The 81,828-nt window shown below is 68.7% G+C and carries 70 protein-coding genes, 2 pseudogenes and 1 riboswitch; of the genes and pseudogenes, 26 read left to right on the forward strand and 46 right to left on the reverse strand.

Features of this window, described 5'->3' with window-relative positions:
* Nucleotides 1-116, forward strand: a pseudogene (locus tag ABIS05_RS13080) (IS5/IS1182 family transposase); the annotation flags it as partial.
* Nucleotides 117-120: 4 nt separating this feature from the next.
* Here ABIS05_RS13080 and ABIS05_RS13085 read toward each other — a convergent pair.
* From ABIS05_RS13085 to ABIS05_RS13115, 7 genes are all read right to left on the reverse strand, one after another.
* A complete protein-coding gene (locus tag ABIS05_RS13085) occupies nt 121-3,420 on the reverse strand; it encodes a GH36-type glycosyl hydrolase domain-containing protein (protein ID WP_348013562.1) in 3,300 nt (1,099 codons plus the stop codon).
* A 96-nt stretch (nt 3,421-3,516) separates the two neighbouring features.
* Nucleotides 3,517-4,239: an alpha/beta hydrolase-fold protein gene (locus ABIS05_RS13090; RefSeq protein WP_348013563.1), complete on the reverse strand. Its 723-nt coding sequence runs from the start codon at nt 4,237-4,239 to the stop codon at nt 3,517-3,519.
* Complete coding sequence (locus ABIS05_RS13095) at nt 4,236-7,304, reverse strand: hypothetical protein (protein WP_348013564.1); 3,069 nt, start codon at nt 7,302-7,304, stop codon at nt 4,236-4,238. The genes ABIS05_RS13090 and ABIS05_RS13095 overlap by 4 nt, the downstream gene beginning before the upstream one ends.
* Before the next feature lie 649 nt (nt 7,305-7,953).
* Nucleotides 7,954-8,850 (reverse strand): ABC transporter permease subunit, encoded by an 897-nt coding sequence (locus ABIS05_RS13100; protein WP_348013565.1) that lies wholly within the window; start codon nt 8,848-8,850, stop codon nt 7,954-7,956.
* Entirely contained in the window at nt 8,847-9,404 is a 558-nt protein-coding gene (locus tag ABIS05_RS13105; protein WP_348013566.1) for an NUDIX hydrolase, read from the reverse strand. The genes ABIS05_RS13100 and ABIS05_RS13105 overlap by 4 nt, the downstream gene beginning before the upstream one ends.
* Nucleotides 9,404-10,417 (reverse strand): ABC transporter permease subunit, encoded by a 1,014-nt coding sequence (locus ABIS05_RS13110; protein WP_348013627.1) that lies wholly within the window; start codon nt 10,415-10,417, stop codon nt 9,404-9,406. Before ABIS05_RS13110 ends, ABIS05_RS13105 begins: the two co-directional genes overlap by 1 nt.
* A complete protein-coding gene (locus tag ABIS05_RS13115; protein WP_348013567.1) occupies nt 10,417-11,334 on the reverse strand; it encodes an N-acetylmuramoyl-L-alanine amidase in 918 nt (305 codons plus the stop codon). The genes ABIS05_RS13110 and ABIS05_RS13115 overlap by 1 nt, the downstream gene beginning before the upstream one ends.
* Nucleotides 11,335-11,507: 173 nt before the next feature.
* Between ABIS05_RS13115 and ABIS05_RS13120 the strand changes: the two genes are divergently transcribed.
* Entirely contained in the window at nt 11,508-11,933 is a 426-nt protein-coding gene (locus tag ABIS05_RS13120) for a hypothetical protein (protein WP_348013568.1), read from the forward strand.
* A gap of 7 nt (nt 11,934-11,940) precedes the next feature.
* Here ABIS05_RS13120 and ABIS05_RS13125 read toward each other — a convergent pair whose 3' ends face one another.
* Nucleotides 11,941-12,585, reverse strand: a complete 645-nt coding sequence (locus ABIS05_RS13125) for a glutathione S-transferase family protein (protein ID WP_348013569.1) — start codon at nt 12,583-12,585, stop codon at nt 11,941-11,943.
* 110 nt (nt 12,586-12,695) lie between these two features.
* Between ABIS05_RS13125 and ABIS05_RS13130 the strand changes: the two genes are divergently transcribed.
* Both ABIS05_RS13130 and ABIS05_RS13135 read left to right on the forward strand, forming a co-directional pair.
* The gene (locus ABIS05_RS13130) at nt 12,696-12,917 is read left to right on the forward strand and encodes a hypothetical protein (RefSeq protein WP_348013570.1); all 222 of its coding nucleotides are present in this window, start codon (nt 12,696-12,698) and stop codon (nt 12,915-12,917) included.
* The gene (locus tag ABIS05_RS13135) at nt 12,910-13,395 is read left to right on the forward strand and encodes a nucleotidyl transferase AbiEii/AbiGii toxin family protein (protein ID WP_348013571.1); all 486 of its coding nucleotides are present in this window, start codon (nt 12,910-12,912) and stop codon (nt 13,393-13,395) included. Before ABIS05_RS13130 ends, ABIS05_RS13135 begins: the two co-directional genes overlap by 8 nt.
* A gap of 22 nt (nt 13,396-13,417) precedes the next feature.
* On the opposite strand, the gene ABIS05_RS13140 is transcribed toward ABIS05_RS13135, so the two are convergent.
* Genes ABIS05_RS13140 through ABIS05_RS13155 form a run of 4 tightly spaced genes read right to left on the reverse strand, consistent with a single transcriptional unit; the run spans nt 13,418 to nt 17,826 of the window.
* Nucleotides 13,418-13,942: a DUF2894 domain-containing protein gene (locus ABIS05_RS13140; RefSeq protein ID WP_348013628.1), complete on the reverse strand. Its 525-nt coding sequence runs from the start codon at nt 13,940-13,942 to the stop codon at nt 13,418-13,420.
* Nucleotides 13,943-13,944: 2 nt separating this feature from the next.
* On the reverse strand, nt 13,945-14,610 hold the full coding sequence (locus ABIS05_RS13145; RefSeq protein WP_407074894.1) for an OmpA family protein: 666 nt from the start codon (nt 14,608-14,610) through the stop codon (nt 13,945-13,947).
* Nucleotides 14,603-17,152 (reverse strand): hypothetical protein, encoded by a 2,550-nt coding sequence (locus ABIS05_RS13150; protein ID WP_348013572.1) that lies wholly within the window; start codon nt 17,150-17,152, stop codon nt 14,603-14,605. Before ABIS05_RS13150 ends, ABIS05_RS13145 begins: the two co-directional genes overlap by 8 nt.
* Nucleotides 17,152-17,826, reverse strand: coding sequence for a DUF3348 family protein (locus ABIS05_RS13155; RefSeq protein ID WP_348013573.1), 675 nt, complete (start codon nt 17,824-17,826; stop codon nt 17,152-17,154). Before ABIS05_RS13155 ends, ABIS05_RS13150 begins: the two co-directional genes overlap by 1 nt.
* A gap of 134 nt (nt 17,827-17,960) precedes the next feature.
* Between ABIS05_RS13155 and ABIS05_RS13160 the strand changes: the two genes are divergently transcribed.
* Entirely contained in the window at nt 17,961-19,067 is a 1,107-nt protein-coding gene (locus ABIS05_RS13160; protein WP_348013574.1) for a beta-eliminating lyase-related protein, read from the forward strand.
* Here the strand turns inward: ABIS05_RS13160 and ABIS05_RS13165 are convergent, their stop codons facing one another.
* From ABIS05_RS13165 to ABIS05_RS13205, 9 genes are all read right to left on the reverse strand, one after another.
* Nucleotides 19,068-19,943 (reverse strand): alpha/beta hydrolase, encoded by an 876-nt coding sequence (locus ABIS05_RS13165; RefSeq protein ID WP_348013575.1) that lies wholly within the window; start codon nt 19,941-19,943, stop codon nt 19,068-19,070.
* A gap of 146 nt (nt 19,944-20,089) precedes the next feature.
* Nucleotides 20,090-20,356 (reverse strand): translation initiation factor IF-1, encoded by a 267-nt coding sequence (infA, locus tag ABIS05_RS13170; RefSeq protein WP_348013576.1) that lies wholly within the window; start codon nt 20,354-20,356, stop codon nt 20,090-20,092.
* Between the two features lie 88 nt (nt 20,357-20,444).
* Nucleotides 20,445-20,669, reverse strand: coding sequence for a hypothetical protein (locus tag ABIS05_RS13175; RefSeq protein WP_348013577.1), 225 nt, complete (start codon nt 20,667-20,669; stop codon nt 20,445-20,447).
* A gap of 81 nt (nt 20,670-20,750) precedes the next feature.
* Nucleotides 20,751-20,963 (reverse strand): cold-shock protein, encoded by a 213-nt coding sequence (locus ABIS05_RS13180; protein ID WP_348013578.1) that lies wholly within the window; start codon nt 20,961-20,963, stop codon nt 20,751-20,753.
* Nucleotides 20,964-21,260: 297 nt separating this feature from the next.
* A complete protein-coding gene (locus ABIS05_RS13185; RefSeq protein ID WP_348013579.1) occupies nt 21,261-22,547 on the reverse strand; it encodes a phospholipase D-like domain-containing protein in 1,287 nt (428 codons plus the stop codon).
* Nucleotides 22,548-22,729: 182 nt separating this feature from the next.
* Entirely contained in the window at nt 22,730-23,179 is a 450-nt protein-coding gene (locus ABIS05_RS13190; RefSeq protein WP_348013580.1) for a hypothetical protein, read from the reverse strand.
* A gap of 547 nt (nt 23,180-23,726) precedes the next feature.
* The gene (zwf, locus tag ABIS05_RS13195; protein ID WP_348013581.1) at nt 23,727-25,190 is read right to left on the reverse strand and encodes a glucose-6-phosphate dehydrogenase; all 1,464 of its coding nucleotides are present in this window, start codon (nt 25,188-25,190) and stop codon (nt 23,727-23,729) included.
* Nucleotides 25,191-25,362: 172 nt separating this feature from the next.
* Nucleotides 25,363-27,936, reverse strand: coding sequence for an SIR2 family protein (locus tag ABIS05_RS13200; RefSeq protein WP_348013582.1), 2,574 nt, complete (start codon nt 27,934-27,936; stop codon nt 25,363-25,365).
* A gap of 238 nt (nt 27,937-28,174) precedes the next feature.
* Nucleotides 28,175-30,121 carry a sigma-54-dependent Fis family transcriptional regulator gene (locus ABIS05_RS13205; RefSeq protein WP_348013583.1) on the reverse strand — a complete coding sequence of 649 codons (1,947 nt, stop codon included), beginning with the start codon at nt 30,119-30,121 and terminating at the stop codon, nt 28,175-28,177.
* A 334-nt stretch (nt 30,122-30,455) separates the two neighbouring features.
* Between ABIS05_RS13205 and ABIS05_RS13210 the strand changes: the two genes are divergently transcribed.
* Together ABIS05_RS13210 and ABIS05_RS13215 are read left to right on the forward strand one after the other, a co-directional pair.
* Entirely contained in the window at nt 30,456-31,979 is a 1,524-nt protein-coding gene (locus ABIS05_RS13210) for an aldehyde dehydrogenase family protein (protein ID WP_348013584.1), read from the forward strand.
* Between the two features lie 250 nt (nt 31,980-32,229).
* Nucleotides 32,230-33,012, forward strand: a complete 783-nt coding sequence (locus tag ABIS05_RS13215; protein WP_348013585.1) for a fibro-slime domain-containing protein — start codon at nt 32,230-32,232, stop codon at nt 33,010-33,012.
* Nucleotides 33,013-33,072: 60 nt separating this feature from the next.
* On the opposite strand, the gene ABIS05_RS13220 is transcribed toward ABIS05_RS13215, so the two are convergent.
* The 5 genes from ABIS05_RS13220 to ABIS05_RS13240 all read right to left on the reverse strand — a co-directional run bounded on the left by ABIS05_RS13220 (nt 33,073) and on the right by ABIS05_RS13240 (nt 39,495).
* Nucleotides 33,073-34,350 carry a glycerophosphodiester phosphodiesterase family protein gene (locus ABIS05_RS13220; protein ID WP_348013586.1) on the reverse strand — a complete coding sequence of 426 codons (1,278 nt, stop codon included), beginning with the start codon at nt 34,348-34,350 and terminating at the stop codon, nt 33,073-33,075.
* Between the two features lie 74 nt (nt 34,351-34,424).
* Nucleotides 34,425-35,732: an MFS transporter gene (locus ABIS05_RS13225; protein ID WP_348013587.1), complete on the reverse strand. Its 1,308-nt coding sequence runs from the start codon at nt 35,730-35,732 to the stop codon at nt 34,425-34,427.
* Between the two features lie 258 nt (nt 35,733-35,990).
* The gene (locus ABIS05_RS13230) at nt 35,991-37,250 is read right to left on the reverse strand and encodes a family 10 glycosylhydrolase (protein ID WP_348013588.1); all 1,260 of its coding nucleotides are present in this window, start codon (nt 37,248-37,250) and stop codon (nt 35,991-35,993) included.
* Nucleotides 37,247-38,617: an MFS transporter gene (locus tag ABIS05_RS13235; RefSeq protein ID WP_348013589.1), complete on the reverse strand. Its 1,371-nt coding sequence runs from the start codon at nt 38,615-38,617 to the stop codon at nt 37,247-37,249. Before ABIS05_RS13235 ends, ABIS05_RS13230 begins: the two co-directional genes overlap by 4 nt.
* Nucleotides 38,614-39,495 carry an N-acetylmuramic acid 6-phosphate etherase gene (locus ABIS05_RS13240; protein WP_348013590.1) on the reverse strand — a complete coding sequence of 294 codons (882 nt, stop codon included), beginning with the start codon at nt 39,493-39,495 and terminating at the stop codon, nt 38,614-38,616. Before ABIS05_RS13240 ends, ABIS05_RS13235 begins: the two co-directional genes overlap by 4 nt.
* Before the next feature lie 226 nt (nt 39,496-39,721).
* On the opposite strand from ABIS05_RS13240, the gene ABIS05_RS13245 reads away from it, so the two are divergent.
* From ABIS05_RS13245 to ABIS05_RS13255, 3 genes are all read left to right on the forward strand, one after another.
* Nucleotides 39,722-39,976: a hypothetical protein gene (locus ABIS05_RS13245; protein WP_348013591.1), complete on the forward strand. Its 255-nt coding sequence runs from the start codon at nt 39,722-39,724 to the stop codon at nt 39,974-39,976.
* Nucleotides 39,977-40,042: 66 nt separating this feature from the next.
* Nucleotides 40,043-40,867, forward strand: coding sequence for a DUF692 domain-containing protein (locus tag ABIS05_RS13250; protein ID WP_348013592.1), 825 nt, complete (start codon nt 40,043-40,045; stop codon nt 40,865-40,867).
* Nucleotides 40,864-41,649, forward strand: coding sequence for a DNA-binding domain-containing protein (locus tag ABIS05_RS13255; RefSeq protein ID WP_348013593.1), 786 nt, complete (start codon nt 40,864-40,866; stop codon nt 41,647-41,649). Before ABIS05_RS13250 ends, ABIS05_RS13255 begins: the two co-directional genes overlap by 4 nt.
* On the opposite strand, the gene ABIS05_RS13260 is transcribed toward ABIS05_RS13255, so the two are convergent.
* Nucleotides 41,631-42,482 carry a hypothetical protein gene (locus ABIS05_RS13260; protein WP_348013594.1) on the reverse strand — a complete coding sequence of 284 codons (852 nt, stop codon included), beginning with the start codon at nt 42,480-42,482 and terminating at the stop codon, nt 41,631-41,633. The genes ABIS05_RS13255 and ABIS05_RS13260 overlap by 19 nt on opposite strands.
* A gap of 97 nt (nt 42,483-42,579) precedes the next feature.
* On the opposite strand from ABIS05_RS13260, the gene ABIS05_RS13265 reads away from it, so the two are divergent.
* Both ABIS05_RS13265 and ABIS05_RS13270 read left to right on the forward strand, forming a co-directional pair.
* Nucleotides 42,580-43,125, forward strand: a complete 546-nt coding sequence (locus ABIS05_RS13265) for a peroxiredoxin (protein ID WP_348013595.1) — start codon at nt 42,580-42,582, stop codon at nt 43,123-43,125.
* Nucleotides 43,125-44,510 carry an amidase gene (locus tag ABIS05_RS13270; RefSeq protein WP_407074897.1) on the forward strand — a complete coding sequence of 462 codons (1,386 nt, stop codon included), beginning with the start codon at nt 43,125-43,127 and terminating at the stop codon, nt 44,508-44,510. Before ABIS05_RS13265 ends, ABIS05_RS13270 begins: the two co-directional genes overlap by 1 nt.
* Here ABIS05_RS13270 and ABIS05_RS13275 read toward each other — a convergent pair.
* Nucleotides 44,500-44,991: a hypothetical protein gene (locus tag ABIS05_RS13275; protein ID WP_348013597.1), complete on the reverse strand. Its 492-nt coding sequence runs from the start codon at nt 44,989-44,991 to the stop codon at nt 44,500-44,502. The genes ABIS05_RS13270 and ABIS05_RS13275 overlap by 11 nt on opposite strands.
* Nucleotides 44,992-45,033: 42 nt before the next feature.
* Between ABIS05_RS13275 and ABIS05_RS13280 the strand changes: the two genes are divergently transcribed.
* Nucleotides 45,034-45,654: a glutathione S-transferase gene (locus ABIS05_RS13280; protein ID WP_348013598.1), complete on the forward strand. Its 621-nt coding sequence runs from the start codon at nt 45,034-45,036 to the stop codon at nt 45,652-45,654.
* Nucleotides 45,655-45,731: 77 nt separating this feature from the next.
* Here the strand turns inward: ABIS05_RS13280 and ABIS05_RS13285 are convergent, their stop codons facing one another.
* The 5 genes and pseudogenes from ABIS05_RS13285 to ABIS05_RS13305 form a co-directional block, all read right to left on the reverse strand.
* The gene (locus tag ABIS05_RS13285; protein WP_348013599.1) at nt 45,732-46,040 is read right to left on the reverse strand and encodes a hypothetical protein; all 309 of its coding nucleotides are present in this window, start codon (nt 46,038-46,040) and stop codon (nt 45,732-45,734) included.
* 193 nt (nt 46,041-46,233) lie between these two features.
* A complete protein-coding gene (locus ABIS05_RS13290) occupies nt 46,234-47,361 on the reverse strand; it encodes an ABC transporter permease (protein WP_348013600.1) in 1,128 nt (375 codons plus the stop codon).
* Nucleotides 47,362-47,580: 219 nt separating this feature from the next.
* Nucleotides 47,581-48,243: pseudogene (ccmA, locus tag ABIS05_RS13295) on the reverse strand (heme ABC exporter ATP-binding protein CcmA); the annotation flags it as partial.
* Nucleotides 48,240-49,181, reverse strand: a complete 942-nt coding sequence (locus ABIS05_RS13300) for an HlyD family efflux transporter periplasmic adaptor subunit (protein WP_348013601.1) — start codon at nt 49,179-49,181, stop codon at nt 48,240-48,242. The pseudogene ccmA and the gene ABIS05_RS13300, both read right to left, overlap by 4 nt.
* A gap of 11 nt (nt 49,182-49,192) precedes the next feature.
* Entirely contained in the window at nt 49,193-49,822 is a 630-nt protein-coding gene (locus ABIS05_RS13305) for a TetR family transcriptional regulator (RefSeq protein ID WP_348013602.1), read from the reverse strand.
* A gap of 139 nt (nt 49,823-49,961) precedes the next feature.
* Here ABIS05_RS13305 and ABIS05_RS13310 point away from each other — a divergent pair, with 139 nt between their 5' ends.
* The 3 genes from ABIS05_RS13310 to metW all read left to right on the forward strand — a co-directional run bounded on the left by ABIS05_RS13310 (nt 49,962) and on the right by metW (nt 53,354).
* Nucleotides 49,962-51,521 (forward strand): methyl-accepting chemotaxis protein, encoded by a 1,560-nt coding sequence (locus ABIS05_RS13310; protein WP_348013603.1) that lies wholly within the window; start codon nt 49,962-49,964, stop codon nt 51,519-51,521.
* Nucleotides 51,522-51,523: 2 nt separating this feature from the next.
* A riboswitch (SAM riboswitch) is annotated at nt 51,524-51,599 on the forward strand.
* Between the two features lie 43 nt (nt 51,600-51,642).
* Nucleotides 51,643-52,782 carry a homoserine O-acetyltransferase gene (locus ABIS05_RS13315; RefSeq protein ID WP_348013604.1) on the forward strand — a complete coding sequence of 380 codons (1,140 nt, stop codon included), beginning with the start codon at nt 51,643-51,645 and terminating at the stop codon, nt 52,780-52,782.
* A complete protein-coding gene (gene metW, locus ABIS05_RS13320; RefSeq protein ID WP_348013605.1) occupies nt 52,779-53,354 on the forward strand; it encodes a methionine biosynthesis protein MetW in 576 nt (191 codons plus the stop codon). The genes ABIS05_RS13315 and metW overlap by 4 nt, the downstream gene beginning before the upstream one ends.
* Nucleotides 53,355-53,610: 256 nt before the next feature.
* Here the strand turns inward: metW and ABIS05_RS13325 are convergent, their stop codons facing one another.
* The 3 genes from ABIS05_RS13325 to ABIS05_RS13335 form a co-directional block, all read right to left on the reverse strand.
* Nucleotides 53,611-53,811 (reverse strand): hypothetical protein, encoded by a 201-nt coding sequence (locus ABIS05_RS13325; protein WP_348013606.1) that lies wholly within the window; start codon nt 53,809-53,811, stop codon nt 53,611-53,613.
* 177 nt (nt 53,812-53,988) lie between these two features.
* A complete protein-coding gene (locus ABIS05_RS13330; RefSeq protein ID WP_348013607.1) occupies nt 53,989-55,743 on the reverse strand; it encodes a hypothetical protein in 1,755 nt (584 codons plus the stop codon).
* Nucleotides 55,740-57,077, reverse strand: a complete 1,338-nt coding sequence (locus ABIS05_RS13335; RefSeq protein WP_348013608.1) for a hypothetical protein — start codon at nt 57,075-57,077, stop codon at nt 55,740-55,742. The genes ABIS05_RS13330 and ABIS05_RS13335 overlap by 4 nt, the downstream gene beginning before the upstream one ends.
* Before the next feature lie 132 nt (nt 57,078-57,209).
* Between ABIS05_RS13335 and ABIS05_RS13340 the strand changes: the two genes are divergently transcribed.
* Both ABIS05_RS13340 and ABIS05_RS13345 read left to right on the forward strand, forming a co-directional pair.
* Nucleotides 57,210-58,685: a M20 family metallopeptidase gene (locus ABIS05_RS13340; protein ID WP_348013609.1), complete on the forward strand. Its 1,476-nt coding sequence runs from the start codon at nt 57,210-57,212 to the stop codon at nt 58,683-58,685.
* Nucleotides 58,686-58,700: 15 nt separating this feature from the next.
* Nucleotides 58,701-59,648 carry a LysR family transcriptional regulator gene (locus ABIS05_RS13345; protein ID WP_348013610.1) on the forward strand — a complete coding sequence of 316 codons (948 nt, stop codon included), beginning with the start codon at nt 58,701-58,703 and terminating at the stop codon, nt 59,646-59,648.
* On the opposite strand, the gene ABIS05_RS13350 is transcribed toward ABIS05_RS13345, so the two are convergent.
* On the reverse strand, nt 59,649-60,164 hold the full coding sequence (locus ABIS05_RS13350; protein WP_348013611.1) for a hypothetical protein: 516 nt from the start codon (nt 60,162-60,164) through the stop codon (nt 59,649-59,651).
* A gap of 61 nt (nt 60,165-60,225) precedes the next feature.
* On the opposite strand from ABIS05_RS13350, the gene ABIS05_RS13355 reads away from it, so the two are divergent.
* From ABIS05_RS13355 to rsmA, 3 genes are read left to right on the forward strand one after another with little or no spacing between them, the layout of a single operon-like run.
* Nucleotides 60,226-62,607 (forward strand): LPS assembly protein LptD, encoded by a 2,382-nt coding sequence (locus tag ABIS05_RS13355; protein ID WP_348013612.1) that lies wholly within the window; start codon nt 60,226-60,228, stop codon nt 62,605-62,607.
* A gap of 29 nt (nt 62,608-62,636) precedes the next feature.
* Entirely contained in the window at nt 62,637-63,917 is a 1,281-nt protein-coding gene (locus ABIS05_RS13360) for a peptidylprolyl isomerase (protein WP_348063267.1), read from the forward strand.
* Entirely contained in the window at nt 63,905-64,696 is a 792-nt protein-coding gene (rsmA, locus tag ABIS05_RS13365; RefSeq protein ID WP_348013614.1) for a 16S rRNA (adenine(1518)-N(6)/adenine(1519)-N(6))-dimethyltransferase RsmA, read from the forward strand. Before ABIS05_RS13360 ends, rsmA begins: the two co-directional genes overlap by 13 nt.
* A gap of 276 nt (nt 64,697-64,972) precedes the next feature.
* Here rsmA and ABIS05_RS13370 read toward each other — a convergent pair whose 3' ends face one another.
* From ABIS05_RS13370 to ABIS05_RS13380, 3 genes are all read right to left on the reverse strand, one after another.
* On the reverse strand, nt 64,973-65,368 hold the full coding sequence (locus tag ABIS05_RS13370; protein ID WP_348013615.1) for a barstar family protein: 396 nt from the start codon (nt 65,366-65,368) through the stop codon (nt 64,973-64,975).
* 46 nt (nt 65,369-65,414) lie between these two features.
* Nucleotides 65,415-65,837 (reverse strand): ribonuclease domain-containing protein, encoded by a 423-nt coding sequence (locus ABIS05_RS13375; RefSeq protein WP_407074895.1) that lies wholly within the window; start codon nt 65,835-65,837, stop codon nt 65,415-65,417.
* A 234-nt stretch (nt 65,838-66,071) separates the two neighbouring features.
* Nucleotides 66,072-68,369 (reverse strand): NADP-dependent malic enzyme, encoded by a 2,298-nt coding sequence (locus ABIS05_RS13380; protein WP_348013616.1) that lies wholly within the window; start codon nt 68,367-68,369, stop codon nt 66,072-66,074.
* Nucleotides 68,370-68,465: 96 nt separating this feature from the next.
* On the opposite strand from ABIS05_RS13380, the gene thiL reads away from it, so the two are divergent.
* From thiL to ABIS05_RS13395, 3 genes are all read left to right on the forward strand, one after another.
* Nucleotides 68,466-69,404, forward strand: a complete 939-nt coding sequence (gene thiL / locus ABIS05_RS13385) for a thiamine-phosphate kinase (protein WP_348013617.1) — start codon at nt 68,466-68,468, stop codon at nt 69,402-69,404.
* Nucleotides 69,401-69,928: a phosphatidylglycerophosphatase A gene (locus ABIS05_RS13390; RefSeq protein ID WP_348013618.1), complete on the forward strand. Its 528-nt coding sequence runs from the start codon at nt 69,401-69,403 to the stop codon at nt 69,926-69,928. The genes thiL and ABIS05_RS13390 overlap by 4 nt, the downstream gene beginning before the upstream one ends.
* A gap of 165 nt (nt 69,929-70,093) precedes the next feature.
* Nucleotides 70,094-70,591, forward strand: a complete 498-nt coding sequence (locus tag ABIS05_RS13395; protein ID WP_348013619.1) for a CinA family protein — start codon at nt 70,094-70,096, stop codon at nt 70,589-70,591.
* Between the two features lie 12 nt (nt 70,592-70,603).
* Here ABIS05_RS13395 and ABIS05_RS13400 read toward each other — a convergent pair whose 3' ends face one another.
* Entirely contained in the window at nt 70,604-71,197 is a 594-nt protein-coding gene (locus ABIS05_RS13400; protein ID WP_348013620.1) for an ECF-type sigma factor, read from the reverse strand.
* Nucleotides 71,198-71,328: 131 nt separating this feature from the next.
* Here ABIS05_RS13400 and ABIS05_RS13405 point away from each other — a divergent pair, with 131 nt between their 5' ends.
* The gene (locus ABIS05_RS13405) at nt 71,329-72,894 is read left to right on the forward strand and encodes a hypothetical protein (RefSeq protein ID WP_348013621.1); all 1,566 of its coding nucleotides are present in this window, start codon (nt 71,329-71,331) and stop codon (nt 72,892-72,894) included.
* 104 nt (nt 72,895-72,998) lie between these two features.
* On the forward strand, nt 72,999-75,452 hold the full coding sequence (locus ABIS05_RS13410; RefSeq protein WP_348013622.1) for a serine/threonine-protein kinase: 2,454 nt from the start codon (nt 72,999-73,001) through the stop codon (nt 75,450-75,452).
* 35 nt (nt 75,453-75,487) lie between these two features.
* Here ABIS05_RS13410 and ABIS05_RS13415 read toward each other — a convergent pair whose 3' ends face one another.
* The 5 genes from ABIS05_RS13415 to leuS form a co-directional block, all read right to left on the reverse strand.
* A complete protein-coding gene (locus tag ABIS05_RS13415) occupies nt 75,488-77,878 on the reverse strand; it encodes an EAL domain-containing protein (protein ID WP_348013631.1) in 2,391 nt (796 codons plus the stop codon).
* Nucleotides 77,879-77,888: 10 nt separating this feature from the next.
* On the reverse strand, nt 77,889-78,479 hold the full coding sequence (locus tag ABIS05_RS13420) for a methylamine utilization protein (RefSeq protein ID WP_348013623.1): 591 nt from the start codon (nt 78,477-78,479) through the stop codon (nt 77,889-77,891).
* Between the two features lie 40 nt (nt 78,480-78,519).
* Nucleotides 78,520-79,590: a DNA polymerase III subunit delta gene (gene holA / locus ABIS05_RS13425; RefSeq protein ID WP_348013624.1), complete on the reverse strand. Its 1,071-nt coding sequence runs from the start codon at nt 79,588-79,590 to the stop codon at nt 78,520-78,522.
* 104 nt (nt 79,591-79,694) lie between these two features.
* Complete coding sequence (gene lptE / locus ABIS05_RS13430; protein ID WP_348013625.1) at nt 79,695-80,180, reverse strand: LPS assembly lipoprotein LptE; 486 nt, start codon at nt 80,178-80,180, stop codon at nt 79,695-79,697.
* Nucleotides 80,180-81,828, reverse strand: a 1,649-nt coding sequence (gene leuS, locus ABIS05_RS13435) for a leucine--tRNA ligase (RefSeq protein WP_348013626.1), incomplete at its 5' end; no start/stop codon positions are given. The genes lptE and leuS, both read right to left, overlap by 1 nt.

Here is an 81,828-nt window from a genome sequence, read left to right on the forward strand (position 1 = left end):
AGCTGCTCGTGCGATACGAGAAACTCGATCGCAGCTTCCTCGCGCTCAACCACATCGCCGCAGCGATCATCGCGTTCCGCAAGGTGCCGCTGACAATAAACATTATTTACGGATAGGCTCTTAGCCGATCTCGACCGTCCAACGGCAGGCACTGCCCGGCGCGGGTCGCGGCAGCGCCAGTGCCCCCATGCGGTAGGCGTGGGGGCGCCGCTGGGCGGCGATCTCCTGGCCGGCCTCGTCACGCACACGCTCGACCCCATGGCCGCGCTCACCCACGCGGTAGGTCAGCTCGAAGCGCAGGTCGGCCAGCGTCAGCTGCACGGTGAGGCCGTCAAGCACCGAAGGCATGACGGGGTCGATGACCAGCGATTCATGCTCCAGCCGCAGGCCGAGCAGCGAGCCGATCACCAGGCCCAGCGCGATGCCGGGGCCGCTGGAGTAAATGCGCCAGCCGCCGTCCAGCGCGACCTCGCCCGCCAGCACGCGGCCGTACTCGGCCTGGGCGACATAACGGTCGGCAAAGGCGGCATCCGAGCTGGAGTAGTAGCAGTTGGACTGGCGCGGGCTGGCGCTGGGCACGCGCTCGGTCAGCGCAATCGGATGGGCCAGCGTCAGCGCCTGCAGGAAGGCTTGCGCCTGCCCGAGGTGGGCCAGCATCTGCGCATAACGCAGATGGGCATGCATGTACATGATGCCGATCTCGCGGCCGAAGAAGCTGCTCGTCTCGGCGCGCTGGAAGAAGCGCGACGGCCCGCCGCGGTAGGGCAGCGGCGCGTCGAACAGGCGGGCGCCGTCGGGGCCCTTCAGGTGCTGCTCGATGAGCTCGGCCTGCAGGCGTGCCTGCGCGGGCGTGAAGAGGCTGTCGAGCACGGCGTGCATCATCGGCAGCAGGCTGTAGCGCAGGCCGGTACGGGTGTCGCGCGGGTGGATCCACAGCTCGCGTTCGCCCTGCTCGGGGAAGTTGACGGGAAACAGCGCGTAGCCGGTGACGACGTCGTCCTGCACCAGCAGGCGCTGGAACTCGGCGCGCACGCTGGCCGCCTCGGCGACGAGGCCGGCGGCTTGGTCGGCGCGGCCGATGCGGGCGAAGGCGGTGGCTAGCGTGTGCAGCATCTGGTGGTGCAGCGTGACCGTCCAGGCGCTGCACATGCGCTCGCGCAGGGCCGGGTCAGTGGGCTGCAGCGAGTCGTTCCAGTCGCCATGCCAGTAGGCGGCCAGGCCGGTGCCGGACACGACGCGCTGGCGGATCAACGCGAGGGCTTGCTCGACGTGCGCGGCCAGCGTGACGGCCTCGCCGTCGTGGAAGGCCACCACCTCGTCAAGCAGCGCGGCGTCACCCGACGCGATGAGGTATTGGGCCAACCCCAGCAGCGGCCAGAAGACGATGTCGCCATGCGAGTCGCCCGCGCGGATGCCGCGCTCGCGCTCAAAGAACATGAACCACTGCGGCCAGTCGCCGTCGGGGTTCTGCGCCGCGAAGACGCGCAGCAGCAGGTCGCGCACGGGGGCGGGCTGGCCCAGCGCCAGCAGCATCTCCAGCGGGCCCTGGCAGACGTCACGCGTGCCCCAGCCGCCACCCGAATACTGCTCCAGCCCGCGCGGCGACAGGTAGTGCACAAGGGCGTTGTGGGCGTACCAGGGCAGGATGTCGCGCAGCTGTGAAAGCGCCGGGTGCGCGAGCTGCCACTGCGGCAGCGCCAGCGGCTGAGGCGCGGGTGGCGCGGCTTGCAGCAACTCGCCGCGCAGCGTCATCTGCACGGCCGTGGCGGGCGCGAAGTCGAGCACCAGCAACGGTTCGCCGCGACCGACGCCGTCGTCATAGAGCCTGCCGTCGTCGCCGACGATGGCGAGGCCGGGCGCGGTGATGACGAAGGCACCGTCAGGGAATCGTTCCGCCAGGCCGCTGCCCTCGGGTGGCGTGATGCGCAGGCGCTCGCCGCTGTGCACCCAGGCGGGCTTGAGCGGCTCGGCGCCGTCATCGCCGCCCAGAGCAAGGTTCAGGCTGGCGCGCACGCGCAGCGGGGCGCCTTGCAGCACGCGCAGCGAGAAGTTCATCGCATCGGCTGCCGCGCCGGCCTGGGCCGTGACCTCGATGAGACCGGCCGCGTGGGCGTAGAGCCAGCGGCAGCGCTGCGGCTGCATCTCGAAGGCCGAGGGCAGCCCCAGCAGCTGCCAGTCAGCGTTGTCTTGCTGCACGAACAGCCGCAGGCCGGCGGTGCGGAACAACCCAAGCAAGCTGCGCTGGGTGGACAGCAGGCGGTTGATGCTGACGTGGCCCTGGGTGAGCATGGAATGAAAGACGCCGCCCATCCAGCAGGTGGACGTGAGCGCGCCTTCGTCGGGCAGCAGGTGATCGCCGCTGCGCAGGATGTGGCCGTGCGGCCGCTGCACGAGCAGCTCCTTGGCGCGCAGCACGACGTGGCTGGCCTCGGCGCAGAAGAAGCTCAGCAGTTGGCCGTCCTGCCATTCCTCGTGGCGGTGCTCGCCGGTGAAGAGCAAGCGGCGGGACGCGGCGTCGAGGTCCAGGCTGGCGAGCTGCGGCGCGCTGGCGAACAGGCTGGCGGCGGGCGGCAGGCCGGGCATGTCCACAGGCGCAGCGGCCTGCGCCTCGGGCAGGGCCAGCAGCGCGGGCAGGCGGGCGAGGTCGGCATCGCCGCTGGCCTCGGGGTGGTGGGCCTGCAGCGTCAGAAAGAAGCCGGCTGCGGCCCTGGCGCCGGGCGCGAGGGCGATGGGTTCGTCCTGCAGCGCGACGACGGCGTGCTCGTGCTGTAGACGCTGGCCGGGCAAGCCGGCCGTCAACGCGGGCGGCGACAGGCCTTCGCGGGCGGCATGGCCCCAGACCTGTGCGGCGTCGGTGGCGAACGATTCAGCGCGGCGCAGCGAGCCGGCCAGCAGCCACGGGAATTGCCCCGCCTGCGCCTGGTTCTGGCGCACCGCCAGCAGCACGCCGTGCATCGCGTGCTGCAGCGGCTGCAGGTCGAGGTAGTGGCTGACGTAGAACTCGTTGGTGCGCACCGCGCCGTAGTCGGCCAGGCCCACGTCATGCACGAGGACGGGCGCGATCTCGCAGGCGGCGGCACCCGTGTTCTCGGCCAGCAGATGCCAGAACAGCGTGGCCTCGTCGGCCGCCAGGCGCAGCTGCAGGCGCAGGGCCAGGCCTTGCCAGGTGCCGCGCATCTCGAAGGCGCCCTCCTCCGCGTGGACGCTCAGCGGCGACTGCGGGCCGAGCAGCGGCACCGCTTGCCAGTCGGCATCGCCGTCACGGCGGCGCAGCCAGACGTTCGCCGGCCCGCCTTCCAGCTCGTTGCCCGGGAAGAGGTTGAGCATCAGCCCCGGCGCGAGCATCAGCCGGCGCAGCGCGCCGTGGGACAGCAGCTCGGCTTCTAGGCCGGCCTGGTTGCGGATCAGGTGAGACGTCATAAGAGAACACAGCCACAGAGGCACGCAGACACAGAGGGACCTTCATCCCGCTGCCTCTGCGCCTCTGTGCCTCTGTGGCTTTGTTTGGTTTTCACTTCAGGTCTGGCGTTGAGACAGCAGCCAGGGCAGCAGATCGGGGTCTTGGTAGGCCGGTGTCCAGGAGTCGTGGCCGACGCCCGGGTAGATGGTCAGCGACGCCTTGCCGCCCGCGGCGCGCAGGGCTTCGACGCAGGCGACGTGCGGGGCCAGCGCGACGGCGGCGTCCTGCTCGCCGTGATAGGCGCGCACCGGCACGTCGCGCATGGCGCTCACCTTGGCGGGGTCGCCGTAGCCGCACACCGGCGCGATGGCCGCCAGGTCGCGCGGGTAGGCGGTGGCCCAGCTCCACACGCCATAGCCACCGAGGCTGAGGCCGGTGGCGGTGCAGCGCTGCGCGTCCACATTCAGCCGCGCCTTGAGCGTGCCGAGCAGCTTGTGCAGACGCTCGGGGTCCCAACGGCGGCCGTCTTCCAATTGCGGGCTGATGAGGATGCAGGGGTAAGGCACGCCGCGCGCCACCCACATCGGCGGGCCGTGCACCTTGACCTTGTCCAGGTCGGTGCCACGCTCGCCTGAGCCGTGCAGGAAGACCAGCAGCGGCCAGGGCTGGCTGCGCTGCGCGTACTCCGGCGGCAGCCAGACCCAGAAGCGTTGGCCTTCCAGCTCCCAGGCACGCTGCTCGCCGGCGGCCAGGCCGTCAGGCACGGTCGGCGGCAAAGCGGCGCAGGCGTTCAGCAGCGCAGGCGACGTCAACAGCAGATGGCGGCGGCTCAGCGTCATGGGGCGGTCTCCAGTTGGATGGTCGTGGCGCCGGCCGGCAGCGGTAATTCGCGGCCCTGCCAGGCCAGCTGCTGGGACTCGACGTTAGCGCGCGGCAGCAGCCCCGTGCCCGGCCAGGCGAGGCGCAGGTCGCCGGGCAGGCGCTCGGGGCGGCGGTCGACGTGCAGCGTCCAGCCGCCATTGGCACGCTTGAGCAGGCGGTAGTCGAGGCGGCCCCAGGCGGTGGACATGCCGGTCACGCCGATGTCGCCGGCCGCGCGCCAGGCGGGCGAGATGCCCGCGCCGAGCACGAGGCTGCCGGTCGACTCACGCTCATAGGCGAGCAGGTCCAGCGCGGCGCGAAGGTAGTCCGACGAGATCCAGGCATGCGGCATGTCGCCGAGGAACTGCACCCTGCGCGCGTCGGGCAGCACCACCTCGGCCCACTGGTTCCAGCCCGCCGGGCGCTGGTGAGTGAAGAACCAGGCCAGCAGGCGGTGCGCGTCGTCCACTCGACCTAAGCGCACCAGCGCGCTGACATTGCGCAGCTCGTAGGGCGTGTAGTCCTTCCAGGCCTTGGTGCCGGTGATGCGGGCGTCGGCCTCGGCCAAATAGCGGTCGAAGGTGCCGCGCAGCAGTTCGGGCGGCAGCTTGTTCTCGGCCTGGGCGGGGTTGAGCGCCATCGTCGTGGACGTGGCATCGAAGTCACCCCGGTCGGCGGCGCCGGCGATGTGGTCGAGCTTGTAGTGCTGCGCCGTTGCCACGATGGACGCGGTCAGGTCGGCCTCGAACTCGTCTCGCGACACGGCCCAGCGGACGGCGTTGGCGGTGTCGCCCAGAGCCTGCGCGATCTGCACGGCATCCTTGTAGCCGCGCAGCGCCCAGAAATCGTCCCAGTAGGAGTAGGCCGGCTTGTCGCTGTAGCCCTCGTGGCTGATCGAGGGCGGCATCAAACCGAAGAACCTTGTGTCAGCACCGGGCTTGCGCTCGCTCTGGCGCAGGGCCTCCAGCCACGCCACCACCTTCTGCACCTTGGGCCAGTGGCGCTCCAGCAGCGCGCGGTCCTGCTGTCCTTGGTTTGAATGGCGCCACAGCTCGGCCACGGCGAACAGGTACTGGCCGTGGCTGTCGTTCTCGACGACGGGGTCGGCGCCGCGCTGGTCGACGCAGCAGGGCACCTTGCCGGATTCGAAGATGTAGCCCCCGAACCAGTCGACGAACTCCTGCGCCGCCTTCGTCTCGCCCATGCGCACGAGGCCGGCCACCATCATGGCGCCGTCGCGCACCCAGGAGCGGGCGTAGGAGCGCGTGCCGGGCCGCAGCGCGGGGCCGTCGCGGGACATGAGGATCTGCGCCAACGCGCTGCGCATCGTGTCGACGACGGGCTGGGCCTGGGGCGGCAGGCGCAGCTCCAGCGCGCCGAGGCGGTCGCGCCATTGCGCGGCGGCCAGGGCGAAGCGGGTATCGAGCGGCACGGTGTCGCCGGTGCCGGTCATCCAGCCGAGGCGGCGCGATTCACCGGCGGGGATGTCCAGGTCGAAGCGCATCAAGGTCGACGGCAGCGTGTCCACATCGAGCAGGTGGGTGAGCGGCGGTGCCTGCAGCAGCGTGGCCAGGCCGGGGCCGCTGCTCCAGGGCGAGGCGCGCACTTCGGTGGGCGTCTCGCTCGGCTGGATGCTCACGCCCGTCGCGGTGAGGGCGCCGTTGGCCCAGTTGACGGAAGCCAACGGGCTGATGCCCCCCGGGGTCGACAAGAACTGCTGCGGCGGGTTGACCTGCCAGGGGCGCAGCGCCAGCAGCAGCGAGTAGTGCTGCGGCTTGGCGGTCGGGTTGCGCAGCGTGTAGCGGGCGAGCAGCTTGGGGTCCTTGGCCGGGCCGTCGGCGGCGGCTTCGACGCGCAGCTCGACCTCGGCATGCCGCCACTGCACGACGGGCAGCGCGTGCTCGACGAGGCTGTGCTCGGCGCGCGCCTGGGCCCAGGTGACGAGGCGCCCATCGGCCTCGGGGGAGCGCCGGGCCGCCCCAAGCCCCCCGTCCCCCCTCGGGGGGAAGGCCGGGTGCAACCCGGCCCCGGGGGCACCAATCAGCACGGCGGGCTCGATGCTGGGGCCGCCGCGCGACAGCTCGATGGCGCCGTCTTCACTGACGAGGCCCGAGCGCTGCGCGCCGCCGTCGACGCCGACGACGGTCCAGTAGTTCTGTTCGCCGAGGAAGGCGCGTGGCAGTTCGCCCCTCGGCAAGGCCTTGGCGGTCTCGGCCACGGCGGCGTTGCGGTCGGGCCATTGCGCGGCGTCACGCAGCTCGACCTCGGGCGGCTTCTTGCCCTCGTAGCGCACGCGCAGCCAGCGCCATTCCTGTTCGCCGAGAAACATGGCGCGGCCGGGGCGTGCCGACAGCAGCTTCCAGCGCCGGTTGTCGTCGGATACCTCAATCCGCGTGGCCGCGCCGCTGGCGAACCACAGGCCGTTGAACTCGCGCAGCCGCTGAAAGTCCAGCGTCACCTCGCCGCCGCCGAGCTTGCGGCGCGGCTCGGGCCAGGTGGCGGGTGCTGGTTCGCGCGGGTCAAGGTTCAGTGCGCCGACGCACAAGGCCCCTGCCCCACCGCCGCCCTGCTGCCCGGCAACGACGACGAATTCGATGAACTGGCTGCGCTTGAGCACGCGGTCTTCGGTCGGGCCCCAGGCGAAGGCGATGTGGCGGCGCTTGAAGGTCTGGTCGGTGAGCGTGCCGGGCAGGTCAAAAGCCGGCCGGTTGACCCACCAGACGTTGTCGCCGCTGGCGTCGACGAGCTTGATCTGCAGGTCGTTGCTGCTGGTGCTGCCTTTGAGCTGGGTGGTGAGGGCGAAGTCGGCGGGCCAGTCCAGCGGCAGTTCGCGGCGCAGCACGGCGTAGCCGGAGACGCCGGAGAAGTCGTAGTCGAGGCAGAGGCTGTCGTCGCGGACGTCACGGCGGACGGTCGCCTTCACCTGGTCGGAGGCGGTGGCCTTCCAGGGGGTGGCGTCCTTCATGTCGTCGAGGACAGCAGCGTGGGCTGCAGCACACGCGGCAATGGCGAATGTGATCAGGAAGCGCTGGATGGACTTCATGGCTGTGGCTTGGTGGCGAGGCCCATGCCGGGATTTGCCTTCGGCGAAACCTTCGGTTTTCGCCCCGGCGGGCGACTCACTTTGGCTTCGCCGAAACCTTCGGTTTTCTGGGCCGCCAGAAAGTAACCAAAGAGCTCCCCCCTGGCCGCCCCGCCCCTTCGGGGTTCCCTGCGCTGCTCAGTCCTTGAGGGCCCGCGCAAAACTCCCTTCGCTACGCTGCGGTCAGACAGTTGCGCGGAGTCAGCTCTTGAAGTGCGCTTCGCGCACGCCCTCAAGGCCTTCCGCTGCTCGGCGGGGCTAAAAGGGGGCATGCAGAAATGCATCCGCCACCCGGACTTCGGGTTTGGCTGTTGGCTGTTCGGCTGTTCCCTCACCCCCCTTTGGAGGAGCCGAGAAGCGCAGGAGCCCGGGGCGCGAGCGGAGCGAGCATCAAGCTCTGACTTCGCGCCGCCTGTTTGAGCAGAGCGTAGCGACGCGAGTTCGGCGCGGCCCCGGGTTTCGAGCATCGCAGGGGACCCCGTAGCGCAGCGAAGGGGCGACGGAACAGGGGCGACTTTTTGCCTTCTTTTTGGTCGCTCAAAAAGAAGGTCGCCCGCCGGGGCGAACTCCCGGCTGGGCCTAGCCATCAAGACAGCGCACCGAGAAAGCATCACGCCACTTTCTTCAAGCGCGGATCGAGCGCATCCCGCAACCCGTCACCCATCAGATTGATGGACAGCACCGTCACAAGAATAGTCAGCCCTGGCAACGTCACCACCCAAGGCGCCCGCGTGATGTAGTCGCGCGCTGCCGACAGCATCGTGCCCCACTCCGGCGTCGGCGCCTGCACGCCCAGGCCCAGAAAGCCCAGCCCAGCCGTCTCCAGAATCGCCGACGAAAACGACAACGTCGCATTGACGATCAACGGCGCCATGCAGTTGGGCAGCACCGTGATGAACATCAGCCGCCACACGCCCGCGCCCGCCACGCGGCTCGCGGTCACGTAGTCGCGCCCGATCTCCGACAGCGCCGCGGCGCGTGTCAGCCGCACATAGCCGGGCAGCGCGCCGATCGCAATCGCGATGACCGTGTTGACGAGGCCGGGCCCGAGGATGGTGATGACGCAGATGGCCAGCAGCAGCGCCGGCAGCGCCAGCACGACGTCCATCACCCGCATGATGGCCGGCGACAGGAAACGCTGGAAGAACGCCGCCAGCAGGCCCAGCAGCACGCCCGGCAGCAGCGACATGAGCACGGACGCCAGGCCGATGCCCAGCGACACCCGGCCGCCATGCAGCAGCCGGCTCAGCATGTCGCGGCCCAACTCGTCGGTGCCGAGCAGAAAGCGCGCGTTGCCGCCCTCGGCCCAGATCGGCGGCGTCAGCATGAAGTCGCGGTACTGCTCGATGGGGTCGTGCGGCGCGATCAGCGGAGCGAACAGGCTGGACACGGCGATCAGCGCGAAGACGATCAACGCGACGAAGGCACCACGGTTGGCCGTGAAGCCGAGCCAGAACTCGCGCAGCGGGCCGGGCGGGTCAATGGCCTTGTCGAAAACGGCGCTCATGCGGCACTGCCTTCCCACAACTTGCGGGCGAAGCGACTCAGGTGCGGGTCGGTGCGGTCCAGCGGCAGTTCGTCTCGGTGGAACCAGCGCACGCCGGCGAACTCGCTGTCGTCGTAGCTCAGCGCTTGCGACGACGAGGCGTTCAGCACGTACCAGAGCGACACATCCCAATGGCCGGCGGTGTGGCCCACGGTTTCCGTGCAGGTGATCATCAGGGGCGCTTGCAGGTCGTGCGCGGGCGCGATGCCCAGCTCCTCCTGCAACTCGCGAACGACCGTGCTGCGCGGGTGTTCGTCGGGCTCGACATGGCCACCGGTCGGCAGCCAGCGCTGGGCGTTGCGGTGGTCCACCAGCAAGACGAGCGGGCCATCCACGAGGACGAAGTAGGACACGAGATGGCGCGGCGGCGTGGCGGGCTTGGCAACGCGGCACAGCTGGGCGCCGGAGTCCACCCAGGCCAAGGCTTCGGCGCGGTGGGTGGCCTCGATGTCGTCGGCCGGGCGGATGCTCTCGATCTCGGCACGGATGGCCACGCGCAGGGTGGACATCTGCATCAATGCCCCCCACCCCGAATCCGCGGATTCACCACGCCGTACAGCACGTCCACGATCAGGTTCACGCCGATGAAGGTCAGCGCCGAAATCAGGATGCCCGCCTGCACGACCGGATAGTCGCGCCGCCCGATGGAGTCGATCAGCCATTTGCCGATGCCCGGCCACGAGAAGATCGTCTCGGTCAGCACGGCGCCGGCGAGCAGGCTGCCCGTCTGCAGGCCCACCACCGTCAGCACCGGGATCAGCGCGTTGCGCAGCGCATGCACGACGACCACGCGCGTCGGCGACAGGCCCTTGGCGCGCGCCGTGCGCACGTAGTCTTCACGTAGCACTTCGAGCATCGACGAGCGCGTCATCCGCGCCACCACCGCCAGCGTGCTCGTGCCCAGCACCAGCGCCGGCAGGATCAGATGCATCAGCGCCGACTTGAACGCGCCTTCCTCGCTGGACAGCGCCGCGTCGATGAGCATGAAGCCGGTCACGCGTTCGGGGTCGAACTCGATGCCGATGCGGCCGGACACCGGCGTCCAGCCCAGGTTGACGGAGAAGAACATGATGAGGATCAGCCCCCACCAGAACACCGGCATCGAGTAGCCCACCGTGGCCAGGCCCATGACGCCCTGGTCCAGTAGCGAGCCCCGCTTGAGCCCCGCGCTGACGCCCAGCAGCAACCCCAGGCCGACGGCGAAGACGAGCGCCGCCGTGGCCAGCTCCACCGTCGCCGGGAACAGCGCCTTGAACTCCTTGCTCACCGGCTCGCGGCTCACCAGGCTCTGCCCCAGGTCGCCGTGCAGCAGCTTGCCGACGTAGTCTGCGTATTGCACCGGCAGCGGCTGGTCCAGCCCCATGCGCTTGACGAGCACGGCGTGGGCCTCGGGGTCGAGCCGGCGCTCGCCCATCATGACCTCGATGGGGTCGCCGGGCACGAGGCGGATCAGGCCGAACGCGACCAGCGTGATGCCGATCAGTGTCGGCACCAGGGTTGCGAGTCGCTTGAGCAGAAAGCCCAGCATCACCAGCGCGAGGTGTAGGGGCGGACTTCGCCCTCGGCGGCGCCGGCCACGCGCATCGCGCTCGGCGTGGATGCCACCTCGATGAGCGCGGCGGTCTCGGCATCGACAGCGCCGGAGATGTCGCGCGGCCGGTACTTCATCTGGAAGGTGGCGACGACTTCCTTGGTCGGCACATCCATCTGCCCCGAGCGCGACACGTTGTAGCCGATGCGCGCCAGCCTCTCCTGAAGCCAGCCCACCTCGCGCGGCGCCACCTCGTGCTCCAGCATCTTCACCATCACCAGCGGGCCGTCCGGCCAGGGGATCAAGCCCGCGTCGGCGAGCTGCTTCCACGGGAAGTTGGGGCCCGGGTCCTGCTTGCGGCCGGGCGCGATGTCGGCGTGGCCGATGATGCGCTCGGGCTTGACGTTATGGCGCTGCTGGATGTCGCGCACCAGCGCGATGACCTCGTCGATCTGGGCCTGCGGGAAGGGCGCGTAGACGCGGCCGGCGGGTGTGTCCACAAAGCCCGCGTTGACGATCTCGATGCCGATGGAGGCCGAGTTCAGGTTGGTGTTGCCGGCCCAGTAGCTCAGGCCGGCATGCCAGGCGCGGCGGTTCTCGTCGACGAGGGCGTAGCTGGCGACGGGGTTGTCGCGCACCAGGTAGTGGGCCGATACCTGGCCGCCCGTCGTCAGCACCTTGAGCGACTTCTCCCAGTCGATGACGGTGTAGTGCAGCACGATGTAGAGCGCGCGGCTGTCCTGGTTCTGCGAGGTGTAGCTGCGGTCGATGCGCGGCGGGCGCACGACGATGGAAGCCGCGGGCTGAGCCGTGGCTGCGGTCACCGGCGCGGCGGCTGTTGGCGGCGGGGTGACGCTGGCGCAGGCGCTGAGCAGCAGGGCCAGGGCGGCGGCGATGAGGGCAGTGGGCTTCATGCGAGAACGAGCGTGGCCAAGCCCGGATTGTTGCAGTGCACACGGCCACGCCGTTCGCGGGTGTGCCCGCAGCCGCCATGCCCGCTGGTGCTGCGGGTATGCCGGCAGGTGATGGGCGAGCTTCGAGCGGGTATCGTTGGGCGTCGGCCGGCGCCGCAACGGGGAATGTCGCGATGAATCGTTGGTTGCTGCTGTTGGCCTTGGCCTGCGGGCCGGCGCAGGCCCAGAACGTGGGCGCGCCGTCTCTGCACGATCCTGCCGATTCCCGTGATACCTACGGGCGCGCCTGGTATTCGCAGCAGATCAGCTACGAAGCTGCCTTCGAGCGCGGAACGACGTTGAATGCCGAGGCCCGCGAATCGCTGGCGCAGTACCTCGACGGCGCACGGAGGTTGTTCAAGACCGACTCGGTCTGCGCGAGTCATGAGGCCGAGGTCGTTGACCGCGAGGCCCGACGGCTGGCCTATCTGCGTTGGTGGCTGGGGCTGCAGGCCGTGCGCCTGGTCGCTGCCAAGCGCAGCGGCTACTCCTCAACTGCCGCTGACACGATGCAAGGCCAAACGGTGATCCGGTTGTGGCTGGAGCCTTGCAGCCCGTGAAATGGCGTCACGGAATGGGCGGCAGCTCCGGCGCGCTCAGGCCTTCGAACGGGTTGGCCCAAGCCGGCAGCGCCAGCAATCGTGCATGCCAGGCGTCCAGCGCCGGGTAATCGCCCAGCGGCAGGCGCGCCACGTCGTTGTAGGGCAGGAAGACGCTCATGCGGAAGTCGGCATAGCTCAGGCCGCTGGCCAGCAGCCAGTCCTGCTTGCTCAGGTGAGCGTCGAGGATGGATGCCGTGTGATGGAAGCGCTCCAAACCTCGGGCCACGGTGCCTTCGTCCAGCGCGCCGAGGCCGTAGCGCAGCTTGGTGCCGCGCTCGAAATGCACCATGTCGCAGGCGTGCATGAAGTTGTCGCGGCTCCAGCTGACCCATCGGATCATGTCTGGCAGCTCGGGCCCGCTGCGCCAGAAGTCTGACCCCACCAGTTGCGACAACCGGCAGGCGATGGCGTCGGCCTCGAACAGCGAGCCGCCGTCTGCCTCGGCCAGGATGGGCAGGCGCAGCGAGGGGTTGAGCGGGCGGAACCTGACGTCCTCGCCCGGCACCAGCGGCGCGGCCCATTCGTAGGTCACCGGCGCCGCCAGGTGCTTGGCCACGGCCACGGCCAGGCGCGGGTTGGGGTTGCGGGAGAAGTAGAGGGTGGGCTGCATGGGCGTTGAGTGGCGAGACGACCTGGGCGCAGAGTGTCGCGCCGACGCCGGTATGCTGTCGCGGTGGCTTGGGGCAGTGCTGCGGTCGGAGAGAGGCCAGGATGAAGCAGGTGGGACGCAGACAGCAGCCGGGTGCGCGGCAGACCGACGTGGCGCAGGGGCTCCGCGACACCGAGCGCGTCACCGCCACGACGGTGGCGCTCGCTCTGGGCCGCTGCCCGCTGCCCAAGGGCGTGCGCCGCTTCAAGAGTCATGAGGCCGCCAATGAATGGCAGGCCCGCCACCTGGCCGTCTTCATGCGGGACCTGGCCCGCCAACGCGGCCATGGATGAGTTTTCGCGCGCGGCCACGGTCGACGACCTCAAGCGCTTGGTGGCCTCGCTGGACGCACATGGCGTGCCCTATTTGCTGATCGGGGGCTACGCCTTGGCTGCGCTGGGTTATGCGCGCGCCACGATCGACATCGACCTGCTCGTGCCGGCCAACGCAGCCACTGGCGCCCTCGTGCGCGAGGCCCTGCTGGTGCTGCCAGACCAGGCCGCCAAGGACATCGACCCCGCCTGGTTTGACGAAGGCGACAACATCCGCGTGGGCGACGAGATCACGGTCGACGTGATGCTCAATGCCAACGGCCAGACGTACGAAACCTTGCTTCCCTACGCTCGCATCGTCGACCTGGACGGCACGCCCATCCGCACGGTCAGCCTCGAAGGCCTGGCGCTCACCAAGCGCACCTTGCGGGCCAAGGATCTGGCGGACCTGGCCGTCATCGAGCGGGCGCTTGCCGAATTGAAGCGCCCCGGCGCTTGAGGCAGCGAAACGCAGCTGCCCCTCAACGTCGCCGCGCCGGTGGCTTGCGTGCCGGCTTGGCATTCACCTCGGCGGCGGCCTGCAGCGGCGCCAGCGCCGCCAGCGTGTCGAGCTGGGTCAACAGGCGCTGCAGGTAGTCGGGCGACAAGCCTTGCAGCTGCTGCAGCGCGCGGCTCACCAGCACCTGGCTGTTCAGCGGGCCCAGGTGCTCGGGCACCGGCGCGCTGACCTCGGCCATGCGACGGGTCAGGCGCAGCGCGCTCCAGGTGCTGCGGTGGGCGTTCACGCTGCGCAGCTCGGGGCCGGTGGCTTGGAGTTGGGCGACGAGCTCGGTCAGCGGGCTGGGCGGCCTGGCAGCCGGTCGGGCGGCCAGCGCCGTCGGCGCGGCTTCGGCGCGCTGTTTGAGCTTGGCCACCAGCCGCTCGCGCAAGGCGCCAGGTGCCAGGGCGGAAGCCCGCCGGGCCAGGCCTTCCAGCACGCGCAATCGCACCGGGTCCGCCTCGGCAAGCGCCTGCACCCAGCCGAGTGGGTCGGCCAGCGCGCCCATCGTCACGGCGCGGAAGCCGCCGCGCGGCGCGGCCGGGGCGTGGGGGCAATCTCCACACGGCGGTTCAGCGCGCGGCCGGCCGCCTCGTCGTTGGACGCCACGGGCTGCTGCGGCCCGAAGGCGGCAGCGAAAACGGCATCGGGCGGCAAGCCCTCGGCCATCAGCGCGCGGGCCACGTTCAGCGCTCGCTGGGCCGACAGCTCCCAGTTGTCCGCAAACTTGGGCGCGCCCTTGCCTGTGATCAGGCCACGGTCATCGGTGAAGCCGCTCACCATCAGGATCTCGTCGCGTTGCGCGAGGTAGGTGCGCAGCGGCACGGCCAGGCTCTTGATCAGGGCGCGGCCGTCGGCGTGGAGCTGGTCCGCGCCCGTGGCGAACAGCACCGCGCCGCTGATGCCGATGCGGCCTTCCACCAGCGTGATGCGCCCGTCCGCCAGCGGCCCGGCCAGCGCACGCTCCAGCGCCTCGCGGCGGGCCTGTTCGGCCTGGCGCTGCTGCACCTCGGCTTCGAGCTTGTTGGCCAGGTCCAGCTGGCCCACCAGCGCGGCGGCCAGCACCAGCACGAAGGCGCCGAGCACGCCGGCCATCAGGTCGCCGAAAGCGGCCCAGGCGGGCGCGCTTAGACCGTCAACATAGCCTTCCTGCTCCATGTCGAGCTGGTCATCCATGCGCGGCCGCCGTCGTCTGCAGCGCGTCCAGCACCTGCTTTTGCGAGCCCAGGCACAGGTCGATCACTTCGCGCGCCTGGGCGACGTAGTAGCCCAGCTGCTCGTCGCTGCGTGTCATCGCTTGGCCCAAGCGCTCCTCCAGCGCGGCCAGGTGCTGCACCAGTTGCGCGTTGGCGCCCTGGAACTGTTCCACCGCCGCGCCAAAGCCCTCGCCCATGCTGCCCATCTCGGCGGCGCTGGCGGCGATGGTGGTGGCGGCCTCGGCCAGCGCCTGCCCGGTGGCGTCGGCCTGCGCGGTGAAGCGCTGGCCCAGGGCTTCGAGCTGGTTGGCGGAGCTGCCCACCAGCGTGTCGACCTGGGACGCCGCGCCCGCCAGCAGCGCGTCGATGGCCGCGCGCTGCTCGCCGGCCGCCTGTTGCAGCGACGCCAGCAGCGTCGACACGGTCTGCATCAGCTCCGCGCGCTCGGCCAGCGCGGCGCGGTCCTGGGCCTGGCTCTGCGCCAACTGCTCGCGCAGTGCGGCCACCACCTCGACAGCGGCGCGCGGCGCTTCGCCAGCGGCCTTCAGCAGCGCGCCGGCCTCGGTCAGCGTGGTCTGCGCCTGGGCATCGTTCTGGGCGACGAGGTCGCGCGTATGCCGCAGCAGGCCGTCGGCGAGCTGTTGCTGCTGCGCCAACTGAGCGGCGCCTGCGGCCTGTAGCTCGGTGCGCCAGGCGGCCAGGCGTTCGGCATCGTGGCTGGCGTGGGCCGATTGCAGCTGGCCGTTGGCGGCGGCCAGCGCGGCGATGGCGGCTTGCGTTTGCGTGCCAAACCGGTCGGTCAGTTCGGCCAGCGCGTCCTGCGCGCGTTGGCCGCTGGCGGCCAGCAATTGCTGCGCAGCGTCGCGCTGGGCCGCCAGCAGCGTCTCGTTGGCGGCGCGTTGCTCGGTCAGCGCCAAGCCTTCAGCGCGGGCTTCGGCACGGTGCTGGGCATCGAGCTCGGCCTGCATGGCCGCGTGGCGGGTCTGCGTGTCGGCGATGCGGTCGAGCAAGTCCTTGGTCTGCGCCGCAAAACCGGTGGTCAGCTCGGTCAAGGCGTTCTGGGCGCGGGCGCCGCTGTCGGCCAGCAGCTGCTGCGCGGCCTCGCGCTGGGCGGCCAGCAGTTGCTCGTTGGCAGCGCGTTGCCGGGCCAGGGCCTCGGCTTCGCCCAGCACGTCGGCACGGCGTTGGGCGTCCTGTTCGGCCTGCGCCGCCTGCTGGCGGGCTTGCGCCTCGGCCACGCGGTCCAGCAGCGTTTGCGTCTGCGCGGCAAAGTGGTCGGCGGTCTCGGCGATGGTCTGTTGGGCGGCAGCGCGTTGCTCGGCCAGCGCGTCGACCTGGCTGCGCAGCGCATCGGCGCGGGCGGCATCGGCCTGGGCCTGCGCGGCGAGCAGGGCCTGCACCTCGGCGGCCCAGCGGTCGCTCAGTCGTTCGACGGCCTGCTGCGAGGCGGCGCCCGTGTCGGCCAGCAGCTGCAGCGCGGCCTCGCGTTGCCGCTCCAGTCCCTCGGCCTGAGTGCGGGCGGCGGTTTCACCCTGCTGCGCAACTTGCGCGACTCCCGCTTCGAAACGGGCCCCGAGCGCCGTGAGCTGCTCGCCCACCTGCGTGCCCACGCGCTCGTGCAGCGCGGCGGCTTCGCGGGCAATGCCGGCCATCGCGGCCTCGGCAGCGGGCTGGATCGCAGCACCCGCCAGGCGCGCGCTCTCGGCCAGGCTGGTGCGCAGCGTCGTGTCCACGCTGATCGCCAGCGCCGTGTAGGCCTTGTGGGTCTCGCCGTGGAACTGGCTGTTCTGCGTGGCCAGCTGGTCGGCCATCGCTTGCGCGAACTTCTGCAGTTGGGCGACGAGTTCCTGCTGGTGGGTGCGCGCGGCTTCGGTCGCCGCCACCTCGGCCGCTTGCAGCTCGATGGCGCGGCGGTGCGCGGCCGTCAGCGGTCGGAAGCGGCCGAGCAGGGCCGCGTCCAGCCGGCCAACCACCGCAGCGCGCTCGCGGCGGGCCAGGGCCACCATCAGGCACAGCATGGCCGACCCCGTCACGCCCGCCACGCTGGCGCTGAAGGCCAGGCCCAGACCCTGCACCGGCGCACCCAGCGCGTTGCGTAGCGCGGCGAGGTCGGCTGTCTGGCCCAGTGCGCTGGCCGTGCTGCTCAGCGTGATGACCAGACCGATGAAAGTGCCCAGCATGCCCAGCAGCACCAGCAGCCCGGCCAGCGCCGGGGCCAGCGCCAGGCCGGGCACGGCCACGCGAATGCCGTCCAGGCGTTGTTGCACGGCGGCGCGCAGCGTGGCGGGCACGGTGGCGACCCAGCCGTCGGTGGGCTCGACGGCCAGCGCCGCGTCCAGCTCGCGGCCAGCGCGGCGAAAGGCGTTCAGCTCCAGCACGCCCAGCACGAAAAAGGCGGCGATCAGCAGCGTCATCGCCAGCGCCACCGGGTGGTGGCGGGCGGCGGCCAGCGCGGCGCCGGCAATGCCCGCGAGGCCGGCCGCAAGGGCGAGGGGGTAGAGGGCGTTCAGGAAACGGTTCATCAGGGGGCGTCGTCATGCAAGGCTTCAATCAAGCCTTGCACCGGTTGAAGTCGGAGGTCCAGCTCGGCCCGCAGCGCGCGCTGCAGGTCGGCCCAGAAGCGTTGGCGCCAGCGGCGTGGGTCGGCGGCGTGGTGGGCTTGCGCGCGGCGGGTCAGCAGCGCCGGCAGGCCGGTGAGGGCCTGACGCTCCTGCATGACGACGGCGCGCTCGAACACCGCGTCCAGTTGCGCCAGGTGCGCCAGCGGGCCGGACGCCGCGGCGAGCCGCGTGCGCAGCCGCTCGCGCAGCGTGGCGACGCGGGCGGCCATGCTGCGCTGCTGCTGGGTGTGGTGCAGGCGGTAGGGCGCCAGCAGGTCGGCCAGCGGCACGCCTTCGGGCGCGGGCTCGGCGGCGTCCTGCGCCAGCAGCGCGTCGTCGAAGGCGCTGCTCAGGTCGGCTTGAAGGCGGTCCAGCGCGGCGGCGGCCCAGTCCTGGGCTTCCTGGCGGGCGGCAGCATCAGTGACGCTTGCGGGCGCCGTGGCCAGCAGCTGCGACAGCCCGATGGCCTCCGCCCAGCCCAGCCAGCCACCCAGCCGCTCGGCCACAGGCGCCGTGCGCACCGGCGCCACGCCCCATTGCAGCAGCAACCGGGCCAGGGGCTCGGCCGCGAGGGGCTGCGATGGGGCTGCTTGCATCGGTGTCGCCGCGCCTTGTGGACGCGCGAGGAAAAAGGGCGAGAGTTTAGTGAACGCCGATCCGCAGGGCCATGCGGCGTGCCCGGGCGGCGCCCGGCGCAGAATCCTTCGACCCCCCAGCCATGACGCCGCGAATGCCCGCTCCCACCTCTTTAGACGCCGACATCACCCTGCGCAACCACTGCAGCCGCTGGCTGAACGGCCACCGACCGCTGCGTTCGATGCGCGAGTCCCTGCTGGCACTGGCCGAGGTGCCGGAGGCCGCCTTGCCGCTGGACGTCTACGGCCAGGGCCAGGCCCTGCAGGCGCTGGAGGCCGAGGTGGGCGCGCTGTTAGGCAAGCCGGCCGCGCGCTTCATGCACAAGGGCGTGGCGGCGCAACTGGCGGCCTTGCGCGTGCATTGCGGCGACGGCGACGGCCCGGTGACGCTGCACCCGCAGAGCCACATCGCCGTCGACGAGGCCGAGGCGTTCGAGAAGCTGCTGGGCCTGCGCGGCCTGCGCATCGGCCGGGCGGACGCGCCCTTCGACATCGAGCATCTGGCGGCGCAGCCCCAGCATCCGGCTGTTGTCGTCGTCGAGCTGCCGTTGCGCCGCGCCGGCTACCGCCTGCCCACCTGGGAAGACCTGGTCAACATCAGCAGTTGGTGCCGCGCCGCGCGCGTGCCGCTGCACTTCGACGGCGCCCGTCTCTGGGAGGCCTCCGCCCATTACGGCCGCCCGCTGGCCGAGATCGCTGAGCTGGCCGACTCGGTCTACGTGTCCTTCTACAAGGGCCTGGGCGGCCTCGCGGGCTGCGTGCTGGCGGGCAGCGAGACCTTCATCGCCGCTACCGCCCCTTGGCAATCGCGCCTGGCCGGCAACGTCTTCACGCTGCACCCCTTCGTGCTGAGCGCGCTGCAGGGTCTGCGCACGCAGCTGCCGCGCATGCCCGAGTACCGCGAGCGCGCTCAGTCGCTAGCTGCCGCGCTGGGCGCGGTGCCCGGCTGGCGCGTGGCGCCCGAGGTGCCGCAGGTCAATGCCTTCCAGCTGCACCTGCCCTTGGCGCCCGACCGGCTGCGCGAGGCCCTGTTGGGCGTGGCCCGGGGCGATGGCTTCTGGCTGGGCGCGCGGGCGGTGGCCTCACACCTCGTCGAAGGCGGCGCGATGGTGGAGGTCGTCATCGGTGACGCGGCCGGGGGTTGGCTGGACGGCGAAGCGCTCGACGCGCTGCGGCGCGCGGTGGCGTTGGCGGCGGGTTGATCAGCCCGGCGGGCCGTTGACGAAGGCGGTCACGTCGTCCAGCACCGGCACCAGCCAGCGCAGCGGCGCACCGAAGGCGCCGATCATCGTCATGTGGCTGGCGCGCTCGTAGAACTTCAGCGTCACCGGCACGCCCAGCGACTGCAGCTTCGTGGCCAGGGCCTGGGTGTTGCGCTGCGGGTTCACGAGCTTGTCACTCGTGGCGGCGCCCAGGAAGCTGCGCGGCGCGCCTCGGCTGGCGTGCTCCAGCGGCTGCGTGCCGGGCGGGTAGTCGGGGTGGAAGAACACCGGCTTGGCGTCGGGGTTCTCGATGGGCAGGAAGTCGTAGGGCCCGGCCAGGCCGATGAAGCCGGCCAGTTCGCGCGGCGAGCGGCCGGCGGCCTTCAGCCAGCGCGGGTCCAGCGCCAGCATCGCGGCGTTGTAGGCGCCGGCGCTGTGGCCCATGACGAACACCCGCTGCGGGTTGCCGCCCAGGCGGTCGGCATGGGTCAGCGCCCAGGCGACCGCCGTGGCGCTGTCTTTCAAGAACTCCGGGTAGCGCACCTCGGGGTAGAGGCGGTAGTCGGCCACCATCGTCAGGATGCCGCGCGAGGCGAGCGCCTCGCCAACGAAGGCGAAGTCGGCGCGCTCACCACGGGTCCAGGAGCCGCCGTAAAAGAACACCACCACCGGCCAGCCGCCACGCGGCGCGGCGCGGCGCGGCCGGTACACGTCCACCAACTGGCGTTCACCAGGGCCGTAGGACGCGCCCTGGCTCACCGTGTGCGTGTTGCTTGATGCCAGCGCGTTCAGCACCTGCGTCGGCGCCCAGAACACCAGCCCGCCCGCCAGTGCGATCGCGGCGAGCAAGGCCACGCCAAGCTTGGGCAGAGTCATGTTTGACTTACGCCGCGCGAGCCGCGCTGGATGCTGGCCACAAAAGCAATCGGCCGCCAGGGCATGCCGTGGCGACCGATTGGGGGCCCGATGAAGTTGAGTTCAAAGGGCTGAACGAGGCGAAGGGCTTGAAAGGCCGTGGGGCCTTACCTACGACCGGAACCACCGCCGCTGGGCGGTGGGCCGGAGCGGCGCTCCAGGTGGCGGAAGGTGATGCGGCCCTTGCTCAAGTCATAGGGCGACATTTCCAACGACACGTTGTCGCCGGCCAGGATGCGGATGTGATGCTTGCGCATCTTGCCGCCGGTGTAGGCGATGACCTGGTGGCCATTCGTCAGCGTCACACGAAAACGCGAGTCGGGCAGGACTTCGTGGACAACGCCCTGCATTTCGATCAGTTCTTCTTTGGCCAAGTGTTGGGCTCCGTTGCGGAAAATTAGACGGGAGGCCGTGCACGAGGCCGTGCCGGCGACGAATGCGGCCATTCAAGGCCGCGCGTTGTCAGTGGCAATTTGCCCAGGCCAGACCTTCGGCCCGCGCATAGCGCAAGGCTGCCTTCGGACTGACAAAGCTCGGCGTGAATTGCATCACACGATCGACGCTGGCCATACCCTGGCCGGACCGGATTGAGACGACGGCATGAAAGCCGCCATCGTTGCCAGCCTGCGTCATGGGAGAGACGACGTAGCGTCCCACTTCTAGGTTCTTGTTGTTGTTCTTGTACATCTTCTTGTTCTTGGTATGGGTCGTGCCACGGCGACCGCAAGGGGTCGCCGTGAGCTGGGCGCGCGTGGGCGCCCAGTTCGCTCAAAGTGAGCGAATGTTCGAAGCCTGCAGACCCTTGGGGCCTTGCTTGGTTTCGAACTCAACCTTGGCGCCTTCGGCCAGCGAGCGGAAGCCGCCGGCGTTCTTGATTTCGCTGTGGTGGGCGAAGAGGTCCTTGCCGCCGCCGTCAGGCGTGATGAAGCCGAAGCCCTTGCCGTCGTCGAACCACTTCACGGTGCCGATTTCTGTCGTCATGATGTTTCCTTGGAAAATTGGAATAGAGAAGAACTCCGCCGGCAACATCGCCATGCGGAGACAGAAACACTCAAGAACACTCACCGGGAGTTGCTGAAGCGAGCCGCTCGCGAGAACGGGCCAGGGGATGGCCAGCGGGGCTGCAGATAAGACCTTGAGAAAACGGTCTTGTGCGAATCTATCCCGCCATTTTACACACCAACAGCAACCTCACGCCAGGCCGAGCCTTGCGCAAGGCCCGGAACACCGGTAGTAAGTCATCGTGGCACGCCCTGGGCATACGCCCGGCGACCGCGCTCAAAGCTGCGTGCGCAGGGTCCTGGCCAGCATCTCCCACAGCCGCTCCGACCACGGGCGCTGCCGCCACTCATCCAGCGTGATGCGGCGAGCCTTGGCCCAGTCGCCCTCGAACACGGCTTGCTGCTGCTGGCCGAACTCGGCGTTCAGCACGTTCAGGTTGGCCTCGTCATTGAGGCGGAAGGAGCGGTTGTCGAAGTTGGTGGACCCCACCGACGCGAACATGCCGTCCACCACCAGGCCCTTCACATGGAACATCGTCGGCTGGTATTCGGCGAACTCAATGCCGGCCTCCAGCATCGGGCCCCAACTGCTGCGCGAGGCCTTGCGCACGGTCTCCGAGTCGATGTGGCCGCTCGGCGTCAGCACGCGGATCTTCACGCCCCGCTTCGCCGCGTCCACCAGCGTCTGGATCGTCAGGTCGTCGGGCACGAAATAGGAGTTGGCCAGGGCTATGGTCTTGCGCGCCGCCGTGATGGACAGCAGGTACATCAGCTGCATGCTCTCGCTGCCGCCGCTGGGCGAACTGCTGAACATCTGCGCCGAATACGTTCCCCCCGGCTGCAGCGCGGGGAAATAGGCCTCGCCGTGCAGCACCTCACCGGTGGCGCGCATCCAGTTGTCCAGGAACACCGACTGCATCTGCGCTACCACCGGCCCGGCCACGCGGTAGTGCGTGTCGCGCCACTCCGTCTCGTTGCGGGCGTTGCCGCGCCATTGGTCGGCAATGCCCACGCCGCCCGTGAAGCCGATGCGCCCGTCGACGACCAGCAGCTTGCGGTGGGTGCGGTTGTTCATCTGCCCCCAGTTGGCCCAGCGTGGCTCGTGGAAGCGCTGGCAGGCCACGCCGGCGGCTTTCATCTCGTCCAGCATCGCCTGATCCATCTTCATGCTGCCCACCCAGTCCAGCAGCACGTTCACCTTCACGCCGGCCCGGGCGCGCTCGGTCAGCGCGTTAGCGAACTCCCGCCCGATGCTGCCCGACCAGTAGATATAGGTCTCGAAGTTCACCGTCGCCTTGGCCGAGCGGATGGCCGCCAGCATGGGCGGGAAGATCTCGTCGCCGTTGCGCAGCGTCTGTACCTCGTTGCCCTCCACCAGCGGCGGCCCCAGCAGCGCGCTCAGCGCACGCCTGAATTCCGCGTCGTCGGTCTCGTAGAGCTTGGACAGCTTCTGGTCGATCTTGGTCTCATGGGTCGACAGGTTCTGATACAGCAGCACGCCCAGCAGCGTTGCCGCCGCCGTCACCAGGACAACGATCCACGTGGAATGCCTTGCCGCCTTCATCAAATTGCTCTGTCCCCGCGCGCCAGAACTGGCCGCAACGATGCTAGGGAGCGCTCGGCCCGGCTGGCGTAGGCCGGCGCCGCGTCACCGCCAGCGCCGGCGCTGTTCAGGCGCGCTCCACGCGGCGCTGGAAGCCGTTGCATTGGAGCGGCGCTGGCCCTGGGCATCGGGCCCGCGCAGTGCTACTTCAGCAGCAGCTCCTGCAGCTCCATGCTGCCCGCCAGCTTGCGCATCACCTTGCGCTCGCCGGAGGCCGCTTCCATCTTGTGCTGATCCATGGCCATGAAGGCCTCGTACTTCTTCTGGATCTCCAGTTGCTGGGCATTCGACAGATAGTCCTTGGACTCGATGGCCAGGATCAGGTCCGGCTCGCCCTCGCGGGCGTTGTTTACCTGGAACACGTGGTAGGAGACGATGTAGCCCTCCTTCTTGCCGAACTCGCTGGATTTCTTCCAGGTCTTGGCCAGGAAGTCCATGTAGTTCTCGGCCTGGCCGGGCTCGATCTTGATGCTGGAGAAGTTCCAGACCGTGCCGGGCTTGTAGCTGGACTCCTGCGCCTGGGCCGTGGCCGAGCCAAGAATCATCAGGCCCGCTGCAAACAGTGACGTCGTGATGCGTGTCGCGAACTTCATTTGGAGGACTCCTCACCCGTTGACGCCGGTGATCGCGCTCGCGCGTGAGTGCGCCGGGGCACTGTGCGCCTGCGGCCAGGCTGGCGGTGAAGGGGGTGGCACCGGGCTGCTGGGGGAGCGGCATTCATCTTCAGGATGCTGGGGGGTGCTAAGGCAACGCTGAACAAGTCCCTCGCGCGCAGCGCATCCCTGCTTTGGGCGGCCTGCGGCGTTGCAAATCCTCGCCATAGCCAGCTATGGCTGCGGTTTGCGCCTTGCAGGCCTTCCCAAACCAGGGCGCGCTGCATCGCGGGGACTTATTCAGCGTCGCCCTAAGTCAACGCCACCACGGCGCTTATAAACAGCGACCTGGTGCGCGTCTACGAAAAGATGGCCGCCGACATCCGCGACTCGTCGGAGCCCGACGGCAAAGTCCCGACCATCGCGCCGGAGTTCGTCAAGTTCCTCGATAAGGACGGCAACGACACGCCGTTCCGCGATTCGCCCCCCAACATATTGGCCGGGAGTTCGTTGGGGTTCACCTTGTTCACCCCAACCTACGAGCTTCTCAGCCCCCCGACTTGTTCGGGCTGCGCCAGGCCCGCTCGAAGGGCAGTCGCCACGCATGCGGGGCGATGAGTTGGTGGACGGACTTGGGGCCCCAGCTGCCCGGTTCGTACAGACGCACGGGCGGCGGCGACTCCAGCAGGGCGGTCGATACCTCCCACAGGCGCTCGATGCCCTCTGCGGTACAGAACAGCGTGTGGTCACCCTTCATGGCGTCGAGGATCAGGCGTTCGTAGGCCTCCAGCACCTCGCCGGCCAGGCCGGTGTCGTGCATGGCGAACTGCAGGCTCAGCTTGTCCAGCCGCAAGCCGGGGCCGGGGCGTTTGCCGTAGAAGCTCAGGCTCATCTTGCTGGCGTCGGCGAGGTCGAAGGTCAGGTGGTCGGGCCCTTGCGCACCGACGCCGCTGCCGGGCGGGAACATGCTTTTGGGCGGCTCGCGAAAGGCGATGGAGATGATGCGCTGGCCCTCCGCCATGCGCTTGCCGGTGCGCAGGAAGAAGGGCACGCCCGCCCAGCGCCAGTTGTCGATGAAGCACTTGAGGGCGATGAAGGTCTCGGTTTCGCTCTGCGGGTCCACGCCGGGTTCGTCGCGGTAGCCGCTGTACTGGCCACGCACCACGTCGGCCGGCTGGATGGGCAGCATGCTGCGGAAGACCTTGTTCTTTTCCTCGCTGATGGGCGCTGGCTCCAGCGAGGTAGGTGGCTCCATTGCCATGAAGCCGAGGATCTGGAAGAGGTGCGTCACCACCATGTCGCGGTAGGCGCCGGTCTGCTCGTAGAACGCACTGCGCTGCCCGAGGCCCAGGGTCTCGGGCACATCGATCTGCACGTGGTCGATGAAGTTGCGGTTCCAGATCGGCTCGAACAGGCCGTTGGCAAAGCGGAAGGCCAGGATGTTCTGTGCCGGCTCCTTGCCCAGGAAGTGGTCGATGCGAAAGACCTGGTCTTCGGCGAACACCTCGTGCACGGCACGATTGAGCTTGACGGCACTGGCCAGGTCGGTCCCGAAGGGCTTTTCCATCACGATCCGCGCATTGGCCACCAGGCCGGCTTCGCCCAGCACCTTCACGGCCGAGAGGGCCGCGTTGGGCGGCACGCTCAGGTAGTGCAGGCGCTGGCTTTCGCGGCCAATGGCGGCTTCGGCGCGCGCGGCGGCCTCGGCCAGGGCAGCAGGGCCGGCCGCGAGCGGCACGTACTCCAGCCGCGCGGCGAACTCGGCCCAGTCAGCGTCAGCCACCGGGCGATTGAAGAACTGCGCCAGGGCCTGCCGCGTCAGCGCGCCAAAGGCGGCGGTGTCGATGTCATCCAGCGACACGCCGATGATCCGGTAGTCCGGCAGGAAGCCCGCCGTGCACAGGTGGAACAGCCCCGGTAGCAGCTTGCGCTTGGCCAGATCGCCGGTGGCGCCGAACAGCACCACCAGCTGAGGTAAGCGCGGCCCAACGCCGGGCGATATTTTTGCCATGTTCGAGGTGCTCCTGCGGTCAGCCACAACGCTGGATACGTTAGCAAGGATCGAACCATCGGGCGGGTCGGCGCGGCCGGGAGCAGGCTCGGGGGCGGGTCTCAAATCCAGATGCCTTGACCCCGAACTTTCGGCGGTACTTAGATTTGAGACCTAACCTCGAACTCGCGCCTCAAAGCGTCTTTAGTAAAGAAGCAATGCCTGGGTCAGTCAAATATGGTTTCATTGCCGGCCATCGAATAATGCTGAAGCGATTGGTCTTGTCTACTTCAACGGCCTTCTTTATGGCACCCTGAAGGAGTTTCCGTTCCTCTAGTACAGCAAGAACGCCGACTTTTGTCCTTTCGCAATTGGAGAATTGCAAGACTTTCTCCAGCCTCGCACGATCAGGCTTTGCGTTGCCAAGTTTGCGGGATAATTCAAAGTTGACAATCTCTGTTCCGGCTTCGGCGGTGTAATTTATTGGCGCGAGAAATTCGCGCAATTGCTTTTCTGCCGCCTTGTAATCGCCAGCCGACAAGAGATAGTAGGCCTGCATCGTAATGTCGCTTTCCCCTGTTTCTTCAAAATAGCGCGCGGATTCTTTCAGGCATTCATGAAAATCTTTTTTTGCGTCCAGAAGTGCAAGCGTCATAGTGTGTTTCCATTTTTTATTTAAGCGATGCCCCCATTTATCAAAAAGTTGCTGAGCTTCCTCGATTCGTTCTAGGTCGCACAGAGTATCTATAAGTTGAGTGAGTACTTCCCAGTCGAACTTAGACGCTCTCAATGAGTCCCGTAAGAGTCGAATCGCTGCCTCATCGTCACCAAAAGCTTCTCTAAGAATGGATGCTGCTAATGCAGCCAAGTCCGGATCCCGATTTATATCCTCTGTTAGCTTCTCAAGCTCTTGCCGTAACGCAGTCTCATCGCCAAGGGATTTTAAGGCTCTCAGTCTAGTGCGGGCAAATGCCAAATGTTCATCTAGGTATCTTTCCTCCGCAATATTGATGTTATTCAGCAGTAACTCGAGCCCAGCTTTTTTCTCCGCATCCTTTTGCGTGGAGTACCGCTGTCGCTGCAATTCTAAAGTTTGACTGGCATACGGATTTTGATCTACAAGTTTTGTTATCAGTGCCAGAGTGGCTAGATCTCGTCTTTGACTGTCAAACTCCTTTAGCTCAATCGCTTCAAAGAGAGATGACCAAGCAGAGTTGCTGGTTGAGGGGTTTATCCTTAGTGCAACCTCGGCTGCTATCGTCGCTTCTTCTAGCAGCTTTGCGCGCTCGGCTCCATATTTGCCTCTCGCCTGTTGGATTTTCGTTTCGCACAATTGAATCCTTGGAGTTATTGCATATGGATCAACGTCAATAGCTCGCTGTATTTCAATCAGTCTTTCAGATCTGTTGGCCAACAACCGAGCTTTTCGTAAATACGAGGCGGCGCGTTTGGGGTGTAATTTGATGATCTCGTCTGCCGCAGTCATTGCTGCTGCTTGATCGCCTCTCGCCATATGAGCATTGATACATTGCTCTATTAGCCGTCGGCGGATTTTTGGACGTGGTGATTTGGCTAGCGCTTTCTTGGCTTTTTCCAATGTTTCCGCGTATTGCTCCGAAGCCATCAAGTCGGATAGCCCGCCTAGCAATAGCATTTCGTCATCGGTGAAATTTTCGCCAATCGATGTTCTGTCATCGTCGGTATCGCCGGCGATAAGATTTGCAAGCGCCGACCTTTTCGACTGACGCTCTAAGCGGATGCGAGCCTTCTTTAAAATTTCGGTGGTTGTCGGTACTCCTGTGCTTGATGCTAGTAACATCGTAAGGCCTTGGTTGGATCGCCGATTGATGCCAAGCGCAGATTCGGGGACGCATTGCCCTGGATTGAATGAGCCATACAGCTCGGCAAATAGCTCGTCAAAACCATCGATTTCAACAAAGTAAACGCGATCTCTCAATAGGAGTTTCCTGAGATCTTCTGATATTTCGGTGTCTTTTCTTAGGCACCAGTAAATGCCAGTTTTTAGATATTCTTCTCGCCGAAGGAGCGCTTGCAGATTTTCCATAATAGATCTGTCGGCTCCCGAGTAGCCTACAACTATTAGGCCATGATCCTTTGAGAACTCAGCAAGCTTTGCTTTCATGTTCTGCTCAAGGCTTTCGGTTTCCCTGATCGTGCTTTTTAGGTCATCAAATAGATAGTCGCCATGCAGCTTTATGACTTTTGGTCTTTTGGACGTTACTGTTACGCTATTAATGCTTGAGTCATGGGCGCAAACAATGGGGCGGTCATTCGAGAAAAGGTAGAACGCCTCATTTATGAGATCATCGAAGTTCGTGGTAAATACGGTGTTGAAGTGACCCTGTTCAATCAATGAGGTGAGATACGCGTATCCAATAGAAGGCGTCTTTCCTGCCACCTCTGATTCGACGAAAACGCGCCGTTGGCGCTGAAGGTCAAAGCGGCGCTCAAATAGCGATGAATATTCATGTGCGGGGTCATACCACGTTGAACCTCTTTGACGCAGTAATTCGACCTGATTCGCCTCGGATAGCTTGTCAGTCACGCCTAGTTCTAGGCAAGCCTGAGTTCGCCATTCCTTTATAAGAGTTGATGCCGGTCGTACACCCGAAGTAACCGAGCATCCAGCACCAAGCAACAAGCAGTAGTTGGAGTGATCGTCAGTTCTATTGCCTATATATCGCGCCAAGTCGACTAATGTTCTTTGCTTGGTTGGGAAGTGTTTGGCCAATTCGGAGGAGTTCATTTTTTCCCTTGAGCCAATTGCATGGCTATTTTTTTGTGGTCTGCGGACTCTTTGCGTGTGCCGTAGTTGCGGCTAATTGACTATCCGTCAAAATCTGTGGCACGGCCCTGGGATTAAACCCGAGGCTCTGCGAGCGTGTAGATCCGGCGCTACGTCAGGACCCGCAGTCGCATTGGTGTTGATGCGCAGGTCGCGCGCGGGGTCCGGGCCCGGGGTCAGGTCTCAAACCTAAAGTCCATCACCCCAAGCTTTGCCCACGCAGCCGCCTGTACAACGTATTCCTGCTGACCCCCAACCGCCGCGCCGCCTCCGACACATTCCCGCCCACGGCCGCCAGCGTTTCGCGGATGCGGGCCTCGGCCAGTTGGCGCAGGTCGTCGCACGGCGTAATCGCTGACGCCGTGTCCAGGCTGGCGGCGCCCGGCGCTTCACGCACCTCATCCCCCACGAGCCCCGCTGTCACCACATCCTCGCCGTCGTCCAGCAACGCCACCCCCATCCTCACCACATTCGCCAGCTGCCGCACATTGCCCGGCCAGCGGTAGCGGCTGAACGCAGCCAGCACTTCGTCATGCAGCCGCAGCGCCCGCTCCGGCGCCTCGGTCTTCAGCAGACGGGCGACCAGCTCGCTCAAATCCGACCGCTCCCGCAGCGGCGGCAGGCTGAGCGTCAGGCCGTTGAGGCGGTAGTACAGGTCCTCACGAAACCGCCCCGCCGCCACTTCGTCCTTCAGCCGCTGGTGCGTGGCGCAGATCAGGCGGAAGTCGACCGAAACGGCCGCGCCGCCGCCCAGCGGCGTGACCTCGCGGTCCTGCAGCACGCGCAGCAGCCGGGCCTGCAGCGCCTGGGGCATGTCGCCGATCTCGTCCAGCAGCAGCGTGCCGCCGTGGGCTTCGCGGATGCGGCCGGGGGCGCCTTGGCGGTGGGCGCCGGTGAAGGCGCCGGGGCGGTAGCCGAAGAGTTCGGCTTCGATCAGGGTCTCAGGCAGGGCCGCGCAGTTGACGGCGACGAAGGGCTTGTCGCGCCGCGCGCTGCTGGCGTGGATGGCCTTGGCCAGCAGCTCCTTGCCGGTGCCGCTTTCGCCCTGCAGCAGCAGCGGGATGGCGGGCTTGTCGAGCAGCTTGCGGGCGCGGTCGAGCAGGGCGCGGAAGGGGGCGTCGCCGGTGTCCAGCGCGGCCAGCGCGTCGCGCGGGCGCCAGGGGGTGTCGGTGGGCGGCACGGCGGGTGGCGTGGCGCGGGCGGCGGTGGGCGCGCTGCGGCGCAGGGTCTGGCCGGCCTCCACGCGCAGCCACAGCGGCGTGGCGCCCGGGCGGGGCAGCGCACAGGGGGCGGCGCCCAGGGCCAGCAGCGCGCGCAGGTCCAGGCCGAGCACGCGCTCCACGGTGGCGGCGCCGATGTCCTGGCGGGTCAGGCGCAGCAGTTCCAGCGCGGCGGTGTTGGCGCCGGTGACCCAGCCGTCTTCGCTGAGCGCGAGCAGGCCTTCGGTGAAGGTGCCCAGGCCTTCAACCTGCGCGTGCAGCCGCAGGTGCAGGCCGGCGCGGTGGCGGGCGGTGAAGAGCTGGTGCTCGATCATGCGGGCGCCGCTGCGGGCCAGGGCCAGCGTGTGGCGGTGGTAGCCGCGGCGGTCGCCGGAGATGTCGAGCACGCCGAGCAGGGTGCCGGCGGGGTCGGCAATCGGGGCGGCGGCGCAGGTGAGGAAGCCGTTGCGCTGCAAGTAGTGCTCGCCGGCGTGCACGACGACCGGGGCGCCCTCGGCCAGCGCGGTGCCAATGGCGTTGGTGCCGCGCCATTGCTCGCTCCAGACGGCGCCGGGGCGCAGCGCGACGCGGGCAGCGCGGTCGGCAAAGTGGGCATCGTCACCGCTGGCGTGCAGCAGCAGGCCGTGGGCGTCGGCCAGCAGCACGAGGCTGTCGCTGCCCTGCACCTGTTCGTTGAGGAAGGCCATCACCGGCCTGGCGTGGGCCATGAGCGTGTGGCGGTGCTCCTGCGCGCGGGCAAGCTGGGCGGCGCTGGCGTGGGGCGCGCCTTGCGGGCGGCCTTCGGGCGCGAGGCCGAAGTCGCGGCAGCGCGCCCAGCTGGCTTGCAGCGGCCCGGCAATGAGGCCGCTGGCGACGGTGCCGGTGTCCAGCCATTGGCGGCGGGCCTGGCGGATGCGCTCGGGCGGGGTGGGGGCGGGCGTGGCCATGGTGTCTCCTGCGCGGCCGTAGGGCCTGTTGAACGCTACGGCAACGGGTCGAGTTGCCGTAGTGTTCAACAGGCCCAGGGCTCTGAGGCGCAGAGCCTGCGCCAGGAGGCGGACAGTAGCCTGACGACGGAGCGCGTCAAGCGGCTGTGCCGGAATGGCACGTTGTGCGACGCAGTTGTTCCATTTCGGGACAGTACCGGCGTCAGATGCGCGGGGTTTAGACGTGGCCGGGGTGGCCTCGGCGCAAGCGGCGTTGGCATGGGCTTTGCGCTGAATGCAGCGACCCGGTCACCGTTCAGGACGCCGGGCGTACATCCCATCCGGAGACAAGCCCATGACCGTTTACGCCGCCCCCGGCGCCGCTGGCGCCAAGATTGCCTACAAGCCCCGCTACGACAACTTCATCGGTGGCAAGTTCCAGCCGCCGGTCGAGGGCCAGTATTTCGACGTGATCTCGCCGATCAACGGCAAGGTCTACACGAAGGCGGCGCGCTCAGACGCGAAAGACGTGGAGCTGGCGCTGGACGCCGCCCACGCGGCCGCCGCTGGCTGGGGCGCCACGCCGGCGGCCGAGCGGGCCAATGTGCTGCTGCGCATCGCCGACCGCATCGAGCAGAACCTGGAGCTGCTGGCCTATGCCGAGAGCGTGGACAACGGCAAGCCAATCCGCGAGACGCTGAACGCCGACATCCCGCTATGCGTGGACCATTTCCGCTACTTCGCCGGCTGCGTGCGAGCGCAGGAAGGCGCGCTGAGCGAGATCGATGGCAACACCATCGCCTATCACTTCCACGAGCCGCTGGGCGTCGTCGGCCAGATCATCCCGTGGAACTTCCCGCTGCTGATGGCGGCGTGGAAGGTGGCGCCGGCGCTGGGCGCCGGCAACTGCGTGGTGTTGAAGCCGGCCGAGAGCACGCCCATCGGCGTCCTGCTGTTTGCCGAGCTGATCGCCGACCTGCTGCCGCCGGGCGTGCTGAACATCGTCAACGGCTACGGCAAGGAGGCCGGCATGCCGCTGGCCACCAGCAAGCGCATCGCCAAGATCGCCTTCACCGGCAGCACGGCCACGGGCCGCGCGATCGCGCAGGCGGCCGCCACCAACCTGATCCCGGCGACGCTGGAGCTGGGTGGCAAGAGCCCCAACCTGTTCTTCGACGACGTCATGGCCGAGGACGACGCGTTTCTGGACAAGGCCATCGAGGGCCTGGTGCTGTTCGCGTTCAACCAGGGCGAGGTCTGCACCTGCCCGAGCCGCGCGCTTATCCAGGAAGGCATGTTCGACAAGTTCATGGAGCGCGCCGTCAAGCGCGTGGCGGCCATCAAGCAGGGCAACCCGCTGGACACCGACACGATGATGGGCGCGCAAGCCTCGGCCGTGCAGATGGACAAGATCGAGACCTACCTCGCGCTGGGCAAGGAGGAAGGCGCCAAGGTGCTGATCGGCGGCGGTCGCGCGCAGATGAGTGGCGACCTGGCGGGCGGCTACTACATCCAGCCCACGCTGTTCCAGGGCCACAACCAGATGCGCATCTTCCGTGAGGAGATCTTCGGCCCGGTGCTGGCGGTGACGACCTTCAAGACCGAGGCCGAGGCGCTGCAGATCGCCAACGACACGCCCTACGGCCTGGGCGCCGGCGTGTGGACGCGCGACGGCAGCCGGGCGTATCGGCTGGGCCGCGGCATCCAGGCCGGGCGCGTGTGGACCAACTGCTATCACGCCTACCCGGCACACGCGGCCTTTGGCGGCTACAAGGAATCGGGCATCGGCCGCGAGAACCACAAGGGCATGCTCGACAACTACCAGCAGACGAAGAACCTGCTGGTCAGCTACTCGCCGAACGCGCTCGGATTCTTCTGATCGCCTGGCACCCCGGCTGACAACCGGGGCTTCGGCGGCGGCGCCGTCAGGCCAGCATCGCTGTCCTGCAGCGCGCTGAACCACTCAGCGCGGCCAAGCACCGTTCCGCTGAGCTAGGGATGTCGGGTAAGTTGACAGCCCATCGTCTATGTTGCTACGCAGCACCGGCTAACGCCTTGATCTGCAAAGAAATGATGGCGGTGGCATCAGTATTGCGTTGACCTGAGCCCCACAGGTCTGGAGCCTCGTCATGCGTCTGTCATCCCTTGCCGTCGCCCTCGCTCTGGCCCTGCCGCTCGCGGCCCAGGCCGCGCCAATCACGCTGACCGGCACGATCCGGGACTTCAACTTCGCCGGCACCGTGTCGAGCGGCGTTGGCGGCCACCCGGATTTCGAGGCCTTCCTCGGTTCCGCCACGGGCATCGTCGAATCGACGCTGGGCGGCGATGGCAAGCCGGTGTTGTCGGCCGTGCACCCGACGGTGACGAGCGCGGCGTCCTTCCACCAGTGGTACCACGACGACCCGACCGTCAACGCCACCGGCAGCATCACGATCACGCTGGACCCGATCACCGCGACGACCTACCAATACAGCAACAACAATTTCTTCCCCATCGACGGCCTCTTGCTGGCCCAGAACATCGGCGGCCACAACTTCGCTTTCACGACCGAGTTCCACACCCAGTTCACCTACCAGACCGCCAACGACGACAACTTCTCGTTCAGCGGCGATGACGACGTGTGGGTGTTCATCAACGGCGTGCTGGCCATCGACCTCGGCGGCGTGCACGGCGCCATTGGCGGCAGCGTGAATCTCAACACCTTTGCCGCCTTGAACGGCCTCGTCAACGGCAGCGACTACACGCTGGACGTCTTCCAGGCCGAGCGCCACACGACGGGCTCGAACTTCACGATGACGACCTCGCTGCAGCTCGTCACGCCACCGACCGGTGAGCTGCCCGAGCCGGCGTCGCTGGGGCTGGTGGGCGCGGCCCTGCTGGCAGCCGGCGCTGCAGCGCGCCGCCGCCGCTGAGTTCTACGCGCCAACGGCAAGGGCCGCCCGAGGGCGGCCCTTGCTTTTGCGGGCGGCGGATTACTTCTGGCCCGTGCAGTTGGCGTAGAAGCTGGTGGTTGCCGGCCAGTCCGAGAACACGCCCAGCACGCCGACCTGCTCGGCCAGCACGTCCAGCATGCGGAACATGTCGCCTTCGCGGGTGATGGCGCTGTCGAAGCTCTGGTAGTACGAGCCGTTGTTGCCGTCGGCCAGGATGCCGCTGCGCTCCAGCGACCAGGTGATGATGTCCAACCCCGCCGCCTTGGCGTTGCGGGCGTATGGCGAGGGCAGGATGTTGCCGCTGGTGTCGGCCGTCAGCAGCTGCCACAGCGGTGGCGCGACGATGCGGATGCCTGCGGCGCGGTAGGCCTTGAGCTGCTCGAAGGTGGGTACGTCGGCCGGCCCGTTGGCATCGTCGAGGTAGACCGCCTGGCGGCCGAAGGCGGGCTCGTTCTTCACCCAGTACAGGATGTCGTTGATGTCGAAGCTCTGCGCCCAGACGTCACGCGCGGGCACGCCGGCCGCCTTGTGCTCGTCGATCATCTTCTGCGCGTAGGCGGCCTGGCTGAAGCCGTCGAATGGCATGGCAACGCTGGCCGACTTCAGCTCGGGCGTCATCTTCACGCCCAGCTTCTTGAACAAGGCGATGGCTTCCTTCAGCGTCAGCAGCGTGCCGCTGGTGGGGCCGGCGTAGAGGTCGGTGCGGAAGTTGGCCGTGCCCGCCTGGTACTCGGCCACGGTGCGGCCGCGCGGGTTGGACGCGTCCATCTTGCCGCGCAGGGTCTTGAACTCGGCCAGCGTCAGCTCGCTCGTGCGGCACTCGGCGGCGGCCGGTGCGACGAGCGTGCCGGCGGCGTCGAAGACAGCGGGCGTGAAGGGCTTGACGCACTTGCTCGCCAGCGGCGTGGCGAGGATGTTGGTGGTCGTGTGCAGGTCGTTCTGCGCGTGGCGGCAGACGAGTTCCTTGTCCTTCGTGAAGGTCACGTCGCACTCGACGACGCCGGCGCCCATGCGTGCTCCCGCTTCGTAGCTTTCCTTGGTGTGCTCGGGGAACTGCAGCGGCGCGCCGCGGTGGGCGATGGAGAAGAGCGTCGGCTTGTAGCTCTCGCGCGTGGCGGCGCAATGCTGCAGGCGCTTCTTCAGCGGGCTGTCGGCCATCTCCTCGACGAGGAAGAAGGGCCGCGGGCCGAGCTGGACGCTGGCGATGCCGCTGTCGTTGCCATGACCGCGGCGGTTGCCGTCAAAGTCGTTGGCGCAGGCGGGGAGGCTGGCAACGCCGAGCGCGAGCAGTGCAAGGCGGGTGAGGGTGCGGCGCATGGGCTGTCTCCGTGTGTGGGGCAGCCAAGGCTAGGCGGCCTCAATGAAGCCGTGGTGACAGCGTAGAGAGCGAGTTAGGGGGAGTGCGGGTGGCCGTTGTCCGCCTTGCGCGGGAAGGGCGCGAACATCGCGCCGAGCACCGACGGGATGGCCGCGAACATGACGACGATGAAGTAGGTCTTGTAGCCCAGGTGGTCGGCCAGCGGGCCCGAGATCATCTGCGTCGGCACCAGCGTCAGGTTCATGATCGAGTTAGCAAACGCGTAGTGCGTCATGTGGAATCGGCCCGGGGAGATCTGCTGCATCATGTACAGCATGTTGGCGACGAAGCCGAAGCTGTAGCCGAACTTCTCCAGCGTCACCAGGCTCGCCACCGTCCAGAACGACAGCGTGTGCCCCGGGCCTGCCAGCTGCGACAGGACGACGAAGGCGACGTGCGGGATGTTCAGGCACAGCGCCATGATCACCAGCGTGCGGCGGTTCAGGCCGTACTTGGCCATGAAGGCGCCGCCCAGCAGGCCGGCCCCGAGGCTCACCACCGTGGAGATGGTGCCGTCGATCAGCCCTTTGTCCTTCAGTGACAGGCCGACGCCGCCCAGGTCGGGCGAGGCCTGCAGGAACAACGGCCCCAGTTGCAGCAGCAGCCCCTCGGAGCTGCGGTACAGCAGGACAAACATCAGCATGCCCCAGATGCTGTCCTTCTTGAAGAAGTCGACGATGGCATCGCCGAAGGTTCGGAAGGCCGCGCGCGCGCTCACGGGCCGGTCGCCGATGCTGCCGGTGGGCAGCGCGAACCAGTGGTAGACGGCCAGTGCCGCGAGCGTGCCTGCCGACATGACCAGCGCCCAGCTCCAGGCCGAGGTGGTGCTGAGGTGGTGGTCCTCCTTCAGCGAGCCGGCGATCCAGACGACAAGGGCCGTGCCGAAGAGCTTGCCGACGTTCCAGAACACGCCCTGCACGCCGATGTATTTGGCCTGGCCCTTCTCGTCGAGCGCGGTGATGTAGATGCCGTCGACGCAGATGTCCTGCGTGGCCGAGCAGAAGGCCATGACCCAGAGCACGGCAATGGTGATCTGGAAGTAGTTGGGCAGCGGCAGGGCTGCGGCGATGCCGCAGAGCAGCACGGCCATGATGACTTCCATCCACAGCACGAAGAACTTCTTCGTCTTGAACATGTCCAGGAAGGCTGCCCACAGCGGCTTGAGCGACCAGGTGATGCCGACGCTGGCGGTGGCCAGCGTGATCTCGCCGTCGCTGTGGCCGAGGTCCTTGAACATCGTGCCGACGACCCAGATCACCATCGCGAAAGGGATGCCTTCGGACAGGTAGGACGTGGGGACCCAGGACCAGGGATTCCGGATGGTTGTGTTGCTTGAGGTCATGGGTCTGAAATCGGCTGTAACTTTTCTAGGCCCGAAGCCGCGTGCACGAATCGAAGCGCTGCCGCGCGGACAACGTTGTCTTTTCGATTCGTCAGAAGGCCCCTGGGACGCGTTCGAACGGAGGGCGCGCAGGCCACTGCGTCGAGCGTGGCGCGATGCTAGGGGTGAAACCGCAAGTGCCGCATCCGGGGTTGCCTCCCCCGTGGACGCGGGCCGGACAGCGCGCGGACAGCGTCGTTCAGCGTCGGTTGGCGTCGTTCAGCGCGAGGCGTAAGGCCCGGTGCGCAGCGCGTCGGCAATGCCGCGCCGGTTCTGCGCCAGCGCCACCAGGCTGAAGTGGATGTGGCCGCTGCCAGGTGCCAAGCGCCGAACGCTGCCGATCTGGCCGGTGATCTCGTCCGGCATCCAGCTCTGCGGCGTGGCGTCGATGCGGCTGGTGAACAGGCCGGGGTGGATGGGGCGGTCGAGTGGGTTCAATGCTGCCCAAGCCTGCAGCAGCGGCTCGAAGGCCTGGGCGGTTTGCGCGCGCGGCCAGTAGAGCTGCGGCGCGAGGTAGTCCAGCCAGCCCTCGCGCAGCCAGAGTTCCACATCGGCGTACAGCTTGTCGTACTGGCTGAAGCCGGTGATGCCGGGCGGGCGCAGGTCGGGCCGGGGCAGGCCGAAGGGGCTGATGCCCACGCGCGTGCCGGGGCGGGCCTGGTGTGCCAGCGCGTAGAGCCGCTGCACGAGGGTGTTGACGTTGTAGCGGCGCCAGTCGGCGCGCGCCAGGGTGCCGCCGGTGGCGAGGTACTTCTGCCAGCTCGGCTCGTCGGGGAAGTCGATGTCCGCCTTGGCCGCGTCCTGCACCGGATAAGGGTAGAAGTAGTCGTCGATGTGGATGCCGTCGACGGCGTAGCGCGCCAGCAGGTCGCGCACGACGGCCAGCGTGTGCTCGGCGGCGGCGGGTTCGCCGGGGTCGATCCAGAGCTGGTCGCCGTAGCGCTTGACCCAGTCGGGCCGGGTGCGGCTGACATGCGTGGCCGCCGGTGCGGACTTGGCGGTGCTGTGCCGGGCGCGGTAGGGGTTGATCCAGGCGTGCAGCTCCAGCCCGCGCAGCCTGGCTTCGGCCAGCCAGACGGCCAGCGGGTCGTAGCCGGGGTGCTGGCCCTGCGTGCCAGTGAGGTACTCGCTCCAGGGCTCCAGCGCGGACTCGTAGATCGCGTCGGCGCCGGGCCGCACCTGCAGGATCAGCGCGTTGAGGCCGACGCGCACGGCCGTGTCGCACAGGCTGCGGATCTCGGCCTGCTGGGCCTCGGCGGAGAGGCCACGGCGGCTGGGCCAGTCGATGTTGGAGACGGTGGCGACCCAGGCGGCCCGCCATTCGCGCGGCGGCGGGCCGGCGGGCTTCGGTGCCGGCGGCTGCGTTGCGGGTTGGGATGCGGGCGTCGCCTCGGGCGCTGTCGGCACCAGCTCAGGCGGTGTCGCGCAGGCCGTGAGTAGCGGTGCGGTGGCGAGGCTCAGCAGGTGGCGGCGTTTCATGGTGTGTCGTCCGCCTTCTTGCCGAAGCCGTCGGGGATCTTGATGAGCGCCGCCATCACCACGCTGGGCAGCGTGGCCGCTAGCACCCAGGCAAAGAAGGGCACGTAGCCGATGTGGTCCTGCAGCCAGCCGCTCCACATGCCGGGGATCATCATCCCGAGGGCCATGAAGCCGGTGCAGATCGCGTAGTGCGCCGTCTTCTGTGTGCCATCGGCCACGTGGATCATGTACATCAGGTAGGCCGTGAACCCGAGGCCATAACCGAACTGTTCAACGGCGAGTGCGGCGCTGATGGCGGCCAGGCTGGTCGGGTGCGTCATCGCCAGCAGCAGGAAGGCCACGTTGGGCACGTGCATGGCCAGCACCAGCGGCCACAGTGCGCGCTTGAGGCCGATGCGGGAGATGACCCAGCCGCCGCACAGGCCGCCCAGCGTCAGCGCGATGAGGCCGACCGTGCCGTAGGCGATGCCCACTTCCTTGGTCGACAGGCCCAGGCCGCCCTGATCGACCGAGTCGAGCAGGAAGGGCGATGCGAGCTTCAGCAGTTGCGCTTCGGGGAAGCGATAGAGCAGCAGGAAGCCGAGCGTGACCGCGATGCCCGGCTTTTTGAAGAAGCTCGCGAACACGGCGAAGAACTCGGCCACCAGCCCGCGTGCGGCGGCGCGGCCGGGCCCGGCCACATCGGCCGCGGGCCGTGGCAGCACGAAGGCGTGCCAGGCCGCCAGCGCGATGAACAGCCCCGCCAGCAGCCAGAACACAGCGCTCCAGGCGGTGACGACGGAGCCGGTGCGCTCGGTCAATTCACCCGCCAGATAGACGAGGGCGCCCTGGCCCGTGATGTTGGCCAGCCGGTAGAACGTGGAGCGCACGCCGACGAAGGCGGCCTGGCTGTGCTGCGGCAGGGCCAGCATGTAGAAGCCGTCGGCGGCGATGTCGTGTGAGGCCGAGGAGAAAGCCATCAGCCACAGCACGGCCAGCGAGAGCTGGAAGGCGCGGTCGGTGGGCAGCGTCAGCGCCACGCCGGCCAGCGCGGCACCGACGAAGAACTGCAGCACCGCCACCCAGCTGCGCTTGGTGCCGAACAGCTCGGCCAGCGGCGACCACAGCGGCTTCAGCACCCAAGGCAGGTAGAGCCAGCTCGTGTAGAGCGCGATGTCGGTGTTGGAGATGCCGAGGTTCTTGTAGAGCACCACCGACAGCGACATCACCGTCACATAGGGCAGCCCCTGCGCGAAGTAGAGGCTGGGGATCCAGCCCCAAGGGGATGTTCGCCCCTCGCCCGCCGGGTACGGCGGTCGATCCCCCGAGGGGACGTGGCCTTGCTTGGGGCGGCCCGGCGCGGCGGCCTCTGGCGGTTCGCTGCTCATGTCGACAGCGCGCGGCTCACGCTGCCCTCGGCGGCGTCGAGCAGCGCCCGCGCCTGATCCACGCCAACGCCCCGCTTGAGCATCACCAGCGCCGTCTTCACATGGTTGTCGCACTGCGCCAGCGCCGCCTGCGCATCCGCCTCGCTCGCGCCGCTGGCGCGCACCGTCAGCGCCACCGCCCGCTTCACGAGCTTCACGTTGGTCGCCTTCAGGTCCACCATCAGGTTGCCGTAGACCTTGTTGAGACGCACCATCAGCGCCGACGAGAAGGTGTTCAGCGCGATCTTCTGCGCCGTGCCAGCCTTGAGCCGCGTGCTGCCGGAGATGACCTCGGCGCCGGTGTCGAGGGTCACGCCGATCTCGGCCTGCTGCGCGACCGGCGCGCCGGGGTTGTTGGCGATGCCGATGGTCAGCGCCCCCGCCGCGCGCGCGGCCTCGATGGCGCCCAGCACGTAGGGCGTGCCGCCCGATGCGGCCAGCAGCAGGGCCACGTCGTTGGGGCCGGGGTTGAGCGCGGCCATGTCGGCGGCGCCCTGCGCGCGGTCATCCTCGGCGCCTTCGACGGCGACGAACATTGCGCCCGGCCCGCCGGCAATCACGGCCACGGCGCGCTCGCGCGGCCAGGAGAACGTCGGGTAGAGCTCCACGCTGTCCAGCACGCCCAGGCGGCCCGAGGTGCCGGCGCCCGCGTACAGCAGCCGGCCGCCGGCGCGGATGCGCGGCAGGGCCGCGTCCACGGCGGCGGCGAGTTGCGGGGCGGCGGCCTTCACGGCCGCGACGGCGGCGGTCTGGTCGTCGATGAAGGCATCCAGCAGGGCTGGCGTGGCGTAAGTGTCCAGGTCGGGATGCCGGGTGCTTGGGGTTTCGGTGTTCAGCATGGAGTGTGGGAGCGCAAGCTGCCGCACTCTAGCGGCTGACATGGCGCCGTGACGAATGCCAAGAGCCATTGCAGTCACAACCGCAGGTAATCAGAATCTGCCCGCCGGTTGTAAGGACTGGGGCCCGCGCCCCGACGCAAGCTGGCAAGTCGATGTCGGGGCCTTCCGAAATCGACCTGTGGTGAACCCGATCTGAACCACTTACCTTTTTTCTGGAGACTTCGACATGAACGCATCCCTCAAGACTGGCCTCGGCATTGCCGCCGCTGCTGCTGCCCTGTTCGCGACCGCCGTGCCCACGACCGCTCTCGCGGCCGATGGCATGGTCAAGTGCTCCGGCGTCAACAGCTGCAAGGGCACCTCCGACTGCAAGACCGCCAAGAGCGACTGCAAGGGCCACAACAGCTGCAAGGGCCAGGGCTGGGTCAGCAAGAAGACGGCTGACGAGTGCACCAAGGCCGGCGGAACAGTTGAAAAGTAATCAGCTGAATTAGCTGCCTACCGCCGCCCAGGCCCGATGCCTGGGCGGCGTTTTACGTTTGCACCCATGACCCACATCCAAGGCTTCGGCCTCGGCCTGCGCGTTGAGCACTACGCCGCCTTTGAGGCTGGTGTCGATGCCGCCGTGAGGCCCGACTGGCTGGAGATCATTTCCGAGAACTACATGGTGCCCGGCGGCCCGCCGATGGCGCACCTGGAGCGCATTCGCGCCGACTATCCCGTCGTCATGCACGGCGTGTCGATGTCCGTGGCCGGCGCCGAGCCGTTGGACCTCGCCTACCTGCGCGACCTGAAAGACCTGGCCGACCGGCTGGAGCCCGGCTGGGTGTCCGACCATCTCTGCTGGAGCGCCGACGCGCACAGCCAATTGCACGACCTGCTGCCCGTGCCGTTGACGCGCGCCGCGCTCGATCACGTCAGTGGCCGCATCGCCCAGGTGCAGGACGTGCTGGGCCGGCCGCTGGTGCTGGAGAACGTCTCCAGCTACGTTCGCTTCGCGGCCGATGAGATGAGCGAGTGGGACTTCATTTCGCAGCTGCTGCAGCGGACGGGCGCTCGCCTGCTGCTGGACGTCAACAACGTCTATGTCTCCAGCCGCAACCACGGCTTCGACCCGCTGGACTACCTGGCCGCCGTGCCGGCCGAGCGCGTGCAACAGATTCATCTGGCAGGTCACGAGGACCGTGGCGACATCGTCATCGACACGCATGACCATCCGGTGCGCGCCGAGGTCTGGGCGCTGTACGAACACGCGCTCGAGCGCTTCGGCACCGTGCCGACCATGATCGAGCGTGACGACCACATCCCGCCGCTGCCCGAGCTGCTCGACGAGCTGGCCGTGGCGCGCCGCCTGGCCGCCGCTGCGTCATGAGCGTCATCCAGCAACAGCGCCAGCTCGCCGCCGCCATCCGTGACGGCGGCGATGCCGCTAGCCTGCTAGCCGGCGACTACGCGCTGGGCCTCGCCGTCTACCGCGATGCCTACCGCGCCCGCCTCGTCGCCGCGCTGGCCGACAACTACACCGTGCTCGCCCGCGCGCTGGGCGACGAGGCCTTCGACGCGCTGGGCCGCGCCTACATCGCCGCCCAGCCCAGCCGCCACCCGTCCATCCGCTGGTTCGGCCACGAGCTGGCCGGCTTCATGGCCGAGGCCGGAGACGACCTCGTGCCCCACGCCAGCCTCGTCGACTTTGCCGCCATGGACTGGGCACTGCGCGGCGCCTTCGACGCGGCCGAGGCGCCACCGCTCGACCCGGCAGCGCTTGCCGCCCTCGGCCCCGACGACTGGGCTGGTCTGGTGCTGCAGCTGCAGCCCAGCGCCCAGCGCGTGCCGCTGGCCTACGCCATCGAGCCCGCCTGGCGCGTGCTGCGCGAATGGGAGCCCGAGCTGGGCAGCGACCAGCCCGAGCTGCCCGAGCCCGCACCGCACGAGCATGTGCTGCTGGCCTGGCGCCAGGGCCTGGAGACGCGCTGGCGCTCGCTGGAGCCGCTGGAGGCCGCGCTGCTGAACGCCGTGGCCGCGGGCACGCCCTTCGCGCTGCTGTGCGAACGCGCCGCCGCCGAGCTGGGTGACCCCGAGGCCGCCGCGCCGGCCGTCATCCAGCACCTGCAGCGCTGGCTGGCCGACGGTCTACTTCAACGTTGCCCGTCGTAGGTGAGCGCCTGGAGGGCCTGGCGGTAGCCGCCGATGGCGCCATGCGCATTCATCGCCGGGGCGACCGTGCCCCAGGCCGTGCGGCGCCAGGCCACCGTGAGCTGGCAGCGCGACACCAGCGGCGTCGTCACGATGTTGTTGTTGTGGCTGCGGCTGGCGAGGTTCAGCGCGTCGTCCAGGGCCGCGCCATTCAGCCGGTAGCCGCCCACGACGCTGCTCTGGATCGTGGCCGGCAGGATCTCGTTCTTGACCGGAAAGCTGCTGCCGTCGGTGCGGCTGCAAGTGCCGTCGGCCATCGATGTGGTGAGCGCGGTCGAGCTGAGCCGCACGTCCACATCGCCGGCGGTGCGAGCCAGCGCCACGCCTGCGGCTGGCTGCAACACCGTGAAGCCGGCCGGCATCGTCACCTCGCTGATGTTGGGCACGCCGGCCCGCGTGAAGACGACGCGCACCACCGGTTGCGCGCTGGCGGACGTGAGGCCGGCGCTGTAGTCCAGGCGCTTGCCGTCGGGGTTTCCCATCGTGACCTCGGTGCCGCCGTCGACACTGGCGGACAGGCGCTCGCCCGGGGCCGGCAGCACCGCGGTGAACACATTGGCCGACTTGCCCAGGCCGCCCTCGACGAGGATGGTGCGATCGCTGTCGTTTTGGGTGGCGGTGAAGCGCGGGCTGATCTCGTCCACGTTCAGCGTGGACGATTCCGTGCAGTTGCGAAAGGCGCAGATGAAACCGTCGACCACGGGGTCGGCGACGTCGTTGGTTGCGCCGCCGCAGCCGGCCAGCAGGGCGAACAGGACGAGCGCCGCCGGGCGCCGATGGGAAGGGAACTGCATGACGATGGATGGTTTTTGATTGACGCGGATACTAAGTGCGCATCCGGCCGGGCGAGGGCCCAAGGCTGATCGTGATTCTTCACCATTTGGAGTCGTTATGTTTTTGCCATCGATCCGTCCGGCAGCTGCGCTTGCGCTGTTGGCGTTTGCGCTTTCCGGACCTGCCCACGCCGCGCTCGCCGTGGGCGCGGCGGCCCCCGACTTCAGCGCCGATGCCGCGGTGGGTGGCCAGCCCTTCAAGTTCCACCTCGCCGACGCGCTCAAGCAAGGCCCCGTGGTGCTGTACTTCTACCCCAAGGCCTTCACCAGCGGCTGCACGGTCGAGGCGCACAACTTCGCCGAGGCGACGGACAAGTTCAAGGCACTCAACACCACCGTCATCGGCATGTCCAACGACGACATCGACACGCTGAAGAAGTTCAGCGTCGAGGCCTGCCGCAGCAAGTTCGCCGTCGCGGCTGACGCGGCCGGCAAGGTCATCAAGGACTACGACGTGGCGCTGAAGATGGTGCCCGGCACCATGGCCGACCGCATCTCCTACCTCATCGCGCCCAACGGCAAGGTCGCCGCCGTGCACGCCAGCATGGACCCCGACGGCCACATCGACGCGATGCTGAAGGCGGCCGAGAAGCTGAAGAAGTGATCGCCGGCCTCGACGCGGCGGTGCTGCTGGCCGCCTACCGGTCGGGCGAGCTGTCGCCCGTCGAGGTCATGCAGGCCGTGCTGGCGCAGGCCGAGCGGCGCGAAGGGGAGCTGCATGCGCTGTGCGCCGTCTATGCCGAGGGCGCGCTCGACGCGGCCCGCGCCAGCGAGGCCCGCTGGCGCGCCGGCACCGCGCTGCCGCTGGACGGACTGCCCGTCACGCTGAAGGAAAACATCGCCGTGCCCGGCGCCGCTTACCGCCTGGGCACCGCCGCCACGCTGAGCGATGCCGTGGCCGACTTCGAGGCCCCGCCCGCCGCTCGCTTGCGTGAGGCCGGCGCCATTGCCTGGGCGCGCACCACCATGCCCGACTACGGCATGCTCAGCTCGGGCCTCTCCAGCCTCTACCCCGAACCCGCGCGCAACCCCTGGGACGCGCGCATGACACCGGGCGGCTCCAGCGCCGGCGCCGCCGCCGCTGCGGCAGCCGGTTATGGCCCGCTGCACCTGGGCACCGACATCGGTGGCTCCATCCGCCTGCCGGCCGGCTGGTGCGGCCTCGTCGGCTTCAAGCCCAGCCATGGCCGCGTGCCCATCAAGCCGGGCTATGCCGGCCGCGTCGCCGGGCCGTTGACGCGCACCGTGGCCGACGCCGCGTTGATGCTGGCGGTGCTGTCTCAGCCGGATGCGCGCGACCCGACGCAATTGCCGCCGGGCCAGGTCTTGCCGCGGCCCATCGATCTGCGCGGCCTGCGCATCGGCTTGATGCTGGACGCCGGCTGGGGCGATGCCGTGCAGCCCGAAGTCGAGGCCGCCGTCCGCGCCGCCGCGCTCGCCTTCGAGCAGGCCGGCGCCGTCGTCGAACCGCTGGCCGGCTTCACGACGCGCGAGATGGCCAACGGCATCGACCGCTTCTGGCGCATGCGCTCCTGGCTCGACATCTCGGCCCTGCCGCCCGAGCGCCGCGCCAAGGTGCTGCCCTACATCCTCGACTGGGTGGCATCCGCCGCCGGCTACGACGGCGCAACCGTCTTCCACGGCTACAGCCAGATGCAGGCGCTGCGCGAGGCGGCCAATGCAGCCATGGACGGGCCTCAACCCTTCGACTTCGTGCTCTCGCCCGTCAGCCCCATGCCCGCCTACCCGGCCCACCAGGCCAGCCCGCTGCACGATCCGTCGCGACCCTTCGAGCACATCGCCTTCACGCTGCCCTTCAACATGAGCGAACAGCCGGCGCTGGCCATCAACGCGGGCTACACGTCAGCTGGTTTGCCGATCGGGCTGCAGATCAGCGGTCGCCGCTTCGACGACGCTGGCGTGCTGGCGCTGGGTGCGCTGTGGGAACAACTGCGGCCGGCGCAGCGCGCCTGGCCTTTCAGGGCCTAACGCCTGAACCGTGCGGCGGCTCCTGCGGCGGCAGGCCGGCGGCGATCAGGTCGGCGTTAACGAGGGCCCAGGCGGCGTCGAAGTTGTCGGCCCGGCGCACCGGGCGGCTGCTGCGCCAGATGTCCATCAGCGCCGGCAGGCGCTCGATGCCGGGCAGGCCGGCCGGCACGAGGAAGACGGTGGAAATGGCCACGAGCCCACGATTGGAGAAGCTCTCGATGCTGGCGCGCAGCTCACCCAGCGCGTCGGCGCCCATGTGCAGGTTGCCGCGGATTTCGAGCAGGTCGCCAAAGCGCCGGTCGGCCGGCAGCCGCTGGCCGGCCAGTGCGATCGCGCGCTTGGTGGCGGCCATCAGCTCGGCGTCGAACGGCCCCTCGGCGATGGAGATCATCACGCGGCCCTGCACGCCCACGCTGACGCGGCCGAAGCTCGGCTTGAAGGCCGGGCGGCGCGGCGAGGGCAGGGTCGGCGAAGGGCTCATGGTGTGAGACGATTTTGCACGCTCGATGAAGGAGTCAGGACCATGTTGACTTTGTACGGCAGCAAGAATTCTGGTTCAGCCGTCGTGGAGGCCGCGCTGGCCCGCGCCGGCCTGGCCTACACGGTGCTTGACGCGGCCAGGTGGAACCCCGGCCCCGCGTACGACGAGCTGCTGCGCGTCAACCCGCTTGGCCAGATCCCGACGCTTCTGCTCGACGATGGCACGGTGTTGACGGAGAGCGCGGCCATCCTCATCCACCTAGGCCTCACGGCCACGCCAGGCCTGCTGTTGCCGGCCGAGGCGAGCGCCAGGGCGCTGGCGATCCGGGGGCTGGTCTACATCGCCGCCAACTGCTACGCGGCCATCAGCGTCATCGACTACCCGGAGCGCTGGTGCGAGCCCTGCGACGACGCGACGAAGGCGCAGATCGTGGCCGGCACGCGGGCGCGGCTGCATCACCACTGGGGCCTGTTCGCAGACGCGTTCGAGCGCGGCTTCAATGCCGACTCGCCCGGCGCGCTGGAGCTGCTGGCCACGGTCGTGTCGCGGTGGTCGGGGGCGCGGTCGCATCTGCAGGCGCAGCGGCCGGCCTTCCACGCGCAGCTGCTGCGGGTCGAGCAGCATCCGGACGTGGCACAAGTCTTCCAGCGCCACTGGTCCTGATGCCATCGGCTGTCGGTGGCGGCCGGCAGGCCACCACCTCGTGTGCTCAGGTCATGCGCACGCTCTGTTGCTGCCGGTCAGCAGGGGCCGCCGGAAGAAACGCACTGGTTGTATTGGGTTGCATAGACGGAATTCTTGACCTTGGTGGCTTCCTGGCTGGCGTAGTAAGGGCAGTTGGGAGCACCGCTTGGAGCGCACGACTGAATGACGGCGTTGTAGACGTAGGTGTACGCCTGCTCCGACATTGCCGTTGCCTTGGAATGGCAGGCGACCGGGATCTGGCTGGCGGGCATCCCAGGGCAGGTTCCTGCCGACACCACGGTAGTCGCCAGAGTGCTCGCCAGCAGGATTGGCCGGGCGACGAGGGACCAGAAAGCACGTTTCATGAATAACTCCTTGGTGAGTTTGAGTTTGCCGATGTGGCGGCGGCATGGTGGGTGGAATCAGCCGTGCTGCATAGCGCGGGCTTACGCTGGCGAGCGATACCAGTTTTTTAAACGCCGCAGCTAATTGGTTATGCAAACGGATATGCCAGATGACGGGTGGCGCTGGCCGCGCATGGATTCACCCCGCCGCCGTTCAATCCACCGTTTGCCGATAGCGCAGCAGCGCCACGCTCCCGGCCACGGCCAGGAAGGCCAGCATCGGCCACAGCTCCGGCAGCAGTTCGGCCGCCCCGGAGCCCTTCAGCATCACGCCGCGCACGATGCGCAGGAAGTGCGTCAGCGGCAACACCTCGCCAAGGTATTGCGCCCACTGCGGCATGCCGCGGAACGGGAACATGAAGCCTGATAGCAGCATCGACGGCAGGAAGAAGAAGAACGTCAACTGCAGCGCCTGCAGCTGGTTGCGCGCCAGCGTCGAGAACGTGAAGCCCACGCCCAGGTTGGCCAGCATGAAGACGCCGATCATGGCCAGCAGCAGCGGCACGCTGCCCACCATCGGCACGTTGAACAGCAGGAAGGCCGCGCCGAGGATAACGCCGAGCTGCACATAGCCGAGCACGACGTAGGGCAGGATCTTGCCGGCCATCACCTCGATGGGCCGCACCGGCGTGGCGAGGAGGTTTTCCATCGTGCCGCGCTCGCGTTCGCGCGTCATCGCCAGCGCCGTCAGCATGACCATCGTCATCGTCAGGATGGTGCCGACAAGACCCGGCACGATGTTGTAGCGCGACAGGCCCTCGGGGTTGTAGCGGCGCTGGATGCGCACCTCGAAGGGCGGTGGCTGCTGCGCGCGTGAGGCGAGTGCGCCGCGCAGGTCGCGGTTCAGCGCGGTGGTGCCGAGCTGGCTCAACGCGGCGATGGCGTTGCCGCCGGCCGAAGGGTCGGTCGCGTCGGCGGCGATCAGCACCGCCGGCTTCTCGCCACGCACGACGCGGGCGCCGAAGTTGGCCGGCACGACGACGAGGAACTGGATGTCGCCGCTTTGCAGCAGCGCGTCGCCGCGTGCTTCCGAGATGCCGCTCTCGACGACATGGAAATAGCCACTCGTCTGCAGTGCCGCGACGAGGCTGCGCGCCATCGGGCTGGTGTCCTGCGCCACGATGGCCGTAGGCAGGCCCTTGGGGTCGGTGTTGATGGCGTAGCCGAACAGCACCAGCTGCATGATGGGCACGCCCACCGCCATCGCAAACGTCAGGCGGTCGCGCAGCATCTGCTGCACCTCCTTCAGCGCGATGGCGAATGTGCGGGCCAGGGCTTGCATGTCAGTGGGCGCTGGCGCCGAGGTTTCGATTCCCGAGCCTTATAGAACACAGCCACAGAGACACAGAGGCACAGAGAAAACGCGCTGTTTCTCTGTGCCTCTGTGTCTCTGTGGCTGTGTTGATTTGTCTTGACATCAGTGGGGCTCCGCAAAGTTGTCGGTGGCCTGCCCGACCAACTTGACGAAGGCGTCTTCGAGATCGCTCGCGCCGGCTTCTTGCACGATGGCTGCCGCCGCGCCCCGGGCGAGGATGCGGCCGTAGGCGATGTAGACCAGCTCGTCGCAGCGCTCGGCCTCGTCCATGTAATGGGTGGAGACGAGCACGGTGATGCCCTCGCCGGCGAGTTGGTGGATCTGGTCCCAGAACTCGCGCCGCGCCTTGGGGTCGACGCCGGCGGTGGGCTCGTCCAGCAATAGCAGGCGGGGCTTGTGCAGCAGGCAGGCGGCCAGCGCCAGGCGTTGCTTCCAGCCGCCGGAGAGGGACCCGGCGAGCTGCTTCGCGCGTGTCGTCAACCCCAGTCGCTCCAGCGCGCCATCGACGGCCTCGCGGCGGTTGGGCATGGTGAACAGCCGCGCGACGAAGTCGAGGTTCTCGCGGATGGAGAGGTCTTCGTAGAGGCCGAACTTCTGCGTCATGTAGCCGACTTGGCGCTTGACCTCGGCGGCCTGGCGGCGGAAGTCCAGCCCCAGCACCTGGCCCTCGCCGGCATCGGGCGTCAGCAGGCCACAGAGCATGCGCAGCGAGGTTGTTTTGCCACTGCCGTTGGGGCCGAGGAAGCCGACGATGCGGCCGCTGCCGACCTGCATGTCGACGTTGTCCACGACCTTGCGGCCGGCGTAGGACTTGCTCAGCCCTTTGACGTCGATGGCCAGCTCAGTCATTGAGTGACGTCCAACGGTTGACCGGGATGCAAGCGTTCCGCGTCCCCCGCCTTCACCGGCCGCGCCTCGACGAGAAAGACGAGCTTGTCGCGCTGCTGGTTGGAATAGATGACCGGCGGCGTGTACTCCGGGCCGGCGGCGATGAAGCTGATGCGCGCGGCGATGGCAGGGCCGCAGCCGTCGCAGTGCAGGCTCACCGCCGCGTCGAGCCTGAGGCTGCCCACCACCGACTGCGGCACGTAGAAGCGCGCCTTGCGGTTGGCCGGCGGCAGCAGGGCCAGCACCGGCTGGCCGGCGGCGACCCATTCGCCCGGGCGCATGAAGACGTCCTGCACGCGCGCTGGCATGGGCGCGCTCTGGCGCTTCTGCTCCACGCGCCAGGCGGTCTGCGCGCGGCCGCTCTCGGCGGCTTGCGCCAACGCGCGGGCGGCATTGCGCGCGTCGTCGCGCGCCGGCAGCCGGGCCACCTGCACGGCGGCGTCCAGTTCGACGACGCGGGCGCGGGCCTGGGCCAGCGTCGTCGCCGCATCGTCCACACGCGCCTTGGCGACGAAGCCCTGGGCCAGTAGCTCCTGCTGGCGCGTGAGGTCGATGCTGGCCAGGCGCTCGGCGGCGCGGGCCTGGTCGAGCTGCGCACGCGTCACGGCCACCTCGGGCGCGCGGCGGCCCTTGTCGGTGTCCTGCGCCTGGGCCTGGGCGCTCTGGGCGCGGGCGCGCGCCTCGGCGTCGGCAGCGAGCTCGGGCGTGGCGTCCAGCTCAAAGAGGGCCTGGCCGGCGGTCACAGCCTCGCCCGAGCGCACGGCCAGCGTCGTCAGCCGGCCCGCCACCGGTGGCGCGATATAGACCAGCTCGGCCTCGGCATAACCCGTCCAGCCTTCGGGTTGCTTGGGTGCGCAGGCGGCCAGCAGGGCGGGGATCAACAACAGAGCAAGTCTCATGGGCATCTCCGTCAAACGCCGCTGGCCAGGCCGAGCAAGGCCCATTCGATGCGGCGCTGCAGGGCGTCGTCGGACAACACGTCGGCGTCGACAGCGGCCAGCAGCGGCGGTGGCACGGCCTTGACAGACACCATGCCGCCCACCAGCACGACGGGCGCGACGACGGCGCCCATCAGGAAGGAAAAGCGCGTCAGCAGCGGCCGCTGCGGCAGGCGGCCTTGTGCTTCGGCTTGCTGCAGCAAGGCCATCAACACGCCCAGGTGCCGCGGCGCGTTGGCCCGCAAAAAGTCCTGTGCCACGGCCTCGCCGGTCTGCGCGTCGGCCCAGACGCGGGCGATCAGCGGCCGGTGCTCGCGCACGAAGCGCGCCACGCCCAGCAGCGCCTCCGCGAGGCGTTCCATCACATCGGCCTCGCCCTGGCTGGTGAGCGACAGCGCGCTGAACATCTCCTCGTAGTGCCGCTGCAGCAGTGCGCGCAGAAAGGCGTCCTTGCTGCCGAAGTGGTAATGGACCATGGCCGGGTTCACGCCGGCTGCTTCGGCCACACGGCGCACCGACAGGCCGGCGCAGCCGAGCTGCGGGTAGAGCGCGGCTCCGGCGGCGAGCAAGGCCTGGTCCTGATCCTGGCTGGGGCGGGGCATGGGCGTGATTATTGGTCGACTGACCAATAACGGCAAGCTGGGGCCTGTTCGGGCTGCGGCGACCCGTTGCCGTAGCGTCAACAGGCCCTAGGATCGGAGTCAGCAAGACTGCCCGAGCAGACGCAAAGGAGAACAAGCCATGGACTTCGCCACCTGGATGCGCAGCTTCACCATCCGCACCCGCATGCAGGGCGCCATCGCGATGGTGCTGCTGATGTTTGCGGCCCTCGGCCTGACCGGCCTGCTCGGTGGCCGGCAGCTGATGGCGCTCAATGTCGACGTGACGACGCATGGCATGCGCGACCTGCAGCAGCTCAGCGCCATCCGCCAGGGCCTGAACGATGTGCGGCTGGAAGAAAAGCAGATGGTCATCGCCTACGAGGACCCCGACCAGGTGAAGCAGTTCCGCCAGCGCTGGGACGCCGCCGCTCAGCGCCTGGCAACCGCACTGCAGGGCCTGCAGGACGGCAAGCAGGAGGACAACAAGGCCGTCGCCGTGGAGGCGCTGAAGTTCCTGCAGGACTACCGCACTGCCGCCCAGCCGGTGCTGAGCCAGATCGAGGCCGGTGGCTTCGACACCGCCAAGGTGGCCGACCGCATGCTGAACCGGCCCAAGGCCGCGATGCGCGAGATCGAGAAGCGCGTGGAGAAGGTGGCCGGCCTTATCGATGCGCAGACCAAGTCCACCGAGGCTGCGTTCAATGCCGAGATGAGCCGCATCGGCTGGCGCTCGGGGGCGGTGCTGCTGGTCGTCATGGTGCTCGTGGTGCCGCTGACGTTGATCAACTCCACCACCATCACCAGCCCGATGCGCTACGCCAGCAGCGTGGCCCAGTCGATTGCCAGCGGTGACCTGGACAACGACATCCGCGTCGTCGGCCGCGATGAAGCGTCGGACCTGCTGCGCGCGCTGGACGCGATGCAATCCAGCCTGCGTGACCTGGTGCGACAGGTGAAGACCTCGGCCCAGAGCATCGAGACGGCCAGCAGCGAGGTGGCCTCGGGCAACCAGGACCTGAGCCAGCGCACCGAGCAGGCGGCTGCCAGCCTGGAGGAGACCAGCAGCTCGATGGAAGACCTGACCAGCGGCGTGCGCCACGGTGCCGACGCGGCCGGCAAGGCGCGCCAGCTGGCCGAAGGCGCCGCCGAAGTGGCGCGGCGCGGCGGCCAGGAGGTGGCCAAGGTCGTCACGACGATGGACGAGATCAACACCAGCTCGCGCCGCATCGGCGACATCCTCGGGGTGATCGACAGCATCGCCTTCCAGACCAACATCCTGGCGCTGAACGCGGCCGTGGAGGCGGCGCGTGCCGGCGAGCAGGGGCGGGGCTTTGCCGTCGTTGCCAGCGAGGTGCGGGCGCTGGCACAACGCTCGGCCGGCGCGGCGCGCGAGATCAAGTCGCTGATCGCCGCCAGCCTGGAGCGCACCGAGGCTGGCACCCGCCTCGTGCAGCACGCCGGCACGACGATGCACGAGATCGTCGACCATGTGCAGAAGGTCAGCGACATGATCGGCGAGGTAGCCGAGGGCGCTGCCGACCAGAGCGCGCGCATCGGCCAGATCAACGGCGCCGTCTCCCAGCTGGACCACATGACGCAGCAGAACGCGGCCCTGGTGGAACAGTCCGCTGCGGCGGCCGACAGCCTGAAGCAGCAGCTGCAGCTGCTGACCGGCGCGGTGGCGCAGTTCAGGTTCTAGAATCCCGCCACAGCGCCGATTTGTTCCGGATTGCGGGCGCTTTATAAATGCCGCTAAACAGGGCTCCGAGATCAACCGGCGTCCCGCAAGTGGCACCGGTTTTTTTATTGGAGTGAGGCCAATGACGGGCCTGAGCGTCGGCGATGTATCGCCGCAGAGTTTTCATTTCGACGAACCGCTGCCACTGCGCAGCGGCGCCAGCTTGCCGGCCTATGACCTGACGGTCGAGACCTATGGCGAGCTCAACGCCGAGCGCAGCAACGCGGTGCTCGTATGCCACGCGCTGAACGCCAGCCACCACGTGGCCGGCACCTACGCCGGCCAGGCCAAGAGCGAGGGCTGGTGGGACAACCTCATCGGCCCGGGCAAGGCGCTGGACACCGACAAGTTCTTCGTCATCGGCGTCAACAACCTCGGCTCCTGCTTCGGCTCCACCGGCCCCATGCATGTGAACCCGGCAACCGGCAAGGCCTGGGGTGCGGACTTTCCCGTCGTCACCGTGCAGGACTGGGTGGATGCGCAGGCCCGCCTCGTCGAGCGCTTCGGCATCCTGAAGCTGGCCGCCGTGCTGGGCGGGTCGCTCGGCGGCATGCAGGCGCTGGACTGGGCGCTGCGTTACCCCGAGCGCGTCGGACACTGCATTGCCATCGCGACGGCGCCCAACCTGTCGGCACAGAACATCGCCTTCAACGAGGTGGCGCGCCGCGCCATCGTCACCGACCCCGATTTCCACGGCGGCCACTTCTACGAGCACGGCGTGGTGCCCAAGCGCGGCCTGCGCGTGGCGCGCATGATCGGCCACATCACCTACCTGAGCGACGACGTGATGGCCGAGAAGTTCGGCCGCGAGCTCAAGGGTGGGGCGCTCGGCTACTCGACCCAGGAGATCGAGTTCCAGATCGAGAGCTACCTGCGCTATCAAGGTGACAAGTTCAGCGACTACTTCGACGCCAACACCTATCTCCTCATCACCCGCGCGCTGGACTACTTCGACCCCGCGCTTGAACACGGCGGCGACCTGACCCGCGCCTTCGCCACCGCGCGCGCCAAGTTCCTCATCGCCAGCTTCACGACCGACTGGCGCTTCTCGCCGGCCCGCTCGCGCGAGATCGTCAAGGCGCTGCTCGACAACCGGCTGGACGTGAGCTATGCGGAGATCGACGCCCCCCACGGCCACGACGCCTTCCTGCTCGACGACCCGCGCTACCACGGCGTGCTGCGCGCCTACTTCCAGCGCATCGCGGCGGAGGTGGTCCGATGAGCTTCGACCCCGCCATCGCGGCCCTCGTGCCACCCGGCTCGCGCGTGCTCGACCTGGGCTGCGGCACCGGCGAGCTGCTGGAGCACCTCATCAAGCACAAGGGCTGCAGCGGCTACGGCGTGGAGCTGGACGACGCCAACCTGCTGGCCTGCATGAAGCGCGGCGTCAGCGTCATCCAGCGCAACCTGGAGGAAGGCCTGGCCATCTTCGAGGACCAGAGCTTCGACGTCGTGCTGCAGCTGGAGACGCTGCAGAACCTGCGCAATGCCGAGGCCATGCTCAAGGAGACGGCGCGCGTCGGCAAGATGGGCATCGTCAGCTTCCCCAACTTCGCCCACTGGCCCAACCGGCTGCAGGTGCTGTTCGGCCGCATGCCCGTCACGCGGGCCCTGCCCTACGAGTGGTACGACACGCCCAACATCCGCGTCGGCACCTTCGCCGACTTCGGCGTGCTGGCGCGCAAGAACCGACTCAAGATCCTCGACAGCTTCGGCCTGCAGAACGGCGGCGTCGTGCGCAACCGACCCAACCTGATGGCCAGCGTGGCGGTGTTCAAGTTCGAGCGGGAGTGACTTGAGGCCCCTCGCCCAGGCTTGCTCCGGCTGAACGCCGGCAAGTCTGGTCGGTCTTGCAGACCGCGCAGCCGACAGAGCGGCTGCCCTTCGGCAGGCACGGCAAGTCCGCAGGACTCGCCGTGTCCGGCCTCAGCCCCCGAGGGGGCGGCGATGCTCGCGGCATTGAGCCGCAAGCATCGCCAGACGGGCCGGCTTGGGGGCGGCCCGGCGCTCGGCCCGAAGGCGCAAAGGCCGCCCGCAGTGTGCGGCTGGGTCAGAAGCCGGTCTTGTGCGCGCCCGCCTTGGCGTGCTTCTTGTGCTTGGCCTTGCCGGCTTTCTTGCTGGTCTTCTTGGCGGTCTTGGCCTTGACTGCGCTGCTCATGTGGCTGGTGTCCTGATGCTTGGCCACGCGGGCTTCGGCAGCAGGGGCCAGGAAGGCGATGGCGAGGGCGGCGGCGGTGAGCAGAGTCTTCATGAACAGTCTCCTTCAAGGGTTGTGAAAGTATCCCCGCGATTCTGCGGGCCGCCCCCAAGCCGGCCCGCCTGAGGCGGTGTGCTTGCGGCTTAATGCCGTAAGCATCGCTGTCCCTTTGGGGGGCCGGCCGGGCTGCCCGCGTTCAGCGGGGCAAGACCGGGCGAGGGTCGCCCATCTTCAGCTGCCTTTGCGGATCGTGACGCCGTCGTCGGTGCGTTCGTCATCCTTGAAGACACCCTCCCAGCGGTCGCCGCTGGGCCAGTGGAAGACGCCGCTGCCGTGCTTGAGGCCGCGCGCCCAGGCGCCTTCGTAGCGTTCGCCGCTCGTCCAGGCGTACTTGCCTTCGCCATGCGCCTTGCCCGCCTCGAAAGTGCCTTCGTAGATGTCGCCGCTCGGGAAGACCATGCGGCCGCGGCCGTGGGGCAGGCCGGCGCTGAGCTGGCCTTCGTACTGGTTGCCGTTGGCAAAGCGCATCTTGCCCATGCCCTGCGGCTTGTCGTTGACCCAGTCGCCCTCGTAGCGCTGGCCGCTCATCCACACGTAGCTGCCCTTGCCGTGCGGCAGGCCCTGGCGGATCTGGCCGGTGTAGGCGTCGTTGGAGGCATAGGTCAGCTTGCCTTCGCCCTCGGGCTGGCCGTCCAGCAGCGTGCCCTCGAACTGGTTGCCGTTGGCAAACACCATCAGGCCGCGGCCGGTGGCGTGGTCGCTCACCCACTCGCCCTTGTAGCGCTGGCCGCTGGCCCAGCGGATCTCGCCCACGCCCTGGCGCTGGCTGCGCACGAGCGGGCCTTCGTAGACATCGCCGTTCTTCCATTCCACGCGGCCGGTGCCGGTGACGGTGTCGTCGTCGTTGCGCACGAACTGGCCCAGGTAGCGCGTATCGCCTGCCGTTCGGTCGAAGAGCTTGGGTTCGGGCGCCGCTGCAGGTGCGGGCGTTGGCGTGACGGCCTTGGCCAGCGGCACGATGGGCACCGCAGCGGCCTGGCGCATCGGCGTGGTCGCGGCAGCGGTCACAGCAGCAGCCGCGCCCGTGGCGGGCTTGCCCGGCGCTGCGGCGGCGGTGACGGCCGGCTTAGGCGCGGCGGCCACGACGGCGGGCGGCGGCGCGCCGGGCAGGGGCGTCGAGACCCACGGCGTGCCGCGCTCGCGGGCCAGGGCTTGCGCGTTGTTCATGGCCAGTTCCTGGGCGCTGCCCTTGCACTGGCTGGCGGTGTCGCGCCACAGCGTCTCGCCGATCTGGCTTTGCGTCTGGCGCTCGGCCAGCGGCAGCGCGGCGGCGCTGTTGCGCAGCTTGCCGGAGAACTCCCGCGCCCGCTCGAAGGGCGGGGCGCAGAACTCGGCGTTGTAGCCGTCGATCTCGCTCTGCTCGCGGCGGCGCTGGGCCGTCTGCTGCTGGCTGCCGTTGCATTGCTCGGCGGCCAGTTCCCACATGCCTTCGGACTTTCGGTACAGGCTCGCCGCCTCGGCAAAGCGTCGTTCGCTGAAGGCGCCGCGTGCCAGCTCCTGCAGCGCGCTGGCGTCGCGGTGGGCGCTCTCGCACTGGCTGCCGGACTGCAGCTTCTCGGCCAGCGCGTCGTGGGCCTTCTGGCTGTCGGCCAGGTTGCGCTGGGCGCGCTCGCGGGCGCGGCCGTCACAGGCGGCGATGGCCGCGCCCCACTGCGCCACGGCCTCGTCGTAGAGCTGGACCTGCAGCTGCAGCGGCTGGTTCTGCGACTGCGCGGTGGCCGCCTTCAGGTCGGCCGACAGCGCGCGGCTGCTCAGCTGGGGGCAGCTGGGCGGCGGTGGGGCCGGCGCCACCTGGGGCTCGGAGGCGGCGGGTTCAGGCGCGGACGCGGCGGAGGCAGCGGGCTCGGGCGGCGTCTGTGCCCGTGCAGCGGTGCCTGCCACCAGGGCCAGGCAAAGACTCAAAAGTACGGCGGGGACGAGCTTCATTGTTTTTTGCGCGCGCCGGACTCGGCCGGCATGTCCAGCATCGCGTCGATCAGCCCGCGTGAGAAACGGCCGGCGCCCGGGTCGTCCGGGTTGTCGAAGGAGAAGCTGGCTTGCGTGGAGGCCAGCGGCATGGCGCCGATCTCGGCCACCAGCGCGTCGGGGCGGAAGCCGCCGAGGATGGCCGTGATCTCGCGCTCGAAGCCGCGTGCGGCGGCCACCTTGTTCAGCGCGGCCAGCCGGTCGGCGTCAAACAGCAGGGCGTTGGATGCCAGGCTGCGTTCCACCAGCTTCTGGTGCAGCGTGAAGCCGGCCAGCGGCGGCGCGCCAAGCGCGGCCATGCGCGAGAAGGCCCAGGCGTCGGCGCGCTCGAAGGTGGTGGCGGCGATGCGCGAGATGCCCGACAGCGACCCCCGGTTGGCGGCGGCGGCCTGCATGACGTTGAGCACCTGCTGGCGCGTCAGCTGCGTCGCCGCGTCCACCAGGCCTTCGCGGATCTTCTGCGTCGCCAGAGCCCGACCCTGCTCGATGAGCTGCTGCTTGAGGAAGTCCGTGGCGACGTTCGCCGCAGCGCTCTTGGCGGCGGAGATGGCGGCGTCGGCCGCGAGCGCGGCAGCCTTCACGCCCGAGGCCAGCGTGGCCAGGTTGTAGAGGGTGCCGGCGATCTTGATGGCGTAGTGGTAGGTCTTCATGCGCGCCCCGCCTTCCTCCGACAGCCCTTGAGTCCACAGCACGGCCCACAGCGCCTCGTCGGGCGTGGGCTCGGCCTGGATGACCTCCAGCGGGTGCAGGCTGAGCAGCCAGTGGTAGTCCTGCAGCTGCGGCGTGTTGGGTGGCGCAAAGCGCGTGTAGCCGCGGCAGACCTCGAAGGGCTTGATGAGCACGGTCTTGCCCTCCGTCGTGCCGACGTTGAAGGGCTTGCCGGCGTCGCGCAGCTCGGCCAGCAACTCCAGCAGCTTTTCGCCGTCGTCGCTGGCCCGGTCGCCGATGCGGTTCAGCCGGGTGCCCACGGGCAGGGGCGAGTCCTGGGTCACGGCGATGAGGGTCAACCGCTCGTCCACCTGCAGGGCGCGCACCCAGGCGACGCGGTCGTTGTCGCTCCAGCCCTCGCTGGTGGCCACGGCGAAGGGCAGCTCCCACTGCTTGTCGCATTCCTTGTCCTTGAGCGCGGCGCTGCGGGCGATGGCCGGGCGGATCAGGCGCTCGCCCGCGCCATAGGCGCGCATGCCGGCCAGCAGCGTCTCGTCGACCTTGCGGCCGTCATCGACGGTGAATTTCGGGCCGGAGGCGCAGCCGGTCAGCAGCGCCAGCAGAACGATGAGTAACAAGCGGTTCATTGATGTCGAGCCTAAGCGGTCAACAAGACGAACGTCGCCCGTAGTTGTACGGAGCGGCGTGACGCCCGACTCAGGGGGAGGCCTAAACTTGTTGGCTGCGCCACAAGCGCCTGCCGCCCGAAGGAGACCGCCATGAACGCTCGAGATCCCAACCTGCCCTTGCAAGCTGACGAAGCCACCGCGCTGGGCGACTTTGCCGCCCGCGTCTGGGACGAAGAGATCGTCCCCGCGCTGACCGACTACATCGCCATCCCGGCCAAGAGCCCGATGTTCGACGCCGACTGGGCGGCGAACGGCCACATCGACAAGGTGCTGACGCAGGCCGCCGCCTGGGTCGAGGGCCAGAAGGTCGCCGGGCTCAAGCTGGAGGTGATCCGCATCCCGGGCCGCACGCCGGTGATCTTCTTCGAGGTGCCGGGCACCAAGCCGGGCAACCGCGACAGCATCCTGCTGTACGGCCACCTGGACAAGCAGCCCGAGTTCAGCGGCTGGCGCAACGACCTCGGCCCCTGGACGCCCAAATACGAGAACGGCCTGCTCTACGGCCGTGGCGGCGCCGACGACGGCTACGCCATCTACGCGTCCCTCACGGCCATCATGGCGCTGGACAGGCAGGGCATCCCGCGCCCACGCTGCGTCGGCCTCATCGAGACCTGCGAGGAGAGCGGCAGCTTCGACCTGCCCGCCTATCTGGACGTGCTGCGACCCCGCCTGGGCAATGTGTCCCTTGTCGTCTGCCTGGACTCCGGCGCCGGCAACTACGACCAGCTCTGGCTGACGACCTCGCTGCGCGGCATGGTGTCGGGCGTGCTGAAGGTGGAGGTGCTGACCGAAGGCATCCACAGCGGCGACGCTTCGGGTTGCGTGCCATCGAGCTTCCGCATCCTGCGCCACGTGCTGGACCGGCTGGAGGACAGCAAGACCGGCAACCTGCTGCCGCAGAGTTTTCACTGCGAGGTTCCTGGCGCGCGCCTGGAGCAGGCCAGGGCGACCGCGGCCATCCTCAAGGACGAGGTCTACAAGCGCATGCCCTGGGCCTGCGGCGCAGACGGCGGCCCGGTGCTGCCGGTGACGAGCGACCCCGTCGAGGTGCTGCTGAACCGCAGCTGGCGGCCGACGTTGTCGGTCGTCGGCGCCGATGGCTTCCCCGAGCTGAAGAACGCCGGCAACGTGCTGCGGCCGTACACGGCCTTCAAGCTGAGCCTGCGCCTGCCGCCGCTGATCGACGGCAACGCCGCCGCGCTGGAGTTGAAGACGCTGCTGGAAGACAACGCGCCCTACAACGCCAAGGTCACCTTCACACCCGACGGCCGCGCCGGGGCCTACGGTGCCACCGGCTGGAACACGCCCGAGCTATCGCCCTGGCTCAGCCAGGCGCTCAACGACGCTAGCCAGGCCCACTTCGGTGCGCCGGTGGGCTACATCGGCCAGGGCGGCACCATCCCGTTGATGAGCATGCTTCAGAAGGGCTTCCCCAAGGCGCAGATGATGGTGTGCGGTGTGCTGGGCCCCAAGAGCAATGCCCACGGGCCCAACGAATTCCTGCACGTGCCCTACGGCAAGCGGCTCACCGCTGCGGTGGCGCAGGTGATGGCCGCTCACCCCTGAGGAACTCAGCAAAGAATGGACCAGCTCCGCGCCATCAAGGTCTTTGTCCGCGTCATCGATGAGGGCAGCTTTGCCGGCGCGGCGCGGGCACTGGACCTGGCGCCGGCTGTCGTCACCCGCCTCGTCGCCGAGCTGGAAGACCACCTCGGCACGCGGTTGCTGAACCGCACGACACGGCGCCTGTCACTCACCGAGATCGGCGATGCCTATCTGGAGCGGGCGCGGCGCATCCTGGCCGACGTGGACGAGGCGGCGGCCCTGGCGGCATCGGCCACGCAGGAGGTGCGCGGCCTGCTGCGCATCCTGTGCCCGCCGGCCATCGCCGTGCACCAGCTCGCCAAGCACCTGCCCAAGTTCCACCGCGACTACCCGCTCGTCACGCTGGAGATCACGTCACCCGGTCCGGTCGAGACGGTGGACGACAGCTATGACCTGACCATCTGGCTGGCCCGCGACCCGCTGGATGGCGACTTCATCGCCCGGCGGCTGGCGCGCAGCGAATTCATCATGTGCGCGTCGCCCGAGTACCTCGACCGGCGCGGCCGGCCCCAGCACCCGCACGAGCTGAAGCAGCATGACGCGCTGCTGCCGCCCACGGCGGCACTGTCCCGTGGCCTGACGCTGCAGCGTGGCGACGGGCTGGAGGAGATCACGCTGCCCATCGTGCCCTCGCACGCCGCGCTGTCGACGACGCACATGGACACCAATTACGCCGCCGCTCTGCACGGCCTGGGCGTGGCCGGCCTGCCCAGCTTCATGGTGGAAGACGCGCTGCTGGAGCAGGCGCTGGAGCGCGTCATGCCGCAGTGGCGGCTGTTCACCACCACGCTGTGGGCCGGCATGCCGACGCGCAAATACGTGCCGGCGCGCACGCGGGTCTTCCTGGACTTCCTGATCGAGATCTTCGGCGGCGAAGACAAGGACCCGTGGCTGGTGGCCGCAGGTTGCGCGACCCGGCCCTGATCAGCGCAGCGAAAACCCTAGATCGAAGAGTTCCGGATACCGGGCCTCCATCGCCCGCTTCAGGAAGGCGAGCGCGACATAGCGCGCCGAGGTCTTGGCAATGCGGGCCAGCAGCCGCCGCTCGTCCGCATGACGCTGGCCCAACAGCACGAGGTGCTGCCGGATCGCGCTCCATTCGATGCGCCGCCAGTACTCGCCGAAGTCGGCCGCTTCGTCCTCGTCGAGCAGGCCAGCGGCGCGGCAGGCCTGCCAGTGGCGCACGGCCCAGTCGATCTCCTGGGCTTCATCCCAGGCTTGGTCGGGCGGGCGCAGCAGCGCGGCGAGCGCGTCGGTCGCGCTGCCCTCGGGCGCGTCGGCGACGAGGCGCTGCAGCACCACGTCCAGCCCGCTGTCCGCCACGCGAGCCAGGCCGGCGGCCAGTGCAGCTGCGTCCGGCGGCACGAGCGCGGGCGGCTGTTCGAGCAGCCGCGCGCAGGCGGCGCGCATCAGGGAATCGGCTTCGGTCGGAGATGTCATGGAGAAAGGCCTCGTGGATAATGAAATTCTAAGAAGCCGGCTCCGGCAATCCTCCAGTTTCGTGCCCTTGCCGCCCGTGCCGCGCCCGTCCCGCACCCCCCACCCCGCCCCGCTGCCCACCCTGATCGCCCTGGCCCTGTGCGCCTGGGGTCAGGCGTCTGCGCGGCCGGCTGAGGAGTCCTTGCCCCTGCGCGGCAGCCGCGTGCTGAGCGCGCCGGCCAAGTTGGCCGCCAAGCCGGCGCTCGTCATCAGCGCCGACAAGCTCAGCGCCCAGGCCGAGCAGCAGGCCGAGGCGACAGGGGCTGTCGAGCTGCGCTACGGCGAACTGCTGCTGAACGCCGACAAGCTGAACTACCGCGTCGTTGACGACCTGGCTCGCGCCGAGGGCAACGTGCGTATCGACCACAACGGCAACATCTTCACCGGCCCCTTGCTGCAGATGTATGTCAGCCGCTTCGAGGGCGAGTTCCTGACGCCGAGCTTCTTCCTCAAGGCCACCGGCGGCGCCGGCAAGGCCCAGGTCGTCAAGTTCCAGGACAGCGAGCATCTCAGCGCCACCGATGGCAGCTACAGCAGCTGCCCGGCCGTGGAGAACCAGGAGCCGGCCTGGCAGATCACCGCCAAGCAGCTGCGCCTGGACATGGCCGCCAACGAGGGCGAGGCCGAGGGCGCGGTGCTGCGCTTCCTGGGCGTGCCCATCCTGGCGGCGCCGTCCTTGAGCTTCCCGCTCAGCTCGGCGCGCAAGTCGGGCTGGCTGCCGCCCAATATCTTCCTGGACAACCGTAGCGGCCTCGAACTGGGCGTGCCCTACTACTGGAACATCGCGCCGCAGCGCGATGCGACGCTGGCGCCCTTCGTCTTGACCAAGCGCGGCGTCGGCGTGGACGGCGAGTTCCGCTACCTGGAACCCGGCCATGCCGGCCGCATCAACGTCGACCTGCTGCCCAGCGACCGCGTCTTCGGCCATTCGCGCTGGAGCTTCAAGTTCAACAACGATGGCCAGCTCGGCGACTGGCGCTACCGCTTGAAGAGCGAGCGCGTCTCCGATGACGACTACTGGAAGGACATGTCGCGTCGCGTCGAGAGCCAGACGCCACGCCTGCTGGCCAGCGACCTGAACATCAGCCGCCACCGCGAGCTGTCCTGGGGGGTCATCGACACCTACGCCCGCCTGCAGCGCTGGCAGACGCTGCAGGGCAGCGACGCGCTGGCCCGCTTCGACTCGCCCTACCAGCGCAGCCCGCAGGTCGGCATCCGCGTGACGACGGCGGCCGACGAGGCCGTGCTGGACAGCTTCCGCCCCTGGGGCCGCAAGGCGCGGCTGGAGGGCGGCCTGGAGCTGGAATACAACCGCTTCGACCTGCCCGGGTCAGCGCAGGCTGGCCAACTGCCTGGCGGCCAGCGCGTGCACGCCCTCGGCCACGTGGCCGCGCCGCTCGGTGGCGAGGCCTGGTGGTTCATCCCGCGCCTGTCCTTCAACGCCGCCGCCTACGACCTGGATCGCCCGCTGGACGACGGCCGCCGCCGCATGGGCCGCGTCATCCCGACGCTGAGCGTGGACCACGGCTGGGTCTTCGAGCGCGACACCAAGCTCTTCGGCCGGGCCATGCGCCAGAGCCTGGAGCCGCGTGTGCTCTACGTGAACACGCCGTTCCGTGACCAGGCCAACCTGCCCAATTTCGACGCGGCGGCCAAGGATTTCAATTTCGACTCCATCTACACCGACAACCCCTTCTCGGGTGTCGACCGGGTGTCGGACCTGCATTCGGTGAGCGCGGGCGCCACCAGCCGTTGGGTCAGCGCCGCCAACGGCGAGGAGATCCTGCGCGTCGGCGCCGTGCAGCGCTTCCTGTTCCGCGACCAGCGCATCACGCCCGACGGCCAGCCCGTCACGCAGCGCTTCTCCGACCTGCTGCTGGCAGCCGCCGCCCACCTGGACGAGAAGTGGTGGGCGGACAGCACGCTGCAGTTCAACTCCGAGACCAACCGTTCGGTGCGCTCCGTCGTGCGGGCGCGCTATTCGCCGGGGCTCTACAAGACCGTCAGCATGGCCTACCGGCTGGCGCGCGGGCAGAGCGAGCAGGTCGAGTTGGCCTGGCAATGGCCCATCTACGGCCAGCCCGTCACGCAGCGCGGCGCCGACAGCCAGGGCTGCGGCGGCGCCTGGTACAGCGCCGGGCGCGTGCAGTACTCGCTGCGTGACAAGCGCCTGACCGACTCGGTCGCCGGCTTCGAGTACGACGCCGGCTGCTGGGTGCTGCGCTTCGGCCTGGAGCGGCTGTCCACCGGCCGCGCCGAAACCAACACCCGCGTCATGCTCCAGCTGGAGCTCGTGGGCCTCAGCCAGCTCGGCTCCAATGCCCTGAAGGTCTTGAAGGACAATGTGCCCGGTTATCGCCGGTTGAGTTCCGACCGCTCGCCGAGTTCAGACTTCCTACCATGATCCATCGCTTAGCTCCTCCAATCCTTGCCGTGACGCTGGCTCTGGCCGCCCTTCATTCGGCCGCCCAGACGCCGCCCACGCTGCAGCCGGGGGACTACATCGCCGCCGTCGTCAACCAGGACGTCGTCGCTGCCAGCGAAGTCGTCGCGCGCACCGAGAAGCTGCGCCAGGAGGCCCGCCAGAAGGGCGAGGTCATGCCCGAGACGGCCGGCCTGCGCAAGCAGGCGCTGGAGGCCCTCATCGAGGACCGCGTGCTCGTCACCTATGCCCGTGACAGCGGCCAGAAGATCGACGAGGCCGAGCTGGACCGCGTGGTGGCCAACGTGGCCGCGCAGAACAAGCTGACCATGGCTCAGCTGCGCGAGCGCCTGAAGGCCGACGGCACCGACTACAAGAACTTCCGCGAGAACCTGCGCGATCAGATGATGACGGAGCGCGTACGCGAGCGCGAAGTGCAGGGTCGCATCAAGATCACTGACGCCGAGATCGACGCCTACCTCGACAAGAAGCGCGCCGCGCTGGAGCAGGGCGGGCAGGTGAACCTGGCGCAGGTGCTGGTGACCGTGCCCGAGGGCGCGGCGGAAAGCGTCGTCGCCGAAAGGCGTGCCCGTGCCGAAGGCGCGCTGGCCCGCATCAAGGCCGGTGAGGACTTCGCCAAGGTCGCTCAGGAAATTTCCGAGGACAGCAACAAGGCCAAGGGCGGCGAGATCGGCATGCGCCCGGTCGACCGCCTGCCCGACATCTTCGTCAACGCCGCCAAGGGCTTGAAGAGCGGCCAGGTCGCGCCCCAGTTGCTGCGCAGCGGCGCCGGCTTTCACGTCATCAAGGTCGTCGAGCGCCAGGGCGCGAGCTCACTCACGCAGACCCAGCAGACGCACGCCCGCCACATCCTGCTGCGCCCTTCGGCCCAGCTGACGGCCGAAGTCGCCGCCCGCCGCCTGGCGGAGTTCAAGCGCCAGATCGAAGCCGGCCAGGCCAGGTTCGAGGACCTCGCCAAGGCCAACTCCGAAGACGGCAGCGCCGAAGCCGGTGGTGATCTGGGCTGGATGGGTGCCGGCGCCTTCGTGCCCGAGTTCGAGGAAGCCATGAACGCGCTACCGCTGAACGGCATCTCGGCGCCCGTCATGTCGCGCTTCGGCGTGCATCTGATCCAGGTGCTGGAGCGCCGCATGGTCGACGTCGAGATGAAAACGCTGCGCGACCAGGCCCGCAGCGCCCTGCGCGAGCAGAAGTACGAAGAGGCCTACCAGGACTGGGTCAAGGAACTGCGCGCCAAGGCGTTTGTCGAAGTCCGCGAATGGCTCGACTGAGCGGCGGCCACATCGCGCGCAAGCGCTTCGGTCAACACTTCCTGACCGACAAGGCGCTGATCGAGGCCATCGTCGACCTGATCGACCCACAGGCCGGCGAGACCGTCGTCGAGATCGGCCCGGGCCTGGGCGCGATGACGCTGCCGATCCTGGCGCGGTACAAGCCGTTGACCGTCATCGAGCTGGACCGCGATCTCGCGGAGCGCATGCGCAAGCGCGGCGATGTCGAGGTCATCGAGTCCGACGTGCTCAAGGTCGACTTCAAGGCGCTGGCCGCCGCCAAGGGCGCCAAGCTGCGCGTCGTCGGCAACCTGCCCTACAACATCTCGACGCCCATCCTCTTCCACCTGCTGGACGCGGTGGACGATGTGGTCGACCAGCATTTCATGCTGCAGAAGGAAGTCGTCGACCGCATGGCCTCGGCGCCCGGCTGCAAGGACTACGGGCGGCTGAGCGTGATGCTGCAGTGGCGCTACAGCATCGAGTCGGTGCTGGACGTGCCGCCCGAATCCTTCGACCCGCCGCCGCGCGTGAACTCGGCCATCGTCCGCATGGTGCCGCTCAAGACCCCGCCAACGGTCGATCCCAAGCTGCTCGGCGCCGTCGTCACCAGCGCCTTCTCCCAGCGCCGCAAGCTGCTGCGCCACAGCCTGGGCCGCTGGCTGGCCGAGCGTGGCTACGAAGGCCCCTTCGACCTGCAGCGCCGCGCCGAAGAGGTGCCTGTCAGCGAGTTCATCGCGCTGGCCCTGGACGTCGCAGAAATGACAAAGCCCGCCTGAAAGCGGGCTTTGTCTCCTCCAGCGGCCGCCGTGGAACCGGCTTTGCCGGGCCACTGGCGGCACCCCCTTGAGGGGGAGCGCCGCAGGCGCTTCGGGGGTGGGTCGTCTATGCCGCGCTCAACCACATCGACGTATCGAAGGCGCTGCACATCATCGGCATGTTCATGCCGAAGTTGGGGTTGCCTACCGTTGCCTTCGCGCTTTTCGGCGCGGGCTTCTCAATAACCGGGGCCACTTCAGTAGCCCGCTCCCATGACCCGTTATCTTGGGAGCGGGCTACTGAAAAGAATAGAAGCACCTGAACGCTATCTTCCTGTCGGCCCAGTAATCGGCCGTGTCTCGGAAGACATCGAGCAACTGCTCTCGTGCCTCGCGGTCGAAGCGCACGTTGTCGGGCAACTGCTCCAGCACCACGACAAAGCCCGGCTGGCTGCCAGACTTGTGGACGAGGTCGGTCATGCAGTCATGCAGGGCGTCCAGGTTCTTGCCGAAATGTGTCGGGAACAGGAAGGCCTGCGCGATGCCATCGAGCACATCCTGCTTGGACTGCGCCTCCGACAGGTTGGCGTACAGGAAATGCTGGCCCGCTTCTTGGGCGGCCAACATCAAGTCCTCGACTCGGTAGGCGCGTATGGCCTGCACGATATTGGGACGGACGGTCTGCAAAAGCATGGTCGCGTTCCTCCTTTCAAGTCACAAAACTACTGAACCCCGACTCTCACCGACCAGCTGTGGCGCGGATGCGCTGGAAGCTGGCGTAGTGATCGCCGGTGTAATAACAAACTTCGGGCGCGGTTGGGGGTGAGCCGCCGCAGACGAGGCGGCGAGCGCCCCGATTGCGCGCGCCAGGCGTTTTGACCGTGTATTCGCGATAGAAGCCGCGAGCCTTGCGGGGCAGCAGGCGTTCGCGATTGCCGAACACCACGCCGTCCTTGGCTTGAGGAAACGGGCCGCCGGTAAGGACGAGCCGGTGAATTTCCTGGGCCTGGACGGGCAGCTCGCTCAGCGAAATTTCGGCCAGAGCGGGCGTTGTGGTGGGCAAAGCTTCCTTGGCTTGCACGCCGCCGGATAAGCCGGAAAGCAGCAAGGCGGTGGTGACCGCCGAGGCGCCGGAGCGCGCCAGCCACGAGAACAAAAACACGGGTTTACCCTGTTCCGAAAACCAACATGGTACCGAAGCGACCCCAAAAGCTCAAGCCGGACCCCTGCTGCGGAATCAGGGCATAGGCTCTGTTAGCCGGTGCTCACATCGCGGCAAACGCTTGTTTTTCGTGGATTTATGACCGCGCCGTGACGAGGTTGTCGCTCTGAAAACTTATGTCAATTGGAGGCGTCCGGGCGGCGCGGGGGCGCCCGGACCTCTCTCGGCAAGCGTTTAGGCGCGCGCGGCGTTGGCGTCGGCGACGGTCAATGCCGTCATGTTGACGATGCGCCGCACAGTGGCGGAGGGCGTCAGGATGTGCACCGGCTGGGCGGCGCCGAGCAGCACGGGGCCGATGGCGATGCCGCCGCCGGCCGCTGTCTTCAGCAGGTTGTAGGAGATGTTGGCGGCGTCGATATTGGGCAGCACCAGCAGGTTGGCCTCGCCAGTCAGCGGGCTGTGCGGCATCAGCTGCTTGCGGTAGGCGGGGTCGAGCGCGGTGTCGCCGTGCATTTCACCGTCGACTTCCAGCCAGGGCGCGAGTTGCTGGATCAGCGCCAGCGTGTCGCGCATCTTGATGGCCGAAGGCTTGTCGCTGGTGCCGAAATTGCTGTGCGACAGCAGCGCCGCCTTGGGCACCAGGCCGAAGCGGCACATCTCCTGGGCGGCCATGATGGTGATCTCCGCGAGCTGTTCGGCGTTGGGGTCGTAGTTGACGTGGGTGTCGACCAGCATGACCTGGCGGCCCGGCAGGATGAGGCCGTTCATGCAGGCGTATGTCTTCACGCCGACGCGCTTGCCGATGACCTGGTCGATGTAGGCCAGGTGGGTGGCCGTGGTGCCCCAGGTGCCGCAGAGCATGCCGTCGACCTCGCCCTTGTGCAGCAGCATGGTGCTGATGAGCGTGAGGCGGCGGCGCATCTCGATCTTGGCCAGCTGCTGGGTGACGCCCTTGCGCTCGGTGATGCGCAGATAGGTCTGCCAATAGTCACGGTAGCGGTCGTCGTGCTCGACGTTGACGACGTCGTAGTCGCGGCCCAGCTGCAGGCGCAGGCCGAAGCGCTCGCAGCGCTCGGCGATGACGTTGGGGCGGCCCACCAGCGTCGGGCGGGCCAGGCCTTCGTCGACGACGACCTGGGCGGCGCGCAGCACGCGCTCTTCCTCACCTTCGGCATAGGCGATGCGCTTGTTGGGCGCGCGCTTGGCCGCCGTGAAGATGGGCTTCATCGTGTTGCCGGAGGCGTAGACGAAGCTCTGCAGCTTTTCGCGGTAGGCGTCCCAGTCCTGGATCGGCCGGGCGGCGACGCCGGAGTCGGCCGCAGCCTTGGCGACGGCCGGCGCGATGCGCATCATCAGCCGCGGGTCGAAGGGCTTGGGGATCAGGTACTCGGGGCCGAAGCTCAGCGTGGCACCCACGTAGGCCGCGGCGACGACTTCGCTCTGCTCGGCCTGCGCGAGGTCAGCGATCGCGTGGACCGCCGCAATCTCCATCTCGACGTTGATCGTCGTGGCGCCCGAATCCAGCGCGCCACGGAAGATGTAGGGGAAGCACAGGACGTTGTTGACCTGGTTCGGGTAGTCGGTGCGGCCCGTGGCCATGATGGCGTCGCTGCGGACGGACTGCACCTCCTCCGGCAGGATCTCGGGCGTCGGATTGGCCAAAGCAAAGATCAGCGGTTGCGCGGCCATCGTGGCCACCATGTCGGCCTTCAGCACGCCACCGGCCGACAGGCCGAGGAAGATGTCGGCGCCGACGATGGCTTCGCGCAGGCTGCGCTGGGCCGTCGGCTGGGCGAACACGGCCTTGTCCGGGTCCATCAGCTCCGTGCGGCCCTCGTAGACGACGCCGGCCAGGTCGGTCACCCAGATGTTCTCGCGCGGCAGGCCGAGCTTGACCAGCAGGCCCAGGCAGGCCAGCGCCGCCGCACCCGCGCCCGACGTGACGAGCTTGACCTGCTTGATGTCCTTGCCGACGACCTTCAGGCCGTTCAGGAAGGCCGCACCGACGACGATGGCCGTGCCGTGCTGGTCGTCGTGGAAGACGGGGATCTTCATGCGCTCGCGCAGCTTGCGCTCGACGTAGAAGCAGTCCGGCGCCTTGATGTCTTCGAGGTTGATGCCGCCGAAGGTGGGCTCCAGCGCGGCGATGCAGTCGACCAGCTTGTCGAGGTCGTTCTCGGCCACTTCGAGGTCGAAGACGTCGATGCCGGCGAACTTCTTGAAGAGGACGGCCTTGCCCTCCATGACCGGCTTGGACGCCAGCGGCCCGATGTTGCCCAGGCCCAGCACGGCCGTGCCGTTGGAGACGACGGCGACGAGATTGCCGCGCGAGGTGTAGCGGAAGGCGTTGGCCGGGTCGGCCACGATCTCCTCGCAGGCGGCGGCCACGCCGGGCGAGTAGGCCAGGGCCAGGTCGTGCTGGTTGACGAGCTGCTTGGTCGCCGCGATCGCGATCTTGCCCGGCGTCGGGAACTCGTGATATTCGAGGGCAGCCTGGCGGAGTTGGGCGCGTTTTTCTTCTGGGCTTGGCATGGCGTGGACGAGCAAGAGCCGGCGGCGGGGTGGGAATCATGCCACCGCAGTCCGGCCTGGCGCGCTGCGGATGTCCACACATAGACAATCGCGAGCATGGGCGAATTCGATCTGATCCGGCGCTACTTCCAGCGCCCCGCTGCGGCCGGCGTGGACGTGGGCGTGGGTGATGACTGCGCGGTGCTCGTGCCCACGCCCGGCGCGCGCTGGCTGGTGTCCAGCGACATGCTGGTCGAGGGCCGGCACTTCCTGTCGACGGTCGACCCGGCGCGCTTGGGCCACAAGGCGCTGGCCGTCAACCTGAGCGACCTGGCCGCCTGCGGTGCGACGCCGCGAGGCTTCACTTTGGCGTTGGCGTTGCCGCGTGTTGACGAAGACTGGCTGGCGGCGTTCGCGCGCGGGCTGTGGGCGCTGGCCGACGCGAGCGGCTGCCCGCTGATCGGCGGCGACACGACGCAGGGGCCGCTGAACATCTGCATCACCGTCTTCGGCGAGGCGCCTGCGGGCCAGGCGCTGCTGCGCAGCGGCGCGCGGGTGGGCGACGAGATCTGGGTGTCGGGGCGGCTGGGCGATGCGCGGCTGGCGCTGGAGGTGTTCCGTGGCACGACGGCGTTGAGTGGCGACGGCTTCGAGACCGTGCGCACGGCGATGGAATGCCCGACGCCGCGCCTGGCGCTGGGCCAGGCGCTGCGTGGCATCGCGACATCGGCCATCGATGTGTCCGACGGGTTGTTGGGCGACCTGGGGCACATCCTGGCGGCGTCCAACATGGGCGCGCGGCTGGACATCGACGCGCTGCCACGCAGCGCCGTGCTGGCCGCGCAGCCGGTGGCGCTGCAGCACGAATGCCTGCTGGCCGGCGGCGACGACTACGAGTTGGTCTTCACCGCCCCGGCCGGTGCGCGCCTGCCGGACGTTGGCGTGGCGCTGACGCGCATCGGCGTCATCGAGGCCGAGCCGGGTCTGCGTGTCGTCGATGCGCAAGGTGCCACCGTCGCGCACGGCCTGCGCTCCTTCGATCACTTCAGCGCATGACCGGAGCACCCCTCCGGCCCACGCTGGCCTTCATGCTGCGCCACCCCGCGCGCTGGATCGCGCTGGGCTTCGGCAGCGGCCTGGCACCGAAGGCGCCGGGCACCTTCGGCACGCTGTGGGCGTGGGGTGTGTTCCTGCTCATCTCGCCCTGGCTGACCGACCTCGGCTGGGCCACGCTGATCGGCCTGGGCACGGCCGTCGGCTGGTGGGCCTGCACGCGCTGCGCCCAGCACATGAACACGCCCGACCCGGGTTCGATAGTCTGGGACGAGGTGCTCGCCTTCTGGCTCATCCTGTGGCTGATCGCTCCGGCCGGGCTCATCGGCCAACTCATCGCCTTCGGCCTGTTCCGCTTCTTCGATGCCGCCAAGCCGGGGCCCGTGCGGTGGGCGGACCAGCTCTTCAAGTCCGAGCGCGGAGCGCCCATCGGTTGGCGCCAGGGCCTGGGCATCCTCATCGACGACTTCGTGGCGGCGGGTTGTACGCTTGCCGTGATCGCGTTCTACCGCTACTTCATGGGGTAAGAGGGTGAGAGGCAATCCAGCATGCCCGCCTTGACTCGCCAAAGCACCCCACTCGTCGTTGCAAATGCTCGTCGTGACCCTAGCCACGACTGCGCTTTGCGCCTAGATTGGGGCGCTTTGGCGAGCCCTTTCTGGCACGCCGGATCACCTCTCACCCTCTGAGTCATGCCTGCTGAACAAGCCGAACTGATAGACCGCATCGCCGTGGCGCTCATGCAGCGGCGCGAGCGCATCGGCACGGCCGAGAGCTGCACCGGCGGCCTCATCGCGGCGGCCTGCACGGATCTCGCCGGCTCCAGTCAGTGGTTCGAGCGCGGGGTCGTCAGCTACAGCAACGAGGCCAAGGCCGAGCTGCTCGGCGTGCCAAAAGGCCTGATCGCGCTGCACGGCGCCGTCAGCGCCGAGGTGGCCGAGCACATGGCGCGCGGCCTGCTGGCGCATGCGCCCATCGACTGGGCGTTGTCGGTCACCGGCGTCGCCGGGCCCACGGGCGGCAGCGAAGCCAAGCCGGTCGGCACCGTCTGGCTGGCGCTGGTGCATGCCGGCCGGCCGGCCAAGGTCTGGCGCGAAAACTTCAGCGGCGACCGCCACGCGGTGCGCGCGCAGACGGTGACGGCGGGGCTGACGGCGCTGTGCGAGGCGCTGGAAGACCGCGACAGCTGACCTCAAGCGAGCTCACGCCAGCGGCGTGGCGCCCAGCTCGCGGCGCAGCCAGGCCCGCGCCAACGTCCAGTCGCGCTTGACGGTGGCCACCGACAGGTCCAGCGCCTGCGCGATCTCGTCGTTCTCCAGGCCGCCGAAGAACTTCAGCTCCACGACCTTGGCGGCGCGCGGGTCGACGGCCTCCAGCGCGAGGATGGCCTCGTGCACGGCCACCACGTCGGGTGCGGCCTGCACGCCGATCTCGGGCGCGCCGGTGACGGACAGCGACACCAACTGCGCCTCGCGCTTCTCGGCGCGCCGCGCCAGCGCGTGGTTCACGAGGATGCGCCGCATCATGGTCGACGCCACCGACAGGAAGTGCGCGCGGTTGGCCCACTGCGTGCGCGTCTGCTCGGCCATGCGGAACCAGGCCTCGTGCGTCAGCACCGTCGGGCTCAGCGTGTGCGCCTGTGCCTCGCGGCCCATGTGGGCGCGGGCGATGCGGTGCAGTTCGTCGTAGAGCAGCTCGAAGAGCTGGTTGGACGCGCCCGCGGCGTCGCTGTCGAGCCGGCGCAGCCACGCCGTCACGTCGGCCGCGGTGGGGTGGGCAGGAGGCGTGGCAGGCATGGCGCCGCGGATTGTGCGCGCCGCCCAAAAGTTATTTGCACGTCGGTGAGCCTTTTCAGCGTGCGGTGCGGCGTACCGGGTCGTGCCTCTCGAATGGTCGAGCGGCCTGACTCATCCACAGGACCTTCGACATGTTCTCGACCCCCTGCCCGTGCCCCGCCACCCTGTCGCTGCGCCGCGTCGCGCTGCTCGCGGCCACCGCCGCCACGCTCGCCGGCTGCGGCGGGGGTGGCAGCGCCGCCGTCACACCGCCGCTGACGCCCCCGGCCGCGCCGGCGCCTGCCGCGTCCGCCCCCGCACCGGCCATCGCGATGGTCACGCTGACCGGCGTTGCCGCACGCGGCGCGCCCATCGTCGGCGGCAGCGTCACGGCGGCCTGCATCAGCGGCCCGGCCACGGTGGCGCTGCCCACCAGCGCCACCGGCACGTGGACGGTCGACGTGCCGGCCAACACGCTGCCCTGCGCGCTGCAGGTGTCGGGCGGCACGGCGGGTGGCGTGGCCAACCCGCTCACGCTGCACAGCCTGGCGGTGGCCGCGGGGCGCGTGAACATCACGCCGCTGACCGACCTGACCATCGCCCGCGCCGCCGGCAAGTCGCCCGCCACCTGGTTCGCCGGCCTGGCTGCGGCGCCCACCGGCACGCGGCTGGACACTGCGGCCGCGCTGACCCAGCTGCTGGCCACGCTGGTGGCCGGCAGCTACACGCTGCCCGCCGGCACGTTCGACCCCTTCACCGTGGCCTTCGAGGCCAAGGCCGGCGACACGACGGACGCGCTGCTCGACAGCCTGATGGCCGGGCTGCTCGCCAGTCACAAGACCTACATCGACCTGATCGCCGACTTCAGCGTCGCCACCGCCGGCATCTATCACCTGCCGCCCGCGTTGACCGGCAACCCGCCGGCCCCGACCGGGCCGAATGCCATCGTGCTGACGCCCAAGGGCCAGGCTGCGGCGGCCGACGTCGCGCCCGCCGTGGGCACGTGGCAGGGCCAGCTCGGGCGCGTCTTCACGCCCGGCCAGGCAACGCAGGAGACGACGACCTGCAGCATCGCCGTGGCGGCAGACGGCATGCTCACCGTGTCGGCCGGCGGGCGCACGCTGCAGGCGGCCGTCAATGGCGACGTCGGTGACCTGATCCTCAACGTCGTCGGCCTGACGCGCGTGCAGGCCAGCGACGTGCCGAACGACCGCTACGCCCAGCTCACCCTCGTCAAGGGCGTGATGGCGCAGGGCGTGGCGCGGCAGGGCGGCTTCGGCTTCACCACCGCCGAAGACCGCGTCGAGTGCTGGCTCAGCAACCCCAACCCGACCGTCGCCGCCGGCAACGCCAACGTGGCCACGCTCAACGGCGCCACGGCGGCCGACATGTCGGCCGCGCTCGTGGGCCACTACACGGGCGCCAACTGCACGCTGGACGTCTCCAGCGACGGCGTCTTCCACCTCGTGGCCGGCGCGCTGGACGTGACGACGCGGCTCGGCGGCGACGAGAACGACGTCATCGTCACCTTTGGCGACAGCGCGGCCGTGCAGGCGCAGGATTACTTCACCGCAGGGGAGCAGATCTACGTGACGCTGAGCTATCAGGCCGGCAATGTGGCGCTGAACGTGCCCGCCTCCTTCAGTGCCGACGCACAGCACCGTGAGCCACGGCCGGTGAAGTCGCTGGCGCAGTGCAGCAGCCTCGTCAAGCAGTGACGCCAGCGCCGCTGGCGCGAGGGAGCGGGGGCGCGTTCCCCCGCTCCCTTGTCTGCCGGCACCTCACTACAGTCGCGCCGCCACCGCCCACCCCGAGCCCACCGATGACCTCACCCACCCCGACCCCCGACGACTGGGCCGCCGTGCGACGCCTCTTCGACGAGGCCGTGGCATTGCCGTCGGCGCAGCGCGCGGCGCACGTCGACGCGCTGCCCTTCGGCGCCGCCGTCAAGGCCGAACTGCACTCGCTGCTGGCCCACCACGCCGACGACACCGACAGCGAGCCGCTGCTGTCGGGCTCCATCGCCGCCGGCGTGGCGGCCACGTTGTCGCGCGACGGCGAGCGCTTCGGCGCCTGGCAGGTGGTGCGCAGCCTGGGCAGCGGCGGCATGGGCGAGGTGTTTGAGGCCGCCCGTGCGGACGGCAGCTTCGACGGCCGCGCCGCCATCAAGGTCATCAAGCGCGGCATGGACAGCGACGCCGTGCTGCAGCGCTTTGCGCAGGAGCGCCAGGCGCTCGCGCGGCTGCACCACCCGCACATCGCCCAGCTCTTCGACGCCGGCCTCAGCGCCGACGGGCTGCCCTATTTCGTCATGGAACTCATCGACGGCTTGCCCATCGACGCGGCGGCCCGCGCGCGGCCCGTCGAGGCGCGGCTGGCGCTGTTCCTGCAGCTTGCCGATGCCGTCGCGCACGCGCACCGCCACCTGCTCGTGCACCGCGACCTCAAGCCCGGCAACGTGCTGGTCACGCACGACGGCCAGGTCAAGCTACTGGATTTCGGCATCGCCAAGGCGCTGGACCCCGCCGACGCCGGCGCTGACACCACGCTGGGCGCCGCCCGCCCGTTCACGCCCAACCATGCCAGCCCGGAGCAAGTGCGGGCCGAGCCGATGGGCACCGCCACCGACGTCTACAGCCTCGGCATCCTGCTCTACATGATGCTGACCGGCGTGCGCCCCACCGGCCGCAGCGCCATCACCGCCGCCGACGCCGCACGCGCCGTGCTGGAGGAGGAGCCGACGCGCCCAAGCACGCTGCCCGGCGACGTGGTGCCCGACGTGGCCTGGCCGGCGACGCGCCGCGTCATCGCGGGCGACCTGGACAACATCGTGCTCAAGGCGCTGGAGAAGCAGCCCGAGCGCCGCTACAGCAGCGTCGAGGCCTTTGCCGACGACGTGCGGCGCTTCCTCGCCGGCCACCCGGTGCAGGCGCACGCGGCGAGCGCCTGGTACGTGGCCGCCAAGTTTGCGCGGCGCCACCGGGCGGCCGTCGCGGCCGCGTCGGCCGCCGTCGTGGCGCTGGCCGTCGGGCTCACCGCCACGGCCTGGCAGGCGCACGAGGCCCGTGTCGCCCGCGACGAGGCCACCGCGCGGCTGGCCGACATCCGTGCCATCACGCGCGACCTGGTGGCCAAGTTCGGCGACGCCGTGACCTACCTGCCGGGCGGCATGAAGCTGAAGGCCGACCTGCTGCAGCAGACCCTGGGCACGCTCGACCGCCTGGCCCGCTCACCCGATCGCGACTCCGCGCTGTTGTCGCAGGTGGCCACCACCTACGCCCGCCTGGCCGAACTGCAGGGGCAGGACCAGCAGCTCACGCTCGGCCAGCCCGACGCCGCCAAGGTCAACGCCGACAAGGCCATCGCCATCGCCGAGCAGGTGCTGCCGCAGCACCGCAGCGACTGGCAACTGGCCTCCTACACGGCGCGGGCCTACAACACGCTGGCCCGGCTGCTGCGCGTTCAGGGCCGCACGGCCGAGGCGCTCAAGGAGATCGACGCCGCCGCCGCCGTTCTGGAAGCCGCCGACCTGAGCCAGGCCGAGCCGCTCGGCAAGCTCAGCGTGCCGGCCGAGCAGGCCGGGCTGCTGATCATGCGGGCCCAGCTGACCGAGCAGCTGGCGGTGAAGAAGGAGGCCACGCTCGCCGAGGCTCTCGGTTTCTACGACCGTGCTGCCAGCGTGCAGCAGCGCCTGGCCGCGCAGCGCCAGCTGCTCGACGAACTCGACCGCGGCGGCCGGCCCGAGGAGCCCAAGGCCTACGCGCAGGTGCTGCAGCAGGTGGCTGTCATCCACGGCGGCAAGAGCCTGGGCTACCAGCACGCCGCGCTGTGGCCCCAGGCGCTTGCCGAAGCGCAAGAGGCCGTGCGCTACGCCAAGGAAGCGGTGGCCTTCAACCCGGAACCCACGCTGTGGAAGGACACGCTGGCGGTCGAGTCGAACAACCTGGCCGTGACGCTGCTTCAGCTGACGCGTTACCCCGAAGCGCTGGCGGCGTCGACGCTGAGCCTGGCCACCGCACGTGAACTGATCGCAGCGGACGGGCCTGCGAGCCGCTGGACGCTCAAGCAGTCGCAAGTGAAGCTCCAGCACGGCCGCGCGCTTGCCGGCCTGGGGCGCAATGCCGAGGCGGCGGCCACGCTCGACGAGGCCATTGCCAGCTTCAGCGCTGCCCTGCCCGGCGTGACCAACCCGGTGCAGAAGGCACAGATGGCCGGCCTGCTTGAGCAGATGCACACCGTGCGACGCCAGCTGCCCGCGCGCCCCCGCCAAAACTAGAGCCCGAGCAACCGCAACCGGCGGCCACGGGGCACTCAGCCCAGCTTGGCAATCACACTCTCGGCCGTGACCGAATTGTCCGGCGGCTGCCAGCTCTGCGCCCACGCAATGAACTGTTCCTGCGGCATGGGCTTGCAGATGAAATAGCCCTGACCCTCGTCGCAGCCCAGGCGTGCCAGCAGAGCCCAGGCCTTGGCCGTCTCCACGCCCTCGGCGACGACGGTGAGGCCGAGGTTGTGGGCCAGCTCGATGGTGGAGCGCACGATGCGCGCGTCGTCCAGATCGCGCTCCATGGCCATGACGAAGCTCTTGTCGATCTTCAGCTCGTCCACCGGCAGGCGCTTCAGGTAGGCCAGCGACGAATAGCCGGTGCCGAAGTCGTCGATGGACAACTTGAAGCCCATCGCGTGCAGTTGCTCCAGCGTCGACAACGCCCGTTCGGGGTCGTCCATGATGGCGCTCTCGGTGATCTCCAGGCACAGCGAGGCCGGCGGCACCTGGCGCGGCGTGATCAGGGCTTCGATCTTGGCCGGCAGGTCCTGATCCATCAGGTCGCGCGTGGACAGGTTGACCGACAGCCGCAGCGACAGGCCCGCGTCCAGCGCCTCGCGCGCAAACTTGGCCGCGCCCGACAGCACCCAGGCGCTCAACATGCGGATGAAGCCGGTCTGCTCCGCGAACGGGATGAACTGCATCGGCGGCACCAGGCCGCGCTTCGGGTGCTGCCAGCGCACCAGCGCCTCGGCGCCGATGACTTTGCCGGTCTGCAGGTCGATCTTGGGCTGCAGGAAGAGGCGCAGCTCCTCGTTCTCCACCGCGTGGCGCAGCTCGGTCAGCAGCGACAGCGACTCCTGGCTGCCGGCGTCCAGCTGGGCGTGATAGATCAGGCTGCCGCACTGGCGCGCCTTGGCCGCGTACATGGCCAGCTCGGCGCGGTCCAGCAACGGGTTGACGTCGTGACCATGCTCGGGGAAGAGGGCGATGCCGATGCCGGCGCCAAGGTCGACGGTCTCGTTGTCGATGAGCAGCGGGTGCTCGAAGTCCTTCAGGATGGCCAGCGCCGCCTCGCTGGCGGCGTGCGCGTCGGTGTGGGCCAGCAGGATGGCGAACTCGTCGCCCGACAGCCGCGCCAGCACCGAGTGAGCCGGCGCGCACAGCGCCCGCAGCCGCTCGGCCACGCTCTGCAGCAGGCGGTCGCCGACATCGTGGCCCAACACGTCGTTGACGTGCTTGAAGCGGTCCAGGTCCAGCATCAGCACGGCGCCCGGCGTGTCGCTGTGGGTCAGGTGGTGATACAGGAACTCGGCAAAGCGCGCGCGGTTGGGCAGCAGCGTCAGCGGGTCGACATAGGCCAGGTTGTTGACGAGGGCGTCGCGGCGGCGGATGCCCTCGCGCATGCTCTCCAGCGACAGCGCCAGCTTGTGCACCTCCTCCAGCCGCGAGGTCGAGGGCACCGGGGTGTCGTAGTCGCCGCGCTCCAGCCGCCGTGCGGCGGCGGACAGCGCCTTGATCGGCCCGCTGATGCCGCGCGCCAGCAGCACGCTGACGAGGGCGAAGACGGCGACGCCGAGCAGGGTCAGCCCCAGCAGCACGAGCTGCAGCTGCCGGTAGGGCGCGAGCGCCGCGTCCAGTGAGCGCAGCAGCAGCACGCCCAGCCGCTGCTCGCCGCCGAGCAGCGGCACGAAGCGCGCGCGCATGCGCTCGCCGTCCAGCTCGATCACACCGCCTGCCGGCGCCTCGCTGCCGAGGCTGCCCTGCAGCGCCGCAGTGGCGCGGGTGTCGAGGTTGGTGACGATGTTGAGCCAGGGCCGGCCCGTGGGCTGCAGCAGCACGACGCTCTGCAGCTCCGACAGGGCCTTGAGATCGTCCAGCACCTCTCGGTCGAGCGCAAAGCCCATCAGCACCCAGCCCACCGGTGCCGGCGTGCGCACCTGCACGGCAACGACCTGGTAGACGTGATCCCCGAGCAGGGACAACGCCGTGCCCTCCTTGCTGCCCACCAGCGCCTTCAACGCCCCGCCAAAGGAGGCGGCGCCGTCGCGGGTCGCGGTGACGAGCTTCAGATCGGCGTCGAAATACGCGACGACCGAGGCGCCGATGCGCTCGCCCTGGTTGGACAAGGCGTCCTTGATCGTCTCGACCGTGCCCGTCTCGGCCAGCGACAGGCCGATGGTGGTGCGAAAGCCGTAGTCCTTGGCCAGCAGCTCGGCCGCGTCGTGCAGCTTGCCGGCGCGCTGGTCCAGCAGGCGGCGCAGCACGCGCTCACCCGTCTGCAACTCGGCCGCCAGGGAGTCCTCGGCGTTGTGCGTGATGCTGGCGTTGATGGCGACGAAGCTGACCAGCTGCACGACGAGCAGAAGCGCCAGGAACAGGCCGACGATGCGGCCTTCCAGGCGACGCAGATTCAGCCAGGCCGGCAAGTGCATCGTGGTCAAGTCAGTCGTTCAGCGTCAGCACGCTGGGACCGCCGCCGGCCGGCACGCTGATCTTGAGGCTCTGCAGCGCGGGCGACTTCTGGCCGTCGTGCCAGGCCTTGACGGCGTGCTCGCCGGCGGGCAGCTCGAACGTGGCCTGGCCCATGTCGTCGGTGCGCGCAAAGGTGGGCGTGTCGACGACGATGACGTGAGCGCTCATGCGGTCGTGGATGTTGCAGCCTAAAGCGGCGACGCCGGGCTTGTCGAAGACGACGGGCTCGGTCGGCGTGCCCGAGTAAAGCTTGATGTCGATGACCTTGATCGGCGAGATCGAGTAGACGTGATGCCGCACGGTGTCGAAGTTCGGGAAGTTCACCGCGGTGCCCGTCTGCACGACGAGCAACTGGGGCGTGAACTGGCGGTCACGCTGGCCCATCTCGGCCTTGGCCGTCGTCGTCCTGGCCGGCCGACCCTTGACCTCGACGGCCACCACGGCGTTGGCCAGCGGCTGACCCTGGGCGTCACGTAACTGCACTGTGACCGGCACGGCCAACGCTGCTGGCGCCAGTACGGCGGCAACGGTCAGGACGGCGAGGTGGGGAAGAGTCGACATGGCGGGCTGGGTTTCGCGCCCGACGATAGCCCAATCGCGCTCAGCGAACCGTGAGAACTGCCCCGGTCTTGCCGCTGGCGGCTTCGGCCAGCATCAGCGCGAAGCGGCGCAGGGCGGCCCAGGGGTTGCTGGGCCAGTCGGGGTGGCGCAGCCCTTTGACGAGGCCGTCGCAGACCTGGGCGGCCTGCACCAGTGCGCCGGCCTGGGCGCTGTCCAGTCGCGGCGCGATGCGCTCCACCAAGCGTTCCTTGGCGCCCCAGACACGGGCTTCTCGCAGCGCCAGTGGCAGCGGCTTGCCGGCGTCCAGCGCGGCGCGCACGCGGGCCAGCGCGCGGGCGTCTTCGGACAGCGTCCAGTGCACCAACACTGCTGCCTCGCCCTCGGCCTCCAGGCCGTCGAGCATGCGCAAGAGGCGCGGAACGGCGCCAGACAGCACGGCCTCGCTGAGCTTGAAGACGTCGAAGCGCGCCACGTCCATGACGGCCGCCTCGATCTGTTCGAGCGTCAGCTCGCCCTTGGGGTGCAGCAGCGCGAGCTTCTGCAGCTCCTGGTGGGCAGCGAGCAGGTTGCCCTCGACGCGGTCGGCAAAGAAGGCCAGCGCGCGTTGGCCGTCCTCGCCTTCGGGTACGGACTGGCCCTGGGCCTTGAGCCGCTGTGCCAGCCACGCGGGCAGCATGCGGCGCTCGACGGGCTCGACGCGGATGGACGCGCCGTTGCCGTCCAGCGCCGTGAACCACGCGCTGGAGAGCTGGGTCTTGTCCAGGCGCGGCAGCGTCACCAGCGTCAGCACGTCGTCGGGCGCGGCCTGGGCATAACGCTGCAACGCCTCAGAGCCTTCCTTGCCGGGCTTGCCGCTGGGAATGCGGATCTCGATGAACTGGCGGTCGGCAAACAGGCTCATCGCCTGCGCGGCGGCCAGCACCGGCGCCCAGTCGAAATAGGCGCCCGAGACGATGAAGATCTGCCGCTCGCCAAAACCGTTGGCGCGCGCGGCGGCGCGGATCTGGTCGGCCGCCTCCTGCGCGAGCAGGGGCTCGTCGCCGTGGACGGTGTAGATGCGGGCCAGGCCTTTGCTCAGATGGCCGGCGAGGGACTCGGCGCGGAGCTGCATATCAGCGACCGAGAACACAGCCACAGAGGCACAGAGACACAGAGAGACCTTCATCCCGCTGCCTCTGTGCCTCTGTGCCTCTGTGGCTTTGTTTGGTTTTCATTTCACGTCGGCAATTTCACTGCTGCCAGGCGGCGCAGCACCTGCGCGATGGCATCGGAATGCATGGCGCCGTAGAGGTTGGCGGCCTCCTGCTCCTTGGCCAAGGCGTCGCTCTCGGTGTAGTTCATGTCTCGCGCCAGGCGCAACTCGACCTTGGGCACCAGCAGCTCGCCGGCTGCCGTGCGGATCATGTAGTCGAACTGCAGGCGCAACTGGAACTCGCGCACCTGCCCGACGCTGGTGGACGCGACGACGGTGCGGTCGCGGGACTCGTGCAGCACCTCCAGCACGACTTCGGCGCGCGCCGGGTCTTCCAGCAACTGCACCGGCGTGCGCTTGATCTGGCGCCTGAGGCCGGCGGCCAGCGGCGAGTTGGGCTCGAAGCCGATCAGCGCCAGCGTCTTGAACGGCAGCTCGGCTTCACGGCGCAGCTCGAAGCCGCAGCCGGCGAGGGCGGTCAGGCCGAGAAGCAGGATGCGCCTGTTCATCAGACGACGATGTTGACGAGTCGACCGGGGACGATGACGACCTTCTTCGGCGCCTTGCCTTCGCTGAACTTGGCGAACTCGGGGTTGGCCAGCGCGGCCGCCTCGATGGCGGCCTTGTCGGCCGAGGCCGGCACTTTCACCGAGCCCCGCAGCTTGCCGTTGACCTGCAGCATCAGCTCGATCTCGTCCTGCACCAGCGCCGCCTCGTCGACCGTGGGCCAGGGCGCGTCGAGCAGGTCGCCCAGTTCGGCCGCGAAACCGAGGTCTTGCCAGAGCTGATGGCTGATGTGCGGCGTGGCCGGGTAGAGCACGCGCAGCAACACCGAGAAGCCGTCACGCACGGCCGCAAACTGGCCTTCGGCCTTGAAGCCTTCAAGCGCATTCAGCAGCTTCATCGCGCCGGAGACGACGGTGTTGTACTGCATGCGCTCGTAGTCGTAGCTGACCTGCTTGAGCACGTTGTGCACCTCGCGGCGCAGCGCCTTGCCGTCGCCGTTCAGCGCGGCAAAGTCCTTGCCGCCGGCCTTGATCGCGTCGGCATTGCGCGCGCCGAAGCTCCACACGCGCTTCAGGAAGCGATGCGCGCCTTCCACGGCCGCGTCGTTCCACTCCAGCGTCTGCTCCGGCGGGCTCGCGAACATGACGAACAGGCGGGCTGTGTCGGCGCCGTACTGGTCGATCAACGCCTGCGGGTCCACGCCGTTGTTCTTGGACTTGGACATCGTCGTCATCTCGTACTCGAGCGGCGTGCCGTCCTTCTTCAGCTTGGCGCCGGCGATGCCGCCCTTGTCGTCATGGATGACGTCGATCTCATGGTCCCAGTAGTAGTCCTTGCCGCCGCCCTCGGGCTTGTGGAAGAACGCACCCTTCAGCACCATGCCCTGCGTCAGCAGCTTCTCGAACGGCTCGCTGATCGTCACCAGGCCCAGGTCGCGCATCGCCTTGGTCCAGAAGCGCGCGTAGAGCAGGTGAAGGATCGCGTGCTCGATGCCGCCGATGTACTGGTTCATCGGCATCCAGTACTTCGTGCCTTCGCCGACCATGGCTTCGCTGTTGGTCGGGTCGCAATAGCGCATGAAGTACCAGGACGAATCGACGAAGGTGTCCATCGTGTCCGTCTCGCGCTTGGCCGGCTTGCCGCAGGTCGGGCAGGCGACGTTCAGGAAGGCCGCGTGCTTGTTCAGCGGGTTGCCGGTGCCGTCCGGCACGAGGTTCTCGGGCAGCACGACCGGCAGGTCTTTCTCCGGCACCGGGACGTCGCCGCAGTCCTTGCAGTGGATGATCGGCACCGGGCAGCCCAAGTAGCGCTGGCGCGAGATGCCCCAATCGCGCAGCCGCCACTGCACGTGCTTGTCGCCGAGCCCTTTGACCTTGAGGTCGGCCGCGACGGCATCGACCGATGCCATGAAATCGAGGCCGTCGTACTTGCCCGAATTGATGTTGGTGCCATAGTCGGCGTATTCCGGTTTCCATGGCGCGGGCACCGTGTCGCCCGCTTTGCCATCCACCAAATGCCGGATGACCGGCTGGATGGGCAGGCCGTACTTGGTCGCGAACTCGAAGTCGCGCTCGTCATGCGCCGGCACGCCCATGACGGCGCCATCGCCGTAGCTCATGAGCACGTAGTTGCCGACCCACACGGGCACCT

This window comes from Roseateles sp. (genome assembly GCF_039929605.1).
Lineage (GTDB): Bacteria > Pseudomonadota > Gammaproteobacteria > Burkholderiales > Burkholderiaceae_C > Pelomonas.

Coding starts and splice junctions, on each gene's coding strand:
- thiL (WP_348013617.1), top strand. CDS start 68,466: ATGGGCGAATTCGATCTGATCCGGCGCTACTTCCAGCGCCCCGCTGCG.
- ABIS05_RS13380 (WP_348013616.1), bottom strand. CDS start 68,369: ATGCCAAGCCCAGAAGAAAAACGCGCCCAACTCCGCCAGGCTGCCCTC.
- ABIS05_RS13255 (WP_348013593.1), top strand. CDS start 40,864: ATGAGCGTCATCCAGCAACAGCGCCAGCTCGCCGCCGCCATCCGTGAC.
- ABIS05_RS13335 (WP_348013608.1), bottom strand. CDS start 57,077: ATGAACCGCTTGTTACTCATCGTTCTGCTGGCGCTGCTGACCGGCTGC.
- ABIS05_RS13305 (WP_348013602.1), bottom strand. CDS start 49,822: ATGCCCCGCCCCAGCCAGGATCAGGACCAGGCCTTGCTCGCCGCCGGA.
- ABIS05_RS13405 (WP_348013621.1), top strand. CDS start 71,329: ATGTTCTCGACCCCCTGCCCGTGCCCCGCCACCCTGTCGCTGCGCCGC.
- ABIS05_RS13180 (WP_348013578.1), bottom strand. CDS start 20,963: ATGACGACAGAAATCGGCACCGTGAAGTGGTTCGACGACGGCAAGGGC.
- ABIS05_RS13115 (WP_348013567.1), bottom strand. CDS start 11,334: ATGAAGCCCACTGCCCTCATCGCCGCCGCCCTGGCCCTGCTGCTCAGC.
- ABIS05_RS13415 (WP_348013631.1), bottom strand. CDS start 77,878: ATGCACTTGCCGGCCTGGCTGAATCTGCGTCGCCTGGAAGGCCGCATC.
- ABIS05_RS13095 (WP_348013564.1), bottom strand. CDS start 7,304: ATGAAGTCCATCCAGCGCTTCCTGATCACATTCGCCATTGCCGCGTGT.
- ABIS05_RS13315 (WP_348013604.1), top strand. CDS start 51,643: ATGACGGGCCTGAGCGTCGGCGATGTATCGCCGCAGAGTTTTCATTTC.
- lptE (WP_348013625.1), bottom strand. CDS start 80,180: ATGAACAGGCGCATCCTGCTTCTCGGCCTGACCGCCCTCGCCGGCTGC.
- ABIS05_RS13275 (WP_348013597.1), bottom strand. CDS start 44,991: ATGAGCCCTTCGCCGACCCTGCCCTCGCCGCGCCGCCCGGCCTTCAAG.
- ABIS05_RS13175 (WP_348013577.1), bottom strand. CDS start 20,669: ATGTACAAGAACAACAACAAGAACCTAGAAGTGGGACGCTACGTCGTC.
- ABIS05_RS13225 (WP_348013587.1), bottom strand. CDS start 35,732: ATGACCTCAAGCAACACAACCATCCGGAATCCCTGGTCCTGGGTCCCC.
- ABIS05_RS13390 (WP_348013618.1), top strand. CDS start 69,401: ATGACCGGAGCACCCCTCCGGCCCACGCTGGCCTTCATGCTGCGCCAC.
- ABIS05_RS13205 (WP_348013583.1), bottom strand. CDS start 30,121: ATGGCCACGCCCGCCCCCACCCCGCCCGAGCGCATCCGCCAGGCCCGC.
- ABIS05_RS13265 (WP_348013595.1), top strand. CDS start 42,580: ATGTTTTTGCCATCGATCCGTCCGGCAGCTGCGCTTGCGCTGTTGGCG.
- ABIS05_RS13220 (WP_348013586.1), bottom strand. CDS start 34,350: ATGCGCCGCACCCTCACCCGCCTTGCACTGCTCGCGCTCGGCGTTGCC.
- ABIS05_RS13400 (WP_348013620.1), bottom strand. CDS start 71,197: ATGCCTGCCACGCCTCCTGCCCACCCCACCGCGGCCGACGTGACGGCG.
- ABIS05_RS13150 (WP_348013572.1), bottom strand. CDS start 17,152: ATGAACCGTTTCCTGAACGCCCTCTACCCCCTCGCCCTTGCGGCCGGC.
- ABIS05_RS13245 (WP_348013591.1), top strand. CDS start 39,722: ATGAACGCATCCCTCAAGACTGGCCTCGGCATTGCCGCCGCTGCTGCT.
- ABIS05_RS13300 (WP_348013601.1), bottom strand. CDS start 49,181: ATGAGACTTGCTCTGTTGTTGATCCCCGCCCTGCTGGCCGCCTGCGCA.
- rsmA (WP_348013614.1), top strand. CDS start 63,905: ATGGCTCGACTGAGCGGCGGCCACATCGCGCGCAAGCGCTTCGGTCAA.
- ABIS05_RS13340 (WP_348013609.1), top strand. CDS start 57,210: ATGAACGCTCGAGATCCCAACCTGCCCTTGCAAGCTGACGAAGCCACC.
- ABIS05_RS13395 (WP_348013619.1), top strand. CDS start 70,094: ATGCCTGCTGAACAAGCCGAACTGATAGACCGCATCGCCGTGGCGCTC.
- ABIS05_RS13090 (WP_348013563.1), bottom strand. CDS start 4,239: ATGACGCTGAGCCGCCGCCATCTGCTGTTGACGTCGCCTGCGCTGCTG.
- ABIS05_RS13250 (WP_348013592.1), top strand. CDS start 40,043: ATGACCCACATCCAAGGCTTCGGCCTCGGCCTGCGCGTTGAGCACTAC.
- ABIS05_RS13145 (WP_407074894.1), bottom strand. CDS start 14,610: ATGGATGACCAGCTCGACATGGAGCAGGAAGGCTATGTTGACGGTCTA.
- ABIS05_RS13230 (WP_348013588.1), bottom strand. CDS start 37,250: ATGAAACGCCGCCACCTGCTGAGCCTCGCCACCGCACCGCTACTCACG.
- ABIS05_RS13085 (WP_348013562.1), bottom strand. CDS start 3,420: ATGACGTCTCACCTGATCCGCAACCAGGCCGGCCTAGAAGCCGAGCTG.
- ABIS05_RS13280 (WP_348013598.1), top strand. CDS start 45,034: ATGTTGACTTTGTACGGCAGCAAGAATTCTGGTTCAGCCGTCGTGGAG.
- ABIS05_RS13125 (WP_348013569.1), bottom strand. CDS start 12,585: ATGCAGCCCACCCTCTACTTCTCCCGCAACCCCAACCCGCGCCTGGCC.
- ABIS05_RS13235 (WP_348013589.1), bottom strand. CDS start 38,617: ATGAGCAGCGAACCGCCAGAGGCCGCCGCGCCGGGCCGCCCCAAGCAA.
- ABIS05_RS13240 (WP_348013590.1), bottom strand. CDS start 39,495: ATGCTGAACACCGAAACCCCAAGCACCCGGCATCCCGACCTGGACACT.
- ABIS05_RS13210 (WP_348013584.1), top strand. CDS start 30,456: ATGACCGTTTACGCCGCCCCCGGCGCCGCTGGCGCCAAGATTGCCTAC.
- ABIS05_RS13190 (WP_348013580.1), bottom strand. CDS start 23,179: ATGAAGTTCGCGACACGCATCACGACGTCACTGTTTGCAGCGGGCCTG.
- ABIS05_RS13155 (WP_348013573.1), bottom strand. CDS start 17,826: ATGCAAGCAGCCCCATCGCAGCCCCTCGCGGCCGAGCCCCTGGCCCGG.
- ABIS05_RS13160 (WP_348013574.1), top strand. CDS start 17,961: ATGCCCGCTCCCACCTCTTTAGACGCCGACATCACCCTGCGCAACCAC.
- ABIS05_RS13105 (WP_348013566.1), bottom strand. CDS start 9,404: ATGCAGATGTCCACCCTGCGCGTGGCCATCCGTGCCGAGATCGAGAGC.
- ABIS05_RS13370 (WP_348013615.1), bottom strand. CDS start 65,368: ATGCTTTTGCAGACCGTCCGTCCCAATATCGTGCAGGCCATACGCGCC.
- metW (WP_348013605.1), top strand. CDS start 52,779: ATGAGCTTCGACCCCGCCATCGCGGCCCTCGTGCCACCCGGCTCGCGC.
- ABIS05_RS13330 (WP_348013607.1), bottom strand. CDS start 55,743: ATGAAGCTCGTCCCCGCCGTACTTTTGAGTCTTTGCCTGGCCCTGGTG.
- ABIS05_RS13100 (WP_348013565.1), bottom strand. CDS start 8,850: ATGAGCGCCGTTTTCGACAAGGCCATTGACCCGCCCGGCCCGCTGCGC.
- ABIS05_RS13290 (WP_348013600.1), bottom strand. CDS start 47,361: ATGCAAGCCCTGGCCCGCACATTCGCCATCGCGCTGAAGGAGGTGCAG.
- zwf (WP_348013581.1), bottom strand. CDS start 25,190: ATGGCAAAAATATCGCCCGGCGTTGGGCCGCGCTTACCTCAGCTGGTG.
- ABIS05_RS13285 (WP_348013599.1), bottom strand. CDS start 46,040: ATGAAACGTGCTTTCTGGTCCCTCGTCGCCCGGCCAATCCTGCTGGCG.
- ABIS05_RS13135 (WP_348013571.1), top strand. CDS start 12,910: ATGGATGAGTTTTCGCGCGCGGCCACGGTCGACGACCTCAAGCGCTTG.
- ABIS05_RS13200 (WP_348013582.1), bottom strand. CDS start 27,936: ATGAACTCCTCCGAATTGGCCAAACACTTCCCAACCAAGCAAAGAACA.
- ABIS05_RS13310 (WP_348013603.1), top strand. CDS start 49,962: ATGGACTTCGCCACCTGGATGCGCAGCTTCACCATCCGCACCCGCATG.
- holA (WP_348013624.1), bottom strand. CDS start 79,590: ATGCAGCTCCGCGCCGAGTCCCTCGCCGGCCATCTGAGCAAAGGCCTG.
- ABIS05_RS13120 (WP_348013568.1), top strand. CDS start 11,508: ATGAATCGTTGGTTGCTGCTGTTGGCCTTGGCCTGCGGGCCGGCGCAG.
- ABIS05_RS13410 (WP_348013622.1), top strand. CDS start 72,999: ATGACCTCACCCACCCCGACCCCCGACGACTGGGCCGCCGTGCGACGC.
- ABIS05_RS13185 (WP_348013579.1), bottom strand. CDS start 22,547: ATGAAGGCGGCAAGGCATTCCACGTGGATCGTTGTCCTGGTGACGGCG.
- ABIS05_RS13345 (WP_348013610.1), top strand. CDS start 58,701: ATGGACCAGCTCCGCGCCATCAAGGTCTTTGTCCGCGTCATCGATGAG.
- ABIS05_RS13260 (WP_348013594.1), bottom strand. CDS start 42,482: ATGCAGTTCCCTTCCCATCGGCGCCCGGCGGCGCTCGTCCTGTTCGCC.
- ABIS05_RS13215 (WP_348013585.1), top strand. CDS start 32,230: ATGCGTCTGTCATCCCTTGCCGTCGCCCTCGCTCTGGCCCTGCCGCTC.
- ABIS05_RS13350 (WP_348013611.1), bottom strand. CDS start 60,164: ATGACATCTCCGACCGAAGCCGATTCCCTGATGCGCGCCGCCTGCGCG.
- ABIS05_RS13420 (WP_348013623.1), bottom strand. CDS start 78,479: ATGTCGACTCTTCCCCACCTCGCCGTCCTGACCGTTGCCGCCGTACTG.
- ABIS05_RS13165 (WP_348013575.1), bottom strand. CDS start 19,943: ATGACTCTGCCCAAGCTTGGCGTGGCCTTGCTCGCCGCGATCGCACTG.
- ABIS05_RS13110 (WP_348013627.1), bottom strand. CDS start 10,417: ATGCTGGGCTTTCTGCTCAAGCGACTCGCAACCCTGGTGCCGACACTG.
- ABIS05_RS13140 (WP_348013628.1), bottom strand. CDS start 13,942: ATGGGCGCGCTGGCCGACCCACTCGGCTGGGTGCAGGCGCTTGCCGAG.
- ABIS05_RS13325 (WP_348013606.1), bottom strand. CDS start 53,811: ATGAAGACTCTGCTCACCGCCGCCGCCCTCGCCATCGCCTTCCTGGCC.